The organism is Luteimonas sp. FCS-9, assembly GCF_001014645.1.
In the GTDB taxonomy this organism is placed as follows: Bacteria; Pseudomonadota; Gammaproteobacteria; order Xanthomonadales; family Xanthomonadaceae; genus Luteimonas.
On sequence record NZ_LASZ01000017.1, the window covers coordinates 1 to 88,977 of the forward strand.

General features: G+C 71.7%; 86 protein-coding genes. 52 read left to right on the plus strand and 34 right to left on the minus strand.

The genetic code is table 11. The features are described from left to right. Positions 1-80: 80 nt before the first annotated feature. The 3 genes from WQ56_RS13485 to WQ56_RS13495 all read left to right on the plus strand — a co-directional run bounded on the left by WQ56_RS13485 (position 81) and on the right by WQ56_RS13495 (position 2,121). Positions 81-929, plus strand: coding sequence for a protein tonB (locus tag WQ56_RS13485; protein ID WP_156170544.1), 849 nt, complete (start codon positions 81-83; stop codon positions 927-929). Between the two features lie 105 nt (positions 930-1,034). Next, the gene (locus tag WQ56_RS13490; RefSeq protein ID WP_047137655.1) at positions 1,035-1,436 is read left to right on the plus strand and encodes an MbcA/ParS/Xre antitoxin family protein; all 402 of its coding nucleotides are present in this window, start codon (positions 1,035-1,037) and stop codon (positions 1,434-1,436) included. Position 1,437: 1 nt separating this feature from the next. After that, complete coding sequence (locus WQ56_RS13495) at positions 1,438-2,121, plus strand: RES family NAD+ phosphorylase (protein ID WP_231583420.1); 684 nt, start codon at positions 1,438-1,440, stop codon at positions 2,119-2,121. 505 nt (positions 2,122-2,626) lie between these two features. On the opposite strand, the gene WQ56_RS13500 is transcribed toward WQ56_RS13495, so the two are convergent. Beyond that, positions 2,627-3,040: a hypothetical protein gene (locus tag WQ56_RS13500; protein WP_156170545.1), complete on the minus strand. Its 414-nt coding sequence runs from the start codon at positions 3,038-3,040 to the stop codon at positions 2,627-2,629. 101 nt (positions 3,041-3,141) lie between these two features. Between WQ56_RS13500 and WQ56_RS13505 the strand changes: the two genes are divergently transcribed. Continuing rightward, positions 3,142-3,684, plus strand: a complete 543-nt coding sequence (locus WQ56_RS13505; RefSeq protein ID WP_231583421.1) for a DUF924 family protein — start codon at positions 3,142-3,144, stop codon at positions 3,682-3,684. 22 nt (positions 3,685-3,706) lie between these two features. Here WQ56_RS13505 and cls read toward each other — a convergent pair whose 3' ends face one another. From cls to WQ56_RS13540, 7 genes are all read right to left on the minus strand, one after another. Further along, a complete protein-coding gene (gene cls / locus WQ56_RS13510) occupies positions 3,707-5,128 on the minus strand; it encodes a cardiolipin synthase (RefSeq protein WP_047137658.1) in 1,422 nt (473 codons plus the stop codon). A 254-nt stretch (positions 5,129-5,382) separates the two neighbouring features. Then, a complete protein-coding gene (gene rpmG / locus WQ56_RS13515; protein ID WP_047137659.1) occupies positions 5,383-5,547 on the minus strand; it encodes a 50S ribosomal protein L33 in 165 nt (54 codons plus the stop codon). A gap of 13 nt (positions 5,548-5,560) precedes the next feature. Further along, positions 5,561-5,797, minus strand: coding sequence for a 50S ribosomal protein L28 (gene rpmB / locus WQ56_RS13520; RefSeq protein ID WP_047137660.1), 237 nt, complete (start codon positions 5,795-5,797; stop codon positions 5,561-5,563). Positions 5,798-6,057: 260 nt separating this feature from the next. Further along, entirely contained in the window at positions 6,058-6,681 is a 624-nt protein-coding gene (locus tag WQ56_RS13525) for a DUF2894 domain-containing protein (RefSeq protein ID WP_047137661.1), read from the minus strand. Beyond that, positions 6,671-7,309, minus strand: coding sequence for an OmpA family protein (locus WQ56_RS13530; RefSeq protein WP_047137662.1), 639 nt, complete (start codon positions 7,307-7,309; stop codon positions 6,671-6,673). The genes WQ56_RS13525 and WQ56_RS13530 overlap by 11 nt, the downstream gene beginning before the upstream one ends. Beyond that, positions 7,306-9,657: a DUF802 domain-containing protein gene (locus WQ56_RS13535; RefSeq protein WP_047137663.1), complete on the minus strand. Its 2,352-nt coding sequence runs from the start codon at positions 9,655-9,657 to the stop codon at positions 7,306-7,308. Before WQ56_RS13535 ends, WQ56_RS13530 begins: the two co-directional genes overlap by 4 nt. 13 nt (positions 9,658-9,670) lie before the next feature. Next, positions 9,671-10,384, minus strand: coding sequence for a DUF3348 domain-containing protein (locus WQ56_RS13540; RefSeq protein WP_047137664.1), 714 nt, complete (start codon positions 10,382-10,384; stop codon positions 9,671-9,673). Between the two features lie 178 nt (positions 10,385-10,562). Here WQ56_RS13540 and WQ56_RS13545 point away from each other — a divergent pair, with 178 nt between their 5' ends. Both WQ56_RS13545 and WQ56_RS13550 read left to right on the plus strand, forming a co-directional pair. Then, positions 10,563-10,931, plus strand: a complete 369-nt coding sequence (locus tag WQ56_RS13545) for a hypothetical protein (protein ID WP_047137665.1) — start codon at positions 10,563-10,565, stop codon at positions 10,929-10,931. 60 nt (positions 10,932-10,991) lie between these two features. Continuing rightward, positions 10,992-12,764, plus strand: coding sequence for a DUF2207 domain-containing protein (locus WQ56_RS13550; protein WP_047137666.1), 1,773 nt, complete (start codon positions 10,992-10,994; stop codon positions 12,762-12,764). A gap of 66 nt (positions 12,765-12,830) precedes the next feature. Here the strand turns inward: WQ56_RS13550 and WQ56_RS13555 are convergent, their stop codons facing one another. The 8 genes from WQ56_RS13555 to WQ56_RS13590 all read right to left on the minus strand — a co-directional run bounded on the left by WQ56_RS13555 (position 12,831) and on the right by WQ56_RS13590 (position 22,103). Next, complete coding sequence (locus WQ56_RS13555) at positions 12,831-15,989, minus strand: CusA/CzcA family heavy metal efflux RND transporter (protein ID WP_047137667.1); 3,159 nt, start codon at positions 15,987-15,989, stop codon at positions 12,831-12,833. Between the two features lie 75 nt (positions 15,990-16,064). After that, entirely contained in the window at positions 16,065-17,027 is a 963-nt protein-coding gene (locus WQ56_RS13560) for an efflux RND transporter periplasmic adaptor subunit (protein WP_052773012.1), read from the minus strand. Beyond that, positions 17,024-18,331, minus strand: a complete 1,308-nt coding sequence (locus WQ56_RS13565; protein WP_047137668.1) for a TolC family protein — start codon at positions 18,329-18,331, stop codon at positions 17,024-17,026. The genes WQ56_RS13560 and WQ56_RS13565 overlap by 4 nt, the downstream gene beginning before the upstream one ends. 284 nt (positions 18,332-18,615) lie before the next feature. Then, positions 18,616-18,960: a hypothetical protein gene (locus WQ56_RS13570; RefSeq protein ID WP_047137669.1), complete on the minus strand. Its 345-nt coding sequence runs from the start codon at positions 18,958-18,960 to the stop codon at positions 18,616-18,618. 44 nt (positions 18,961-19,004) lie between these two features. After that, on the minus strand, positions 19,005-19,925 hold the full coding sequence (locus tag WQ56_RS13575; RefSeq protein WP_047137670.1) for a ParB/RepB/Spo0J family partition protein: 921 nt from the start codon (positions 19,923-19,925) through the stop codon (positions 19,005-19,007). Continuing rightward, positions 19,922-20,731: an AAA family ATPase gene (locus WQ56_RS13580; protein WP_047137671.1), complete on the minus strand. Its 810-nt coding sequence runs from the start codon at positions 20,729-20,731 to the stop codon at positions 19,922-19,924. Before WQ56_RS13580 ends, WQ56_RS13575 begins: the two co-directional genes overlap by 4 nt. A 110-nt stretch (positions 20,732-20,841) precedes the next feature. After that, positions 20,842-21,489: a 16S rRNA (guanine(527)-N(7))-methyltransferase RsmG gene (rsmG, locus tag WQ56_RS13585; RefSeq protein WP_047137672.1), complete on the minus strand. Its 648-nt coding sequence runs from the start codon at positions 21,487-21,489 to the stop codon at positions 20,842-20,844. Then, positions 21,486-22,103 (minus strand): 4'-phosphopantetheinyl transferase superfamily protein, encoded by a 618-nt coding sequence (locus WQ56_RS13590; RefSeq protein ID WP_047137673.1) that lies wholly within the window; start codon positions 22,101-22,103, stop codon positions 21,486-21,488. Before WQ56_RS13590 ends, rsmG begins: the two co-directional genes overlap by 4 nt. A 99-nt stretch (positions 22,104-22,202) precedes the next feature. Here WQ56_RS13590 and WQ56_RS13595 point away from each other — a divergent pair, with 99 nt between their 5' ends. Together WQ56_RS13595 and WQ56_RS13600 are read left to right on the plus strand one after the other, a co-directional pair. After that, complete coding sequence (locus tag WQ56_RS13595) at positions 22,203-23,621, plus strand: AMP-binding protein (protein WP_082132412.1); 1,419 nt, start codon at positions 22,203-22,205, stop codon at positions 23,619-23,621. Between the two features lie 143 nt (positions 23,622-23,764). Continuing rightward, positions 23,765-23,950 carry a GlsB/YeaQ/YmgE family stress response membrane protein gene (locus WQ56_RS13600; RefSeq protein ID WP_082132421.1) on the plus strand — a complete coding sequence of 62 codons (186 nt, stop codon included), beginning with the start codon at positions 23,765-23,767 and terminating at the stop codon, positions 23,948-23,950. Between the two features lie 103 nt (positions 23,951-24,053). Here the strand turns inward: WQ56_RS13600 and xth are convergent, their stop codons facing one another. Next, the gene (gene xth, locus WQ56_RS13605; RefSeq protein ID WP_047137675.1) at positions 24,054-24,833 is read right to left on the minus strand and encodes an exodeoxyribonuclease III; all 780 of its coding nucleotides are present in this window, start codon (positions 24,831-24,833) and stop codon (positions 24,054-24,056) included. Between the two features lie 43 nt (positions 24,834-24,876). After that, positions 24,877-26,283 (minus strand): coniferyl aldehyde dehydrogenase, encoded by a 1,407-nt coding sequence (locus tag WQ56_RS13610; protein WP_047137676.1) that lies wholly within the window; start codon positions 26,281-26,283, stop codon positions 24,877-24,879. Between the two features lie 76 nt (positions 26,284-26,359). Here WQ56_RS13610 and WQ56_RS13615 point away from each other — a divergent pair, with 76 nt between their 5' ends. The 8 genes from WQ56_RS13615 to WQ56_RS13650 all read left to right on the plus strand — a co-directional run bounded on the left by WQ56_RS13615 (position 26,360) and on the right by WQ56_RS13650 (position 34,513). After that, positions 26,360-26,902 (plus strand): gamma carbonic anhydrase family protein, encoded by a 543-nt coding sequence (locus WQ56_RS13615; protein WP_047137677.1) that lies wholly within the window; start codon positions 26,360-26,362, stop codon positions 26,900-26,902. 87 nt (positions 26,903-26,989) lie between these two features. Next, a complete protein-coding gene (locus WQ56_RS13620) occupies positions 26,990-27,673 on the plus strand; it encodes an RDD family protein (RefSeq protein ID WP_047137728.1) in 684 nt (227 codons plus the stop codon). Beyond that, a complete protein-coding gene (locus tag WQ56_RS13625; protein ID WP_047137678.1) occupies positions 27,670-28,671 on the plus strand; it encodes a stage II sporulation protein M in 1,002 nt (333 codons plus the stop codon). Before WQ56_RS13620 ends, WQ56_RS13625 begins: the two co-directional genes overlap by 4 nt. Next, entirely contained in the window at positions 28,661-30,250 is a 1,590-nt protein-coding gene (locus WQ56_RS13630; RefSeq protein ID WP_047137729.1) for a DUF4129 domain-containing protein, read from the plus strand. Before WQ56_RS13625 ends, WQ56_RS13630 begins: the two co-directional genes overlap by 11 nt. Then, positions 30,250-31,389, plus strand: coding sequence for a DUF4350 domain-containing protein (locus tag WQ56_RS13635; protein ID WP_047137679.1), 1,140 nt, complete (start codon positions 30,250-30,252; stop codon positions 31,387-31,389). Before WQ56_RS13630 ends, WQ56_RS13635 begins: the two co-directional genes overlap by 1 nt. Then, entirely contained in the window at positions 31,386-32,378 is a 993-nt protein-coding gene (locus WQ56_RS13640) for a MoxR family ATPase (protein WP_047137680.1), read from the plus strand. Before WQ56_RS13635 ends, WQ56_RS13640 begins: the two co-directional genes overlap by 4 nt. 31 nt (positions 32,379-32,409) lie before the next feature. After that, positions 32,410-33,711 (plus strand): DUF58 domain-containing protein, encoded by a 1,302-nt coding sequence (locus WQ56_RS13645; RefSeq protein ID WP_047137681.1) that lies wholly within the window; start codon positions 32,410-32,412, stop codon positions 33,709-33,711. A 226-nt stretch (positions 33,712-33,937) separates the two neighbouring features. Beyond that, entirely contained in the window at positions 33,938-34,513 is a 576-nt protein-coding gene (locus WQ56_RS13650; RefSeq protein ID WP_197076493.1) for a DUF4410 domain-containing protein, read from the plus strand. 36 nt (positions 34,514-34,549) lie between these two features. Here the strand turns inward: WQ56_RS13650 and WQ56_RS13655 are convergent, their stop codons facing one another. Then, positions 34,550-34,792: a DUF3297 family protein gene (locus WQ56_RS13655; RefSeq protein WP_047137683.1), complete on the minus strand. Its 243-nt coding sequence runs from the start codon at positions 34,790-34,792 to the stop codon at positions 34,550-34,552. 75 nt (positions 34,793-34,867) lie between these two features. After that, complete coding sequence (locus WQ56_RS13660) at positions 34,868-35,152, minus strand: DUF4031 domain-containing protein (protein WP_047137684.1); 285 nt, start codon at positions 35,150-35,152, stop codon at positions 34,868-34,870. 352 nt (positions 35,153-35,504) lie between these two features. Between WQ56_RS13660 and WQ56_RS13665 the strand changes: the two genes are divergently transcribed. Together WQ56_RS13665 and betT are read left to right on the plus strand one after the other, a co-directional pair. Continuing rightward, the gene (locus WQ56_RS13665) at positions 35,505-36,566 is read left to right on the plus strand and encodes a hypothetical protein (protein ID WP_231583422.1); all 1,062 of its coding nucleotides are present in this window, start codon (positions 35,505-35,507) and stop codon (positions 36,564-36,566) included. 133 nt (positions 36,567-36,699) lie between these two features. After that, positions 36,700-38,709 (plus strand): choline BCCT transporter BetT, encoded by a 2,010-nt coding sequence (gene betT, locus WQ56_RS13670; RefSeq protein ID WP_047137686.1) that lies wholly within the window; start codon positions 36,700-36,702, stop codon positions 38,707-38,709. A 256-nt stretch (positions 38,710-38,965) separates the two neighbouring features. Here the strand turns inward: betT and WQ56_RS13675 are convergent, their stop codons facing one another. Further along, the gene (locus tag WQ56_RS13675; protein ID WP_047137687.1) at positions 38,966-39,535 is read right to left on the minus strand and encodes a DUF3016 domain-containing protein; all 570 of its coding nucleotides are present in this window, start codon (positions 39,533-39,535) and stop codon (positions 38,966-38,968) included. Positions 39,536-39,678: 143 nt separating this feature from the next. On the opposite strand from WQ56_RS13675, the gene WQ56_RS13680 reads away from it, so the two are divergent. The 3 genes from WQ56_RS13680 (at position 39,679) to WQ56_RS13690 (ending at position 42,151) form a co-directional block, all read left to right on the plus strand. Then, positions 39,679-40,326, plus strand: coding sequence for a murein L,D-transpeptidase catalytic domain family protein (locus WQ56_RS13680; RefSeq protein ID WP_156170546.1), 648 nt, complete (start codon positions 39,679-39,681; stop codon positions 40,324-40,326). A gap of 79 nt (positions 40,327-40,405) precedes the next feature. Beyond that, the gene (locus tag WQ56_RS13685) at positions 40,406-41,419 is read left to right on the plus strand and encodes a L,D-transpeptidase (RefSeq protein WP_047137688.1); all 1,014 of its coding nucleotides are present in this window, start codon (positions 40,406-40,408) and stop codon (positions 41,417-41,419) included. 3 nt (positions 41,420-41,422) lie between these two features. Next, on the plus strand, positions 41,423-42,151 hold the full coding sequence (locus WQ56_RS13690) for a M23 family metallopeptidase (protein ID WP_052773013.1): 729 nt from the start codon (positions 41,423-41,425) through the stop codon (positions 42,149-42,151). 134 nt (positions 42,152-42,285) lie between these two features. Here WQ56_RS13690 and WQ56_RS13695 read toward each other — a convergent pair whose 3' ends face one another. Continuing rightward, positions 42,286-42,972: an arylesterase gene (locus WQ56_RS13695; RefSeq protein ID WP_231583423.1), complete on the minus strand. Its 687-nt coding sequence runs from the start codon at positions 42,970-42,972 to the stop codon at positions 42,286-42,288. A gap of 96 nt (positions 42,973-43,068) precedes the next feature. Here WQ56_RS13695 and WQ56_RS13700 point away from each other — a divergent pair, with 96 nt between their 5' ends. From WQ56_RS13700 to WQ56_RS18180, 4 genes are read left to right on the plus strand one after another with little or no spacing between them, the layout of a single operon-like run. Then, complete coding sequence (locus tag WQ56_RS13700) at positions 43,069-43,779, plus strand: ABC transporter ATP-binding protein (RefSeq protein WP_047137689.1); 711 nt, start codon at positions 43,069-43,071, stop codon at positions 43,777-43,779. Beyond that, positions 43,776-46,304: an FtsX-like permease family protein gene (locus tag WQ56_RS13705; protein WP_047137690.1), complete on the plus strand. Its 2,529-nt coding sequence runs from the start codon at positions 43,776-43,778 to the stop codon at positions 46,302-46,304. The genes WQ56_RS13700 and WQ56_RS13705 overlap by 4 nt, the downstream gene beginning before the upstream one ends. A 58-nt stretch (positions 46,305-46,362) precedes the next feature. Next, positions 46,363-47,034, plus strand: a complete 672-nt coding sequence (locus WQ56_RS18175; protein ID WP_082132416.1) for a polysaccharide deacetylase family protein — start codon at positions 46,363-46,365, stop codon at positions 47,032-47,034. A gap of 35 nt (positions 47,035-47,069) precedes the next feature. Beyond that, positions 47,070-47,333: a hypothetical protein gene (locus WQ56_RS18180; RefSeq protein WP_082132417.1), complete on the plus strand. Its 264-nt coding sequence runs from the start codon at positions 47,070-47,072 to the stop codon at positions 47,331-47,333. A gap of 42 nt (positions 47,334-47,375) precedes the next feature. On the opposite strand, the gene WQ56_RS13715 is transcribed toward WQ56_RS18180, so the two are convergent. Both WQ56_RS13715 and WQ56_RS13720 read right to left on the minus strand, forming a co-directional pair. Beyond that, complete coding sequence (locus WQ56_RS13715; protein WP_082132418.1) at positions 47,376-48,473, minus strand: retropepsin-like aspartic protease; 1,098 nt, start codon at positions 48,471-48,473, stop codon at positions 47,376-47,378. Between the two features lie 84 nt (positions 48,474-48,557). Continuing rightward, positions 48,558-48,884 (minus strand): hypothetical protein, encoded by a 327-nt coding sequence (locus tag WQ56_RS13720; RefSeq protein ID WP_047137692.1) that lies wholly within the window; start codon positions 48,882-48,884, stop codon positions 48,558-48,560. 131 nt (positions 48,885-49,015) lie between these two features. Here WQ56_RS13720 and WQ56_RS13725 point away from each other — a divergent pair, with 131 nt between their 5' ends. Together WQ56_RS13725 and WQ56_RS13730 are read left to right on the plus strand one after the other, a co-directional pair. After that, positions 49,016-49,612 (plus strand): sigma-70 family RNA polymerase sigma factor, encoded by a 597-nt coding sequence (locus WQ56_RS13725; RefSeq protein ID WP_047137693.1) that lies wholly within the window; start codon positions 49,016-49,018, stop codon positions 49,610-49,612. Then, complete coding sequence (locus tag WQ56_RS13730; protein WP_047137694.1) at positions 49,609-50,028, plus strand: hypothetical protein; 420 nt, start codon at positions 49,609-49,611, stop codon at positions 50,026-50,028. The genes WQ56_RS13725 and WQ56_RS13730 overlap by 4 nt, the downstream gene beginning before the upstream one ends. Positions 50,029-50,067: 39 nt before the next feature. On the opposite strand, the gene WQ56_RS13735 is transcribed toward WQ56_RS13730, so the two are convergent. Beyond that, positions 50,068-50,325 (minus strand): hypothetical protein, encoded by a 258-nt coding sequence (locus WQ56_RS13735; protein ID WP_047137734.1) that lies wholly within the window; start codon positions 50,323-50,325, stop codon positions 50,068-50,070. A 234-nt stretch (positions 50,326-50,559) separates the two neighbouring features. Between WQ56_RS13735 and WQ56_RS13740 the strand changes: the two genes are divergently transcribed. Both WQ56_RS13740 and WQ56_RS13745 read left to right on the plus strand, forming a co-directional pair. Then, a complete protein-coding gene (locus tag WQ56_RS13740) occupies positions 50,560-51,609 on the plus strand; it encodes a methyltransferase (RefSeq protein WP_047137695.1) in 1,050 nt (349 codons plus the stop codon). Next, positions 51,606-52,307 carry a pseudouridine synthase gene (locus tag WQ56_RS13745; RefSeq protein WP_047137696.1) on the plus strand — a complete coding sequence of 234 codons (702 nt, stop codon included), beginning with the start codon at positions 51,606-51,608 and terminating at the stop codon, positions 52,305-52,307. Before WQ56_RS13740 ends, WQ56_RS13745 begins: the two co-directional genes overlap by 4 nt. Before the next feature lie 34 nt (positions 52,308-52,341). Here WQ56_RS13745 and fabB read toward each other — a convergent pair whose 3' ends face one another. Together fabB and fabA are read right to left on the minus strand one after the other, a co-directional pair. Further along, positions 52,342-53,574 (minus strand): beta-ketoacyl-ACP synthase I, encoded by a 1,233-nt coding sequence (fabB, locus tag WQ56_RS13750; RefSeq protein WP_047137697.1) that lies wholly within the window; start codon positions 53,572-53,574, stop codon positions 52,342-52,344. Next, positions 53,571-54,080: a 3-hydroxyacyl-[acyl-carrier-protein] dehydratase FabA gene (gene fabA / locus WQ56_RS13755; protein WP_047137698.1), complete on the minus strand. Its 510-nt coding sequence runs from the start codon at positions 54,078-54,080 to the stop codon at positions 53,571-53,573. Before fabA ends, fabB begins: the two co-directional genes overlap by 4 nt. Positions 54,081-54,245: 165 nt before the next feature. Between fabA and WQ56_RS13760 the strand changes: the two genes are divergently transcribed. Next, positions 54,246-54,911: an HAD family phosphatase gene (locus tag WQ56_RS13760; protein ID WP_255350617.1), complete on the plus strand. Its 666-nt coding sequence runs from the start codon at positions 54,246-54,248 to the stop codon at positions 54,909-54,911. 200 nt (positions 54,912-55,111) lie between these two features. On the opposite strand, the gene WQ56_RS13765 is transcribed toward WQ56_RS13760, so the two are convergent. Both WQ56_RS13765 and WQ56_RS13770 read right to left on the minus strand, forming a co-directional pair. After that, positions 55,112-55,453 (minus strand): metalloregulator ArsR/SmtB family transcription factor, encoded by a 342-nt coding sequence (locus tag WQ56_RS13765; RefSeq protein WP_231583424.1) that lies wholly within the window; start codon positions 55,451-55,453, stop codon positions 55,112-55,114. Next, complete coding sequence (locus tag WQ56_RS13770) at positions 55,450-56,487, minus strand: cation diffusion facilitator family transporter (protein WP_047137699.1); 1,038 nt, start codon at positions 56,485-56,487, stop codon at positions 55,450-55,452. Before WQ56_RS13770 ends, WQ56_RS13765 begins: the two co-directional genes overlap by 4 nt. 101 nt (positions 56,488-56,588) lie before the next feature. On the opposite strand from WQ56_RS13770, the gene WQ56_RS13775 reads away from it, so the two are divergent. After that, positions 56,589-57,761, plus strand: coding sequence for a prephenate dehydrogenase (locus WQ56_RS13775; protein WP_047137700.1), 1,173 nt, complete (start codon positions 56,589-56,591; stop codon positions 57,759-57,761). A 103-nt stretch (positions 57,762-57,864) separates the two neighbouring features. Here the strand turns inward: WQ56_RS13775 and WQ56_RS13780 are convergent, their stop codons facing one another. Beyond that, positions 57,865-58,425, minus strand: coding sequence for a DUF1415 domain-containing protein (locus tag WQ56_RS13780; protein WP_047137701.1), 561 nt, complete (start codon positions 58,423-58,425; stop codon positions 57,865-57,867). Positions 58,426-58,536: 111 nt separating this feature from the next. On the opposite strand from WQ56_RS13780, the gene WQ56_RS13785 reads away from it, so the two are divergent. Continuing rightward, positions 58,537-59,676, plus strand: a complete 1,140-nt coding sequence (locus tag WQ56_RS13785; RefSeq protein ID WP_047137737.1) for a heparan-alpha-glucosaminide N-acetyltransferase domain-containing protein — start codon at positions 58,537-58,539, stop codon at positions 59,674-59,676. Between the two features lie 15 nt (positions 59,677-59,691). On the opposite strand, the gene WQ56_RS13790 is transcribed toward WQ56_RS13785, so the two are convergent. Further along, on the minus strand, positions 59,692-60,174 hold the full coding sequence (locus WQ56_RS13790) for a YajQ family cyclic di-GMP-binding protein (RefSeq protein WP_047137702.1): 483 nt from the start codon (positions 60,172-60,174) through the stop codon (positions 59,692-59,694). A 137-nt stretch (positions 60,175-60,311) separates the two neighbouring features. Between WQ56_RS13790 and WQ56_RS13795 the strand changes: the two genes are divergently transcribed. The 3 genes from WQ56_RS13795 (at position 60,312) to WQ56_RS13805 (ending at position 62,959) form a co-directional block, all read left to right on the plus strand. Continuing rightward, positions 60,312-61,361 (plus strand): NAD(P)-dependent alcohol dehydrogenase, encoded by a 1,050-nt coding sequence (locus tag WQ56_RS13795; protein ID WP_047137703.1) that lies wholly within the window; start codon positions 60,312-60,314, stop codon positions 61,359-61,361. 73 nt (positions 61,362-61,434) lie between these two features. Then, a complete protein-coding gene (locus WQ56_RS13800) occupies positions 61,435-62,349 on the plus strand; it encodes a DMT family transporter (protein ID WP_047137704.1) in 915 nt (304 codons plus the stop codon). A gap of 73 nt (positions 62,350-62,422) precedes the next feature. Beyond that, positions 62,423-62,959: a hypothetical protein gene (locus tag WQ56_RS13805; protein ID WP_047137705.1), complete on the plus strand. Its 537-nt coding sequence runs from the start codon at positions 62,423-62,425 to the stop codon at positions 62,957-62,959. Positions 62,960-63,578: 619 nt separating this feature from the next. Here WQ56_RS13805 and WQ56_RS13810 read toward each other — a convergent pair. Continuing rightward, positions 63,579-64,220, minus strand: a complete 642-nt coding sequence (locus WQ56_RS13810) for an OmpW family outer membrane protein (protein ID WP_047137706.1) — start codon at positions 64,218-64,220, stop codon at positions 63,579-63,581. A 459-nt stretch (positions 64,221-64,679) separates the two neighbouring features. On the opposite strand from WQ56_RS13810, the gene aceF reads away from it, so the two are divergent. The 4 genes from aceF to WQ56_RS19105 all read left to right on the plus strand — a co-directional run bounded on the left by aceF (position 64,680) and on the right by WQ56_RS19105 (position 72,037). Continuing rightward, positions 64,680-66,491: a dihydrolipoyllysine-residue acetyltransferase gene (aceF, locus tag WQ56_RS13815; protein ID WP_047137707.1), complete on the plus strand. Its 1,812-nt coding sequence runs from the start codon at positions 64,680-64,682 to the stop codon at positions 66,489-66,491. A gap of 16 nt (positions 66,492-66,507) precedes the next feature. Continuing rightward, positions 66,508-68,124 (plus strand): bifunctional GNAT family N-acetyltransferase/carbon-nitrogen hydrolase family protein, encoded by a 1,617-nt coding sequence (locus tag WQ56_RS13820; protein WP_047137708.1) that lies wholly within the window; start codon positions 66,508-66,510, stop codon positions 68,122-68,124. Then, positions 68,124-69,965, plus strand: coding sequence for a dihydrolipoyl dehydrogenase (lpdA, locus tag WQ56_RS13825; RefSeq protein WP_047137709.1), 1,842 nt, complete (start codon positions 68,124-68,126; stop codon positions 69,963-69,965). Before WQ56_RS13820 ends, lpdA begins: the two co-directional genes overlap by 1 nt. Before the next feature lie 209 nt (positions 69,966-70,174). After that, on the plus strand, positions 70,175-72,037 hold the full coding sequence (locus WQ56_RS19105) for a peptidoglycan recognition family protein (RefSeq protein ID WP_082132420.1): 1,863 nt from the start codon (positions 70,175-70,177) through the stop codon (positions 72,035-72,037). Between the two features lie 59 nt (positions 72,038-72,096). On the opposite strand, the gene WQ56_RS13835 is transcribed toward WQ56_RS19105, so the two are convergent. Continuing rightward, positions 72,097-73,017, minus strand: coding sequence for a hypothetical protein (locus WQ56_RS13835; RefSeq protein WP_052773014.1), 921 nt, complete (start codon positions 73,015-73,017; stop codon positions 72,097-72,099). 593 nt (positions 73,018-73,610) lie between these two features. On the opposite strand from WQ56_RS13835, the gene WQ56_RS13840 reads away from it, so the two are divergent. From WQ56_RS13840 to WQ56_RS13890, 11 genes are all read left to right on the plus strand, one after another. Continuing rightward, positions 73,611-73,988 carry an ATP synthase subunit I gene (locus WQ56_RS13840; protein ID WP_047137711.1) on the plus strand — a complete coding sequence of 126 codons (378 nt, stop codon included), beginning with the start codon at positions 73,611-73,613 and terminating at the stop codon, positions 73,986-73,988. Positions 73,989-74,032: 44 nt separating this feature from the next. Then, positions 74,033-74,830 (plus strand): F0F1 ATP synthase subunit A, encoded by a 798-nt coding sequence (atpB, locus tag WQ56_RS13845; protein ID WP_047137712.1) that lies wholly within the window; start codon positions 74,033-74,035, stop codon positions 74,828-74,830. A gap of 85 nt (positions 74,831-74,915) precedes the next feature. After that, positions 74,916-75,206 carry a F0F1 ATP synthase subunit C gene (atpE, locus tag WQ56_RS13850; protein ID WP_047137713.1) on the plus strand — a complete coding sequence of 97 codons (291 nt, stop codon included), beginning with the start codon at positions 74,916-74,918 and terminating at the stop codon, positions 75,204-75,206. Between the two features lie 106 nt (positions 75,207-75,312). Continuing rightward, positions 75,313-75,783: a F0F1 ATP synthase subunit B gene (locus WQ56_RS13855; protein ID WP_047137714.1), complete on the plus strand. Its 471-nt coding sequence runs from the start codon at positions 75,313-75,315 to the stop codon at positions 75,781-75,783. Between the two features lie 10 nt (positions 75,784-75,793). Beyond that, positions 75,794-76,315 carry a F0F1 ATP synthase subunit delta gene (locus WQ56_RS13860; RefSeq protein ID WP_047137715.1) on the plus strand — a complete coding sequence of 174 codons (522 nt, stop codon included), beginning with the start codon at positions 75,794-75,796 and terminating at the stop codon, positions 76,313-76,315. Positions 76,316-76,457: 142 nt separating this feature from the next. Then, positions 76,458-78,008 (plus strand): F0F1 ATP synthase subunit alpha, encoded by a 1,551-nt coding sequence (gene atpA / locus WQ56_RS13865; protein WP_047137716.1) that lies wholly within the window; start codon positions 76,458-76,460, stop codon positions 78,006-78,008. 113 nt (positions 78,009-78,121) lie between these two features. After that, positions 78,122-78,982, plus strand: a complete 861-nt coding sequence (gene atpG, locus WQ56_RS13870) for a F0F1 ATP synthase subunit gamma (protein ID WP_047137717.1) — start codon at positions 78,122-78,124, stop codon at positions 78,980-78,982. A 135-nt stretch (positions 78,983-79,117) separates the two neighbouring features. After that, positions 79,118-80,518 carry a F0F1 ATP synthase subunit beta gene (gene atpD, locus WQ56_RS13875; RefSeq protein ID WP_047137718.1) on the plus strand — a complete coding sequence of 467 codons (1,401 nt, stop codon included), beginning with the start codon at positions 79,118-79,120 and terminating at the stop codon, positions 80,516-80,518. 143 nt (positions 80,519-80,661) lie between these two features. Continuing rightward, complete coding sequence (locus WQ56_RS13880) at positions 80,662-81,084, plus strand: F0F1 ATP synthase subunit epsilon (RefSeq protein ID WP_047137719.1); 423 nt, start codon at positions 80,662-80,664, stop codon at positions 81,082-81,084. Between the two features lie 174 nt (positions 81,085-81,258). Further along, the gene (locus tag WQ56_RS13885; RefSeq protein WP_047137720.1) at positions 81,259-81,864 is read left to right on the plus strand and encodes a TetR/AcrR family transcriptional regulator; all 606 of its coding nucleotides are present in this window, start codon (positions 81,259-81,261) and stop codon (positions 81,862-81,864) included. Positions 81,865-81,957: 93 nt separating this feature from the next. Further along, complete coding sequence (locus WQ56_RS13890; protein WP_047137721.1) at positions 81,958-82,647, plus strand: type 1 glutamine amidotransferase domain-containing protein; 690 nt, start codon at positions 81,958-81,960, stop codon at positions 82,645-82,647. A gap of 132 nt (positions 82,648-82,779) precedes the next feature. On the opposite strand, the gene WQ56_RS13895 is transcribed toward WQ56_RS13890, so the two are convergent. Next, on the minus strand, positions 82,780-83,163 hold the full coding sequence (locus WQ56_RS13895) for a GtrA family protein (RefSeq protein ID WP_047137722.1): 384 nt from the start codon (positions 83,161-83,163) through the stop codon (positions 82,780-82,782). 193 nt (positions 83,164-83,356) lie between these two features. Between WQ56_RS13895 and glmU the strand changes: the two genes are divergently transcribed. Together glmU and WQ56_RS17770 are read left to right on the plus strand one after the other, a co-directional pair. After that, positions 83,357-84,727: a bifunctional UDP-N-acetylglucosamine diphosphorylase/glucosamine-1-phosphate N-acetyltransferase GlmU gene (gene glmU, locus WQ56_RS13900; protein WP_047137723.1), complete on the plus strand. Its 1,371-nt coding sequence runs from the start codon at positions 83,357-83,359 to the stop codon at positions 84,725-84,727. Between the two features lie 417 nt (positions 84,728-85,144). Then, a partial coding sequence (locus tag WQ56_RS17770) for a DUF11 domain-containing protein (protein WP_197076494.1) occupies positions 85,145-88,977 on the plus strand: 3,833 nt, incomplete at its 3' end.

Consider the following 88,977-nt stretch of genomic DNA (forward strand, 5'->3'; position numbering starts at 1 on the left):
GCGCGTCGCCGGGCGACACCGGCTTGCGCCCGCCGCGGACGGGCGGCACGATGCGCGTTCCACCGATGCAGGATGCAACCATGGTTCGCAGGCGTTTCGTCGTCCTTCTCGCGCTGCTGGCGCTTTGTGTTCCGCCCGCGTTCGCACAGACCGCGCGCCAGATGCGCAGCGAGGTCGAGGCCAGCATGCTGGTCACCGGCACCGTCGACATCGAGCGCGACGGTCGGGTGTCGGCCCATGCGATCGACCAGGAAGACAAGCTGCCGCCGCAGGTGGTGAGCCTGGTGCGGCGTTTCGTGCCGGAGATGCGGTTCGAACCGTTGCTCGTCGACGGCGCGCCCGCGCTGGCGCGCGCGAAGATGAGCCTGCGCCTGGTCGCGACTCCCGCGGGCGAGGGCCAGATGACGATTGCGATCCGCAGTGCGCACTTCGGCGACGAGACGTCCACCAACGACCCTGGCCGCGTGCGGTCCACCAAGCTGCGACCGCCCCGCTACCCGTCGAATGTCGCTGCAATCGGGGGCAAGGGCACGGTCTATCTGCTGGTGCAAGTGGCGCCAGATGGCAGCGTGCGCGATGCCGTGGCCGAGCAGGTCAACCTGACCGCGCTGGGCAGCGCCCGGCAGATGGCATCGATCCGCGAGGCGTTGACCAACGCCTCGCTCGGCGTCGCCAAGGGTTGGCGCTTCGAACCGCCTGCCGACGGCACGGTGCCCGATAGCGGTTACTGGATCGTGCGTGTGCCGATCGATTTCTCGTTCGGCGAACGCGAGCGTTACGGCCAATGGACCGGCTACCACCCGGGGCCGCGCAGCAAGCCCGCCTGGGCGCAGCCCGATCCGCCAAGCTTCAGCCCCGACACGCTGATGGCCGGCGGCGTCCACCCCGCACAGACGCGCTTCCGGCTGCTGACACCGCTGGAGGGGTGACACGGCGCATCCTGCCCACCTGAACGTCGGCGCCTAATGCATTGCACCGAGTCCCGATCGGGACTATAAAGGAGTCAAAGTCCTTTCCTGGACTGGAGGTCCGCGATGCATGTCACCGAAGCGCCGATCGTTCCCCCGACCCGCCGAGACCTGGCCGGCCCTGCGCTCAAGGCGTTCTTCAACATCGCCGAGCGCTGGCAGCTGACGGCCGACCAGGAGCGGCGGTTGCTCGGCAATCCCGGACGGTCCACGTATTTCCGCTGGAAGCGCGACCGCGCCGGCGCGGTCACCGGCGACGTGCTCGAGCGCATCAGCTACCTGCTCGGCATCTACAAGGCGCTGCACATCCTGTTTCCCGATGATGCGCAGGCCGATGCCTGGGTGCGCCGGCCCAACACCGCGCCGCCGTTCGGGGGCGCGCCCGCACTGGAGCGGATGCTCGGCGGCCACGTCGCCGATCTGTACGTTGTCCGCGAATATCTCGATGCCCAGCGCGGTTGGAACTGACATGACGCCGCCGGTCCGTCGCGTGGCGTGGCGGCCGAGCCATCGCATCGTGTCCAGCCGGTTCCCGCCGGTCGGCGTCTTCGACGCGATCGCCGACCCGGAGGACCTCGATGCGCTGTTCGAGCTCGAGGGCATGACCAACCCGCGGTTGCGCCAGGAACTGGGCCAGATCCAGCTGGTGCCGCGGACGCGTCGCATCGCCGGGCCCGGCACGACCGCGATCATGGCCGCGTTCACCCATCCCAACCGTGACGGCTCGCGCTTTGCCGATGGCCACTACGGGGTCTACTACGCGGCCCGCGAGCGCGACACCGCGATTGCCGAGACCGTCTACCACCGCACCCGTTTCCTGCGGCACACCCGGGAACCGGCGTGCGTCCTGCAGCTGCGCAGCTACCTGGCGGACGTCGCGGGCGACTTCCACGACATCCGCGGCGGCTGGCCGGCGCTGCACGATCCGGACGACTACGCGGCCAGCCAGCGCACGGCCGTGGCGCTGCGCGCGGCGGGCAGCGAGGGCATCGTCTACGACAGCGTGCGGCGGCCGGGCGGGCAGTGCGTCGCGGTGTTCCATCCCGACCTGGTCGCACCCGCACGCCAAGGCCCGCACCTGCACTACCACTGGGACGGTGCGGCGATCACCTACGTCGCGATCGGCACCGAACTGCTCGCACTCGCGCGGTAGTAGCGCTGACGCGCGTCCACCGCGCAGGCCGGGGTCCAGAAAGAAAGGTTCTCCTCCGAAGTCAGGGAACCTTGCTTCTGCTCGCTCGATCAGGGGCTCCTCTTCGGAGCGCGCGTCGCGCCGGCCGGGGACTGCTCCCCGGCTCGGTCAGCCATCCCTGGCTGACTCGCCGCCGCGGGCCATCCCTGGCCCGCTACCGCAATCCCCGACCAGCACGACGCACTGAGGCCGACAGTGCGCGACTTCTTCCGGCGGGCGACTTCATGTCCACCCGAAGTCGGGTTGCAAGCATTCATAGCAGCGGACTGACGGACGGTGGCCGCGTCGAGCGCGCCGTGGATGGCCCGCGCCCGAGTCAAGGCAGGATGCCTTGCCGAGGGGAAAGCGGCTTCCGGCTGGCAGGCCGCTCCCATCCGAAGTAGAACTCCCATTCCCGCACTTGCAACACGAACTACAAAAAAAGCCCGGCATAGGCCGGGCTTCTTCGTCTCGCGTTGTGTGTCGCTCAATCCGCGGTGGGACGGCGCACGACGTAGATCAGGTCGTCCTCGTAGGCCTTGGCCAGGTCGGCCTTGGAGATCGAGATGCGCTCGCTGTCGTCGAACGCGATGTCCGAGGTGTCCTTGATGTCCGAGCGGGCGCGGTCGCGGGTGCCCAGCGCGGCGTTCTCGGTCACGACGACGACGCCGTCGCCCTCGACCGCGACCACCTTCATCAGGCCGTAGGCCGGATCGATCGCGACCTGCTTGTCGTCGGTGAACTCGTAGTCGGAGAAGGCGCTGAGCTCGGCGGCGTACAGGTCGCCGACCTCCGGTGCCTGCAGCAGGGCCAGGTCGGCCTCGCCACGCTGGCAGGCCGCCAGCAGGAAGGCCGCGGACAGGACGAGAAGCGCGGGCAACAGGCGGAACATGCGGCGCATGGCGGTATCCATCGATGGGAGAGGGCGGCAGTATAGGTCGGCGTCCGTGATGTTGGCAGCGTGTCGCTTCCTTTCACGCCCATCGGAGCTAGGCTCGTCCCATGGATACGATGCGTCCCGAGACGGTGGCCGGCTTCTGGCGCGAGGCCGGCATGGCGAAGTGGTTCGGCGGTGGCGAGGCGTTCGATCGCGAATGCGACCGCCGCTTCCGCGAGGCCCACTTCGCTGCCGCCCGCCGCGAGTTCGACGGCTGGGCGGCCACCGCCGAAGGCGGGCTCGCGCTGCTGATCCTGCTCGACCAGATCCCCCGCAACATCTTCCGCGGCAGCGCGCACGCCTTCGCGACCGATCCGCTGGCTCGGCACCACGCGCACGCGCTGGTCGACGCCGGTCTCGACCGCGGACTCGACGATGCGCTGCGCGGCTTCGTCTACCTGCCGTTCGAGCATTCGGAGAATCTCGCCGACCAGCAGCGCTCGGTGCGATTGTTCGCCGATGTCGGCATCGCCGCCTACCGCGACTACGCGCAGGCCCACCTGGACGTCATCGCGCGCTTCGGGCGCTTCCCGCATCGCAACCGCGTACTGGGCCGCGCGAACACGCCCGAGGAGCAGGCCTGGCTCGACGCCGGCGGCGGGTTCTAGCGCCGCGACGCGCCCCGCCACGTCAGAGGAACGAGTCGGCCAGGCGGGCGATGCCTTCCAGGCTGCGGCGCCAAGCCGGACGCCGGCGCCAGTCCTCGAGCGTCACCGGCGTCGAGTCGGCGAGGTAGCCGGCCTCGATCGCGCGCATGCGCGCGACCACGTCGCGGTCGTAGACCAGCAGGCCGATCTCGGCATTGAGCGCGAACGAGCGGATGTCGAGATTGATCGAGCCGACCAGCGCCATGTCGTCGTCGATGCTCATGTGCTTGGCGTGCAGGAAATGCGGCCGGTACAGCGCGATCCGGATGCCGCTCTCCAGCAGCTCGCCGTAGTAGGACGCCTGCGCCCACGCGGTCAGCCGCTGGTTGTTGCTGGCCGACAGGATCAGCTGGACCTCCACGCCCGACAGTGCGGCGATGCGCAGCGCGCTGAGCGTGGCGTCGTCGGGCACGAAGTAGGGCGTGGCCAGCACCAGCCGGCGACGTGCAAGATGGATCAGCGCGTTGACGGTGTCGCGCGCGTTTTCGAACGGGTAGGCCGGCCCGCTGGGCAGCAGCTGCGCGGCCACGTCGGCATCGGGCAGCGCGGTGGTGGGCGCGACCGCCAGCCGTTCCCCGGTTTCGATGAACCAGTCGCTGGCGAACACCGCTTCCAGGTGCGCGAGCGCCGGGCCCTGCACCCGCGCGACCAGCTCGCGATTGGGGGCGCCGACGATGAAGTCCGCGTCGGCCAGGTTCTGCGAGCCGACGTAGGCCGCGGTGTCGTCGATCACCGCGACCTTGCGGTGGTTGCGCAGGTCCATGCGCCCGCTGCGCCGCCACTGCAGCCCGCCGGGCAGCATCGCGTGGACCTGTACCCCGGCCGCGAGCAGCCGGCGCGCGTAGCGGCGCAGGCCGCGCTTGGCGCCAACCGCATCGAGCAGCAACCGGCAGGTCACGCCGCGCGCGGCCGCGCGTTCGAGCGCCGCGGTCACCGCCTCGCCGGCGCCATCGTCGAACATCAGGTAGTAGAGCAGGTGCACGCGCGTACGCGCGCCGTCGATGTCGGCCAGGAGGGCGTGCAGCGCCCCGTCGTAGTCGTCGATCAGCTGCACCGCATTGCCGTGGGTGGGCATGAAGTCGCCCAGCCGTTCGAGCAGCGGCGCCATCTCGGCCGGGGCGCCGGTCTCGGGCGGCGTCCAGCGCAGGTCGGCCAGCGGCAGCTGCTCCTCGCGGATCACCTGCGAGGCCTGCCGCTGCCGCGCGATGCGGTCGCGCGAGAGCCAGGGATGGCCGAACAGCAGGTACAGCGGCAGCCCGGCCAGCGGCACGAAGCCGATCAGCAGCAGCCAGCTGCGCGCCGCCGCCGGGCGCGTGCGCGCGGGGATCCACAGCAGCGCGACGATCCGGATCGTCCAGTCGGCGACCAGGATCGCCAGTCCGAGGTTCAGGGCATGCCAGTCCATCGTGCGATTGTGCGGGGGCCGGCGTGGTGGCGACGCGGACGCGGGCACGACGCACCAGGATCCGGGCGCGCGCGCCGGGTGCGACGGATGCGAGGCGAGCGGGCGGCCGTTCGAACATCTGTGATGCCCGGGGGCGGATTTTTCCGCGGCCGCGCATGCGATGCGGCCACGGAAATGCGAAAAGCCCGCCTTGCGGCGGGCTTTCCGGAGCGATGCGACGGCCATGGCGTTCGCGGCGCGAACGCGGCGTCACGTCACTTGATCTTGCCTTCCTTGTAGATCACGTGCTTGCGGACGACGGGATCGTACTTCTTGATCTCCATCTTGCCGGGGGTGTTCTTCTTGTTCTTGTCCGTCGTGTAGAAGTGGCCGGTGTTGGCCGAGGAAATCAGACGGATCTTGTCGCGCTTGCCTGCCATGTTGCGTTACTCCTCAGATCTTCTCGCCGCGGGCACGGAGCTCGGCGAGGACGGCGTCGATACCGTTCTTGTCGATGGTGCGCAGGGCCTTGGTGGACACACGCAGCTTCACCCAGCGGTTTTCGCTGGCGACCCAGAACCGGCGCTCGTGCAGGTTCGGGAGGAAACGGCGGCGGGTACGGTTGAGCGCATGCGAGACGTTGTTGCCGGTCGTCGTGCGCTTGCCGGTGACTTGGCAGACTCGGGACATGGTGCACCTCGATCAATGGGACGTCCGACCTGCGGTCGGGCGCCTGCGGAAGGATTTCCGCGAACGGTATCGCCCTTGGCCAGGGAGATGGCGGCCCCGACGGCAAGGCCGTCGCGCGGTACGGGAGTGACGCTTCTCGCAGCACCGCCGCCGGGAAGACCGCGCTTCCCCGGGCGGGTCGGGACCATGTCGCCATGATCCGGACGCAACGAGCCGGCCATATTGCCGGAAGGGCCCTGCCGATGCAAGGCGCAAGCGTGTCAGCCGCCCTCGGCCCGCCGCCGGCGCGGCTTGCCGCGGGCGCGCGGCTTGCCGCCCGGCGCGGGCGCCGCCTGGCCCGGCAGCGCGCCGGCCTCCTGCAACTGCGCCAGCCCCGACAGCGTGTCGACGTAGGCGAGGAAGTGCTGCAGGTACTCGGGCGAAACCTGGCGCATCAGCGTCAGCGAGCGGTGTACCAGCCGGGACGAGTTCAGCGGACCGGCGTCGTCCGACGTCTTCGCCAGCGAGCGCCGCACCTGGCTGCCGATGCGTACCGCCGACCACAGCCGCCGGAACGCGTCGAGCGCGGGCAGTTCGGGGTACGGCGTCGCCGCGTGGCCTGCGTGCATCGCCTGCGCCAGCGCGCCCAGCGGCCCCGGTGCCGCCGGGCGGGCGGCCGTGTCCGGGGCGGTCGTCCCGGACACGGCGTCCAGTGCCTGCGCCAGCGCGTCGGCGCGCTGCAGCAGGGCCTCGCGCGGCGCGCCCTGCAGTCCGTCTGCGCGGCGCAGCATGGCCGCCACCGCATGCACGCGCAGCGGCTGCCGCCGGTCCAGGCCCTGCGCGTGCCACGCCTCGAGCCGGGCGTGCAGGGTCGCGGGGTCGGGCACGGCGGTCTCAGCGGCCATCGCGCGCGGTCGGGGTGCGCGGCACCGGTGCCATCTCGACCCGGCGGTTGCGCGCGCGGCCCTCGGCGTCGGCGTTCGAGGCGACCGGCTGCTGCGCGCCGAACGCCGCGGCGAACACCGAATCGGCCGGCACGCCATCGCCGACCAGCGCGCGGGTCACGGTGAGCGCGCGCTGCGCCGACAGGTCCCAGTTGTCGGCGAAGTGCACGCGGTCGCGCAGCGCGCGGTCGTCGGTGAAGCCGCTGACCATCAGGATCTCGTCGCGCGAGGCCAGGTACTCCGACAGCGGGCCGGCCAGGCTGCGCAGCAGGTCGCGGCCCTCGGGCTGCAACTGGTCGGAGGCGTCGGCGAACAGCACGCTGCCACGGATGCCGATGCGGCCGTCGACCAGCGTGATGCGGCCGGCCGCCAACGGCGCGGCGAGCGCCTGCTCCAGCGTCTGCAGGCGCTGTCGCTCGGCCTGGCGCTGCGCGATCTCGGCGTCGAGCTTCATCTCCAGCTGCAGCTGCACGCCGATCACACCGACCAGGATCAGCACGAACGCGCCGAGCAGCACCGACATCAGGTCGCCGAACGCGGCCCAGACCGGCGCGGCGCTCGACTCGTCGCCGTCCAGCTCCAGGCTCATGCCGCGCCGGCCTGGCGGCCGCCCAGCTGCTGCAGTTCCTCGACGATCTGACGCTGCGCCAGCACGCTCAGGTCCACGACCTCGCGCGCCTGGGCGACGTAGTAGGCCAGCTGCTCGTCGCTGCGCGCCAGCGCCTTCTCCAGCGTGTCCTCGATCCGCGCCAGGCGGTCGGCGAGCTGGGTGTTGGACTCGCCGAACACCTGCGCCGCGGCGCCGAAGGCCTCGCCCAGGCTGGCCACCTCGGCCGCACCGACGGTCACCTGGTCGGCGACGGTACCCAGCTTGCCGGTCTCGGCCTCGACGTGGTCGGTGAAGCGGGTGCCCACGCGCTCGAGCAGGTCGGCCGAGGTCGCCACGAGCGCGTCGATCGCGGCGCGCTGCTCGGTCGAGGCGTGGTTGACCGCGTCGAGCAGCGTGTCGAGCGTCGACATCATCTGGTTGCGTTCTTCCAGCATCGCGGTATCGCGCACCATGCTGTCGGACAGCGACTGGCGCAGTTCGGCGATCACCTCGGCCGCCGCACGCGGCGCCTGCGAGGCGGTGTCGATCAGTCGCGAGATCTCGGCGATCGTCTCGCCGGCATGGGTGTGGGTCTGCGCGGCGATGGTGTCGGCGGTCGTCGCCAGCGTGTCGCAGATCGCCTGCTGGCGGCTCGCGTTCTCGGCGCCGGCCTGCGCCCAGTCCTCGCGCAGCGCGTCGGCGAGCGCAGTCAGGCTGTCGGTCCATGCGGCCAGCCGCGTGCGGTCCTGCTCGGCGAGCGCGGACTGCAGCGCGCCATGCGAGGCGTCGACGCGCGCGAGCAGCGAGGCGGAATGCCGTTCGAACGTCGCCGCGGCCGCGGCCAGGGTCTGCGCGTGGCGGTCGGCCAGCGCGTCGTGCGCCTCGACCTGCTGCGACAACGCGTCGCGCCAGCCGTCCGCGATCTTGCCGGTGGTCGCGTCGAGCCGCGTGGCGACGCCGTCGACCAGCGCCGTCGTGCGCTGCTCGAAGGTCTCGCCGACGCCGGCCAGCGTCTGCCGCAGGTCGTGCGTGAGGTCCGCCTGCGCCGCCTGCTGCGCGGCCAGCGCCTGCTGCCAGCGCTCGGTCACGGTGGCGGTGGACGCCTCGACGCCGGCGGTCACCGCCTGCAGCTGCCGCTCCACGCCGCCGGCGACGGTCTGGTGCAACGTCGCGGCCTGCCCGGCGGTGGCGTCGAGCCGGGCGACGACCTCGTCCAGCAGCCCACTGGCGCGCTGCGCGAAGCTCGCGTTGAACCCGTCGAGCGCCGCCTGCAGGTCGCGGGCCAGCGCCGCGCCGGCGGCGTGCTGGGCGTCGAATGCCTGGTCCCAGCGCCCGGCGACGGCCTGCGTCGAGGCCTCGAACGCGGTCGTCAGCGCCTGCAGCTGGCGGTCCACGGCCTCGGCCACGCGTGCCTGCAGCGCCGCGTTCTCGCGTGCCAGCGCGGCCATCGTGGTCTCGAACACCGGCTGCAACGCCGCGGTCGCGGCCTGGGCACTCTGCGCCACGCTGGTCTGCAGCGAGCGCTCGACCGACGCGGCGAGTTGTCCGTACACCGCCTCGGTGCGCGCGTGGAACGCGGCCTGCTGCGCGACCTGGTGCTCGCCGGCCGTCGAGGCCTGCTGCTCGATCGTCGCCATCATCGCCTGCAGCCGGTCGACCAGGGCCGGCATCGCGTCGGCCTGGCACTGCAGCAGGCGCAGCGTCTCGTCCCGCCGGTGCGCCTGGGAGTGCGGGCGCAGCGTCGTCGCGATCGCGCTGTCGAGCCCGCGCACGACCGCCACGCGCTCGCGGCGGACCAGCGCCGACGCCAACCCCAGCATCGCCGAGGTCGCGATGCCCGCGATCGACGTGCCGAACGCGAAGCCCAGTCCCTTGACCGGGGCGGCCAGCGAATCGCGGATCGCCTGCAGGTCGGTCGCGGTCTCCAGCGCCAGCCCGGTGCCGCGCAGCATCGCCATCATGCCCAGCAACGTGCCCAGCATGCCCAGCAGCACCAGCATGCCGACCAGGTACGGCGTGAGCGCGGGCACCGGCAGCGCCGCGCGCTCGCCTTCGATGCGCAGGCGCACCGCGCCGCGCAACGTCGGGTCCAGCCGGTCGAGCCACTCGCCCAGCGACGGTGGCGGGGCCGACAGCCCGGCGATCGCGTCGGCCAGCGTCGCGGTCGCGCGCCGGTAGCGCAGCAGTTCCAGCGCGCCGGCCGCGTAGCAGACGCCGATCAGCAGCGTCACCGCAAGCGCGAGCGCATTCGTGCCGACATAGCCCGACGCGATCCAGGCGACGGCGACCAGGCCCAGCGCGAACGCCAGGGCGGGGAGGAGGGAGATGGCGCGAGGACGTGGGGACATGGGGGTGACTGCGTCAGGGGGTGCGAAGCGCGGCGAGCAGCGCGTCCACCGGTTGGAAACGGACATCCAGCTCGGCGTTCAGCACGCCCTGCATGTCCCTGCGAAAACCATCGAGCCAGATGCTGGACGCCGGCGTGCCGGCCTCGGCCGCGCCTGCGCGCAGCCGCTCGAAATGCGCCTCGAGCAGCGTCGGCACCGCGCCCAGCAGCGCGTGTTCGCGCGGGCTCAGCGCGCCTTCCATGACCGCGTCCACCTCGGCCAGCCGCGCCGCCTGCGCCGAGCGCTGCGCCAGCATCTCGCGCAGGTCGCCGCGCAGGCGCCCGGTCGCGGCCTGCATGGCCCGCTGCAGGGTCAGGCAGCGTTGGCGCAGCGGCGCGAAATCGGGCGCGGCGTCGGCCGGGCTGTCTGCCGGCCCGGCGTCGCCCGGCGGCGTGTGGGCCTGCCCCGCCGCCAGCTCGGGCGCGGTCGCGATGGCCTCGGCCAGCGTCGCACGGGCCCGCGCGATGCTGGCCGCGTGGTCGCCCACGGCCGGACCGCCGGCCTGTGCCGGCGCCGGGTCCGGCGCGTCGAGCACCTTCGACAGCGCCACCGCACGCGTCCAGTCGATCCACTCGCTCAGCCGGTCGGCCGGCACCAGCTCCGCCCGCGCCGCCTCGGCGTCGGTCAGTCGGGCCAGCAGCCGGACGAACGTCGGACCCTGGAGGGTGGGGCGGGGCGAGGGATCCACGGGCGGGCGCGCAAAAGACGGCGATTTTACAGTGCCGGGCGGCGCGGGGCTCGGTGGGCGGCTGGTGGTGGCCTCGCGGAACGCCGCGATTGCGCTTTGGTCGCGCGATGGGGACACTCGGACGTGCCCAAAGGTACGAAAGGCAGGGCGCTCGGCGGGCGATGATTCAGGATGCAGGATGGCGACGCGACACATCGGGGCTCGAAGCAAGCTTGACGCAGCCGCGCTCGACGCGGAGAAGATCGTGCGAACCGTTCGACCGCTGTTCCATCGTCGGAATGACTACGGGCGGCATACGTTGGACGAGCTTCCCGGTGAACTTCGCCGGTTCGGCGTGGTTACCGTCAAGGCGCTTCGTATGCTGATGAAGCGCCATAGGCGGACGCTTCTTGCGGACGAGAAGGTCAGGATGGGGCGTGCCGAGCTTCGCTGGCTGTCGCAGGAGCTTGGCGGCGAGGGTGTCGACACGTATGCGGGGACGTCCTGGCGCGCCATCCCGGGACTCGTGCGTCAGGCGATGGAGCTTGAGTTCGGTTGCGATGCGTAGGATCGGCGGTCACCAACGTCGGGCCTTCGTGCGACGCGCCACCGTTCCGGGAATCCGCCGATGATCCGACTGCTGCTGTCCTGCCTGCTGTTGATGCTGCTGTGCGCCGCGCCGCTGCGGGCGCAGGAACGCATCCTCGCCTACGACAGCGAGCTGCGGCTCGGTGCCGACGGCGTCCTGGAGGTGACCGAGCGCATCCGCGTGCGCGCCGAGGGCCGCGACATCCGCCGCGGGATCTATCGCGATTTCCCCACGCGCTACCGGGATCGCCACGGCAACCGGATCGTCGTGGACTTCGAGATGGCCGAGCTGCTGCGCGACGGACGCCCGGAGCCGTTCTTCGTGGAGTCGCTGTCCAACGGCGTGCGGGTCAACACCGGCGGCGACGACCTGCTGCCGGTGCCCGATGCGTTCACGTACACGCTGCGCTACCGCGTCACGCGGCAGCTCGGGTTCTTCGCCACGCACGACGAGCTGTACTGGAACGCGATCGGCACCGGCTGGGCGTTCGCGATCGAGCAGGGCACGACGGTGCTGCGACTGCCGGCCCCGGTGCCCGAGGGCGACCTGCTGGCCGAGTGCTGGACCGGGCCGCAGGGGGCGCGGGCGCAGGACTGCGTGGCGACGGTATCGCGGCCCGGCGAGGCGGCCTGGCGGCTGACCGCGCCGCTGGCGCCGGGCGAGGGGCTGACGACGGTGCTGGCGTTCCCCAAGGGTCTGTTCGCCGAGCCGACGCGGGCGCAGCGGCTGTGGTGGCTGCTGGCCGACAACCGTGCGGGGCTGATCGCGCTGGCCGGGCTGGTGCTGATGCTGGCCTTCGGGCTGTGGCGCTGGCATCGGGTCGGGCGCGACCCGCAGCCGGGGCCGGTGGTCGTGGCGTACGACCCGCCGGACGGGCTGTCGCCGGCGACGCTGCGGTACCTGGAGCAGCGGCACGTCGACGCGCGCGCGTTTTCGGCCGATGTGCTGGCGCTGGCGGTGGCCGGCGGCGTGACGCTGCACCGCGAGCCGAAGTCGCGACGCGACAAGTGGCGCGTCGAGCGCACGATCGGGGGCCCGCGCGCGACGTCGCCGGAGACCGACAGCCTGCTGGCCGACCTGTTCGAGGATGGCGACACGCTGACGCTCGACCGCAAGCATGCCGAGCGGATGCAGACGATCCTCGGCGCCCACCAGACGCGCATCGAGCAGGCGGTGCGTGCGCGCTTCCCGGACGGCATCCACCGCCTCAACGTCGGCAGCACCGCGGCGCTGTTCGGGATGGCCGCGGCCTTCTCGGCGGCGGCGATCGTGTTCGGCGCGAGCACCGGCAGCGGGCTGCTGCTGGCGGTGCCGGTGATCCTGGCGATGGTCGCGACGGTGCTGGTGTTCGCGTTCCTGCTGCCGGCGCCGACGCCGCAGGGCCGCGCGATGCGCGATCGCATCGAGGGCTTCCGGCGCTACCTCACCGTCGCCGACCGGCAGGACCTGCAGCGCCTGCAGGCGCCGGACCCGGGCGCGCCGCCGCTGGATGCCGGACGGTTCGAGTCGCTGCTGCCCTATGCGGTGGCGCTGGAGGTCGAGGACGCGTGGACGAAGAAGTTCACCGCCGCCGTGGGCAGCGCGGCGGTCGCCGCGGCCACCGGTGCGATGGCCTGGTACCGGACGACCGGCGGCCGCGCGGCGGCCGTCGGCGACGTCGCCGGCTTCAGCCGGGCCATCGGCAGCAGCTTCGCGTCGCAGATCGCCTCGTCGGCATCCCCGCCCGGCAGTGCGTCGGGCAGCTCGATGGGCGGCGGGGGCGGTGGGTTCTCGGGCGGCGGCGGGGGCGGCGGCGGAGGCGGCGGACGCTGAGCGGCAGCGCGGTCGCGTCCCACGCGAAGCGCAACGTCTGCGCCGCCGCCGTGACGGGCCGCCCGCTCATGCCGCGCGCCGGTGCGCCCAGCGGTAGAGCACCGGCAGCACGAGCAGCGTCAGCAGCGTCGAGGAGACGATGCCGCCGATGACGACGGTCGCCAGCGGGCGCTGCACTTCCGCCCCAGCGCCGACGTTGAACGCCATCGGCACGAATCCCAACGAAGCGACGAGCGCGGTCATCAGCACCGGGCGCAGGCGGGTCAGCGCGCCGTCGCGGATCGCGACCGCGAGCGGCAGGCCGTCGTCGCGCAACCGGCGGATGAAGCCGACCAGCACCAAGCCGTTGAGCACGGCGACGCCCGACAGCGCGATGAAGCCGACGCCGGCCGAGATCGACAGCGGGATGCCGCGCAGCGCGAGCGCGAGCACGCCGCCGGTCAGCGCCAGCGGTACGCCGCTGAACACCACCAGCGCATCGCGCAACGAGCCGAAGGCCAGGAACAGCAACACCAGGATTGCCGCGAGCGTGGCCGGCACCACCAGCCGCAGCCGCTGGCCGGCCGAGATCAGCTGCTCGAACGTGCCCCCGTAGTCGATCCAGGTCCCGGTCGGCAGGCGCACGCGTTCGCTCACCCGCGCCTGCGCCGCCTCGACGAAGCCGCCGAGGTCGCGGCCGCGCACGTTGGCGGTGACGACGATGCGACGCTTGCCGTTCTCGCGGGCGATCTGGTTCGGCGCCAGGCGGGTACCGATGTGCGCGACCTCGCGCAGCGGCACGGTGCGGGGCACGCCCGACGGCCACGCGCCGCCGCGACCGGCCTCGTCGGGCGAGGGCGCCGCGCCCAGCGGGACCGGCAGGTCGGCGAGCGCGGCCGGATCGGTGCGCCGGTCCTCGGGCAGGCGCACGACGATGTCGAAGCGCCGGTCGCCGTCGAACAACTGGCCCGCCGTCTCGCCGCCGATCGCCGCGGCGACCACGCGCTGCACGTCGCCGGGGTTGAGGCCGTAGCGCGCCATCGCCCGCGGATCGGGCGCGATCTCCAGCAGCGGCAGGCCGTCGATGGCCTCGGCGCGCACGTCGGCGGCGCCGTCGACGGTGCGCAGCACGGCCTCGACCTCGCCGGCCAGCCGCTGCAGCGTGTCGAGGTCGTCGCCCTGGATGCGCACCGCCACGTCGCTGCGCACGCCGGAGATCAGCTCGTTGAAGCGCATCTGGATCGGCTGGGTGAACTCGTAGTTGCTGCCGGGCAGCGCCTGCGCCAGCGCCTCGATCTCGGCCACCAGCGTGGCGCGTGGCTTGCGCGGCTGCGGCCAGTCGCGGCGAGGATGCAGGATGACGAAGGTGTCGGCGACCGACGGCGGCATCGGGTCGTTGGCGACCTCGGCGGTGCCGATGCGCGAGAACACGTGCGCGACTTCCGGCGCCCGCAGCAGGCGCCGCTCGAGCGCGCGCTGCATCGCCACCGACTGTTCGATGCCGGTGCCGGGGATGCGCGTCGCGTGCAGCGCGATGTCGCCCTCGTCCAGGCTCGGCACGAACTCGCTGCCCAGGCGCGAGGCCAGCCAGCCGCAGCCCAGCACCAGCACCGCGGCGCCGGCGACCAGCCAGCGGCCATGGCGCATCGCGCCGTCGAGCAGCGGCGCGTAGCCGCGGCGCGCGGCGCGCATCGCGCGGTTCTCGTGTTCGGCCACGCGTCCGCGTAGCAGCAGCGCGATCGTCGCCGGCACGAAGGTCAGCGACAGCAGCATCGCGCCGGTCAGCGCCAGCACCACGGTCAGCGCCATCGGGTGGAACATCTTGCCCTCGACGCCGTCGAGCGCGAACACCGGCACGTAGACCGCGGCGATGATGCCCAGGCCGAACAGGCTCGGACGGATGACCTCGGCGGTGGCGTCGGCCGCCAGCGCATGGCGCTCGTCGGCGTCGAGCAGGCGGCCCAGCCGCTGCTGCGCCTGGCCGAAGCGGCGCAGGCAGTTCTCGACGATGATCACCGCGCCGTCGACGATCAGGCCGAAGTCCAGCGCGCCCAGGCTCATCAGGTTGCCCGACACGCCGCCCTGGCGCATGCCGATGACGGTGAACAGCATCGTCAGCGGAATCACCAGTGCGGTCAGCAGCGCGGCGCGCGCGTTGCCCAGCAGCAGGAACAGCACCACGACCACCAGCAGCGCGCCCTCGACCAGGTTCGTGGCCACGGTGCGGATGGTGCGGTCGACCAGCGCGGTGCGGTCGTAGACCGCGGTCGCGCGCACGCCCTCGGGCAGGCTGGCGTTGGCGGTCTCCAGCCGGGCGGCGGCGGCGCGCGCGACGGCGCGGCTGTTCTCGCCGACCAGCATGAAGACCGTGCCGAGCACGACCTCGCCGCCGTCCTTGGTCGCCGCGCCGGTCCGCAGTTCGCGGCCCTCGCCGACGCCGGCGATGTCGCGCACGCGCACCGGCACGCCGTCGCGCCGGGCGAGCACGATGTTGCCGATCGCCTCGACGTCGGCCGCCTGGCCCGGGACGCGCACCAGCAGCTGCTGGCCGTTGCGCTCGATGTAGCCGGCGCCGACGTTGCGGGTGTTGGCCTCGATCGCGGCGACGATGTCGTCGAAGTGCACGTCCAGCGCGACCAGCCGCGCCGGGTCGGGCGTGACGTGCACCTGCCGTGCGAAGCCGCCGACGGTGTTGACCTCGGTGACGCCGGGCACTGTGCGCAGCTGCGGACGGATCACCCAGTCCTGCAGCGTGCGCAGGTCGGTCGCGGTATAGGCGCCGCCGTCGGCCTTGCGCGCCGCGGGGTCGGCTTCGACGGTGTACATGAAGATCTCGCCCAGGCCGGTCGCCGCCGGGCCGAGCGTGGGCTCGATGCCCTCGGGCACCTGGCCGCGCACCTGCTGCAGGCGTTCAGCCACCTGCTGGCGCGCGAAATACAGGTCGGTGCCGTCCTCGAACACCACGGTCACCTGCGACAACCCGTAGGCCGACAGCGAACGCGTATGGTCGAGCCGCGGCAGGCCGGCGAGCGCGGTCTCGATCGGGAAGGTGATGCGCTGCTCGGTCTCCAGCGGCGCGTAGCCGGGCGCGGCGGTGTTGACCTGCACCTGCACGTTGGTGATGTCGGGCGTGGCGTCGATCGGCAGCCGGGAGAAGCTCCAGACGCCCGCGACCACGAGCCCGAGCGTGGCCAGCAGCACCAGCCAGCGGTGGCGGATGGCGAGGTGGATTAGCGACGCGAGCATGGCGATGCCTCCCGTGCGTGCGGGGCGCGTGGCTGTGTCCCGGTGTCCGCCAACGCCTTCTGTTGGTTCGGTCGATCAGTGCGCATGGGCCGCCCCCGCTTTTTCGAGGTCGGCCTTGATCGTGTAGCTCTGTTCGACCACGACCGCGTCGCCGGCCGCGAGGCCGTCGAGGATCTCGACCTGGTGCGCGTCGCGGCGCCCGAGCGCGACGACGCGCGTCTCGTAGCGCTCGCCCTCGCGCACGAACACCACGTTCTCGTCGTCCATCCGCTGCAGCGCGGCCAGCGGCACGACGAGCGCGGCGTCGCGCATCGACACGGTGACCAGTGCGCGCACCGCGGCGCCGGGCCGCCACTGGCCGTCGGCGTTGTCCAGGCGCGCGCGCGAGACGGTGCTCTGGCTGGCGGTCGCGGTGGCCGGCAGCACGCGCTCGATGCGGGTGTCGGCAGTGGCGCCGTCGCCGAGCCGGGTGATCGTCACCGGAGAACCGGGCGCCAGGTGCTCGGCGTCGCGCCCGTAGACATGCAGGTCCACCCACAGCGTCGACAGGTCGGCGATCTGGTAGAGCACCGCGCCTTCGCCGGCGACCTGCCCGACCGCGGCCTCGCGCGCGAGCACGGTGCCCGAGATCGGCGCGGTCACGACGTAGGTCGACAGGCTGAGGTTGCTCTCGATCGTCGCCAGCGGCTGGCCGGCGCGCACGACGTCGCCGAGCTCGGCATGCAGGCGGCGGACCGGCCCGGGAAAGCGCGCGGTGACGCGGGCGTTGCCGCTCTCGAGCGTCGTCAGCAGGCCCTGGACCTCGTGCTGGTCGGCGATGGTGCCCGGGCCCGCGGGCGCGGTGCGCAGGCCGATGTCGCGGGCGACGGCGTCGGGAATGACCGTGGCGCCGGCGCGTGATTCGTCGTCGCCGTGCGGGTCGGCGTGGTGGTCGTCGTGCGCGCGGGCCGGTGCTTCGTCGGAAGGTGCGGACGCGCCGCAACCGGCCAGCGCGAGCAGCAGCGCGAGCGTCGCGGCGCCGGGGGAGAGACGGATCATCGGGCAGGTCCTCGGGTCGTGGCGGGCAGCGCGAGCGGCTCGCCGGTCAGGCGCTGGAGTTCGATCAGCGCGCGCTGCGCGCGTTCGGCGGCCTCGAGCTGCTGGCGCAGTGCCTCGCGGCGGGCCTCGAGCAACTGGGCCCATTCGAGATAGGGCGTGGCGCCGGCGCGCCAGGCGCGCTCGGTCTGCGCGGCGGCACGCGCGAACCGCGGCAGCACGTCGTCCTGCAGCCGCTGCACCTCGGCGCGCTCGACGAGGTAGCGGTCGTGCGCCTCGGCCAGCGTGGCCTGCAAGGCGAGGTCGCCGGCCTCGCGCTCGATCGACAGCAGCGCGAGTTCGGCCTCGGCGGCGCGGATCTCCGGTTGCGCGCGACCGCGGCTGCCCAGCGGCACGGTGACGCCGCCCAGCAGCGAGACGTCGCCGCTGTCCTGGTCGCGGCGCACGCCCAGTCGCCAGCCGACGTCGGGCGTGCGGGCGCTGCGCGCAAGCTGCAGCCGGGCCTCGGCGACGCGGCGCCGGTCGCCGAAGCGACGCAGTTCGGGCGTACGCTCGAGCAACGCACGCAACTCGGCGAACGCGGCGATCGGCGGCAGCGCCAGCGGATCGGCATCGGCGACCGCGACGTCGGCGTCCGATGCGCCCCACAGCATCGCCAGGCTGCGGCGTGCGGCCGCGCCCTCGGCTTGCGCGCGTGCCCGACGCAGTTCGGCCTGGGCCTGCGTCGCCTGCGCGGCGAGCGCGGCCGCCTCCGGCGCGGCACCGGCCTCGAAACGCCGGCGCGCGGCGGCGACCACGCGGATCTGTTCGGCGACCTCGTCGTCGGCCAGCCGTCGACGCTGCGCGGCGAGCACCGCGTCCAGGTACCGCCGTGCGGTCTCGGCGAGCAGGTCCACGCGCGCGGCCTCGCGCTCGAGCGCCAAGGCATCGATCCGGGTCTGCGCCAGCGCGCGGCGCGCGTCGGGCTTGCCGCCGCGCTCGAACACGCCGGCCAGCGACAGCGTCGCCTCGAGCCGGCGGCCCGGCGCGTCGGGCACGAGGTTCTCGATCTCCAGCCCGGCCTCGAGCGGCGGGCGCAGCGTGGCGGCGTCGCGTTCGGCATCGAGCACCGGGCGGCGGCCGTCCACCAGCCGCAGCGTGGGATGGGCCTGGGCGACGCGCGCGAACGCGTCGTCGAGGGTCAACGGGCGCGCCGTGGATGGCGCGGACGGGACGGACGCATCGAGCGCACCGGGCGGTGCCGCCTGCGCCGGCGAAACGCACGGCGCGGCGGCGAGGGCGGCGCAGGCCGCCAGTCGCAACAGCATGGGAAGACTCCGATCGTGACGGAAGGCCGGCAATGCCGGCAGCGGTGCACGCAGCTCGTTCGCGGCGCACGGACGACCGCCCGCGCGACCGGCGGATGCGGCGCAGGTGGGCGACGGCGGAGGTGGACGGTCCGTTCGGGCAGGCGCGCGCTCAGCGGCCCGGGAGCGCCTGCGACGCGACGCCGGTCACGCCGCGGGAATTCCGCGCGCGAGCAGGGCGATGGCCTGTGGACACGGACGCCCGCAACCGCCCGGCGCGTCGTGCGCGCGGACGCGAGCGAGGCTCAGGCGACGATCGGGGGACGGAACAGACGTTCGGGCATGCGCGCCGGGGCATCGCCCGGATCGGGGCACGCGGGCTGCACGATCGCGAGCGTGCCGAGCATCGGCGGTGCCGGCGGCAGGCCCGGGGTGTGCGCGCCGCAGCCGGCGCAGTGCGCGACGGCGTGCAGCAGGTCGCCGTCGTCGCCGTGCGCATGGGCCGCGTCGTGCTGCGCGGCGGTCTCGCCGTGGACGAGCTCGTAGGTGTTGCCCATCGCCACCAGCACCGGCGCCAGCGCCATGCCCAGCATCAGCAGCGCCAGCAGCAGCCGGCGCGACCAGGTGGGACGGGTGGGGAACGCGTGCATCGGCGCAGCCTAGGCGCAACGCGCGGCGTTACACAATTCCAGCGTCAGTCGCGCGGGCCGCGCAGGCGCTCGAGCACGCCGTCGAGCGCCTCGAGGTTGCCGTAGTGGATCACCAGCCGGCCCTTGTTGCCGCGACCGTTGGCGATCGACACGCGCGTGCCCAGCGTCTCGGACAGTTCGTTCTCCAGCGAGACGATGTCGGCCTGCGGGCGGACCTTGTTGCCGCGTGCGGCGCTGCGGCCGTTGCCGCCCGGCACCCGCCCGGCGGCGAACTGCTGGGCGCGGTGCTCGACCTCGCGCACCGACCAGCCGTGCTCGACCGCGTCGCTGGCGAGCTTGCTGGCCAGCTCCGGCGAGAGCGTGAGCAGCGCGCGCGCATGGCCCATCTCCAGTTGCCTGGACTCGACCAGGATGCGGATCGCCGGCGGCAGCTCGAGCAGCCGCAGCAGGTTCGACACCGCGGCGCGCGAGCGGCCGACGGCCTCGGCGGCCTGGGCGTGCGTGAGGTCGAACTCGTCGATCAGCCGCTGCAGCGCCTGCGCCTCCTCCAGCGGGTTGAGATCCTCGCGCTGGATGTTCTCGATCAGCGCCATCGCCACGACCGTGCGGTCCTCGACGTTGCGCACGACCACCGGCACCTCGGCCAGGCCGGCCTGGCCCGCGGCGCGCCAGCGGCGCTCGCCTGCGATGATCTCGAACGTGCGGTCGGGCAACTGGCGAACGACGATCGGCTGGATCACGCCCTGCGCGCGGATCGACTCGGCCAGCTCGGTCAGCTTGTCGGCGTCCCAGTGCTTGCGCGGCTGGTACTTGCCGGCGGCCAGCGCGTCGATCGGCAGCGTGCGCAGGGTGTCGGCCTCGGTGGCCTCCAGGTTCGGCACCTCGGCGGCGGCCTTGGGGCCGAGCAGCGCCTCGAGGCCGCGGCCCAGGCCGCGCTTCTTGGCGGGCGTCTTGGCCGCGCTCATGCCGGGATGTCCATGGCGGGGGATTCCTTCTGCGTCTGGGCCCGCTCGCGTTCGCGGCGGAGGATCTCGCCGGCCAGGCCCAGGTAGGCGATGGCGCCGCGCGAGGCCTTGTCGTAGCCGACGATGCTCTGGCCGTGGCTGGGCGCCTCGGCCACGCGCACGTTGCGCGGCACGATGGTGCGGAAGACCTGGTCGCCGAAATGGCTGGTCAGCTCCGCCGAGACCGCGTTGGCGAGGTTGTTGCGCACGTCGAACATCGTCCGCAGCACGCCCTCGATCTCCAGCGACGGGTTGAGGTTCTGCTTGAGGGCGTCGATCGTCTGCAGCAGCGCCGACAGCCCCTCGAGCGCGTAATACTCGCACTGCATCGGCACCAGCACCGAGTCGGCCGCGGTCAGCGCATTGAGCGTGAGCAGCGACAGCGCCGGCGGGCAGTCGATGATGATGAAGTCGTAGCGGCTACGCAGCGGCTGCAGCGCGCGCTTGAGCCGCTGCTCGCGATCGTCGGCGTCCATCAGCTCGACCTCGGCGGCGGTGAGATCGGTGTTGCCGGGGATCAGGTCGACCTCTTCCTCGGTCTGCACGATCGCGTCCATCGCCTCGACCTCGCCCAGCAGCACGTCGCAGGTCGAGACCGGCACGATCGCCTTGTCGATGCCGCAGCCCATCGTCGCGTTGCCCTGCGAGTCGAGGTCGACGAGCAGCACGCGCTTGGGCGTGCGGGCCAGCGAGGCGGCCAGGTTGACCGCCGTCGTCGTCTTTCCGACGCCGCCTTTCTGGTTGGCGATGGCGATGATGCGGGCCATGGGCTCCGGGCGCGGTTGGGGACGGGCGCCGGTCGCCGCGGGCGGCGGCCGGACGGGGATTATGCCCTATGGCGGGCCGACGATCGGGCGGGCCGGGCGCGCGCCGCGGTTCAGGCGGCGGGCGCGCGGGCGACGACGACCAGGTGACGGTCGGCGTCCAGGCCGGGCACGCGCAGCGGGTGGATGGCCTCGAGCCGCCAGCCGGCCGGCAGCGCGGCGATCTCCTCGTCCGGGCGCACGCCCTTCATCGCCAGCAGCCGGCCGTCGGCGGCGGGCAGGTGGCCGCCCGCGGCGAGGATGTCGGGCAGCGTGGCGAGCGCGCGCGCGGTGATCGCGGCGAACGCGCCGGGGCGCGCGAGCGCCTCGATCCGCGATTCGGCGACCTCGGCGTTGTCCAGCCCGAGCTGGCGGACCGCCTCGCGCAGGAAGCGCGCCTTCTTGCCGTTCGATTCGACCAGCGTCACCCGCAGCCCCGGCAACGCGATCGCCAGCGGGATGCCCGGCAGGCCCGGGCCGGTGCCCAGGTCGGCGAGCGTCGGCAGGCCGGCGACGTGGGGCACCATCGCCAGCGAATCGAGCAGGTGGCGCACGACCATCTCGCGCGGATCGCGGATCGCGGTGAGGTTGTAGGTGCGGTTCCAGCGCGCCAGCAGCGCGAGGTAGTCGAGCAGCGGCGCGGCCAGCGCCGGATCGAGGGCGAGGGCGCGCAGGCCGGCGTCGAGTTCGGCGCGCAGCGCGGGATCGTGGGGGGCGTTCATGGCGAGCATTGTAGAAGCCGCGGCCGCCAGGCCAGCGTCGCCAGGTAGCCGGGCAGCGGCCCGAATGCGTGCAGCCGCCAGTCGCCCGGACGGCCGAGCGCGGGGTCGCAGGCGACCAGGGTCCAGTCCCGACCGTCGGCGGCGAAGACCAGCCGGTCGAGCCCGAACGACAGCCCGTGGCCGTGCGCCTTGAGCACCGCCTCCTTCGCGCACCACAGCCGCACGAACGCGCCCTCCGCGTCTGCCGGGGCCAGCCGCGCGAGCGCGTCGGCCTCGTCGGCGGCGAAGAACCGCCGCGCCAGCGCCATCGCCTGCGGCCTGGGACGCAGCCACTCGACGTCGACGCCGACGTCGACGCCGTCGCCCAGCGCGACCAGCAGCGTCTCGCCGCTGTGGCTCCAGTTGACGTCGACGCCGCCGGCGCGGCCATCGCCGGCGACGGTCAGCCGCGGCCGGCCGCGGGCATCGCGGGCGAGGTCGATCCGGGCCGGGTCGACCGCCAGTTCGGCGGCCAGCCAGGGCCGTACCAGGGTTTCGGCGGACTGGCCGCGACGGTAGTCGCGCCAGGCGCAGCGCACCGGGCCGGCACGCAGGCTGCTGTGTTGGCTGAACATCCGCACTTGGCATGCCGCAGGGCGTCCAGCGTAAGCTAAAACGTCGGAGACGCGATGCCGCCGGGGCGCGCGGGCCAGGCCACGAGGAGCGCAGCGCGGATGTCGGCAGTCGTGTGGGAACAGGGGGGCGCGGGCTTCGCGGCGGTCGACGGTGCCCGCCGGCTGCCGCTGGCCGGCGGCGACGGCCAGCGCGCGATCGCATTCGGCGGCGACGGCCCGGTGCCGCTGGCGACGTTCCTGGCGCACGTGCGCGGGGTGGCCGCGTCGCTGCCCGAGGCGCCGTACGCGCTGAACCTGTGCGAGGACCGCTACCGCTTCCTGGTCGCGTTCTGCGCGGTCGCGCTGCGCGGCCAGACCACGCTGCTGCCGCCTTCGCGCACGCGCGGGGCGATCGACGACGTGCGTGCGCGGCATCCCGACAGCTACTGCATCGGCGATCGCGACGACTGCGGCTGCGACGCCGCGGGCGAGGCGGAGCCGGCCGCGATGCCGCCGCACTACGTGCGCCTGCCCGACGTGCTGCCGCTGGCGCCCGGCGGCGGGATGCCCACGCTGGACGCCGAGGCCGTGGTCGCGATCGGCTTCACCTCCGGCAGCACCGGCGTGCCGGCGGCGAACGCCAAGACCTGGGGCAGCTTCCACGCCAGCACCGCGCAGAACCTGGCGGCGCTGGCCGACCTGCACGGCGCGGGCACGCTGCCGGTCGTGGCGACGGTGCCGCCGCAGCACATGTACGGCATGGAACTGTCGGTGCTGCTGCCGCTGCTGGGCGATGCGGCCGTGCACGGGGCGCGGCCGTTCTTCCCCGAGGACATCGCCGCGGCATTGCGCGATGCGCCGACGCCGGCGCTGCTGGTGACCACGCCCGTGCACCTGCGCACGCTGGTCGACTCGGGCGTGGCGCTGCCGCCGCTGGCCGCGATCGTCACCGCGACCGCGCCGCTGCCGCAGGCGCTCGCTGCGCAGGCCGAGGCGCGCTTCGGCTGCGAGGTGCGCGAGCTGTTCGGATCGACCGAGACCTGTATCTTCGCCCGCCGCCGGACTGCCCGCGAGATCGCGTGGACCCCGTTCGCGGGCGTGCGCCTGCAGCCGGTGCCCGACGGCACGCTGGTCGCCGCGCCGCACCTGCCCGAACCGCGGATGCTGGCCGACATCGTCGAGCTCGACGCGCAGGGCCGCTTCGTGCTGCGCGGCCGACAGGCCGACATGATCGAGATCGCCGGCAAGCGCGCCTCGCTGGCCGACCTGACGCGTCGGCTGCTGGCGATCGACGGCGTGCGCGACGGCGTGATCTGCCAGGCCGCGACCGCCGATGCCTATGGCGTGCGCCGGATCGCGGCGGTGGTCGTCGCCGACTCCGCGCTCGACGACACCGCGCTGCTGGCCGCATTACGCGAGAGCACCGATCCGGTGTTCCTGCCGCGGCGGCTGCGCCGCGTGGACGCGTTGCCGCGCAATGAGACCGGCAAGCTGCCGCGCGCCGCGCTCGAGGCGCTGCTGGGCGACGCGGCGGGCTGAGCGCGCTACCTTCCATCGCCGCCGCGCATCGCGCGCGGCGTTTCTTCTACTGGAGATTTGCTGCCGTGGAACCTTCGTCGTTCTGGTCCTGGGTGGTCTACCTGTTCGTCGGCGGCATCGCCGGCTGGCTGGCGAGCCTGCTGATGCGCACCAGCCGCCGGCAGGGCATCGTGCTCAACGTGGTGGTCGGCATCGTCGGCGGTTTCATCGGCGGCTGGCTGCTGCCGATGATCGGCCTGAGCGTGGGCGGCGGCTGGTTCGGCTTCCTGGTCACCGCGTTTCTTGGCGCGGTGATCCTGCTGGCGATCGTCAATCTGTTCCGGCGCTGATCCCAAAACGGGAGGGTCAGCGTCGATTTTTCGCTCTTCTACCGAATTGGCAATGGGAGGTCCACTTCGGATAGTGGCGCGTGCTGTCTGCTTTTTCTCGCGGCTATCGGTCCAGGCGCAGTTCGACCCAGGCCGGCGCGTGATCGCTGGGCCGGTCCCAGGTGCGCGGCTCGCGATCGATGCCCGAGGCGAGCGTGCGCTCGCGCAGTGCATCGGAGACCAACGTCAGGTCGATGCGCAGGCCGAGGTCGCGGCGGAACGCGGCCTGCCGGTAGTCCCACCAGCTGAACATCCCACCCTGGTCGTGGTGCAGGCGGAACGCGTCGTGCAGGCCCAGCGCCTGCAGCCGGCGCAACGCGTCGCGCTCGGCGGTCGAGGTCAGGATGTGGGCGTCGTTCCAGACCTCGGGGTCATGCACGTCGCGCGCATCGGGCGCGATGTTGAAGTCGCCCAGCACCACCAGTTGCGGATGGGTCGCGAGCTCGCGCGCGACCCAGTCGTGCACCGCCTCGAGCCAGCGCAGCTTGTAGGCGTACTTCTCGGTGCCCACGGCCTGGCCGTTGACAACGTAGAGGTCGATCACGCGCACGCCGTCGATCGTCGCGGCGATCGCCCGCTTCTGGTCGTCCTCGAAGCCGGGGATGCCGATCTGCACGTCGGCGATCGCACGCTCGCGCGCCAGCAGCGCGACGCCGTTGTAGGTCTTCTGCCCCGAGAACACGTTGCGGTAGCCGAGCGCGGCGAGCGCCGAATCGGGGAACTTCGCGTCCTCGAGCTTGGTTTCCTGCAGGCCGACGACGTCGGGCTGCGCCTCGCGCAGCCACTGCTCCAGGTGTGGCAGGCGGACGTTGAGCGAGTTGACGTTCCAGCTGGCGATCTTCATGGGCACGGCGCGCGGACGACGGCACGCGATTGTACGCGTGCGCTCAGCGCACCAGCCGGTCGATCAGCTGCGACAGTCGCGCGTACGGCGGGCGCAGCCAGTCGGTCGCCGCGACCGGGCGCTGCCACAGCACCGGCAGCGCCTTGGTCATCGCGTCGAAGCCGGCGCGCCCGTGGTAGGCGCCCATGCCGCTGGCACCGACGCCGCCGAACGGCAGCCGGTCGGCGGCGAAGTGCAGCAGCGTGTCGTTGACGGTGACCCCGCCGGCCAGCGTGCCGGCGAGCACGGCCTCGGCTTGCCCGCGGTCGCCGAAGGGATAGAGCGCGAGCGGGCGGTCGCGCGCGGCCACGTAGGCGATCGCCTCGTCCAGCGTCCGGTAGCCGAGGATCGGCAGGACGGGCCCGAAGATCTCCTCGCCCATCAGCGCCGCGTCCTCGTCCGGGTCGAGCACCAGCGTCGGCGCCAGCGCGCGCGCATCGACCGTCTCGAGCAGCGGCAGCACCGTCGCGCCGCGCGCGGCGGCATCGTCGAGCAGGCCCTGCAGCCGATCGTGCGCGGCGGCGTCGACGAGGTGCGTGTAGTCCCGCTCGCGTGCCTGCGGCTGCGCGTAGCGCCGCGCGACCTCGGCGCGCAGCGCCTCGACCAGCGCGTCGCGACGGTCCGCCTCGACCAGCACGTAGTCCGGCGCGATGCAGGTCTGGCCGGCATTGAACAGCTTGCCGGTGACCAACCGCGCGGCGGCGCGCGCGAGCGGGTAGTCCGGGCATACGATCGCCGGCGACTTGCCGCCCAGCTCCAGCGTCAGCGGCACCAGATGTTCGGCGGCGGCGGCCATGACCTTGCGGCCGGTGGCGGTCGAGCCGGTGAACACCAAGTGGTCGAACGGCAGCGCCGAGAATGCGGCCGCGACGTCCGGCCCGCCCAGCGCCACCGCGACGCGGTCGGCAGGGAACACCTCGGCCAGCAGCGCGCGCAGGAACGCACTGGTGCGCGGCGTGCGCTCGGACGGCTTGAGGTAGACGTGGTTGCCGGCCGCGATCGCGGTCGCCAGCGGGATCAGCGCCAGGTTGACCGGGTAGTTCCAGGGCGCGATCACGCCGACCACGCCCAGCGGCATCGGGCGGACCTCGGCGCGCGCCGGCCACAGCCGCCAGCCGGCGCCGACCCGGCGCGGTTTGGACCAGCGGCGCAGGTGGCGGCGCAGCCGGTCGATCTCGCCGAGCACGGTCATGCCGTCGGCGAGCAGGCTCTCGTGCCGAGAGCGGTGGCCGAAGTCGGCCGAGATCGCGTCGGCCATCGCGTCCAGCCGCCCGCGCAGCGCAGCGTGCAGTCGGGCGAGGTCGTCGCGGCGCTGGGCGACGCCGGGGCGCTGCGCACGCCAGGCCGCGCGCAGCGCGTCGAGGGTCGGGCGCAGTGCGTGCGCGGGCGTGTCGGCGGCGGGCTCGGTCATGCCGCGAGTGTAGGGCGCCGCGCGCGCGGGCACCGCGATGGCGGCAAAGCCACGGCCGGGCAGGCATACTCGCGCGATGAACCTGCGTCCCTATCGCGACATCGCCCCGCGGCTCGGCGCCCGCGTCTACGTCGATCCGGCCGCGACCGTGATCGGCGACGTGCACCTGGACGACGACGTCTCGGTCTGGCCCGGCACGGTGATCCGCGGCGACGTCAACCACGTGCGCATCGGCGCGCGCACCAGCGTGCAGGACGGCACCGTGATCCACGTCAGCCACGCCGGCCCGCACGCCAGGCTCGGCGGCTTCGCGACGCTCGTCGGCAGCGACGTCACGGTGGGGCACAAGGCGATCCTGCACGCCTGCACGATCGGCGACGCGGTGCTGGTCGGCATGGGCGCGATCGTGCTCGACGGTGTCGTTATCGGCCGTCACGCGATGATCGGCGCCGGTGCGGTGGTGCCGCCCGGCCGGGAGGTCGGCGAGGGCGAACTGTGGGTCGGCAACCCCGCGCGCTGCGTGCGCCGGCTCACCGAGGCGCAGATCGAGGGCCTGCACTACAGCGCCGCCCACTACGTCCGGCTCAAGGACGAGTACCTCGCCGCGGCGACGGCCTGACGGGACGACGCACGACGCATGACCGGCACGAGGGAACGTGGGCGCATGGAGGCAGCGGCGGCGGACCGTGCGGGCGCGCGAGCGGCGATGCTCGACACCGTGCGCGAGGTGCACACGCCCGAGGGCGTGGCGCTGCAGCTGCCGGCCGCCGGGCCGGTGCCGCGCGCGGTCGCGTGGCTGATCGACCTGGGGATCCGCGGCGTGCTGCTGCTGGCCGCGTCGATCGTGTTGGGACTGCTGGGGCGCTTCGGCTCCGGCGTCTACATGGTGACGCTGTTCGTGATCTTCTGGGGCTATCCGGTGCTGTTCGAGGCGCTGGCCGGCGGCCAGACGCCAGGCAAGCGCGCGCTGTCGCTGCGCGTGGTCTCGGCCGACGGCGCGCCGATCGGCTGGATGGCCAGCTTCGTGCGCAACCTGATGCGCACTGTCGACATGCTGCCGGTCGCCTACGGCGCCGGGCTCGTCGCCTGCCTGGCCGACCCGTGGAGCCGGCGGCTCGGCGACATGGTCGCCGGCACGCTGGTGATCCACGCGCCGCGCGACCGTGCGCTGCCGCAGGCGCTGGAGATCCTGCCGCAGGCGCCGGCGATGCCGCTGCAGGCGCACGAGCAGATCGCGGTGATCGCATTCGCCGAGCGCGCGCACACGCTCACGCCCGGGCGTCAGCAGGAACTGGCCGACGTGGTCGCGCCGGTGACCGGCGCGCGCGGCGAGGTCGGCGTGCTGCGCCTGCTGGGCGTGGCGAACTGGCTGCTGGGCCGGCGCGCATGAGGCAGGACAGCTTCATCGCCCGCCACGCGGCCGAATGGGATGCGTTCGAGCGCTGGCTCGATGCGCGCGCGGCCAGCCCGCGTCGCGCGCGCGGTCGCCGTGTCGACTGGGACGGCCTGGCCGACGAGGAGATCCCCTCGCGCTACCGCCGGCTGTGCCAGCAGCAGGCGCTCGCGCGCCGGCGCGGCTACAGCCCGCAGGTCACCGCGCGGCTGCAGGCGCTGATGCAGCGCGGCCACGCGGTGATGTACCGCCCGCCGCCGCCGCCGTGGCGGCGCGCGCTGCTGTTCCTGCTGGCCGAGTTCCCGCGCCTGGTGCGCGCGCAGCGCGGCTGCCTGTGGGCGTCGCTGGCGCTGTTCGCGCTGCCGATGGTGCTGCTGTTCGTGCTGGTGCTGCAGTGGCCGGAACTGGCGTACACGGTGCTCTCGCCGTCCCAGTTGGCGGAGATGGAGGCGATGTACGACCCGGCGGGCGCGGACGCCGCGTTCGACCGCTCCGGCCAGACCGACGTGCAGATGTTCGGTTACTACATCTGGAACAACGTCAGCATCGGTTTCCGCACGTTCGCCAGCGGGCTGCTGGCCGGCATCGGCACGATCTTCGTGCTGCTGTTCAACGGCGTGTTCTTCGGCGTGATCGCCGGGCATCTGCAGGCGATCGGCCACGGCGGGCCGTTCTGGCGCTTCGTGGTCGGCCATTCGGCGCCGGAACTGACCGCGATCGTGATCGCCGGTGCCGGTGGCCTGCGGCTGGGGCTGGCGCTGGTCGCGCCCGGCCAGTTGCGCCGGGTCGACGCGCTGGTGCAGGCCGGGCGCGACGGCGGACGGCTGTGCATCGGGATCCTCGTGATGCTGGTGTTCGCCGCCTTCGTCGAGGCGTTCTGGTCGTCGACCGGTGCGATTCCCGACCCCGTGCGCTTCGGCGTCGGTGGCGGGCTGTGGCTTCTGGTGCTGCTGTGGCTGTGGCGCGGCGGGCGCGGAGGCGGCGATGCGCGTTGAGACCGTGCAGGTCGAGTTGCGCCCGCGCACCGCGTGGGAGGCGATGGAGCTGGGCAACGCGCTCGTGCGCCGGCACGCGGCGGCGATCTGGGGCCCGTGGCTGCTGTGCGCGCTGCCGCTGTTTCTCGCGGTCAACGCCGCGGCCTGGGCGCTCGACCGGCTGTGGCTGGCGACGCTGGCGCTGTGGTGGCTGGCGCCGCTGCTCGACCGCATTCCGCTGTTCGTGCTCTCGCGTGCGGTGTTCGGCGCCGCGCCGCGGCTGCGGCAGACGATCGCCGCGCAGCTGCGCTGGGGCTGGCGTCCGCTGCTCGGCTACCTGACCTGGCGGCGGTTCAGCCCCTGGCGTGCGGTGAGCCTGCCGGTCGCGCTGCTCGAGGGCCTGCGCGGTCCGGCGCTGGCGCAGCGGCGCGCGTTGCTGGTCGACGGCGTCGGCGGGCATGCGCTGTTGCTGGCGGTGATCGGGCAGGCGTTCGTCGGCCTGCTGTTGCTGTCGCTGGCATCGCTGGTGCTGATGTTCGTGCCGGCCGAGCTGCTGTCGGAATCGGCGCGTGCGATGTGGGCGCTGGTCACCGAGCAGCCCCCGCGCTGGGTGCAACTGCTGGGCAACCTGGCGCTGTGGCTGGCGATCGGGCTGGTCGCGCCGTTCCAGGTCGGCGCGGGCTTCGGCCTGTACCTCAACCGGCGCACGCAGCTCGAGGCCTGGGACCTGGAGATCGCGTTCCGGCGGCTGCGTGCGCGGATCGCGCCGGCCGCACCGACGTTCGCAGTCGCGCTGCTGGCTGGCCTGCTGCTGGCCGCCGGACCGTCGCATGCGCAGGACGCACCGGCCGACGACCCGCTGGCGCCGACCAAGACCTGGACGCACGAGGACCAGGCGCGCGAACGTGACGCACCGTCGGCGGCCTCGCTGCACGACGTGTTCGACGACCAGCTCGCCGACGACGCCGGCTTCGGCGACGCGGTCGAGCGCGCGTACGCCGACCCGCTGCTCGACAACCGGCGCATCGAGCGGCGCTGGCAGCCCAAGGACCGCGACGACACCCCGGAGCGCGACGGCGGCAACGGGCTGAACCCGGGCCTGTTCGCAGGGATCGCGCAGCTGTTCGCGCTGATTGCCGAGTACGGGCTGTGGATCCTGCTCGGGCTGCTGGTGCTGGCGCTGGCGCTGACCGCGCGCCGCTGGTGGCCGTGGATGCGCGACGGGCTCGCCGTGCCGGCCGAGGACAGCGAGATCGTCGTCGACGCGGCGCCGCCGCTGCCCGAGGCGCTGCCCGACGACCTGGTCGCGACCGCGCGCGGCCTGTGGTCCTCCGGCCAGCGGCGCCGTGCGCTGGCGCTGCTGTACCGCGGCAGCGTCGAGGCGATGGCCGAGCGCGCCGGCGTGGCGCTGGTGCCGGGCGCGACCGAGGCGCAGTGCCTGCGTGTGTCGCGGCGCATGCCCGACGCCGACGACCGCGACGCGTTCGCGGCCATGGTGCGGGTCTGGCAGCGCGCCGCGTACGGCGGGCGGCTGCCCGACGATGGCGGCTTCGAGGCGCTGGTCGCTGCGCTCGCGCCCCGGTTCGGGTGGCAGGCCTGATGGCTTGGCCGCTGCGCATCGGGCTGGGGCTGCTGGCGGCGCTCGCGCTGGCGCTGGGCGTGGCGTGGTTCCTGCACACCCACGAACGCGTCGACGAGGAGCGCACGCTGCCGCCGCGCGGCGAAGCGGCCTACAACCCGCTGTACGCGTTGCGCCAGGCGCTCCGCGAGGCCGGCGTGCCGGCGCAGTCGCGCCAGCGCCTGCGCCTGGGTGAAATCGCGCTGGCGACGCACGACACGCTGGTGGTGTACGGCGATCCGGGCGCGATGACGCCCGGGGAGATCGACACGCTGGTCGACTGGGTGGTCGCCGGCGGCCACCTGGTCGTGCGCACCCCGCCGCCGCGGCTGCGCGACGGGGCCGCGCGGCCGCGCACGCTGCTCGGCGCGCTGGGCGTGCAACTGGTCGACGGCGGCGTGGCATGCGAACACCTGCGGATCGAGGGCCAGCCGCCGCATACCGAGTTCTGCTCGGGTCGTCGTTTCCTGCTCGACGAGGCCGAGCCGTGGCTGTTCTGGGGCGACCCGGACGACGGCCTGGCCTACGCCCGCTTCGACTGCGGCGACGGCTGGGTCGACGTGCTCGCGGACATGGATTTCCTCGCCAACGACGCGCTGCGCGAGGGCCCGCACTGGATGCTCGCGCGCCAGGTGCTGGCGCCGAACTGGGGCCGGGGCACGGTGCACCTGGTCTACGCGGCCAGCGTGCCGCCGCTGTGGTACCTGCTGCTCACGCGCGGCTGGATGGCCTGGGGCCCGCTGCTGCTGGCGCTGGCGGCCTGGCTGTGGATGCGCACCCAGCGGCTGGGGCCGTTGCTGCCGTCGCCGCCGCCCGCGCGCCGGGCGCTGCTCGAGCACGTGCGCGCCAGCGGCGAGCACCTGGTGCGCTACGGCCGGGCGCCGCTGCTCCACGACGCGGTCCGCGCGGCGTTCCTGGCCCGCCTGCGCCGGCGCGACCCGCTCGCCGCCTCGCTCGAGGGCGAGGCCCGCGACGAGGCGATCGCCGCACGCACCGGCCTGACGCCGCGCGAGGTCCGCCAGGCCCTGCTCGCGCCCAAGCCCGACGATGCCGCGGCACTGCGCCAGCGCATCGCCCGCCTGATCCAGATGAGATCGAACCTGACGAGACCCCGACCATGAGCGAACTGCCCGCGTCCCCGCCCGCCCCGATCACCGGCGACGCCCTCGCCGAACGCGTCGCCGCCGTGCGCGACGAGGTGGCCAAGGCCTTCATCGGCCAGCCCGAGGTGCTCGACCAGATCCTGGTCGCGCTGCTCGCCGGCGGCCACGTGCTGCTGGAGGGCGTGCCCGGCCTCGGCAAGACCCTGCTGGTGCGCGCGCTGGCCGCCGCCTTGGGCTGCAACTTCGCGCGCGTGCAGTTCACGCCCGACCTGATGCCCAGCGACGTCAGCGGCCACGCGGTCTGGGACACCAAGAGCGAGACGTTCGTGGTGCGCCGCGGGCCGATCTTCACCAACCTGCTTCTGGCCGACGAGATCAACCGCGCGCCGGCCAAGACCCAGTCCGCGCTGCTCGAGGCGATGCAGGAACAGCAGGTCACGATCGAGGGCCACGGCTTCGAGCTGCCGCCGCCGTTCATGACCCTGGCCACGCAGAACCCGGTCGAGCAGGAAGGCACCTACCCGCTGCCCGAGGCACAGCTCGACCGCTTCCTGCTCAAGGTGCTGATCGACTATCCCGAACACGACGACGAGGTCGCGATGGTGACCGCGATCAGCGGCGGCAAGGTCGCCGCCGACTTCGACCTCTCGCAGCTGGGGACGGTGCTGGCGCCGGGCGAGATCGTCGCGCTGCAGCAGGGCACGGCGGCGACCGTCGTCGATGCGGCGGTCGTCGACTACGCGGTGCGCATCGCCGGCGCGACCCGGCGCTGGCCGGGCATCGCGCTGGGCGCGGGTCCGCGCGGCAGCCTGGCGCTGGTGCGTGCCGGCCGCGCGCAGGCGGTGCTGGCCGGGCGCGACTTCGTGACCCCCGACGACATCCGCGAGATCGCGACGCCCGCGCTGCGCCACCGCATCGCGCTCGCGCCCGAACTGCAGATCGAGGGCCAGAACGCCGACCAGGTGCTGGAGGCGGTGCTGGCCAAGGTCGAAGCGCCGCGTCGATGAGGCTCGGGCTGCACCAGCGGGAAGCGATCGCATGAGGCCGGCGCCGGTTCTGGTCGGCCTGCTCGTGGTCTGGGGCCTGGCCGGCGTGGCGGCCTCGCTGTGGCCGCCGGCGGTGCTGCCGTGGCAGGCGCTCGGCGCCACGCTGCTCGCGTTGTCGATCGGCGACCTGGCGCTGCTCGTGCGCCGTCCCACGCCCGACGTCGTGCGCGCGATGCCCGAGGCCTGGCCGATCGGCGTGGCCCGCGACGTTGTGCTGCAGCTCGAGGGCGGCGCGCGTGCCCAGCACCTGGACGTGCACGACCTGCATCCGGCGGGCTGGGAGGTCGCCGGCCTGCCGCGGCGGCTGCGGCTCGCGCCAGGCACGGTCGCGCGGGTCGAGTACCGGCTGCGTCCGACCGAGCGCGGCCAGGCGGCATTCGCGGGCGTGCAGCTGCGGCTGCGCTCGCCGCTGGCGCTGTGGCGGCAGCGGCGGATCGCCGGTACGGCGCAGCACGTGCGCGTGTTCCCGAACTTCGCGCCGCTGACCCGCTTCGCGCTGCTCAGCGCCGACAAGGCCTCGCGGCTGGTCGGCGCGCACATCAAGCGCCGGCGCGGCGAGGGCACCGATTTCCACCAGATGCGCGAGTACCGCGTCGGCGACAGCCTGCGCCAGATCGACTGGAAGGCCAGTTCGCGCGCGCGCAAGCTGATCTCGCGCGAGTACCAGGACGAGAAGAACCAGCAACTGGTCGTCGTGCTCGACACCGGGCGGCGGATGCTCGCCCAGGACGGCGCGCTCTCGCATTTCGACCACGCGCTCGACGCCGCGCTCGTGGTGTCCTATCTCGCGCTGCGCCAGGGCGACGCGGTCGGGCTGTTCGCGACCGGCGGCGACGCACGCTGGATGGCGCCGCAGCGCGGCATGGGCGCGGTCGACACGCTGCTGCGCGTGAGCTACGACCTGCAGCCGCAGGCGGTGGCGACCGACTACCTGAGCGCGGCGACCGAACTGTCGCTGCGCCAGCGCCGGCGCGGCCTGCTGATGCTGGTCACCAATCTGCGCGACGAGGACATCGAGGACGTGCTAGCGGCCGTGCGCATGCTGCAGAAGCGGCATCTGGTGATCGTCGCGTCCCTGCGCGAGCGCGCGCTCGACGAGGTGCTCGACGCCGAGGTACGCGACCACGACGACGCGGTGCGCGCCGGCGCCACCGCGCGCTACCTCGCCCAGCGCAAGGCGGCGCACGACGCGCTGCGCAACCATCGCGTGACCGTGCTCGACGTCACCGGCGAGGAACTGCCGTCCGCGCTCGTCGAGCGCTACCTCGCGGTCAAGCGCGACGGGCTGCTCTGACCGAGTGCTCTCGTGTAGGAGCGCGCTCGCGCGCGATGAAGCTTTCTCGGCAAATCCCATCGCGCGCAAGCGCGCTCCTACGGGGCCTGCGCAGGGTTCGAATCGCATCCGCCGGCTTCACACGACCCGAATGCGCCCGCGCTAGGCTGCGGGCGCGCGCACCGGACGCCGCGCAGGGGGAGCGTACCGGGGGCGCGCGATGCCAGCCATCCGACGAGGCCTTGCCATGCATGCCAACCCTTCCGTTGTGCCCGCGCGCCTGCCGCGCGCAGCCCGTTCCCTGTGCCTGCTCGCGGCCGCTGCGCTGCTGTCGGCCTGCGCGGCCACCGTGCAGCGACCGGCCGGCGTGCCGGTCGAGCCGGTCGCCATCGACGGCGACGTGCGCCAGATCGTGCTGGTCGTCGACGGCAGCGACGCAGCCCGCGCATCGGAAGACTGGTCGGAATTTCGCGCACTGTGGGACGAGGCGATGCGCCATTCGGCGTCCGCGGCGGGCCTGCAGGGCAGCGTGCGCGACAGCCGGCCGGCCGCGCTCGATCCGCCGGGCGTCGTGGTCGCGCTGCGCGTGGACAGCTACCGCTACGTCTCCACCGGTGCCCGCTACGGGCTCGGCGTGATGACCGGCAACGCGCACATCAAGGCCAGCGCGCAGTTCGTGCAGATGCCGGGTGGCCGGGTCGTCGCCACGCGCAGCTACGACACGACCTCGAGCGCCTGGCAGGGCATCTTCGCGCCGATGACCGTCAAGCAGGTGCAGGCGATCACCGACCGCATCGTCGCCGAGGTCAGCGGCGGCGGCTGACCGTGCGCACGCGTCGTGGCACGCGCCCGGCGTCGATCAGGCCTCGAGGTGGAAGTAGGGCTCGACCGTGCCCTTGAGCTTGACCGTCAGCGGCTGGCCGCGGCGGTCGAGCGCGCGGCCCGCGGCGACCCGGATCCAGCCTTCGCTGACGCAGTACTCCTCGACGTCGCGGCGTTCGTTGCCGTTGAACCGGATGCCGATGCCGCGGTTCATCGCGTCAGCGTCGTAGTGCGGGCTGCGGGGATCGTTGGACAGGCGGTCGGGCGGCGTATCGGTCATGGCGGTCGGGTCGCGAGCGGAGAGGGCGGAAGGATACCGCCGCCGCCCGCCGGCTTCATCCCGCGCGGGCCGCGATCACGGCGCGAGTCCGCGCCCCTGGCGCCGCGCGTTGTCGATCACGGCCCGCACCAGCGCGCGGTCGCGATGTCGCGAGATCGGCATCGCGCCGAGCGCGATCGCCCGCTCGCGCAACGCGGCGGTGACGTCGTAGTGGGCGCCGCTGGTGCGGTTCTGGAATGCGCGGCGCGGGATGCCCAGACGCGCGGCGAACGCATGCAGCTCGTCGAGTGTGTCGGCCAGCAGGTGCGCCCAGCGTTCGCCGCGCCAGGGGTGTACCGCGTCGTCGACATAGACGGTCATGACACCGTGCACGTCCGCATTATCGTGGGGCGAGGATCATAGCGCCCCCAAGCGGTGCCGCACGGCGACGTCGTCGGTCCTTTCGTTCTGGCCATTTGCAAGGTCGGTCGATTTCCAATATGTCCGCGGGATTGCGCGCGTGCGCGTTGCATATCCCACGCTGGTTGAAAACCACTGCTTTTCCAGCGGATTTGGCGGGTCCGGACGATCCGGCGATTTGGGGTTTTGTGCAGGAATCGTTAAAATGGTCGGTCTGCATTGCATTTACGAGTTTCTCGAGGAGGGCAGACCCGTCGTGATTTCGCGCGGTTTCAGGTGGTTGTTGTGTGGTGTTTTCGTCGCTGCGGCGCCTGTGGCATGGGCCCAGGATGATGTCGACGAAGCGCCTGGTTTCGAACTCGGCGGCGCGGTCCGCTTCAATTACGGCTGGCTCGATTACGGGCCCAGCAGCGGGCCAGAACTCGAGCTGCTCCGGATTGATGCCCGCGGCAACGCCGGTCCGGCATTCTTCTCGCTCCAGTACCGCTGGTACGACGGCTTCGATGCCGTGCACCACGCCTATGCGGGCTGGCGCCTGGAGGACGGGCGCGACGGCGGCGCCGTCTCCGACCTCCGCGCAGGCGTCCAGCAGGTCCCGTTCGGATTGCTGCCCACGGCCTCGCACAGCTTCTGGTTCGGCTCGGGCTATTACCTCGGTATCGAGGACGACTACGACCTCGGCGTGGTGTGGCAGCGGCGCTCCGGTGCGCACCAATGGCACGCGGGCGTGTTCGCCGGCGACGAGTACGGTACGGGCGCGAACTTCGACCGCTATTCGTTCGACGTGGCGACGACGGAAGACCTGCCCTATCGCGAACGCGAGCGCGCGATCGTGCGCTACGAGCGCGCACTCGATTCGAACGGATGGGAGATCGCGCTCGGCGGCTCGGCGTTCGCCGGTCGCATCGAGCAGCGCGTCGACGGCCGCACCTACGATCACACCGGCGCGGCGGTGCACGGGCAGTGGACGCGCGGACCGCTGACGCTGCAGGCGCAGTGGGCCCGCTACCGCTACGACAATCCCGAATCCCGGATCGCGATGTCGGCGTTCCTGTTCCCGTTCGAGATCGCCTCGCAGGCCGACGTGCCGACGTTCAACGTCGCGTGGGCCGTGCAGCGCACCGGCTGGTTCGACAGCATCACCTGCTACAACAACGCCAGCGCGACGCTGCCGGTCGGCGGCGATCCGGGCCTGCGCGACTCGATCCAGAACGTCACCGGCTGCAGCTTCGGCAAGGGCCCGATGCTGACCTACGTCGACTGGATCGCCGGCAAGAACATGTGGTTCGCGGGCGGGCCGGGCATCGGCGTGCGCGACCCGGCCAATGACGGCTGGCACTCGCGGCTCAACGTCAACGTCGGCTTCTACTTCTGATCCGCCGCCCGGCCCGCAGGGCCGGGCCGATCGTCGCACCGCCGGCCCGGCCGGCGTTTTCACCCGGACGCGGCGGTTCACGGCGCAGGCTCATCGCGCTGTGCCACCGCGTCCCGTCTCGAGGGTTTATCCAATGAACGACTCCAACGTGCATCCGGACATCGATCCGGCCGCACCCCAAGAACGCTGGCACTCGCGCATCCTCGGTCCCGTCTTCTTTCCGTCGGCACTGATCGTACTGGCGCTGGTCGCGATGTCGTTCATCGCCCCGGAGGCGTCGGAGACCGTGTTCAGCCGCGCCAAGACCTGGGTCGCCGAGGACGCCGGCTGGTTCACGATTCTCGCAGTCGCCGGCTTCCTCGTCTTCATCGTCGGCATCGCGGTCAGCCAGTTCGGCAAGCTGCGCCTCGGACCGGACCACAGCCGGCCCGACTACAACTACGTGACCTGGTTCGCGATGCTGTTCGCGGCCGGCATGGGCATCGGGCTGATGTTCTTCGGCGTCGCCGAACCGATCATGCACTATGCCGATCCGCCTGTCGGCGACGCGCAGACGATTGCCGCCGCCCGCCAGGCGATGCGCATCACGTTCTTCCACTGGGGCGTACACGCGTGGGCGATCTACGCGGTGGTCGCGTTGTCGCTGGCGTACTTCGCGTACCGGCACGGCCTGCCGCTGCGTATCCGCTCGTCGCTGTATCCGATCATCGGCGAACGCATCCACGGCCCGATCGGGCACGCGGTCGACACGTTCGCGGTGCTGGGGACGATCTTCGGTCTCGCCACGTCGCTCGGCCTGGGGGTGATCCAGATCAACGCCGGCCTGAACTATCTGTTCGATGTGACCGTGAGCACGAGCGTGCAGGTGGTGCTGATCATCGTGATCACGCTGATCGCGACCGGCTCGGTGTTCAGCGGGCTCGATCGGGGGGTTCGCAGGTTGTCCGAGCTCAACATGATCCTGGCCGTCGCACTGCTCGCGTTCGTGCTGGTGGCCGGCCCGACGGTCTACCTGCTGCAGGCGTTCGTCCAGAACACCGGCATGTACATCTCGAACGTGTTCGCGATGACGTTCAACCTCTATGCCTACGATCAGCGTCCGACCTGGCTGGGCGGCTGGACGCTGTTCTACTGGGGCTGGTGGATCGCCTGGTCGCCGTTCGTCGGCATGTTCATCGCACGGATCTCGCGCGGCCGCACGATCCGCGAGTTCGTCGTCGGCGTGCTGCTGGTGCCGCTCGGCTTCACGTTCCTGTGGATGACGATCTACGGCAACAGCGCGCTGTACCAGGTCATGGTCGAAGGCAGCCAGGGCCTGGTCGAGGCGGTCGCCGCCGACAGCTCGGTCGCGATCTTCCAGTTCCTCGAAGACTATCCGCTGTCGTCGATCACCTCGGCGGTCGCGACGCTGCTGGTGGTGATCTTCTTCGTGACCTCGGCCGACTCGGGCGCGCTGGTGATCGACATGCTGTCGTCCAAGGGCGAGGAGGAATCCCCGGTGTGGCAGCGGATCTTCTGGGCCCTGCTCGTCGGTGCGATCGCGATCGCCCTGCTGATCGCGGGCGGCCTGTCGGCGTTGCAGGCCGGCACGATCGCGAGCGCACTGCCGTTCACCATCGTCATGATTCTGATGTGCTGGGGCATGGTGAAGGCGATGCGGGTGGAGGTCGTGAAGCGCACGAGCATCCGCGATGCGCGGATCGCGCCGGTCGCCACCGGCGGCGGTGACTGGAAGGCGCGCCTGCGTGCGCTGGCCCACCACCCGCTGCAGAAGGAAGTGCTCACGTTCCTGCAGGCGCAGGTCAAGCCGGCCTTCGATGACGTGGCCGCGGAACTGCGCCGGCAGGGGCTGGAGGTCTCGGTGGAGGAAGGCGAGGACGGCCGCGTCTGGCTGCAGGTCGGCCATGGCGAGGAGATGGACTTCTACTACTCGGTGCGGCCGGTGTCATACGAGCCGCCGAGCTTCATGCTCGACGACCCGCGGCGTCGCCGGAAGGAGTCGGATCGCTACTACCGCGCCGAAGTGCACCTGCGCGAGGGCGGACAGGACTACGATGTGATGGGCTGGCGTCGCGACGAACTGATCCACGACGTGCTCGACCAGTACCAGCGCCACATCCACTTCCTCAACGTGGTGCGCTGACGGCGGGCGTGCGTCTGCCACCTCCGGTGAGCCGGAGGTGGCGGGGATGTGCCGCGGGTCGCGAGTTCACGCGACGACTCGGCCTTCCTTCAGCCCTCCTGTAGGAGCGCGCTCGCGCGCGATCGGGCTTCACCGGAAAGGCGCCATCGCGCGCGAGCGCGCTCCCACGGACCCGCATCCACGAAAAGCGGACCGGAACCCACGAAAAAAGGCCGCGCGGTGCGCGGCCTTTACTCTTCGAAGATGGTGCAGATCCTCAGCGCTGCGTCATCGCCAGCGCCGGGCGCAGCTCGCGGCGCAGCCAGTCGTCGATCAGCTGCTTCTCGTAGCGCAGCGCGTCGCTGCTCATCGTGCTGCCGGCGCGCTGCAGGAAGCCCATGTCGCGCAGTTCGCGCGGACCCTCTGCGACCACCGCGCCCGATGCGTCGCGCAGTACGAAGTCCAGGTCGATCCGCGGCGGGTAATGGTCCTTGATGATCCGTACGCGGTCGAGCTGGGGACCGCGCCAGGGCTCGTACATGCCGGCGCGGCGGATGTCGCGGATCGTGACCTCCAGCGTGCTGCCGGCCGGGAGTTCGCGCTCGGCGCGCCGACGCACGTGTTCGGCGATCTGCACGACCCAGTTGCCGCGGCGGGCCTCCCAGCGGTTGCCGCTGTGGCGGATGTCGGAGAACGCGTCCGGATCGGTCCACTGCACCGACACCGGGCTGTCGCCCGGCAGCGATCGCGGGATCTCCGGATCGGTGACGTCGCTGCGGGCCAGGACCGGCGAGGCGATCGCGGTCAGCGCGGCGGCCAGCAGCCAGGCGAGGGGGGTTCGGTTCATTGCGGTGCTCCTGCCCGATGCGGAAGAGACTGGGAGCGAGGATGCGCCGGCCGCGCTGAACCCGCAATCAAAAGCCGGGCGGGCGCGCTCGCCCGTTCCATCCCGTTCAGAGCGCGTCCCGGCGGGCCGCGTAGGCTATGCCGATGCGATCCGTGCTCGCCCTGCTGATCGGTCTGTGCGCCCTGTCGCCGTGCCTCGCCGACGACCGGCTCGACCGCCTCGCGGCGGCCGCGCCGGCACTCGACCGCGAGGTGCTGTCGCTCGCGTTGCAGGCGCGTGCGTGCGCGGCCCGTACGCGCGACGTGGGCCGCCGCCTGGCGGTGATCGACTATTCGCGGCCGTCGACCGAGGTTCGCCTGTGGGTGTTCGACGTCCCGCGGGCGCGGCTGCTGCATGCCGAGCACGTCGCCCATGGGCGCGGCAGCGGCGGCAACCGTCCGACCGTGTTCTCCGACGTGGAGGGCAGCTACCAGTCGAGCCTGGGCCTGTTCGCGATGGCCGAGACCTACACCGGCCAGAACGGTTACTCGCTGCGCATGGACGGGCTTGAGCCGGGCGTCAACGGCCGTGCGCGCGAGCGGCTGATCGTCATGCATGGCGCCGACTACGTGGACCCGGCGCAGGCCCGGCGCCAGGGGCGGCTGGGCCGCAGCTGGGGATGCCCGGCGGTGCGCACCGCCGTCGCGCGTGCGGTGATCGACGATCTCAAGGACGGGCAGCTGCTGTTCGCGTACGCGGACGATCCGGCATGGCGGCGGGACTCGTCGCTGCTGCGCTGCCCGGCTCGCTGAACGCGAGGCGGGCGGTTTCACGTGGCGGCCGCACGCCGCCCGGAACCATGCGGGCATTCCACGCCGAAGGACTGTCGCCATGACGCCATCCCGGAACACGCGCGCACGCTGGCTGTGCGGCGGGCTCGCACTGCTGCTGGCCTGCACGCCGGCCATCGCCCAGGACCGCGCCCAACCTGCCTCGGGCCAAGCGAACGCCGGGACGAACGCCGCGCTGACCGCCGAGTCCGTCAACGCGGCCGATGCCGGTGCCGGCGACGCCGCGATGCTGCGCGCCCAGGTCCTGCTCGACCGTGCGCATTTCTCCCCGGGCGAGATCGACGCGCGCGGCGGGACCAACACCCGGCGCGCGGTGCTCGCGTTCCAGCGCCATCGCGGGCTGGAGGCGAGCGGCGAGTTCGATGCGCGCACCTGGGACGCGTTGACCGGCGACGGCGCGCCCGCGCTGGTCGCGCACACGCTCACGGCGGACGATGTCGCCGGACCGTTCGCGCGTGTGCCCGACGACATGATGGCGCAGGCCAAGCGCGACGCGCTGGGGTTCGAGTCCGTCGCCGAGGCGCTGGGCGAGCGCTTCCACGCCTCGCCCGCACTGCTGCGCCGGCCCAATCCCGGACGCAGTTTCCGCGCCGGCGCGCGCATCGTGGTGCCGAACGTCGCCGACGCCGGTGAACTGGCCAAGCCCGAACGCGTGGTCGTCAGCAAGTCCGATTCGGTCGTGCGCCTGGTCGATGCCGCCGGTAAGGTCTACGCGCAGTTTCCGGCGTCGACCGGCACCGAGCGCGATCCCCTGCCGATCGGTGAATGGAAGATCGAGGGCGTCGCCGAAAATCCGACGTTCCACTACAACCCGGATCTGTTCTGGGACGCCGACCCCGGGCATGCCAAGGCCACGCTGCCGCCCGGCCCGAACAACCCGGTCGGAACGGTCTGGATCGACCTGTCTAAGCCGCATTACGGCATCCACGGCACCCCGGAACCGGCCAACATCGGCAAGACCCAGTCGCATGGCTGCATCCGCATGACGAACTGGAGTGCGCGCCGCGTCGCCGGCGTCGTCGGCCCCGGCACCGTCGTGCTGCTCGAGGAATAGGCCATGACCCGCATCGGCCTGTGGGTCGCGCTCGCGGCGGTGCTGGTGTTGGCCAACGTGGCCGCGTTCGTGTGGCGCGGGGCCCCGCCACAGGGGGCTGCGGTGCCGGCGGCGGAGGTGCCGGTCGCGATGCCATCGCCTGCGACATCGCCGTCCGCCGCGACGCCCCCGTCGCTCGCCTCGTCCGTGCCGCCCGGGCGCGGAGCGGGCGCCGAACCGGTTCCAGGCGCCGCCGGGGCAGCGGCCCCCGCCGGGACGCCCACGCCCGTGTCCGCAGCGCCGTCCGCGGGCCCCGATGCGCCGCCCCCGTTGCTGTTGCCGGTGCAGGGCATCGCGCTCGCCGACGTGCGCGACACCTACGACGATGCGCGCGGAGAGGAACGCCAGCACGAGGCGCTCGACATCATGGCGCCGGCCGGCACGCCGGTGCTGGCCGTGGCCGACGGCACCATCGAGAAGCTGTTCACCAGCGACCGCGGCGGCCTGACGATCTACCAGTTCGAACCCACCGGCACTTGGTCGTACTACTACGCCCATCTGCAGGCATATGCGCCCGGTATCGCCGAGGGCATGCACGTGCGGCGCGGGGACGTCATCGGCACCGTAGGCAGCACCGGCAACGCCGATCCCACAGCACCGCACCTGCATTTCGCGGTGTTCCGGCTGACGCCGGAACGGCAATGGTGGACCGGCGAACCGGTCAATCCCTATCCGCTGCTGGCGCGGTCCTGAGCGACTCCCGCTCGTGGCCCGCGCGGCTGCTGGCGAGGCTGGCACTGTGTAGGAGCGCGCTCGCGCGCGATGAGCGTTACCTCGGCGCTATCGCGCGCGAGCGCGCGCCTACGGGTCAAGGCTGTCGCACTCGCTTACGGGTCAAGCAACGGACGCAGCGCCGGCCAGACGTGGTCGAGGATCTTCGCCTGCGCCTCGACGGTGGGATGCAGGTTGTCGTCCTGGAAATTGGCGCGGTCGGCGGCGACCGGCTCGAGCAGGAACGGCAGCAACGCGACGTCGAAGGTGTCGGCGAGCAGCCGGTAGTTGGCCTCGAAACCGCGCGTGTAATCGGGGCCGAGGTTCGGCGGCATGCGCATGCCTACCAGCAGCACGCGTGCGCCGACGTGCTGCGAGGCGCCGATCATCCGCGCCAGGTTGCGCCGCGCCTCGGCCAGCGGCAGGCCGCGCAGGCCGTCGTTGGCGCCCAGCGCGATGACGACCACCTGCGGACGTTCGCGCACGACCGCCTGCACGATCCGCGATGCGCCGCCGGCGCTGGTCTCGCCGGAGATGCTCGCGTTGACGACCCGCCAGTCGGGCGACTCGCGTTGCAGCCGCTGCGCGAGCAGGCCGACCCAGCCCTGCGCGGCGGCCATGCCGTAGCCCGCGGACAGTGAATCACCCATGACCAGGATCGTCTTCGCATCCGGATCGCCCGGCGCGGCCGGCGACGCGGCCTGGGCCTGTGCTAGAACGGGCAAGGCCAGCAGGCACGCCAGCATCCAGCGCGCGATCCACGCTTGCATCGGACGGCGCGCGGCCGCAGTTCCCTGTGTCATCCCATCTCTCCGGTCGTGCCGCAGGCGCCGCGGATCCCGGCGCGCCCGCGGCGCTGTTCGAAACATCGAAGGATATCTATGCACGACGGTCCCCCCATGCAAGATGAAACCCGGCGCGCGACGGCCCAGGCGCTTGACGTCGAGGGGCTGGGCAAGCGCGTCGACCTGCCGTCGGGCCCGTTGACGATCCTGCAGGACGTGGCCTTCCGCATCGGGCACGGCGACACGGTGGCGATCGTCGGCGCGTCGGGCTCGGGCAAGAGCACGCTGCTGTCGCTGCTGGCCGGGCTCGACACCCCGAGCGCGGGCCGCGTGCTGCTCGACGGCGCGCCGATCTCGACGCTCGACGAGGACGGCCGCGCGCGCGTGCGCGGCGAGAAGGTCGGCTTCGTGTTCCAGAGCTTCCAGCTGCTGCCGTCGCTGACCGCGCTGGAGAACGTGATGCTGCCGCTGGAGCTGCGCGGCGACCGCGACGTCGAGGCGCCGGCCCGCGAGGTGCTGCAGCGCGTCGGTCTGGGCGAGCGCCTGGGCCACTATCCGCGTCAGCTCTCGGGCGGCGAGCAGCAGCGCGTGGCGCTGGCGCGCGCGTTCGTGACCCGGCCGGCGCTGCTGTTCGCCGACGAGCCGACCGGCAACCTGGACACCGCGACCGGGCAGGCGATCGTCGATCTGCTGTTCGCGCTCAACGCCGATGCGGGGACCACGCTGGTGCTGGTCACCCACGATGACCGCCTGGCCGCGCGCTGCGCCCGGCGCCTGCGCATCGACAGCGGCCGGCTCGTCGCCGACGAGGCGCTGGCCGCATGAGGATCGCGGGCCTCGCCTGGCGGCAGCTGCGCCGCGACTTCAAGGCCGGCGACATCCGCATCCTGTTCGCCGCCCTGGTGCTGGCGGTCGTCGCGGTGACGGCGGTGGGCTTCGTCACCGATCGCGCCGAGCGTGCGCTGGCGATCGAGGCCAACCGGCTGCTCGGCGGCGACGCGGTGGTGCGCGGCGATGCGCCGATCGGCGGCGCGATCCACGCGGCCGCCGACGCGCCGGGCCTGCAGGCGGTGGAGACCGTCGAACTCGACAGCATGATCCGCGTCGGCGAGGGCGATGCGGCCACGCTGCGCCTGGGCGACGTGCGCGCGCTCGGCGACGGCTTCCCGCTGCGCGGCAGCTTCCGGATCGCCGGCGGCGACGGCATCGAGCGTGACGCCGGCGCAGTGCCCGCGCCCGGGACCGCGTGGATGAGCCGCGCAGGCGCCGACACGCTCGGCGCCACGGTCGGCGACACGGTGCACCTGGGCGAACGCAGCTTCCGCCTCGCCGCGCTGGTGCTGCAGGAGCCCGATGCCTCGATCGACTACTTCAACGTCGCGCCCAAGGTCTTCGTGCATCTGTCCGACCTCGAGGCTACCGGCCTGGTCCAGCCGGGCAGCCGCATCCGCTACCGCCTCGTCGTCGCCGGCGAAGCGGACGCGGTCGACGGCTTCGCGCGCACCGCGCGTGCGCAACTGGGCCGCGGGCAGCGCGTGGAGACGATCGGCGACGCGCGCCCCGAGGTGCGATCCTCGCTCGATCGCGCCGGCCGCTTCCTCGGCCTGGCCGCGCTGGTCTCGGTGATTCTGGCCGCGGTCGCCGTGGCGATGGCCGCGCGCCAGCATTCGGCGCGGCACCTGTCGTCGGTCGCGGTGATGCGCTGCATGGGCGCGCAGCAGCGCACGCTGGTCGGCATCCACGTCGGCGAACTGCTGCTGCTCGGGCTGCTCGCCTGCACGCTGGGGGTCGCGCTCGCGTTCGGCCTGCAGTGGGGCGTCGGCCGCTGGCTCGAATCGCTGCTCGGCCTGTCGATTCCCGCCGCCGGTGCGCTGCCGGCGCTGCAGGGCTATGGCGTCGGGCTGGTCGTGCTGATGGCCTTCGGCGCGCCGCCGGTGCTGGCGCTGCGGCGGGTGCCGGCGCTGCGCGTGCTGCGACGCGACCTGGGCGGCTTCGAGCCCAGTGCCTGGTTGGTTGGCGTCGCCGGCTTCGCGGGTCTGGCCGCGCTGCTGTGGTGGAAGGCCGGCTCGGCCGCGCTCGGCGCTGCGATGCTGGCCGGTATCGCCGCGACGTTCGCGGCGCTGGCGCTGCTCGCCTGGGGCCTGATCGCGCTGGTGCGCGCGCTGCGCGCGAGGCTGCGCGGCAGCCTGCGCTACGGGCTGGCGAACGTCAGCCGACGCGCGGGCACCAGCGTCGCGCAGATCAGCGCGCTCGGCCTCGGGCTGATGGCGCTGCTGCTGCTGACCTTCGTGCGCACCGACCTGCTCGACCGCTGGCAGCTTGCGCTCGGCCAGGACGCGCCCAACCGCTTCATCGTCAACGTGCAGCCCGACCAGCTCGACGCGGTGCGCGGGTTCATCGCCGAGCAGGCGGTCGAGCCGCCGGTGCTGTTCCCGATGGTCCGCGCGCGCCTGATCGAGCGCAACGGCGCGCCGGTGCGTGGCGACGACTACCTGGGGCGCAGCGGCGACGAGGCGCAGGACCGCCAGGCCCAGCGCCGGGCCGAGCGCGAGTTCAACCTGTCGATGCAGGGCGAACTGCGCGACGACAACCGCGTCACCGCCGGCAGGTTCTGGGGCGGTGCCGTGCCGGCGTCGCCGGAACTCTCGGTCGAGGAGGGCTTCGCGAAGGACCTGGGCTGGCAGATCGGCGACCGCATCGCGTTCGACATCGCCGGTCAGCGCTTCGAGGCGCCGATCACCAGCCTGCGCAGCATCGAATGGGAGAGCTTCCGGCCGAACTTCTTCGTCGTCGCCTCGCCCGGCGCACTCGACGGCTACCCGGCCAGCCACATCACCGCGGTGCGGGTGCCGCCCGAGCGGCCGCGCTTCACCGCCGACCTCGTGCAGCGCTTCCCGAACCTGTCGGTCGTCGACATCGACGCGGTGCTGACCCAGGTGCGCAGCACCGCCGACCAGGTCTCGACCGTGGTGCAGGTTGTGTTCTGGTTCTCGCTCGCGGCCGGTGTGCTGGTGCTGCTGGCAGCGGTCAGCGCCAGCCAGGACGAGCGCCTGCTCGAGGGCGGCGTGATGCGCGTGCTCGGCGGCCGGCGCGCGCAGCTGCGCCTGGCGCAGGCCTCGGAGTTCGCCGCGATCGGCCTGCTGTCGGGCGTGGTCGCCGCGCTTGCCGCGTCGGTGCTGGCCGGCGTCGTCGCGGTGCAGGTGTTCGACCTGCCGTGGCGGCCGAACTGGGCGCTGGCAGTGGTCGGCGGCGGTCTCGGCATCGGCGTGACCCTCGTTGCGGGCCTCTGGGCGACCCGCCGCGTGCTCGATGCGCCGCCGTCGGTGACACTGCGCGAACTGCAGGGGTGAGCACGATACGATGCAAATGGCGCGTTGTCCGACGTCTTGCGCAAATGAGGCCTAACAGATGACGCTGCGTCCGCAAGGCATGACCTGCGCGCTGGTCATGATGGCGTTTCTGGCTGGCATCGCATCATGTCCCGCTGCCGGTGCCTCGGGCCGGACCGTCGCGGTGACTTTCGACGACCTTCCGTTCGCTGCTGAAGGCGATGTGGCCAACGACCCGGAGGCCGCGCGCGAAGCCAATACTGCGATCCTGGCCGCGTTGCAGCGACGCGCAGTGCCGGCGATCGGATTCGTCACCGAGCGATCCGTTCAGCGGCTCAGTCCGGTGTCGGAGGAACTGCTTGCCGGCTGGAGCCGCTCACCGCACGAGTTGGGCAATCATGGGTTCTCTCATGCCGACGTCAACACACTCGACCTCGACGGTGTGCGACGCGAGATCGAGCAGGGCGAAGCCACGATCGCTCGAATGGCTGCGGCCGCCGGTCGCGAGTTGCGTTTCTTCCGTTTCCCGATGAACCACGTTGGCGAGACCAACGCGAAGCGCGTGGCGATCGAGGCTTGCTGGCCGAACGCGGCTACACATTGGCGGCCTCGACGATCGACACTTCCGACTATCTGTTTGATCGCGCCTACGGACGTTCGCTCGCGGCGGGGGACGGGGCGCTGCAGCGCCGGATTGAGGACGCGTACATCGCCCATAGCCCTGCACAAATTGCCTACTACGCCGATCTGAATCGCCGTGTGGTGGGGCGAGACGTGCCCGCAATCATGTTGCTGCACGTCAACAGGCTCAACGCCGCGACGATGGATCGCTTGCTCGCTGTCTTCCAGGAGATGGAGTACCGCTTCGTCGCATTGGCCGAGGCGCAGGCCGATCCGGCGTATGCGACTCCGCCGGCGTTCTCCACCGCTTACGGCCCCATGTGGGGATATCGATGGGCGCGCGAGCGCGGCATCCGCGTCGACGGCAGGCAGGAGCCGGTGCCGCCGGCGTGGATCGGTCCCTATGCTGACAGCGGCGCGATGGACTGATCGCCTGGTATCCAGCGGCTTGGCGGAGGGCGCTGGCGCACCTCACCGAGGCTGGTCGGATTGGGTGCCCACCTGACGTATGCACTTGGCCGATGCTTTCGTGAGGCATCGCAGCGGTGACGATTGCGCATTGGGATCGGCACGCCCGCCCTGTTGCGCGTCCTCAAGGATCGTCGGTGTTTCGGCCCAACAAGGGGGGCGGATGACCTCCTCCCCGCGTTGTGCAGGGCAGATCGCGACCCGGCGGCTGCGCTGGTCGATCAGCACGACCGCATCGCGCAGCGCGTGCGCACCGACGACCGCTTCGGGATAACGCGACGACACCCGGACTTCCAGGCTGGGGAGCGTCAGGCCGCCGATCCGGAACGGGACGTCGACGCGTGCGCGGCCGCCGTCGACCTTGCCCTGCGTCAGCGTCAACGGTGCATCCGCGACGGGTGCGTCGGAGACCTGCGCGTAGAGCGCGGCCGGCAGCACGAAGGCGACATTGGCGCCGGTGTCGAGCTGGGCCTGCGTTTCGACCGTGCCGATGTGGACCGGAATCCGGAATGCGCGCGTGTAGCCGAGCGTATCGGGCTGCGACGCGGACAGTCCGGCATCGCGTCGGAAGCGGAGACGCTGCTTCGGATAGTCGATCTCCAGCAGTCCGTCCGCGAAGAACCCGCGCGCGAGGATGCCGTCGAATGCCGCGTCCGAGGACTGCTGCGCGTTGTAGTCGCGGGCGAGCACGTCCACGTCGTCGTGGCGCAGCTCGCCCAGTGCGAGCGTGCGCAGGCGGGTGGTGTCCGCCTGCGCGACGTGCACGCCGTCGGAGTTGGCAGCGACGCCGTTACGCGGCAGGTCCAGAGCCCTGACCAGCCGCGTATCGGCGCGCGCGATGCCGCTGGCGCCGGTGTCTACGGCGAAGCGGAACGGCCCGGCGTCGTCGACCCGGGCCGCGACGTAGATGCGGCCGTCGACGATGTCGAACGGGACGTCGACCAGGGCGGTATCGGATGGAGGCGCCGCCGCGAGCGCGCAGGCGGTGGCAGGCGGCGACGCGGCCTGCGCGGCACCGGCCGCGAGCAGCGCGCAGATCGCGAGCAGACGGCGGGCCACGTTGTGGTGGCGCGCGTCCGCAAGGAACAGGATCGGAGGCATGTCGGATCTCGAAAGGGCTGGCGTCGCCGCACGTGCGGCACGACAACGGCGCATGGGATGCGTCGGGTCGGGGACCTTGGACGCTCAGCCTGCGCGGCGCGTCAGTGCGTAGGCGGCGAGATTCCCCAGGCCGGTCGCGCCCAGCAGCAGCGCGAAGGCGCCGGGGCGCGGCTCGGTCCAGCCGAGGAGTTCCAGGCCGGCGAAGCCCAGCGCCAGGGCGACGAGTATCGCGCCCCAGCGCAGCGAGGCCTGGCGGCGGCTGCGTTCCTCGCCCTCCAGGATCGAACGCAACAGCTCGTCCGAACCGTGGCTGGCGGCCATCTGCCGCCGGGTGCGTGCATCGACGACGGCCTTGACGGCGAGGTAGACGCAGACGAAGAAGGTGATCGGGATCAGGATGCCGGGTTCCATGGTGCGGTCCGTTGTCGAAGCGGGGTCGGCAATGGAGATGCGGCGAACGGGCATCCGGTTGCAGGCGGGTCGACGATCCTGCGCGCCATCGGCTTGCAACCGACGGCGCGCCCGACGTATCCCTGTCCGCGATGCCCGCACCCGAGCCCGACGCCGATGCCGCCCTGCGCGCCGACCGCGCCCTGGTCGAAGCGGTGCTCGCCGGAGCGCCGGGCGCATTCGAGCGTCTCGTGGTCGCCTACCAGGGCCTGTGCTGGCATGTGATCGACCGGATGGTGCGCCATCCCGACGACACGCGCGAACTGTGCCAGGACACCTTCCTGCGGGTCCACCAGGCCCTGCACCAGTACCGGGGCGACAGCGCGCTCAAGTCATGGATCGCGCAGGTCGCGTACTCGGTCGCCCGGCGCCATCTCGAGCGCAGGCGGATCCCGCTGGCGGAGTTGCCGGAGGAGGGCGGTTCCCTCGTCGACACGATCGCGGACGCGACCGACCTCGAGCGGGAAGTTTCCGACCAGGAGGCGGTCGCATGCCTGCACGCGGCGATGGACCGGCTGCCGCCGCTGCAGCGGACGTTGTTGACGCTCTACCATCTGGAGGAACTGCCGATCGGCGAGATCGCCGGCATCACCGGGCTCGCCGAGGGCACGATCAAGAGCCATCTCTACCGGAGTCGCCGGCAACTGCGGGCGTTGCTGGCACCATCGCTGGGAGTCTTCGTCGCATGAACGCTGGACCGATCCACCCTACGGACGCGCAATGGCAGGCGCAGGAGCACGCGCTGCGATGCGGCGACACGCGCGCCGACCGGATGCTCGCGCAGGCGCTGCGTACGCTGCCGGTCGCAGCGCCACCGCCGGATTTCGTCCGCGGTACGGTGCGCGCACTGCAAGGGCAGGTGCCGGCCCGTCGTCACGATCGTCACCTCGATGGGGTCATGGTCGGCTTGCTAGCGGTGGCCTCGGCATCAGTGCTCGTGACCAGCGCGTGGCGTTACGGCCCGGGATGGCGTCCGCTCACGGAGGCGTTCTCCGGCAATGCGCTGGCATGGACAGGCTGCGCGGCGGCATGCCTGGCCATCGCCGCGATTCCGTGGCGGCGGATGGCGGGCGTCGTGGCGACGCTGCGCGAATCGCAGGGATGAGAGGACCGGGCAGCGCGCGGACGATGCCCGGCCGGAAGGTCATTCGACGACGTCCTCGTCCGCCTCGAAGCGGCGGGCGTACTCGCGTTCCGTGCTGACCCGCAGCACCTCCTCGCCCGGCAGGTCGGGCGCGCCGTAGACGGCGTACGCGACGGCGCCGTCGTTGCGGCCGACCAGGTGCAGGCGGTAGCGCGACTGGCCGCTGCCGGTCTCGGGCGGGTAGTGCTTCGGCGGTTCCGTGCCGTCGAGGTCGAGTTCGTTGTTGTCGATGACGCCGCCGACGAACAGTGCACGGATGGGCATCGCGGTCTCCTCTGGGTTGGGAAGGCCCGGCCATCGTGCCGGCGCGGATGTTCGCGATGGATCAACACGGCGTTGACGCGTCGCGACCCGGCGCGTCCGTGCCGGATCGGGGCGCGACACCGCCTGGGGCGCGTGCGGCGGCTGCGGCCGGCAGGTCACGCCCTCCGCCGGCCGGGTCCCTGCGCCGGGCCCGGTAGAATCCCCGGCTGTTTCCCTGGACCCTGTGCGATGGCCGATCCCGCGCTCGATGCGCTGTTCCTCCCGTTCGAGCAGCGGCTGCTGTCGTGGCCGTCGGCCGGTGCGCTGTTCCTGCGCGCGCGGCCGGGCGTGGCGACGACTGGCGGGCGGTGGCCCGGCCTGCTGTGCGAGCAAACGTCGGCGCCGCTGCACGCGGCGCTGCAGCGCGCCGGCCTCGAGACGCTGCCGCCGGCGGACGCCGGCGACCAGGAGCCGCCGCTGCCCGAACGGCCGCTGGTGCTGGCCCTGCCGCCGCGCCAGCGCGACGAGGCGCGGGCGCTGCTGGCACGCGCGCTCGATGCAGTGGCGCCTGGCGGTTGGGTCGTGGCGAGCGTCGCGAACGACGAGGGCGCGAAGTCGGCGCAGGCCGACCTCGCCGCGCTGGCCGGCAACGTCGGGGCACTGTCCAAGCACAAGTGCCGGGTGTTCTGGGCGCAGCGCGACGCGCGCGGCGACGACGCGTTGCGCGCGCGCTGGGCCGCGCTCGACGCGTCGCGCCCGATCCTCGGCGGGCGCTTCGTCAGCCGCCCCGGCGTGTTCGCCTGGGACCGGATCGATCCGGCGTCGGCGCTGCTGGCCGAGTACCTGCCCGCGACGCTGGCCGGGCACGGCGCGGACCTGGGCGCGGGCTACGGGTTCCTGTCGGCCGAGGTGCTGCAGCGCTGCCCGGGCGTGCGCGCACTCGACATGATCGAGGCCGAAGGCCGCGCGCTGGCGCTGGCCCGGCGCAACCTGGCGGGGCTGCGCGACGACGTGGCGCTGGACTTCCAGTGGCGCGATGTGACCGCGGGCCTGCCGCGGCGCTACGACTTCATCGTCAGCAACCCGCCGTTCCACGCCCACGGGCGCGAGGAGCGGCCCGAGCTGGGGCGTGCCTTCATCGCTGCGGCGGCCGATGCGCTCGCGCTCGGCGGCAGCCTGTGGCTGGTCGCCAACCGGCACCTGCCCTACGAGGACGTGCTTGCCGCGCGCTTCGGCCAGGTGCGCGAGGTCGCCGCGCAGGGCGGCTTCAAGATCGTGCACGCGGGGCAGGCGCGATGAAGCTGGTCAAGCTGCTTGCCAACCTCGGCTACGGCAGCCGCAAGCAGGTGGCGTGGATGTTCCGCGAGGGCCGCATCACCGATGCCGACGGCGAGGTGCTGTACGCCGACGACCGGGTCGCGCACGCGGCGATCCGTGTCGACGGCGAACCGCTCGACCCGCCGCAGGGCCTGACGCTGCTGCTGCACAAACCGACCGGCCACACCTGCTCGACCAAGGACACCGGCCGGCTGGTCTACGACCTGCTGCCGCCGCGCTTCCGGCTGCGCGCGCCGGCGCTGTCGACGGTCGGGCGCCTGGACCGCGACACCAGCGGCCTGCTGCTGTTAACCGACGACGGCCAGCTGCTGCACCGGATCATCTCGCCGAAGGCGGCGCTGCCCAAGGTCTACGAGGCGACGCTGGCGCAGCCTCTGCGCGGCGACGAGGCCGCGCTGTTCGCCAGCGGCACGCTGCTGCTCGAGTCCGAGACCACGCCGCTGCTGCCGGCGACGCTGGAGGTGGTCGATCCCACGCATGCGCGGCTGACGATCGTCGAGGGGCGCTACCACCAGGTGCGGCGCATGTTCGCGGCCGTCGGCAACCATGTCGCCGCGCTGCATCGCAGCCGCGTCGGCGGCCTGGCGCTGGACGGGCTGCCCGAGGGGCAGTGGCGCGCACTCGACGCGAACGACCTGCAGCGGGTGTTCGCGACGTAGGCGCGCCCGGGGGCGCGCCTGCGGATGCCTGCGGTCAGGCGTCCCAGCGGCGCAGCGCGAGGCTGGCGTTGGTGCCGCCGAAACCGAAGCTGTTCGACAGCACGGTACGCAGTTGCGCGGGGCGGCTCTCGCGCACCAGCGGCAGGCCTTCGGCCTCGGGATCGAGCGTGTCGACGTTGATCGAGCCGGCGATGAAGCCGCGTTCGAGCATCAGCAGGCAGAAGATCGCCTCGTGCACGCTGGTTGCGCCGAGCGAATGGCCGGTCAGCGACTTGGTGGACGAGAACGGCGGCATCGCGTCGCCGAACACCGTGCGCATCGCGCGCAGCTCGCTCACATCGCCCACCGGCGTCGAGGTGCCGTGGGTGTTGACGTAGTCGATGCCGCCGTCGAGGCCGTCGATCGCCATGCGCATGCAGGCGATCGCGCCGTCGCCCGAGGGCGCCACCATGTCGACGCCGTCGGAGCTGGCGCCGAAGCCGACCAGTTCGCCGAGGATCGTCGCGCCGCGCGCCTGCGCGTGCGCCAGGCTCTCGAGCACCAGCGCGCCGCCGCCGCCGGCGATCACGAAGCCGTCGCGGTCGGCGTCGTACGGCCGCGAGGCGCGCGCCGGCGTGTCGTTGTAGCGGTTCGACAGCGCGCCCATGCCGTCGAACAGCATCGCCATCCCCCAGTGCGCCTCCTCGCCGCCGCCGGCGAACACCACGTCCTGCAGGCCGGCCTGGATCTGCTGCGCGGCCACGCCGATGCAGTGCGCCGACGTCGCGCACGCCGAGGAGATCGAGTAGTTGAGGCCCTTGATGCCGAACGCGGTGGCCAGGCAGGCGGAGACCGTCGAGTTCATCGTGCGCGTGACCTGGTACGGACCGATCCGGCGCACGCCCTTGTCGCGCAGCACGTCGGCCGAGCCGATCAGGTTCTCCGGCGAGCCGCCGCCCGAGCCCATGATCAGGCCGGTGCGCGGGCCGGAGATCGCGTCGTCGGCGAGGCCTGACTGCGCGATCGCGTCGCGCAGCGCCAGGTACGCGTAGCCCGCAGCGTCGCCCATGAAGCGGCGCAGCTTGCGGTCGATCAGCGCGTCGAGGTCGACGTCGGGCATGCCCGAGACCTGGCTGCGCAGGCCCTTGTCGGCATGGCCGGCGTCGAACGCGATGCCCGAGCGGCCCTCGCGCAGCGACGCGGCGACGGTGTCGAGGTCGTTGCCGATGCACGAGACGATGCCCGCGCCGGTGACGACGACGCGGCGCGCGGTCGGATTCAGGCTCATGCGGCCTCGTCGCGCGTGAACAGGCCCACGCGCAGGTCGTTGGCTGTGTAGATCTCGCGGCCGTCGACGAGCATGCGCGCATCGCCGATGCCCAGGATCAGGCGGCGCTTGATCACCCGCTTGATGTCGATCTCGTAGCGCACCAGCTTGGCGTCGGGGCCGACTTCGCCGGTGAACTTGACCTCGCCCACGCCGAGGGCGCGGCCACGGCCGGGCAGTTGCTGCCACGTCAGGTGGAAGCCGACCAGCTGCCACATCGCATCCAGGCCCAGGCACCCGGGCATCACCGGGTCGCCCTGGAAATGGCACTGGAAGAACCACAGGTCCGGACGCACGTCGAGCTCGGCGTGGATCTGCCCCAGCCCGTGCGGGCCGCCGTCGTCGTCGATGTGGGTGATGCGGTCGAACATCAGCATCGGCGGCAGCGGCAGGCGGCCGCTGCCCGGCGCGAACAGCCGCCCCTCGCCGGAGGCGATCAGTTGTTCGTAGCTGAAAGAATCCTTCATCGACGCGTGGACCGGGGAAGTGGTGCGGACGGCGATTATTGCGGAATGCGTGCGGCATTACCCGTACGCCCGGGTACGCTGAACGGGCATCGGCGCGGGGTGCCGGGTAGAATCGAAGACGTGTCCGAACCCCACGTTTCCACTGCCCGGGAACTCTCTGCGCAGGTGCCGCCGCTGGCGGCGCTGCCGGCCGCGGTGGTGTTCGACATGGACGGTTTGATGCTGGAAAGCGAGCGCGAAATCCTCGATTGCATGCGCCGCGCGGCGGCCGAGCAGGCGCAGGACATCGAGCCCGATTACTGGCTGGGAATGATCGGCCACAGCGGCCCGACGTGCCGCGCAATGCTGGGCGAGCGCATTGGCGCGGCCGCCGCGGATGCGCTGTTTGGTCGCAGTCATGCGCTGTACGTCGAGCGGGCCGAAGCGGGCATCGCGCACCGGCCGGGCATCGTCGCGCTGCTCGACCTGCTGGCCGCACACGGCATCCCGCGCGCGGTGGCGACGTCCACGCGCGCGCCGCTGGCGCAGCGCAAGCTGGCCGCAGCCGGGCTGCTCGAACGGTTCGACGCGGTGTGCACCAGCAGCGACGTCGCCCATCCCAAGCCCGCGCCCGACGTCTACCTGCTCGCGGCGGCGCGGCTGGGCGTGGCGCCGGCGCGCTGCCTGGCGCTGGAGGACTCGCCGACCGGCGTGCGCGCCGCGCTCGCGGCCGGCATGACGACGATCCAGGTGCCGGACCTGCTCGCACCGGACGAGGCGGTGCGTGCGCTCGGCCATCGCATCGTCGATTCGCTCGACCGGGTGCGCGCGCTGATCGAGGGCGCGCGCTAGCCGCCGCGGCCTGCGGCGGCGCGTGGCGGCCTCACGGCGCCTCGTGCCAGGTCACGTCCATCTGCCGCGCCGTGCGCACCGCCAGATCGCGACCGGCGAGCCGCGCGACCAGGTGCAGGCTCATGGGCGATGCCGGCCGACGTGACGACGGCGCCGTCGTCGACCCAGCGCACGCCCTCGCGCGCGTCGGCGCTAGGCCGTCAGCGATGGGCATCGTCGTCGTCCTGCGGTTCGTCGGCGTGCGCGAGCATGTCCAGCAGCATGTCGCGGATGTGCGCATCGGCGGTCGCGTAGAACACCTGGCGCTGGCGACGCTCGCCGCGCACCAGCCGGGCGCCGCGCAGCAGACGCAGGTGGTGGCTGACCAGCGGTTGCGAGGCGCCGGTGCGACGGGCGATCTCGCCGACCGGCACCGGACCGTCGAGGCAGGTCAGCAGCACGCGCAGGCGGGTCGGATCGCCGAGCAGCCGGAACGTGCCGGCGAGGATCTCGATATGGCCGGGATCGTGCCCGGTGGCCAACAAGGTGCCGGCCGCGCTCACCCTCGGCCTCCGTGCACCGGTGAGGCCGGGTCGTGTTCCGCGGAATGCGCGTGTGCGTGCGCGTTCGCATCGCGATGCGGCGCGCGGCCCTCGCGTTCCAGCGCGCAGGCATCGTGCGGCGCGTGCACGACCTCGACGGTCGTGTGGCCGATCGAGAACCGTTCGGCCAGGGCCCGCTTGACCGCCGGCACCACGCGGGCCGCCGGCGCGCCGTCGTCGAGTGCGAGTTCGAGCGTCGCCAGCACCTTGCCCGAGGTGATCGACCACACGTGCACGTGGTCGACGCCGGCCACGCCCGGCACGCGTTCGCGCAGGTGCGCGCGCAGCGCCGCGATGTCGATGTCCGGCGGCGTGGCCTCCATCAGGATGTCGAGTGCGCCGCGCAGCAGCGACCAGGCGCTGCGCAGGATCAGCAGGCAGACCAGCACCGAGAGGATCGGGTCGATCGGCATCCAGCCGGTTAAGTGGATCACCAGCGCGGCGACGATCGCCGCGACCGAGCCGAGCAGGTCGCCGAGCACGTGCAGCGTCGCGCCCTTGATGTTGACATGCGACTGGTCGCCGCGGTGCAGGATCCAGAACACCAGGCAGTTGACCAGCAGGCCGACGACCGCGACCGCGAGCATGGGCCCTGCGAGCACCTCGCCGGGCTGACGCAGGCGCTGCACCGCCTCCCAGGCGATCCACAGCACCAGCGCGAACAGCGTGATCGCGTTGATCAGCCCGGCCAGCACCTCTATGCGCATGTAGCCGAACGTGCGCCGTGCGTCGGACGCCCGCCGGCCGATGCGGAAGCCCAGCCAGGCCAGCAGCAGCGCGGCGGCGTCGGTGAGCATGTGGCCGGCGTCGGCGATCAGCGCCAGCGAGCCCGACAGCACGCCGCCGACCAGCTCGACGGCCATGAAGCTGGCGGTCAGCGCGAAACCGGTGAGCACGGCGCGCTCGTTCGCGGCCGAGACCGACGGCGCGTGCGCATGGTCGTGTCCGTGTCCGTGCGCGTGGTCGTCGTGGCCGTGGGAATGGGCGTGCGGCATCGGGATGGCGGGCGTCGGGAAGTGTATACATATAAGCATGTATTTATTTAAAGGGGAAGTGCCTGCGCGCGTGCGTTGCCCCGAGCGGCGAGAATGGCCGCATGACAGATCCCCAGCTCCCGCCCGACGCGCCGCTTCCCGAGTCGCCGGTCGTCGGCATCGTCGGCAGCGCCGGCGCCTACGGCCGCTGGCTGCGCGGCTTCTTCGAATCCCGGATGGGTCTGGAGGTGCTCGGCCACGATCCGGCCGACCCGGCCAGCGACGCAGCCGAGACGCTGCTCGCGCGCGCGGACGTGCTGGTGTTCTCGGCGCCGATCCGCGCGACCGCGGCGGTGGTCGAGGACTGGACCGCGCGTTCGGCGGGGCGCGAGCGCGGCCGGCTGTGGCTGGACGTCACCTCGCTCAAGCAGGCCCCGGTGGCGGCGATGCTGCGCTCGCAGGCCGAGGTCGTCGGCCTGCACCCGATGACCGCGCCGCCCAAGTCGCCCACGCTCCGGGGCCGGGTGCTCGTGGTCTGCGAGGCGCGGCTGGCGCGCTGGCGGCCGTGGCTGGCGCGCCTGCTCGCCGCGCTCGAGGGCCAGGTCGTGCACGTCGAGGCCGAGCGCCACGACCGGATCATGGCGTTGGTACAGGCGCTGGTGCACGCCGGGCATCTGGCCCAGGCCGGCGTGCTGCGGGACCACGCCGACGCGCTCGGGCCGCTGTCGTCGCTGATGCCGTTCCGCTCGGCCTCGTTCGAGCTCGATACCGCGATGATCGCGCGGATCCTGTCGATGAACCCGGCGATCTACGAGGACATCCAGTTCGACAACCCGCACGTGGCCGGCGTGCTCGCCGGGCTCGCGGCGCATACCGCGCGGCTGCACGCGCTGGTCGCGCGCGGCGACGAGGCCGCACGGGCCGAGTTCCGCGGATTGCTGCAGGCCGGCCGCGAAGACATCGGGCACGACGTGCTGGCACAGGGCAACTACACCTTCGAGCGCGTGGGCTACCTGCTGGCCGACCTCGCCGGCGAGCGCTACGTCAGCGTCCACCTGCCGCTGGACCGGCCCGGTTCGCTGCGCGCATTGCTGCACGTGTTCGAACGCCACGGCGTCAACCTCGCCTCGATCCATTCCTCGCGCACGCCCGGCGGCGAACTGCACTTCCGCATCGGCCTGATGCCCGGTTGCGATGTCGAGGCGCTCGCGTCCGCGGCCGGCGAGATTGATGCGAGCGGCATCGGCCGGGTGATCGGGCGCGGGCAGGGGATGACGATCGACGACCGCGACTAGGCCACGCCGGGTGTAGGCGCGGCGCTTGTGCTTGCATCCCCTTTTCGTGGACGCGCGAAGGGGATGTCCCGCCGACGCCCGATCGCCGCGCGCAAGCGCGCGTCTACGTGTCGGATGGCGGCTGCAGGAGGCGCGCCCAGCCCTCGGGGCCCAACTGCTCGAGGGTCGCGATGTTGCGCTCGACGATCGCGTCGGGATCGGGATAGATCGCCACCGCACGGCTCACGCTGTCCTCGCGCAGCAGATGCAGCGTGGGATGGGGCGAACGGTTGGTGCAGTTGGCGACGTCGTCGTCGGCGGTGCCGGCGAAGCGGTAGTCGGGATGGAAGCTGGCGACCTGCAGCACGCCGTCGAGGTCGAGCGATTCGACCAGCGCGTCGGCGGCGTCGAGAAAGTCGTTGTAATCGAGGAAGTCGTGCAGCACGTGCGGGTGCACCAGCAGCGTGGTGTCGGTGGCCTGCGCCGGCGTGTCGCGCAGGTGGACCAGTTCCTCGCCCAGACGTTCGAGCAGGGCCTCGGGCGTGGTCGCCTCGCACAGCACCAGCCGCACCTGGTCCTTGACGTAGACGGCCTTGGCGAACGGGCACAGATTCAGGCCGATCACCGCGCGCTCGATCCAGCGGCGGGTGGCGGTCAGCGGATCGTCGGTGGGCAGGGCGGTCACGGGAGGGGCGGCGCGGACGGGCGCGCAGTCTAGACCAGGCGGGCGTGTTCCGATCGATATGTTATAAAATCACCTGTTCGGTGCCTGCGATCGCCCATGTACGTCCCCGCCATGCCGCCGCGCCCGCGCCTGGTCCAGATCGATCTGCTGCGCGGCCTGGTGATGCTGCTGATGCTGCTCGACCACGTGCGCGAGACGTTCTTCCTGCACATGCAGCTCGCCGATCCGGTCGACGTCGACCGCGTGTCGCCGCTGCTGTTCGGCTTCCGTCTGCTCGCGCACCTGTGCGCGCCGGTGTTCGTGTTCCTGACCGGGCTGTCGGCCTGGCTCTACGGCCAGCGCCAGCCGGACCCGCGCGCGGCGACCGCGGCGTTCCTGTTCAAGCGTGGGCTGTTTCTGGTCGTGCTGGAAGCGACGCTGGTCAATTTCGCCTGGACGTTCGAGTTCCCGCCGCAGACGATCTACCTGCAGGTGATCTGGGCGATCGGGCTGTCGATGCTGGCGCTCTCGGCGCTGCTGTGGCTGCCGCGCCCGGCGCTCGTCGCGCTCGGCCTGGCGCTCGTCGCCGGGCACAACCTGCTCGACGGCGTGCGCGCCGACGGCGCCTGGTCCGGCGTGTGGGCGGTGCTGCACCAGCGCGCCTGGCTCGAGCCGTTCGACGGCCTGCGGCTGCGCACCTCGTACCCGGTGCTGCCGTGGATCGGCGTGATCGCACTCGGGTACGCGGCCGGTCCGTGGTTCGCCCCGGACGCCGATGCCGGGCGTCGCCGGCGCCTGCTGATGGGCTGGGGCGTGGGCGCGCTGGCGTCGTTCGCCGTGCTGCGGCTGGTCAACGGCTACGGCGACGCGCCCTGGCGCGTCGGCGAGGACGCGCTGCGCACCGCGATGGGCCTGGTCAACGTGACCAAGTACCCGCCGTCGCTGCTGTTCCTGTGCCTGACGCTGGGCGTGGGCCTGTTGCTGCTGCGCCTGCTCGAGCGTCCGGCGCTGGCCCGGCGGCTGGCGCCGCTGGCGACCTACGGCGCGGCGCCGATGTTCTTCTACCTGCTGCACCTGTACGTGCTGAAGCTGCTGTACCTGGGCGCGCTCGCCGCGTGGGGGCCCAACCAGGGGGCGTTCTTCGGATTCGGCGATCCGGCCTGGCTGCTGCCGGTCGCCGCGGCGCTGGCGATCGCGCTGCACCCGGCGGTGCGCTGGTTCGCCGCGCTCAAGGCCCGGCGTCGCGACTGGGCCTGGCTGCGCTACTTCTAGCGCCGGGCGCGGCGCTCAGTCGCGGAAGTTGTCGAACTGCAGCGGCAGCTCGAACTCGGTGCCGCGCAGCAGCGCGATCGCCGCCTGCAGGTCGTCGCGCTTCTTGCCGGTCACGCGCAGCTTGTCGCCGTTGATCTGGCTGTCGACCTTGAGCTTGGCGGTCTTGAGCGCGGCCTGGATCTTCTTGGCCAGATCGCGCTCGATGCCCTGCTTGACGGTGACCTTCTGCCGGGCGCCGGCGAGGTTGGTGTCGATGTCGCCGAACTCCAGGCAGCGCACGTCGATCTTCCGCGCCGCCAGGCGCTGGCGCAGGATCTCGGTCATCTGCTGGAGCTGGAACTCGCTCGGGGCCGACTGGGTGATCACCGCGTCCTCGCGCTCGAACGACGCGTCCACGCCCTTGAAGTCGAAGCGCGTGGTCAGCTCGCGGTTGGCCTGGTCGACGGCGTTGGTCAGTTCGTGGGTGTCGACTTCGGAGACGACGTCGAAGGAGGGCATGGCACACCTGGCAGCATGGGAAACGGCCCGCAGGGTAACGCAGCCGGCGTGGAACGTTGCATCGCGCCGTCCGCGCGCGCAGCCGTCGGGGCGGGCCTCACAATGGCCGGCTCCCCCCCGATGTGCCCGGAGCCCCCATGCTCGACACCCCCGCCTACGCCGCTGCGGACGCCGCCGCGCCGCTCGCGCCGACCACGATCCAGCGTCGCCCGCCCGGCCCGTCCGAGGTACTGATCGACATCCTCTACTGCGGCGTCTGCCATTCCGACCTGCACCAGGTCCGCGACGAGTGGGGCGGATCGATCTTCCCGATGGTGCCCGGCCACGAGATCGTCGGTCGCGTCGCGCAGGTCGGCAGCGGGGTGACCGCGTTCGCGGTCGGCGACGCGGTCGGTGTCGGCTGCTTCGTCGACTCGTGCCGCAGCTGCCCGCAGTGCCGCGCCGGCGAGGAGCAGTTCTGCGAGGACGGCATGACCGGCACCTACAACGCGATGGCACGCGACGGCAGCGGGCCGACCTACGGCGGCTATTCGACCCGGATCACGGTCGACGCGGCCTATGTGCTGCGCATCCCCGACGCGCTGCCGCTCGATGCCGCCGCCCCGCTGCTGTGCGCCGGCATCACCACCTACTCGCCGCTGCGCCACTTCGGCGTCGAGGCCGGCCACGAGGTCGCGGTCGTCGGCCTGGGCGGGCTGGGCCACATGGCGGTGAAGTTCGCGGTGGCGATGGGTGCGCGGGTGACCGTGCTCAGCAGTTCGGAGTCCAAGCGCGCCGACGCAATGGCGCTGGGCGCGCACGCGTTCGCCGCCACGCGCGACAAGGCCACGTTCAAGGCGTTGGCTAGGTCGTTCGACTTCATCGTCGACAGCGTCTCGGCCGAGCACGACTACAACGCCTACCTGTCGCTGCTGCGCGTGGACGGCACGATGATCCTGCTCGGCATCCCCGAGGTGCCCGCACCGGTCGCCGCGGGTGCGCTGATCATGCAGCGCCGGCGGCTGACCGGCTCGCTGATCGGCGGCATCCGGCAGACCCAGGAGATGCTCGACTTCTGCGCCGAGCACGGCATCGTCTCCGACATCGAGCGGATCGGCATCGCCGACATCGAGACCGCCTACGCGCGCATGCTCAAGGGCGACGTGCGCTACCGCTTCGTCATCGACATCGATTCGCTGCGGCAGTGAACCTGCGTGCGCGCCGGATGCCCGGCGCGCGCTTCCGTGCGAGGATGCGCGGCCCGTCCCACGGCCGCCCGCCATGTCCCGCTCCGCTCCGCCCACCGACGCCCGCGCCGCCGTGCTGTGGATGCTGCTGGCGGTGCTCGCGTTCGCGGGCATGGACGCGGGCATGAAGTGGATCGCCGAGGACTACTCGGCCTTCCAGGTCGCCACCTTCCGCAGCCTGACCACGCTGCCGCTGATCGCGGCGTGGATCGTGCTGCGCGGCCGCGCCGGCACGCTGTGGCGGGTGCACTGGCCGCTGCACCTGCTGCGCGGGGTACTCGGCGTGGGCATGATCGCGGGCTTCGTCTACGGGCTGGCGCGCATGCCGCTGTCGACCGCGTACGCGATCGTGTTCGTCTCGCCGCTGCTGGTGACCGCGCTGGCGGTGCCGTTGCTGGGCGAGCGCGTCGGCCCGCGGCGCTGGACCGCGATCGGGCTGGGCATCGTCGGCGTGCTGGTGGTGCTGCGCCCGACAGGCGAGGGCGTCGCCACGCTGGCCGGGCTGGCGGTGGTGCTCGGCGCACTGTGCTACGCAGTGGCCTCGATCACCGTGCGGATGCTGGCGCAGCGCGACAGCCCCGAATCGCTGGTGTTCTGGTTCCTGGTGCTGATGGCGATCTTCGCCGGCGCGCTGGCCTGGCGCGACTGGCGGCCGCTGCAGCCCGAACACCTGGGCGTGCTGGCGCTGATCGGCAGCGCGGGCGCGCTCGGCCAGGTGGCGATGACCCACGCCTTCCGCCTCGGCGAGGCCAGCCAGGTCGCGCCGCTGGAATACACCGCGCTGGTCTGGGTGATCGTGCTCGACCTGACGGTCTGGGGCGTGCTGCCCGACGCGCCGACGTGGCTGGGGGCGGCGATCATCGTCGCCAGCGGGCTGTACATGTTCCGGCGCGAACGCGTGGTCGCCGATCCGCCGGTGCGCCAGCCCGACACGACGCCACCGCCCTAGGCGCACAGCCGGGCCACGTGCCGGGCCGGCCCGCGAACGGCGCGCGCACGCGCGATGCCGCACACTTGCGGCCATGCCCATCGTGCTGTTGATCGTCTTCGCCCTGGCGCTGTTCGCAGCGATGCTGCTGCTGTGGCCGCTGGCGCTGTGGAACCGCTACCGCGTCGGCACCTCGCGCCGCCGCCCGCCGCGCTGGCTGACCCGGCTCAACGCCTGGCTGCTGCCGGCCTCGGCGGTGGTGTTCCTCGGCGCGATGGGGATCACCAACCTCTTCGTGGCGCATGCGTTCGCGTACGCGGCGCTCGGGCTGCTCGCCGGCCTGGCGACCGGCGGCCTGGGCTGGGCGCTGACCCGGGTCGAGCATCGTCCCGGGGCGATCTGGTACACGCCCAACCGCTGGCTGGTGCTGGCGCTGACGCTGGTCGTCGTGGCGCGGGTGTTCGCCGGCATCTGGCAGGCGTGGGAGCGCTGGCGGGGCGACTTGGAGACGCTGGCGGCGTGGGGGCCGCTCGGCGAGCCGGCCGGGCTATTCGCGGTCGCCGGGCTGGTGCTCGGCTACCACGCGGCCTACGCGGTATTGCTGCAGCGGCGCCTGGGCCGCTGGCTCTGAGGATTGCGGCGTTCGACCGTCTCGCGCACGCCGGCGCGGCGCTGCACGCAACCTCCCGAGCGTTTCATCGCGGTGTTCGGCGTCGGAGGCCGCGTCGCGCCGGCCGGTGCCGGGCGTAGCGACGTCGCCTGACGATCCAGCGTGGGCGCCTGCCGGGTACCGCGCCCAGTCGCGGCCCGATATCCGCTTGGTGGTCACGGCCCCCGGCAGGCGCTGGACACGGATGCGACAGCGGACCCAAAAGCGGGTTAGACCACGAGGTAGAGGGCGCGCGACTTCTTCCAGCGTATTTGCGGCGATCCGAAGCCGGGTTGGCTACGTCCGCAGCAGCGGACTGACGGTCGGTGGCCGCGTTCAGCGCGCCATGGATGGCGCGCGCCCGAGTCAGGACAGGGTGAGCCTGGATGGCCTGCGCGGCATCGCCGCGCATCCATGCGAACGCCACGCGTGCTTCGCGTGGCCGGACCGCAAAGCGGTCCTGACCGAGGGGAGAGCGGCTTCCGGCCGGCAGGCTGCTGCCCATTCGAAGTGGAGTTCCTGCTTCCGTCTCTGCGAGGGGATCAAAAAAACGGCCCCGCACAAGGCGGGGCCGCTGGGCACGTCTCTGGGAGAGAGAGGATCAGAAGCGTGCGCCGATGCCGAAGCCGACGGTCCACGGGTCGAGCTTGAGGTCGCTCTGCACGGTCTCGCCGGCCTGCTTGACGTCCGCGCGGCTACGCAGGTAGCGCGCATCGGCACGGGCGAACCAGGTGGAATTGATGTTCATGTCCACGCCCACGGTGCCGATCGCGCCCTTGGGCGTGGTCAGGCTGACGTGGTCGCCGCCACCGCCCAGGTCCTCGTTGCTGATGTTGGACTGGTGGTAACCCAGGCCGACGAACGGACGGAAGGTGTTGTCGACGTCGCCGAAGTGGTACTGGCCACTCAGCGCGATCGGCTGCTGCTCGACGGTGCCGATCTTGCCGCCGTCCTGCTTGACGCGGTGATCGAACGAATCGAGCGCGCCCCACAGTTCGGCGCTGATGTTGTCGGTGAAGTTGTACGACACCGACGCGGTCGGCGCCGGGCCGCCGTCGACCTCGATGCCGTTGTTGTCGCCGTGGTTGGTCGGCTGCAGCAGCGTGGCGCCACCGACGACCGAGAAGCGCTTGCCGGCCGCGGTGTCCGCGTCCTGGGCGAAGGCCGCCGACGAGACCGCGAGCGAGGCCAGCGCAGCCAGGGCCAGGGTGCGCTTGTTGAGGACGGACGCGTTCGACTTCATGGGGGTTCTCCTGTTCTTGTTTTCCTTGGTGCCGGCGACGCGGGGCGGTGCCGGCGGGATTCTCGCGACGGGACCACGGGGTCCGGGATCGCGACCCTCCTCTTCGGGAAGGCGCGGCCATGCTGGCGCGCCCAACCTGAATCGGCGATTTGCGCTGTCTGAAGCGTTCCCAACACTTCACGGCGCCTTCGGGAACCTGCGCAGCCCGTTCATCGTGGGCCCGCCTGCGACGCGGACGCGATGTGCCGGAATGCGTCCGCTCGCACCTGTACCGCAGGCGAACGCCGCCGATGCGACACAACGTTCCGGATGCCGGCAGGCGTCGTATGGATCGAGACGCGCACGCGACGTCCCGCGCGAGGCCAAACCGCGCGCGCCCATCGCATGCGGCGTCGCGGCAGTTGGCGCGGGACGGGCGGGGCGCCACAATAGCGGGTCACGAGATGCCCGGAGGGCCGCATGGCCGACCTGAAAGAAGCGCGCGTTCCCGACATTGGCGGGTATGACGATGTCCCGGTGATCGAGGTGCTGGTCGCCGTCGGCGATACGGTGTCGGTCGATCAGGGCCTGGTCACGCTGGAATCGGACAAGGCCACGATGGAAGTGCCTTCGACGGTCGCCGGCGTGGTCAAGGAACTGAAGGTCAAGGTCGGCGACACGCTGTCGGAAGGCGGCGTGGTCGCGATCATCGAGGCCGAGGGCGACGCGGCGCAGGCCGGCGCAGCGGACTCACCTCCCCCGCAGGCGGGGGAGGTCGACGCGCGCAGCGCGTCGGGTGGGGGCGAGGCGCAGGACAAAGGCGGCACAGCGTCGGCCCCATCCGCCGCCGCGAGCGGGACCGCGCGCGACGAGGCGCCCAAGGCGGCCGCCGGCGGCGGTGGGCTGCAGGAATCGCGCGTGCCCGACATCGGCGGCTACGACGACGTGCCGGTGATCGAGGTGCTGGTCGCGGTCGGCGACACGGTCGCCAAGGACCAGGGGCTGGTCACGCTGGAATCGGACAAGGCGACGATGGAAGTGCCGGCGGCGTTCGCCGGCGTGATCAAGGAACTGAAGGTCAAGGTCGGCGACACGCTGTCGGAAGGTGGCGTGGTCGCGGTCATCGAGGCCGAAGGCGACGCGGCTGATTCCCCTCCCCCGCGAGCGGGGGAGGTCGACGCGCGCAGCGCGTCGGGTGGGGGCGGCGGCGCGCCGCCGGCGCAGTCGAAGGACGACCCGGCCGTCGAGCCAGTCGCCTCCCAGACCGCGCCCGACCCGATCGCGCAGGCCTCGATGGAACACCGCCCCGCCGGCAGCGGCAACCCGCCGGTGCGCTTCGACGCCGAGGCGATTCTGCCGGGCAAGGTGCCCTACGCCAGCCCCGCGGTGCGCCTGTTCGCGCGCGAGCTCGGCGTGGACCTTTCGCAGGTGCGCGGGACCGCGCGCGCGGGGCGGATCACCCGCGAGGACGTGCAGTCCTTCGTCAAGGGCCTGCTGCAGAGCGGCGCGGCGCAGGGCGGCAAGGCGGCGGCCGGTGCGCCGGCAGGCGGTGGGCTGAACCTGCTGCCGTGGCCGAAGGTCGACTTCGCGAAGTTCGGCGAGATCGAGACCCAGGAACTGGGCCGGATCCAGAAGATCTCGGCGGCCAACCTCGCCCGCAACTGGGCGATGATCCCGCACGTCACGCAGCACGACGATGCCGACATCACCGACCTCGAGGCGCTGCGCGTGCAGCTCAACAAGGAGAACGAGAAGGCCGGCATCAAGCTGACCATGCTCGCGTTCCTGATCAAGGCCTCGGTCGCGGTGCTCAAGCAGTACCCGCGCTTCAACAGCTCGCTCGACGCGGCCGGCGAAGTCCTCACGCTCAAGAAGTACTTCCACATCGGCTTCGCCGCCGACACACCGAACGGCCTGGTCGTGCCGGTGATCCGCGATGCGGACAAGAAGGGCGTGCTGGAGATCTCGCAGGAGATGTCGGCGCTCGCCAAGAAGGCGCGCGAGGGCAAGCTCGGCCCGGCCGACATGCAGGGCGGGTGCTTCTCGATCAGCTCGCTGGGCGGCATCGGCGGTACCAGCTTCACGCCGATCGTCAACGCGCCGGAGGTGGCGATCCTGGGTGTGTCGAAGTCGGCGATCAAGCCGGTCTGGGACGGCAAGCAGTTCCAGCCGCGCCTGACCCTGCCGCTGTCGCTGTCCTACGACCACCGCGTCATCGACGGCGCCGCGGCCGCGCGCTTCACCGCGACGCTGGCGCAGCTGCTCGGCGACATGCGCCGGGTGCTGCTGTAACCGCGCCGGTACCGGCATGAGCGAGACGTCCACGCGCGAGCGGGCGCGATTGACGCTGCGCCATGCCGGCATCGCCGACATCCCGGCGATCGTCGCGCTGAGCGAGCGCGTCTATGGCCGGGACAACGGCTACACGGCCGAGATGCTCAACGGCCAGATCGCGCAGTTCCCGCAGGGCGTGTTCGTGGCGTTCTACGACGACGTCGCGGTCGGCTACTGCGGGACGTTCCGCATCGACGAACGCACTGCGATGGCGCCGCACCGCTGGCTGGAGATCTCCGGCGGCGGCTACGCCTCGCGGCACCTGTCGACCGGCGACTGGCTCTACGGCATGGAGGTCTGCGTCGATCCCGACCATCGCGGGCTGCGCATCGGCCGCCGGCTCTACGAGCTGCGCAAGCGCCTGTGCCAGGAACTGCGGCTCAAGGGCATCGTGTTCGGCGGGCGCCTGCCGGGCTTCTCGCGCCGCGCCCGCGCCTACGGCGGCGACGTGCGCGCCTATGTGGCCGACGTATGCGCCGGGCGCATCCGCGACCGCGCGCTGAGCTTCCAGCTGCGCAACGGCTTCGAGCTGATCGGGGTGCTGCCCGGCTACCTGCCGCAGGACGCCGAGTCGGCCGGCTACGCCGCGCACCTGGTCTGGCGTAACCCCAAGATCGACCCGGGCGCCGACCCGCGCGGCACCGCGCGCCCGCTGCCCGACTCGGTGCGCGTGGCGACCGTGCAGTACCAGCAGCGCCGCGTCGCCTCGTTCGAGGAGTTCGCCACGCAGGTGGAGTACTTCGTCGACATCGCCGCCGACTATCGCGCCGACTTCGTCGTCTTCCCCGAACTGTTCACGCTGCAACTGCTGTCGGTGGAGAACAAGCCGCTGTCGCCGGTCGACTCGCTGCTGGCGCTCACCGGCTACACCGAGCGCTTCGCGCAGCTGCTGTGCGAGCTGGCGGTGCGCCACAACATCAACATCATCGGCGGTTCGCATCCCACGCGCACCAGCGACGATGCCGACGGCAAGGTGCGCAACATCTGCTACGTCGCGCTGCGCGACGGCTCGCTGCACACCCGCGACAAGCTCCATCCCACGCCCAACGAACGCACGTGGTGGGGCATCGGCGGCGGCGACAGCGCACAGGCGATCATGACCGACTGCGGTCCGATCGGGGTCATGATCTGCTACGACAGCGAGTTCCCCGAGCTCGGCCGGCACCTGGTCGACCAGGGCGCGATGATCCTGTTCGTGCCGTTCTGCACCGACACCCGCGAAGGCTACCTGCGCGTGCGCTACTGCTCGCAGGCGCGCGCGGTGGAGAACCAGTGCTACGTGGTGCTGTCGGGCAACGTCGGCAACCTGCCGGGCGTCAACAACTTCGACATCCAGTACGCGCAGAGCTGCATCCTCACGCCCTGCGACTTCCCGTTCGCGCGCGACGGCGTCGCCGCCGACACCACGCCCAACGTCGAGCAGGTCGCCTTCGCCGACCTGCGCCTCAACGATCTGACGGTCGCGCGCAACGACGGCACCGTGCAGAACCTCAACGACCGCCGCCACGACCTGTATTCGCTGAGCTGGGCCCGGCGCCCGGCCTCGCGCGTGGCGGTGCCAGAACAGACGCAACCCCCGGAGAACGCGTGATGGCCAAGACCCTCGAAGTGAAAGTCCCCGACATCGGCGGCTACGACGACGTGCCGGTGATCGAGGTGCTGGTCGCGGTCGGCGACACGGTCGCCAAGGACCAGGGCCTGGTCACGCTGGAATCGGACAAGGCGACGATGGAGGTGCCGTCCTCGCATGCCGGCGTGATCAAGGAGCTGAAGGTCAAGGTCGGCGACACGCTGTCGGAAGGCGGCGTGGTCGCGGTGATCGAGGCCGAAGGCGACGCCGATGCACCCCGTCCGGCTGCGGAAGCCGGCGACAAGGCGCCCCCACCCCAACCCTCCCCCGCGAACGGGGGAGGGAGCAAGAGTGAAGCGCCGGCCGCGAATCCCCCGGTCGCGCGTTCGCACCGCGCGCCGGCCGAGCCCGACGCGGTCCAGGCGGCGCCGTCGTCGGGCCGCAAGGCCGACGTCGAGTGCCGCATCGTCGTCCTCGGCTCCGGCCCCGGCGGCTACACGGCCGCGTTCCGCGCGGCCGATCTCGACCTCGATACCGTGCTGATCGAGCGCTACGACACCCTCGGCGGCGTCTGCCTCAACGTCGGCTGCATCCCGTCCAAGGCGTTGCTGCACGCCGCCGACGTGATCGAGCAGGCGCAGCACGCCAGCGACTACGGGGTCGACTTCGGCAAGCCGACGATCGCGCTCGACAAGCTGCGCGCCTACAAGGAGAAGGTCGTCGGCCAGCTGACCAAGGGCCTGGCCGGCATGGCCAAGCAGCGCAAGGTGCGCGTGGTCGCCGGCACCGGCACGTTCGTGTCGCCCAACGAGATCGAGGTGGTCGCCCACGACGGCAAGGCCACGCTGGTGCGCTTCGAGCAGTGCATCATCGCCGCCGGTTCCCAGGCGCTGAAGCTTCCCGGCTTCCCGTGGGACGACCCGCGCGTGATGGACTCGACCGACGCGCTGGAGCTGGCCGAGGTGCCGGCGCAGCTGCTGGTCGTGGGCGGCGGCATCATCGGCCTGGAGATGGCCACGGTGTACCGCGCGCTGGGCGCGCAGGTCACCGTCGTCGAGCTCGCCGACCAGCTGATGCCCGGCGCCGACAAGGACCTGGTCAAGCCGCTGGCCGACCGTCTGAAGAAGCAGGGCGTGTCGGTGCACCTCAAGACGAAGGTCGTGGAGGCCAAGCCCGAATCGAGCGGCATCGTCGTCGCGTTCGAGGGCGAGAGCGTGCCCGACACCAAGCGCTACGACCGTGTGCTGGTTGCCGTGGGCCGTACGCCCAACGGCGCGAAGATCGGCGCCGACAAGGCCGGCGTGCGGGTGGGCGAGCGTGGCTTCATCCAGGTCGATGCGCAGATGCGCACGAACGTGCCGCACATCTTCGCGATCGGCGACCTGGTCGGCCAGCCGATGCTCGCGCACAAGGCCACGCACGAGGGCAAGCCCGCGGCCGAGGTCGCGGCGGGCGAGAAGAAGGAGTGGGTCGCGCGCGTGATCCCGTCGGTGGCCTATACCGACCCGGAGATCGCGTGGGTCGGCATCACCGAGACCGAGGCCAAGGCCAAGGGCCTGAAGGTCGGCGTCGGCAAGTTCCCGTGGGCCGCCAGCGGCCGCGCGATCGGCCTGGGCCGCACGGAAGGGTTCACCAAGCTGGTGTTCGACGAGGCCACGCACCGGATCGTCGGCGCCGGCATCGTCGGCGTGCACGCCGGGGACCTGATCGCCGAGGCCGCGTTGGCGATCGAGATGGGCGCCGAGGTCGCCGACATCGGCCATACGATCCATCCGCATCCCACGCTCAGCGAGTCGGTGGCGATGGCCGCCGAGGTCTACGACGGCACGATCACCGACCTCTACCTGCCGAAGAAGAAGTAGCCGCGCGGGGCTCGGGCCCCGCCGCGTCCGACGCCGGTCCCCGGCGATCGTCGCCACGGCGCACGGTCGCCGTGTGCCGGCGTTCGCATTTCCGGGCATCCATGCGTCGTGGCGGTTGCGCGCCGCGGCCGGGCGTGGGCGAACTCGTGCGCGGAGCGTCGCCCCACGGGGGATCCGGCGCATGCGCCGCGGCGCAGGGGTGAATCGACATGAGGACGTTGGCATGGGCGGCGCTGTGCGTCGCCGGATGGATGGGCGGGCAGTCGGGCCCGGCACAGGCGGCGCCGCCGCCCGGCACGGTCGAGGCCGCGCAGGCGCGGGACACTGCGGTGCTGCAGCGTGAGCGGGCGCGGTTCCCGGGGGCGTTCGCGCAGGCGTACGCGGCGTACCCGGCAATCCCGCGCGGCACGCTGGAGGCGGTCGCCTACGCGCAGAGCCGCTGGCGCTCGCTGCGTCCGGCGCACGATGCCGGGGCGGGGCACCACCGCATGCCGCCAGCCTGGGGCGTGATGGGGCTGTACGCGGGCGAGGGGTTCGCCGATCAGGTCGGCGAGGCGGCGGCGCTGCTCGGCACGCCGGCCGGGCGCGTGCGCGACGATCCGGCCACCAACGTCCGCGCGGCGGCACTGCTGCTGGCGCGGGAGCTGCGCGGTTCGGACCCGGACGACGTCGGCGCGCTGGTCGGCGCGCTGGCGCGCTACGCCGGCTTCGGCGCGGCGCCCGGGCGCAGCGCGGTCGACGACCATGCGCGCACGGCGTTCGCGTTCGACGTGCTGCTGGCGCTCGACCGCGGCATCGACGAGGACGGCATCCGCGTGCCGGCGCGCGCGATCGCGTGGGAGCGCGCGTTCCCGGCCGAGGACCTGGTGCGCCTGCGGGCGCCGTTCGTGCGCCTGGACGTGAGCGCCGACCGGATCGAGACCGAGGCCTATGCGGTCGATCCGGTCGACGAGCGCCTGGTGCGTCGCAGTGATGCGGCCGGGCCCGACGCGGGGCTGCAGAGCACGGACTACGCGCCGGCGCTGTGGGAGCCGGCGCACACGGGCAACTACGCCGCCTCGCGCACTGCAGCGGTCGGCGCGGTCGCGCTGCACACCGCGCAGGGCTCGTACGCCGGCACGATCTCGTGGTTCAAGAACGCCGCGGCGGGGGTGTCGGCGCACTACGTGATCCGCAGCGCCGACGGTCAGGTCACGCAGATGGTGCGCCACGCGCATACGGCCTGGCACGTGCGCAGCCACAACGCCACCACGATCGGCATCGAGCACGAGGGCTACGTCGACAACCCGAGCTGGTACACCAGCGCGATGTACGACGCCTCGGCCGCGCTGGTGCGGCACCTGTGCGCCGCGTACGCGGCGATCGACTGCGCGAGCGCCTATGCAGGCGCGGCGAGCAGCGGCATCCAGGTGCTGCCCGACAGCGTGCGGATCAAGGGCCACCAGCACTTCAGCGGGCAGACGCACACCGATCCCGGCATCCACTGGGACTGGGGGCGCTACCACGCGCTGCTCAACCCGGGGGCCGGCGCCGGGACGGCGCGGGTGCTCGACGGGTTCGAGACCGGGGTGGGGCGGTTCAACACCGCGCCGGCGTACTCGGGCAGCACCACCGGCATCTCGGCCGCATCGACCGCGAGCCGCGACTGCACGGTCCGGCGCAACGGGGACTGCGCGTTGCGGGTACTGCTGCGCGACGACCCGGGTTCGTCGGCGGCCTGGTCTGTGCGGCTGCTTTCGGGCGCGGGCAGCCCGGGTAGCAATGCGCCGCTGGCGCGGGCGAACGGGCGCATCGGCTTCTGGGTCCACGCCGGCGGTTCGGGCATGCGCGTGCGCGTGGGGATCGACGACAGCGACGGGACCGAGCGCTCGGTCGCGCGTTCGGTGCCGGCCGACGCGTGGACGTTCGTCGAGTGGTCGTTCGCCGACGCGGCGCAGTGGGAGGCGTGGGCCGGCGGCGCGAACGGGGCGATCACGGCGCAGACGGTGACGCTGGACGCGATCTGGATCGAGCGGGCGCAGACGCGCTACGACGTCAACGTCCGGATCGACGACGTGCAGATCCGCAACTGACGCGCCGCAAACGCGAACGCCCCGGACGGGCCGGGGCGTTCGTGGGACCGCGCGTTCGGTCAGAAGCGGAAGGTGACGCCCGCCATCGGGCCGTGGACCTTCAGGTCGCCGGTCACCTTGCCGCCGTACGGGTAGGGGCCGGCATCGATGCCTTCGGGCGCGCGGGCGGTGCCGCGGTAGTCGTCGGAGAGCTTCAGGCGGAACCAGTCGTAGCCGGCATGGATGCCGAAACGGTCGCTGACCATGTACTCGACGATCAGGCCGCCGCGCTCGAAGTGGCCGCGCTCGTCGAGGAAGTCGCCCCAGCGGGTATCGAGGTACTGGGCTTCCAGGCCGACGGTCCAGCGCTCGGCCGGCGTCCAGGTCAGGCGGGTGTGCAGGCCGGGGGAGAAGCCGTCCCGCTTCCAGCGGACGGTCTCGAACTGAGGGTCGACCAGGTCGGTGCCCTCGGAGGTGCCGTTGGCGAAGGCCTCGAGCTCGGCGTAGGTAACGCCCAGGCCCAGGCCCCACTGGAAGCTCTCGTTCTTCACCACGCTGTACTCGTAGTTGAGGCTGGCGAGGTTGAACGACAGGCGGCCATCGATGCGGGCACCGGGGACCTCGATCTGCTCGCCGCCGCCGATGATCTCGCCGGTGTCGAGCACGGTGCCGCCGTAGGTCCAGGTCTCGTCGCGGCGGTAGTCGTAATAGTTGCCGACGATGGCCTGGCGGTCGCTGATCCGGAACCCGAACGCGCCGCGCGGACGCCATTCGCGGCCGGTGTCGAAGCTCTCGTTGAAGCCGAACGTGGCCTCGTCCGTGCCGTCGGTGACGCGGCCGTTGCCCGAGAAGCCCAGCTCGGCTTCGGGATTGAACGCGCTCAGGCGCAGGACGAAGCGATCGTCGCGGCTCTGGGCATGTGCGGGCATCGCGAGCGTGGCCAGGACGACCGCGGCGGGCAGGGCGGCGAGGGCGAGGGAACGGAGCGGGGTGGAGGACATCGGCGTGCCAGAGTCGTGGGTGAGGAGGCGATGGTCCGGAAGTGAAGGTCTTGCCGGCGTGAAGTGACGATGCGGATAACGAATGTCCGGTGCCTCTGTGCCGCGACGGGTGACGGCCAAGGTGGCGTGCTGCTTGCTCGGTATTGCGAGGGCGCCGCAGGACCCGTGCCGGTCGCGGCCCGATATCCGCTTGGCCCCGGCGGCGCTGACGCCGCGTAGGAGCGCGCTTGCGCGCGAGGCGCCTTCCCCGCATGTCCTGTCGCGCGCGAGCGCGCTGCGGGTGCGTTGGCCGCATGCCCCGAACAAAAAAGAGCCCTGGCGGCGGGCCAGGGCTCGGGTGGCGACCTGCGGACACGACCGACGAGGAAAGTACGGCAGATCGGGCACGCTAGATCGGACCCCGCCGATGGGCGCAAGTTCCCGGTGCGATGCGGGAAAATAATGAATGGGCGCGGGGCGTGGCCAGGCGGGATGACATCGCGGCGGCGGGACCTTCGCCGGTTGTGGGTCAAATGACTGCGCTGCTATACTTTTGCGGCTCGACGGGGCCGTTTCGGCGCGTTCCGTGTCCCTCAGATGCCCAGGATCCTGATGTGTTGACATCCGTCGCTGTCGGTCGGCGGCTGGCACAGCGCGCACTCGTCTGGCAGGCGGTGGCGGTCGCGGTGACGGCCCTGGCCTTCCTTGCAAGGGATGGCGCCTGGGCGCTGGCGGCCGTGCTCGGCGGCGCCGCGATCGCGATCGGCGGCTGGCTGTCGAGCGTGATCGCGCTGGGGGGCGGGGTCAATCCTTCGGCGGGCGCGCTGGCGCGGCTGCTGGCGGGGATGGCGCTGAAGTGGGTCGTGGTGGTGGCCGTATTGCTGCTGGGCACGGGGATGGCGGACTTGCCGCCGGTCCCGATGCTCGTCGGGGTCGTCGTCGCGCTCTTCGCGCAGTTGCTTGCGATGGCCAGGCCTCCGGCCGGCTCCTGAAACTTCGGCACTGAATTCAAAAACACAGGCAGGTCTTCGATCCTATGGCGGCTGATTCGGAACTGACCCCAACCAGCTACATCCAGCATCACCTGCAGAACCTCACGGTCTCGACCGGCGAGGGCGGTTTCTGGACGTTGCACCTGGACACGCTGATCACCGCGCTGGTGATGGGCGGGCTGATGGTGCTGATGTTCTGGATGGCGACGCGCAAGGCCACGTCCGGCGTGCCGGGCAAGTGGCAGGCGTTCGTCGAGATCTGCCTGGAGTTCGTCGACAAGCAGGCGCGCGACACGTATCACGGCACCAGCAAGCTGGTGACGCCGATCGCGATCACGCTGTTCTTCTGGATCCTGCTGATGAACCTGCTGAAGATGATTCCGGCAGACTTCATCGCCAAGCCGCTGGAACTGGCCGGCGTGCATTACTGGAAGCCGGTGCCGACCGCCGACGTCAACGCGACGCTGGGCCTGTCGATCAGCGTGTTCTTCCTGACGGTCTTCTTCGCGCTGCGGTCCAAGGGCCTGGGCGGGCTGACCAAGGAATTCCTGACCGCGCCGTTCGGCAAGTGGATGGTGCCGTTCAACCTGATCCTCAACATCGTCGAGTGGCTGAGCAAGCCGATCTCGCTGGCGATGCGACTGTTCGGCAACATGTTCGGCGGCGAGATCGTGTTCCTGCTGATCTGGGTGCTGGGCGGCGCCGGCCTGCTGGGCATGCTCGGCGGCGGCGTGCTGGGCCTGGGCTGGATGCTGTTCCACCTGCTGGTGATCCCGTTGCAGGCCTTCATCTTCATGATGCTGTCGATCGTCTACCTCAGCCTCGCCGAGGACAGCCACTGATCGGCGCGCGGCACCCGGTTCCGTTCCACCCTTCCGTCTCAATCCCAGTTCCACCCTTAACAAGCAATCCGTTCCGGAGAAAACAATGGAAATCGCACTGACCTCGTTCGCCCAGATCCAGGCTTCGACCGTTCTGGCCATCGGCATCATGATCGGCCTGGCCGCGCTGGGCGCAGGTCTGGGCCTGGCCATCATGGCCGGCAAGTTCCTCGAGTCGGCCGCGCGCCAGCCCGAGCTGATCCCGGTGCTGCAGGTCCGCATGTTCATCACCGCCGGCCTGATCGACGCCGCGTTCATCATCTCGGTCGCCGTCGGCCTGCTGTTCGCGTTCGCCTCGCCGTTCGTCGGCCCGGTCGCCGCGCAGATCGCCGGCTGATCCGGACGAGCAGGCGCTGTCCGTTGCGGCCGGTCCCCGGCCGCATCGGCGATGACAGCGGGCATGCGTGCATGCCCGATTCTTCAAGACAGGCAGTCCCAAGACCATGAGCCTCAATCTCACCCTGCTAGCCCAGGCACTGGCCTTCGCCGCGCTGATCTGGATCATCGCGACCAAGATCTGGCCGCCGCTGCTCAACGCCATCGAAGAGCGCCAGAAGAAGATCGCCGAGGGCCTGGCCGCCGCCGACAACAGCCAGCGCGCGCTCGCGCAGGCGCAGGAAACCGCCAACGAGGAGCTCAAGGCCGCACGTGCGAAGGCCAACGAGATCATCGAGCAGGCGCACCAGCGTGCGAACCAGATCGTCGATGCGGCCAAGTCCGAGGCGGTGGCCGAGGGCCTGCGCCAGAAGGCGCTGTTCGACGCCGAACTCCAGGCCTCGGCCACGCGGGCCCGCGAGGACCTTCGCCGCCAGGTCTCGACGCTGGCCGTGACCGGCGCCGAGCGCCTGCTCAAGCGCGAGATCGACGCCGACGCCCACAAGGCGCTGCTCGACGAACTCGCCGCCGAGATCTGAGGGCGACACGATGACGCTGACGATCGCCCGTCCCTATGCCCGCGCCGCGTTCGCGATCGCGCGCGATGCCGGCAGGTTCGCGCCGTGGTCCGACGCGCTGGCGTTCTCGGCGCGCATCGCGGCCGATCCGCAGGCCGCCGCGCTGCTGGGGCATCCTGCGCTGGCGCATGCCGACGCCGTCGCGCTGCTCGCGCCCGAAGGCGCGGACGAGGCGTTCGCCTCGTTCCTCGCGCTGTTGGCCGAGAACGGCCGGCTGCCGCAGTTGCCCGAGATCGCCGGACTCTACGAGCAGCTGCGCGCCGACGCCGAGCACGTGGTGCTGGCCCGGATCACCTCGGCCGCCGCGTTGCCCGACGCCGAGGTCGAGCAGATCCGCGCCGCCCTCAAGCGCCGCTTCGGCCGCGAGGTCCAGGTGGAGACCGCGGTCGACGACACGCTGATCGGCGGCGCGGTGATCGCGGCGGGCGACGTGGTGATCGACGGCTCGCTCAAGGGCAAGCTGGCGCGCCTGCAGTCCGCGCTGGCGCATTGAAGCCGTGATTCGTGACGGGGCGTTCGTGATTCGCAGCAGCAGACGCTGAGCCGCTCTTCCGATCACCCCTCACGACTCATCCGTCACGAACATACAGAAATCCGACTGCCGCACGTCGCGGCATGCGACCAGGAACCCCGACATGGCTACCACGCACCTCAATCCCTCCGAGATCAGCGAGCTGATCAAGTCCCGCATCGAGAAGGTCAAGCTGTCCGCCGAGTCGCGCAACGAAGGCACGGTCACCAGCGTGTCCGACGGCATCGTGCGCCTGCACGGCCTGGCCGACGTGATGCAGGGCGAAATGATCGAACTGCCCAACGACACCTTCGCGCTGGCGCTCAACCTCGAGCGCGATTCGGTCGGTGCGGTGGTGCTGGGCGACTACGAGCACCTGCGCGAGGGCGACGTGGCCAAGACCACCGGCCGCATCCTCGAAGTGCCGGTCGGTCCCGAGCTGCTGGGCCGCGTGGTCAACGCGCTCGGCGAGCCGATCGACGGCAAGGGCCCGATCGACGCCAAGCTCAGCGCGCCGGTCGAGCGCGTGGCGCCGGGCGTGATCTGGCGCAAGTCGGTCGACCAGCCCGTGCAGACCGGCTACAAGTCGGTCGACGCGATGATCCCGATCGGCCGCGGCCAGCGCGAGCTGGTCATCGGCGACCGCCAGACCGGCAAGACCGCGATGGCCATTGACGCGGTGATCAACCAGAAGAACACCGGCATCAAGTGCGTGTACGTGGCGATCGGCCAGAAGGCCTCGACCGTCGCCAACATCGTGCGCCGCCTGGAAGAGAACGGTGCGCTGGCGCACACGATCGTCGTCGCCGCCACGGCGTCCGAGTCGGCCGCCATGCAGTACATCAGCGCCTACTCGGGCTGCACGATGGGCGAGTACTTCATGGACCGCGGCCAGGACGCGCTGATCGTCTATGACGATCTGTCCAAGCAGGCCGTGGCGTACCGCCAGATCTCGCTGCTGCTCAAGCGTCCGCCGGGCCGCGAGGCGTACCCGGGCGACGTGTTCTACCTGCACTCGCGTCTGCTCGAGCGCGCCGCGCGCGTGTCCGAGGACTACGTCGAGAAGTTCACCAACGGCGAGGTCAAGGGCCAGACCGGTTCGCTGACGGCGCTGCCGATCATCGAGACCCAGGCCGGCGACGTGTCCGCGTTCGTGCCGACCAACGTGATCTCGATCACCGACGGCCAGATCTTCCTGGAGACCGACCTGTTCAACGCGGGCATCCGCCCGGCGGTGAACGCCGGTATCTCGGTCTCGCGCGTCGGCGGTTCGGCGCAGACCAAGATCATCAAGAAGCTCTCGGGCGGCATCCGTATCTCGCTGGCGCAGTACCGCGAGCTGGCGGCGTTCGCGCAGTTCGCGTCCGACCTCGACGAGGCGACCCGCAAGCAGCTCGAGCGCGGCCAGCGCGTCACCGAGCTGATGAAGCAGAAGCAGTACAAGCCGATGTCGATCGCCCACCAGGCGCTGTCGATCTACGCCGTCAACGAGGGCTACCTCGACGACGTGCCGGTCGCCAAGATCCTGGCGTTCGAGGAGGGCCTGCACGCCCACTTCGACAACACCGACGGCGTGCTGATCGAGAAGATCAACGCCTCGGGCGGCTGGAACGACGAGATCGAGGCGGCGTTCAAGAAGGGTATCGGCGAGTTCAAGGCCACGGGCTCTTTCTGAGCCCGCGGACGTCGGAATTCGGGATTAGGAAAACCAGGGTTTCGCGACGGGATGGGATCGCTTTGCGAATCCCGTATCCCCGATCCCGAATCCCCGCGAGCGGAGCGAGCTAAATGGCTGGTGGACGGGAAATCAAGACCAAGATCAAGAGCGTGCAGAACACCCGCAAGGTGACGCGCGCGCTGGAAATGGTCTCCGCATCGAAGATCCGCAAGGCGCAGGACCGCATGAGGTCCTCGCGCCCGTACGCCAATGCCATGCGGCAGCTGATCGGGCACCTGGCGCAGGCCAGCTCCGAGTTCCAGCATCCCTACCTGGTCGAGCGCGAGGTCAAACGGGTCGGCTACATCGTGGTCTCGTCGGACCGCGGCCTGGCCGGCGGCCTTAACAACAACCTGTTCCGCAAGCTGCTTGGCGAGATCCGCCAGTGGCAGGACAAGGGCGTGCAGGTCGATGTGGTCACGATCGGCCAGAAGGCGACGGTGTTTTTCCGCCGCCTCAAGGTCGACATGCTCGCCAGCGTGACCCACATCGGCGACACGCCGGAAGTGGAGCAGCTGGTCGGCATCATCAAGGTGATGCTCGACGGCTACACCGACGGCCGCCTCGACCGGGTGTTCCTGGCCTACAACAACTTCGTCAACACGATGACCCAGAAGGCGAGCTTCGACCAGCTGTTGCCGCTGCCGGCATCGGAGACAAGGGTCGTCAAGCACGACTGGGACTACCTGTACGAGCCGGATGCCGAATCGGTGCTCGGTCACGTGCTCACCCGCTACATCGAGTCGCTGGTCTACCAGGCGGTGATGGAGAACGTGGCGTCCGAGCACGCGGCGCGCATGGTGGCCATGAAGGCCGCCAGCGACAACGCGACCAAGCTGATCGACACGCTGAACCTGGTCTACAACAAGGCCCGCCAGGCCGCGATCACGCAGGAGATCTCCGAGATCGTCGGCGGCGCGGCCGCCGTCTGACGACGGCCGGGGATTCGGGATCCGGGATTGGCAAGAGCAGCGAATCGCGCTTCTACCAATTCCGAATCCCCAATCCCGGAATCCCAGGGGCGATGAAGATCGCCCGGACAGAACAAAGTTAACCGGAGCATCAAAATGAGTCAGGGCAAGATCGTTCAGATCATCGGCGCGGTCGTCGACGTCGAGTTCGCGCGCAATGAGGTACCGAAGGTCTACGACGCACTGAAGGTCGACGGGACCCAGATCACGCTGGAAGTGCAGCAGCAGCTCGGCGACGGCATCGTGCGCGCGATCGCGCTCGGCTCCACCGACGGCCTGAAGCGCAACCTGGTCGCCACCAACACCGGCCGCGGCATCGCGGTGCCGGTCGGCACCGGCACGCTGGGCCGCATCATGGACGTGCTGGGTCGCCCGATCGACGAGGCCGGCGACGTGCAGGCGTCCGACCACTGGGAGATCCACCGTGCGGCGCCGTCGTACGAGGACCAGGCCTCGACCACCGAACTGCTCGAGACCGGCATCAAGGTCATCGACCTGATGTGCCCGTTCGCCAAGGGCGGCAAGGTCGGCCTGTTCGGCGGCGCCGGCGTGGGCAAGACCGTCAACATGATGGAACTGATCAACAACATCGCCAAGGCGCACGAAGGCCTGTCGGTGTTCGCCGGCGTGGGCGAGCGCACCCGCGAGGGCAACGACTTCTACCACGAGATGAAGGACTCCAACGTCCTCGACAAGGTGGCGATGGTCTACGGCCAGATGAACGAGCCGCCGGGCAACCGCCTGCGCGTCGCGCTGACCGGCCTGACGATGGCCGAGTACTTCCGCGACGAGAAGGACGAGAGCGGCAAGGGCAAGGACGTGCTGCTGTTCGTGGACAACATCTACCGCTACACGCTGGCCGGTACCGAAGTGTCGGCGCTGCTGGGCCGCATGCCGTCGGCGGTGGGCTACCAGCCCACGCTCGCCGAGGAGATGGGCGTGCTGCAGGAGCGCATCACCTCGACCAAGTCCGGCTCGATCACCTCGATCCAGGCCGTCTACGTGCCCGCGGACGACCTGACCGACCCGTCGCCGGCGACGACGTTCGCGCATCTCGACTCGACCGTGACGCTGAGCCGCAACATCGCGTCGCTGGGCATCTATCCCGCGGTCGATCCGCTGGACTCGACCAGCCGCCAGATGGACCCCAACGTCATCGGCAACGAGCACTACGAGACCGCGCAGCGCGTGCAGTCGACGCTGCAGAAGTACAAGGAGCTCAAGGACATCATCGCGATCCTGGGCATGGACGAACTGTCGGAAGAGGACAAGCAGGCCGTCTCGCGCGCGCGCAAGATCGAGCGCTTCTTCTCGCAGCCGTTCCACGTCGCCGAGGTGTTCACCGGCTCGCCGGGCAAGTACGTCCCGCTCAAGGAGACCATCCGCGGCTTCAAGGGCATCGTCGACGGCGAGTACGACCACCTGCCCGAGCAGGCGTTCTACATGGTCGGCAGCATCGACGAGGCGGTCGAGAAGGCGAAGAAGATCGCGGCCTGAGGCCCCGATCTTCTCGGAATTAGGGATTCGGGATTCGGGATTCGAAGAAGCGGGTATCGGACGTTCGGGTGTATTTCGGAGAGCGCTTTCCGAATTCCCAATCACCGATTCCCGATCCCGTTTCCGAGCATAGCGAGGAAACCATGTCCACCATCCGTTGCGACATCGTCAGTGCAGAGGCCGAGATCTTCCACGGCGAGGCGACCCTGGTCGTCGCCACCGGCGAACTGGGCGAACTCGGCATCGCGCCGCGCCACGCGCCGTTGATCACCCGCCTCAAGCCGGGCAAGGTCGTCGTCACCCAGCCCAACGGCGAGGTGCTCGACTTCGCGATCGGCGGCGGCATCCTCGAGGTGCAGCCGCAGGTCGTGACGATCCTGGCCGACACCGCGATCCGCGCCGACGACATCGACGAGGCCGCGGTCAAGGCGGCCAAGGACGAGGCCGAGCGCGTGCTCGCCGGCCGCGGCGAGGCGATGGACGTCGCCGAGGCCCAGCAGAAGCTGGCCGAGGCGGTCGTCCAGCTGCAGGCGCTCGAGCGCCTGCGCAAGACGCTCAAGCACTGAGCCGCCTTCGGCGGCCATCTGTACGAAGACGCCGGCCTCGTGCCGGCGTTGTCGTATCCGGCGCGGGGTGTGCCGGGAGAATCCGAGCGCCGGGACGCCCGCCGCCGGCGAAGGGCGAGCTTGGCGCTGAACCAGCGTTGTAGACGACTGGTCTAATTGTGCTAAAGTGGCGCCATGGCCACTTCCAGCCCCCATGCGCACAGCCCCGTGCGCGAGAGCATCCTCGCCCACGGCCAGCGCATCATGGCCGGGAAGGGCTTCTCCGCGGTCGGCATCAACGAAGTCCTGGTGGCCTCGGGCGTGCCGAAGGGGTCCTTCTATCACTACTTCGCGTCCAAGGAGGCGTTCGGCGAGGCACTGCTCGACAGCTACTTCGCGACCTATCTGGGCGAACTCGACGCGATCCTGCACACCCCCGGCCAGGACGCGGCCCAGCGGCTGATGCAGTACTGGCGGAACTGGCGGGATACCCAGTCGTCCCAGGACTGCCAGGGCAGATGCCTGGCGGTCAAGCTGGGCGCCGAGGTGGCGGACCTGTCCGACGCCATGCGCCAAGCGCTGCAGCGCGGCACGGCTGGCATCGTCGATCGGCTGGCCGGTGCCATCGAGGCGGGGATTGCGGACGGGTCGCTGTCCGTCGACGGAACGCCGGCCTCGACCGCTCAGGCGCTGTACCAGCTGTGGCTGGGGGCCAGTGTCATGGTGAAGATCGTCCGCAACCCCCGGCCGTTCGACGTCGCCATCGCGAGCACGCGACGGATGCTGCAGCTGACCCCCTGAGTTTCGAGCGCAACACCGACGCTTCGACACGAAGCGCCTTTTTTGTCCATCGAGATTAGACGACCGGTCTAATCAAATCCCACTGGAGCAAGCATGAAGATCCTGATCGTTCTGACCTCGCACGACCAACTCGGCGACACGGGCCGCAAGACCGGCTTCTGGCTCGAAGAACTGGCCGCGCCGTACTTCGCCTTCCGGGATGCAGGCGCGCAGATCGTGCTGGCATCGCCCAAGGGCGGCCAGCCGCCGCTGGATCCGAAGAGCAACGAGCCCGACTTTCGGACCGACGACACCCGCCGTTTCGAGGCCGATGCCGACGCGAACGCGCAACTGGCCGCGACCGTGCGCCTGGACAGCGTGTCCCAGGCCGATTTCGACGCGGTGTTCTATCCCGGTGGGCACGGCCCGTTGTGGGACCTGGCCGAGGACCGCGACTCGGTCGCGCTGATCGAGGCTTTCCTGGCCGCCGGCAAGCCTGTGGCGCTGGTCTGCCACGCCCCCGGCGCCTTGCGCCATGCCCGGACGCCGCAAGGCCGTCCGCTCGTCGAGGGCCGGCAGGTCACCGGTTTCAGCAATACCGAGGAGGACGGCGTGGGCCTGACCGACGTGGTGCCCTTTCTGGTGGAGGACGCGCTCAAGGCCGATGGCGGCGTCTACACGAAGGGTCCGGACTGGGCGCCGTACGTGGTCGGCGACGGCCTGCTGATCACCGGCCAGAATCCCGCGTCCTCGGCGGCCACCGCGCAGCGCCTGATCGAGCAGTTGCACAGCGCCCGGCAGTGAATGCCGCGTGCGCTCGCCGGAGCGCGTTCGATTCCCGGCGCCGTCGGGGCCGTCGCGGCGCAGTGGACGTGGGAGAGCCGTGCCCCCGGGTGCGGCCCTCCGGCGCGTCCCGGGTTGGCGGCCGGCGTGCAGCTAGCGTCGATACACCCACTGCCGGGAGATCACGAAGCCGAGCGCGCCCAGCGCGACCTCGACCAGTGGCTTGGCCAGCCACGCCCAGTGGCGGCCGAGGTAGTCGTCGATGTGGCCGATCGCCCAGGTGCTGAGCACCGTCATCACGACCCACATCACGACGAAGCGCTGCAGTTGCACGCGGCCCGGGCCGCGTGCGTCGTCGCCGAAGGTGAAGCGCCCGTTCAACCAGAAGCCCAGCAGCGCCCCGCAGATCCGGCCGACGACGTTGGCGTTGCGCACCGGCAGCCCGGCGTGGCTCAGCGCCACCATCACCGCCCAATCCAGCAGCCACTGCAGCCCGCCGATCAGCAGGTAGCTGCCGCCCTGTCGTTTCAGTCCCATGTCGGGGTCACTCCCGCCCGCGCCGCCACAGCTCGATGCCGTTGAGGGTCCGGATGCGGACGGCGCCGGCCCGGGGTGGTCCTGCCCAACGCGTCGGCGCACCCGCGCAGGCGGGCGGTGGGGGACGGAACATCGCAGGTCCTGGGAGCACGGGCGTCGATTATCATCAAACGCCCGCCAAGTTTCGAACGCCATGACCGCTCCGCTGCACGTCGTGATCCTCGCCGCCGGCGAGGGCAAGCGCATGAAGTCCTCGCTGCCCAAGGTGCTGCAGAAGATCGCGGGCCGGCCGATGCTCTGGCACGTGATCGCCGCGGCGCGCGAGCTCGCGCCCGCCGGCCTGCACGTGGTCTACGGCCATCGCGGCGAGCAGGTGCGCGCGGCGTTCGCGGACCAGCCCGACCTCCAGTGGGCCGAGCAGCGCGAGCAGCTCGGCACCGGGCATGCGGTGCGCGAGGCGATGGCGGCGGTGCCCGACGGGGCCCAGGTGCTGGTGCTCTACGGCGACGTGCCGCTGCTGCGCGCGCAGACCCTGCGCCGGCTGGTGGCGATCGAGGGCCGGCTGGCGGTGCTGGCCGCCGAACTCGACGATCCGACCGGCTACGGCCGCATCGTGCGCGATCCCGAGGGGCACGTCGGCGCGGTCGTCGAACACAAGGACGCCGACGAGGTGCAGCGCCGGATCGCTCTGGTCAATACCGGCATCCTCGCGGGCGAGGCGACCGCGCTCAAGTCCTGGCTCGCGCGGCTGTCGTCGGACAACGCGCAGGGCGAGTACTACCTGACCGACGTCTTCGCGATGGCCGCCGACGAATACAGCGCCGCGCAGATCGTCATGGTCGACGATCCGCTCGAGGCCGAGGGCGCCAACGATCCCTGGCAGCTCGCGCAGCTCGAGCGCGCGTGGCAGCTGCGCGCGGTGAAGGCCCTGTGCCTGCAGGGCGCCCGCTTCGCGGACCCGTCGCGCGTGGACATCCGCGGCGAGGTGATCGTCGCGCCCGATGTCGAGATCGACGTCGACGTGGTCTTCGAAGGCCGCGTCGCGCTGGGCGAGGGCGTGCGCGTCGGGCCGTTCTGCCGGCTCCGCGACGTGGGCCTGGGCGAAGGCACGGAGGTCCGCGCGCATTGCGACCTGGAGGGCGTGCGCGCCGAGGGCGCGGTGACGATCGGGCCGTTCGCGCGGCTGCGCCCCGGCACGGTGCTCGCCGACGGCGTGCACATCGGCAACTTCGTCGAGACCAAGAACGCGACGATCGGCGTCGGCAGCAAGGCCAACCACCTGACCTATCTGGGCGATGCCGAGGTCGGCGCCGGCAGCAACATCGGCGCAGGCACGATCACCTGCAACTACGACGGCGCCAACAAGTCGAGGACTGTGATCGGCGACCGTGCGTTCATCGGCTCCAACGCCGCGCTGGTGGCGCCGGTGCGGATCGGCGACGATGCGACGACGGCCGCCGGCTCGGTGATCACGGCCGACGTGCCCGACGGCAAGCTCGCCGTCGCGCGCGCGCGCCAGAGCCTGGTCGAGGGCTGGGTGCGGCCGGTCAAGCGGCCCCGCTGAGCCCCGCCGACCGCGCGCGACTGCCCGTGCTGCGGGTCTTTTCTGCTCAACGTGCCCGTCCTTGCGGTGCTGCAGGGACACGGCGCACCTGCACGCAGGTCCATGCATACGCCGTGCGGCCGCGCCTCCGACCGGTCGCCCGTATCCGGACCGCCGCTTCAGGCATGTGAGTTTTCCGTGAAATAAATGGTGAGCAAGCGTGCGTGTATCCGCGCGCGTCTTGCCGTCTAATGCCGCCCGTTGTCCAGGGGTGCGCCGACTGCGGCGCTGCTGACGAACCGTGCGATCTGCCGCCGATGCAGCGGCGGAAGGCCTGTGCCTTCCGTCCGTGCGTGTCGGCGCGCGAGCGCGCGCCTGGCAACGGCGAGGCCGCGGAGCGCGGTCGCGGACCGAACGGAACAAGCGAAGGGGCAGGGCATGAGCCAGCAAGATGGGCGAACGGAGAACCGGATCGTGGCGCGGACGCTCCGCGCACTCGCGGGGCGGGCGCGGTGGCTGACGGCCATCTGCCTCCTGCTGCTCGCGCACGGCGCGGCGCAGGCGCAGCTCAACGAGCGGCACAGCTTCAACGTGCGCGGCGATGTCGAGATGATCGGCAACGCGCTGCTGACGTGCGCGAACTGCAACCAGTCCAACAGCGGCCTCAACAACGGCTCGACGATGCCGATGGTGTTCGTCAACGTCGACGGGGCGCAGCTGCCGTCCGGCGTGCCGCAGAACTCGTCGACCGCGACGCTGGCCCTGCCCGGCGGCGCACGCGTGCGCTCGGCCGGCCTGTACTGGGGCGGGCGCTCGGGCGAGAACAATCCGGCGCGCGGCACGCTGCAGTTCCGCACGCCCGGCGGCAGCTACCAGGCGATCGCCGCCAGCGACCTCAATACCTTTCCCAGCCAGGGCGACCCGGGCAGCCGCCCCTACACCGCCTATCGCGACGTCACCGCGCTGGTCGCGGCCGCGGGCGCCGGGACCTACGCTGCCGGCGGTCTGACTTCCGACGTGACCGGCAACAGCAACGGCGGCAGCCTCGGCAACTACGGTGGCTGGGCGCTGATCGTGCTCTACGAGCACGAAGGCAAGCCGTACCGGCGGCTGATGGTGTTCGACGGCAACGCCGGCTACGTCAACGGCACCAATCCGCAGTCGGTCACCGTCAGCAACCTGCTGACCCCGGCCATGGGCGAATTCACCGCCTACATGGGCGCGCTCGTGTGGGAAGGCGACGGCGGCATCAGCGGCGACCAGTTCAGCCTCAGCGGCGCGGGTGTGCTCAACCCCGGCGCGCTCAGCGACGCGCAGAGCCCGGCCAACAACTTCTGGAACAGCGGCATCAGCCGGCTCGGCGAGCGCTTCACCGCGAAGAACCCCGACTACGTCAACCAGTTCGCGGTCGACCTGAAGCTCGTCGACATCTCCAACACCGCCGCCAACGCCGGCCGTCCGCGCCTGACCAATGGCGCGACCGGTGCGACGCTGCAGTTCACCAGCAGCCAGGACGCCTACTTCCCGCACGCGCTGGTCTTCGTCACCGACATCTTCTTCCCCGACGTCGTCACCTCGCTGTCGAAGCAGGCGCGCCGCGCCGCGACCGGCGAAGTGCTCGGGCCGACCAGCGAAGTCCGGCAGGGCGAGGAGATCGAGTACGTCGTCGCGTTCACCAACAACGGCCAGGACGGCGCGACCAGCGTCGTGGTGACCGATCCGATCCCCGCCAACACCCGCTACGTGCCGGGCTCGCTGACCGTGGTCAGCAATGCCGGCGACGCGGCCATCGGCGGCATGTCCGACGCGCCGGGCGACGACATCGCCGAGTACGACGCCGCGAACAACCGCGTGGTATTCCGGATCGGGACCGGGGCCGATGCTGCGACCGGCGGCATGCTCGCGCCGACCGAGTCGGCGTCGGTGACCTTCCGCGTGCGCGTCGACACCGCCACGCCCGCGGGCGAGTTCATTCGCAACGTGGTGTCGATGCGCCACAACGCGCAGACCGTGCCGCTGCCGCAGGACATCGAGGGCGAAGCCGAGGCCAACGTGATCGGCCCGGTCGTGCCTTCCGCCGAGGACATCGGCTTCTGCCCGGTCGATGGCGGCTTCTTCAACCTCGTCAACGGCGTGGGCATCTACCAGTACTCGCCGACGTCGGGCACCGACAGCCGCGTCGCCGGCCTGGATTTCCCGGTCAGCGGCAACCTCAACGCACTGATGGTCGACCCGACCGGCCGCACCCGCCTGCTGTTCCACGAGGCCGGCGCCAACGCCGTCTGGGCCTACGATCCGACGCATCCGACCAGCCCCGGCTGGTACCGCACCGGCGCGACGATCAACGCGAACCTGCCGCGCGCCGGCATGACCGCGGCCGGCGTGGGCTACCTGATGACGGCCGCCACGCGGACCGGCACCGGTGCGACCGCGCAGATGTACCGGCTCGACCGCAGCGGCGACTACGGCTATGCGGTCGGCGCGCCGACGACACTGACCTACGACGTCGCGCCGAGCGACCTGGGTTCGGGCGACATTGCGTTCGACAGCCAGGGCGTGGGCTGGCTGGTGGCCGGCAACGACCTGTACCGCGTCGACGTCGACGCGGGCACCGCGACCCGGCAGCAGAACTTCACCGGCGCACCGACCGGCGTGAACTACGCGGGCGCGGCGTTCGGTGCCGACGGCCGCCTGTACGTGGTCAACAACAGCGGCGGCACCTACTACGCGATGGATCTCGCGCAGGGCACGATGGAGATCGTCGGCACCTCGGCCAGCGGCGCGGGCCGCGACCTGGCCTCGTGCAGCTGCCCGACCATCGCGCCGGCGCAGTTGCAGGTCGCCAAGACGCTGGCCTCGATCACCCGCAACGGTGCGGCGGTTCCGGTAGGCGAACCCGCGGCGCCGGGCGACGTGCTGGGGTACGCGATCGAGATCCGGCACGTCGGCGGTACGCAGGCGGCGACCGTGTTCGCCGGCGACGTCGTCGAGACCGTGCCGGCCAACACCGCGCATGGCGCGGTCGCGGACGACTTCGCCTGCACCGGCGGCACCTGCCGCAACGCCGAGGCGCGCAACGTGCTGCCAGGCCAGAGCACCGCGTTCTCGTTCGTGGTCCAGGTCGCCACCGACCTCCCGGCGACGGTCGACCAGATCGCCAACACGGTCACGGTCAACGGCATCGATTGCACGGCGACCGGCAACGACTGCGATGAGACCACGCCGATCGAGGTCGCGCCGGCGCTGACCTCGTCCAAGGCGCTGACCGCGGTCAACGGCGCAGCGCCGGCGGGCCCGGTCGCCGTCGACGACGTGCTGACCTACACGGTCGTGGCGACCAACAGCGGCAACGTCTCGCTGCCGACGGTGACCGTCGCCGACGACCGCATCGTGCCGGCCACGATCACCTGTGCGCCGCTGGCGCCGGGCGCGAGCTGCTCGCTGGTGGGCACCTACACGGTGACGCAGGCCGATGCCGACGCGGGTACCATCGCCAACACCGCGACGATCATCACGCCCGATACGCCGCAGGTCTGCCCGGCCGGCTCCACCGAGGCCGCCTGCCGGCCGTCGATCGAGATCCCGACCGAGACGCCCGACCCGTCGCTGACGGTCGTCAAGACCGCGGGCACGCCGAGCGGCAACACGGCCGGCAGCACGATTGCCTATACGTTCCTGGTCACGAACACCGGCAACGTCACGATCGCCGACATCGCGATCGACGACACGCAGCTCGACGCTGCGGCGGTGTGCCCGGTGACGACGCTGGCGCCGGGTGCGAGCACGACCTGCACCGGCACGCACACGATCACGCAGGCCGAAGTCGATGCCGGCGAAGTGCTCAACACCGCGACCGCGACCGGCACGCCGCCGGGTAGCGGCACGACGACGAGCCCGCCGGACGAAGAGGACGTCACGCTCGAGACCGAGCCGTCGCTGACGGTCGTCAAGACCGCCGGTACGCCGAGCGGCAACGTCGCGGGCAGCACGATTGCCTACTCGTTCCTGGTCACGAACACCGGCAACGTCACGATCGCCGACATCGCGATCGACGACGCGCAGCTCGACGCCCCGGCGGTGTGCCCGGTGACGACGCTGGCGCCGGGTGCGAGCACGACCTGCACCGGCACGCACACGATCACGCAGGCCGAAGTCGATGCCGGTGAAGTGCTCAACACCGCGACCGCGACCGGCACGCCGCCGGGCGGCGGCACGACGACGAGCCCGCCGGACGAAGAGGACGTCACGCTCGAGACCGAGCCGTCGCTGAC

Bases quoted from the DNA above. Each gene is read 5' to 3' on its own strand.
- WQ56_RS13555 (WP_047137667.1), bottom strand. From the start codon at position 15,989: ATGCTCGCGTCGCTAATCCACCTCGCCATCCGCCACCGCTGGCTGGTG.
- WQ56_RS13730 (WP_047137694.1), top strand. From the start codon at position 49,609: ATGAACGCTGGACCGATCCACCCTACGGACGCGCAATGGCAGGCGCAG.
- atpD (WP_047137718.1), top strand. From the start codon at position 79,118: ATGAGTCAGGGCAAGATCGTTCAGATCATCGGCGCGGTCGTCGACGTC.
- WQ56_RS13745 (WP_047137696.1), top strand. From the start codon at position 51,606: ATGAAGCTGGTCAAGCTGCTTGCCAACCTCGGCTACGGCAGCCGCAAG.
- WQ56_RS13775 (WP_047137700.1), top strand. From the start codon at position 56,589: ATGACAGATCCCCAGCTCCCGCCCGACGCGCCGCTTCCCGAGTCGCCG.
- atpA (WP_047137716.1), top strand. From the start codon at position 76,458: ATGGCTACCACGCACCTCAATCCCTCCGAGATCAGCGAGCTGATCAAG.
- WQ56_RS13565 (WP_047137668.1), bottom strand. From the start codon at position 18,331: ATGCTGTTGCGACTGGCGGCCTGCGCCGCCCTCGCCGCCGCGCCGTGC.
- WQ56_RS13560 (WP_052773012.1), bottom strand. From the start codon at position 17,027: ATGATCCGTCTCTCCCCCGGCGCCGCGACGCTCGCGCTGCTGCTCGCG.
- cls (WP_047137658.1), bottom strand. From the start codon at position 5,128: ATGGACTGGCATGCCCTGAACCTCGGACTGGCGATCCTGGTCGCCGAC.
- WQ56_RS13685 (WP_047137688.1), top strand. From the start codon at position 40,406: ATGACGCCATCCCGGAACACGCGCGCACGCTGGCTGTGCGGCGGGCTC.
- WQ56_RS13720 (WP_047137692.1), bottom strand. From the start codon at position 48,884: ATGGAACCCGGCATCCTGATCCCGATCACCTTCTTCGTCTGCGTCTAC.
- rpmB (WP_047137660.1), bottom strand. From the start codon at position 5,797: ATGTCCCGAGTCTGCCAAGTCACCGGCAAGCGCACGACGACCGGCAAC.
- WQ56_RS13690 (WP_052773013.1), top strand. From the start codon at position 41,423: ATGACCCGCATCGGCCTGTGGGTCGCGCTCGCGGCGGTGCTGGTGTTG.
- WQ56_RS13525 (WP_047137661.1), bottom strand. From the start codon at position 6,681: ATGGCCGCTGAGACCGCCGTGCCCGACCCCGCGACCCTGCACGCCCGG.
- fabA (WP_047137698.1), bottom strand. From the start codon at position 54,080: ATGAAGGATTCTTTCAGCTACGAACAACTGATCGCCTCCGGCGAGGGG.
- WQ56_RS13620 (WP_047137728.1), top strand. From the start codon at position 26,990: ATGCTCGACACCGTGCGCGAGGTGCACACGCCCGAGGGCGTGGCGCTG.
- WQ56_RS13675 (WP_047137687.1), bottom strand. From the start codon at position 39,535: ATGAACCGAACCCCCCTCGCCTGGCTGCTGGCCGCCGCGCTGACCGCG.
- WQ56_RS13880 (WP_047137719.1), top strand. From the start codon at position 80,662: ATGTCCACCATCCGTTGCGACATCGTCAGTGCAGAGGCCGAGATCTTC.
- WQ56_RS13695 (WP_231583423.1), bottom strand. From the start codon at position 42,972: ATGACACAGGGAACTGCGGCCGCGCGCCGTCCGATGCAAGCGTGGATC.
- WQ56_RS13790 (WP_047137702.1), bottom strand. From the start codon at position 60,174: ATGCCCTCCTTCGACGTCGTCTCCGAAGTCGACACCCACGAACTGACC.
- lpdA (WP_047137709.1), top strand. From the start codon at position 68,124: ATGGCCAAGACCCTCGAAGTGAAAGTCCCCGACATCGGCGGCTACGAC.
- WQ56_RS13810 (WP_047137706.1), bottom strand. From the start codon at position 64,220: ATGAAGTCGAACGCGTCCGTCCTCAACAAGCGCACCCTGGCCCTGGCT.
- WQ56_RS13660 (WP_047137684.1), bottom strand. From the start codon at position 35,152: ATGACCGTCTATGTCGACGACGCGGTACACCCCTGGCGCGGCGAACGC.
- fabB (WP_047137697.1), bottom strand. From the start codon at position 53,574: ATGAGCCTGAATCCGACCGCGCGCCGCGTCGTCGTCACCGGCGCGGGC.
- aceF (WP_047137707.1), top strand. From the start codon at position 64,680: ATGGCCGACCTGAAAGAAGCGCGCGTTCCCGACATTGGCGGGTATGAC.
- WQ56_RS13530 (WP_047137662.1), bottom strand. From the start codon at position 7,309: ATGAGCCTGGAGCTGGACGGCGACGAGTCGAGCGCCGCGCCGGTCTGG.
- WQ56_RS13785 (WP_047137737.1), top strand. From the start codon at position 58,537: ATGCCGCCGCGCCCGCGCCTGGTCCAGATCGATCTGCTGCGCGGCCTG.
- WQ56_RS13835 (WP_052773014.1), bottom strand. From the start codon at position 73,017: ATGTCCTCCACCCCGCTCCGTTCCCTCGCCCTCGCCGCCCTGCCCGCC.
- WQ56_RS13610 (WP_047137676.1), bottom strand. From the start codon at position 26,283: ATGACCGAGCCCGCCGCCGACACGCCCGCGCACGCACTGCGCCCGACC.
- WQ56_RS13800 (WP_047137704.1), top strand. From the start codon at position 61,435: ATGTCCCGCTCCGCTCCGCCCACCGACGCCCGCGCCGCCGTGCTGTGG.
- WQ56_RS13725 (WP_047137693.1), top strand. From the start codon at position 49,016: ATGCCCGCACCCGAGCCCGACGCCGATGCCGCCCTGCGCGCCGACCGC.
- WQ56_RS13580 (WP_047137671.1), bottom strand. From the start codon at position 20,731: ATGGCCCGCATCATCGCCATCGCCAACCAGAAAGGCGGCGTCGGAAAG.
- WQ56_RS13505 (WP_231583421.1), top strand. From the start codon at position 3,142: ATGGATACGATGCGTCCCGAGACGGTGGCCGGCTTCTGGCGCGAGGCC.
- atpB (WP_047137712.1), top strand. From the start codon at position 74,033: ATGGCGGCTGATTCGGAACTGACCCCAACCAGCTACATCCAGCATCAC.
- WQ56_RS13885 (WP_047137720.1), top strand. From the start codon at position 81,259: ATGGCCACTTCCAGCCCCCATGCGCACAGCCCCGTGCGCGAGAGCATC.
- WQ56_RS13500 (WP_156170545.1), bottom strand. From the start codon at position 3,040: ATGCGCCGCATGTTCCGCCTGTTGCCCGCGCTTCTCGTCCTGTCCGCG.
- WQ56_RS13820 (WP_047137708.1), top strand. From the start codon at position 66,508: ATGAGCGAGACGTCCACGCGCGAGCGGGCGCGATTGACGCTGCGCCAT.
- WQ56_RS13490 (WP_047137655.1), top strand. From the start codon at position 1,035: ATGCATGTCACCGAAGCGCCGATCGTTCCCCCGACCCGCCGAGACCTG.
- WQ56_RS13890 (WP_047137721.1), top strand. From the start codon at position 81,958: ATGAAGATCCTGATCGTTCTGACCTCGCACGACCAACTCGGCGACACG.
- WQ56_RS13700 (WP_047137689.1), top strand. From the start codon at position 43,069: ATGCAAGATGAAACCCGGCGCGCGACGGCCCAGGCGCTTGACGTCGAG.
- glmU (WP_047137723.1), top strand. From the start codon at position 83,357: ATGACCGCTCCGCTGCACGTCGTGATCCTCGCCGCCGGCGAGGGCAAG.
- betT (WP_047137686.1), top strand. From the start codon at position 36,700: ATGAACGACTCCAACGTGCATCCGGACATCGATCCGGCCGCACCCCAA.
- WQ56_RS13625 (WP_047137678.1), top strand. From the start codon at position 27,670: ATGAGGCAGGACAGCTTCATCGCCCGCCACGCGGCCGAATGGGATGCG.
- WQ56_RS13575 (WP_047137670.1), bottom strand. From the start codon at position 19,925: ATGAGCGCGGCCAAGACGCCCGCCAAGAAGCGCGGCCTGGGCCGCGGC.
- WQ56_RS13545 (WP_047137665.1), top strand. From the start codon at position 10,563: ATGGCGACGCGACACATCGGGGCTCGAAGCAAGCTTGACGCAGCCGCG.
- rpmG (WP_047137659.1), bottom strand. From the start codon at position 5,547: ATGGCAGGCAAGCGCGACAAGATCCGTCTGATTTCCTCGGCCAACACC.
- WQ56_RS13535 (WP_047137663.1), bottom strand. From the start codon at position 9,657: ATGTCCCCACGTCCTCGCGCCATCTCCCTCCTCCCCGCCCTGGCGTTC.
- rsmG (WP_047137672.1), bottom strand. From the start codon at position 21,489: ATGAACGCCCCCCACGATCCCGCGCTGCGCGCCGAACTCGACGCCGGC.
- xth (WP_047137675.1), bottom strand. From the start codon at position 24,833: ATGAAGATCGCCAGCTGGAACGTCAACTCGCTCAACGTCCGCCTGCCA.
- WQ56_RS13715 (WP_082132418.1), bottom strand. From the start codon at position 48,473: ATGCCTCCGATCCTGTTCCTTGCGGACGCGCGCCACCACAACGTGGCC.
- WQ56_RS18175 (WP_082132416.1), top strand. From the start codon at position 46,363: ATGACGCTGCGTCCGCAAGGCATGACCTGCGCGCTGGTCATGATGGCG.
- WQ56_RS13860 (WP_047137715.1), top strand. From the start codon at position 75,794: ATGACGCTGACGATCGCCCGTCCCTATGCCCGCGCCGCGTTCGCGATC.
- WQ56_RS13495 (WP_231583420.1), top strand. From the start codon at position 1,438: ATGACGCCGCCGGTCCGTCGCGTGGCGTGGCGGCCGAGCCATCGCATC.
- WQ56_RS13590 (WP_047137673.1), bottom strand. From the start codon at position 22,103: ATGTTCAGCCAACACAGCAGCCTGCGTGCCGGCCCGGTGCGCTGCGCC.
- WQ56_RS13855 (WP_047137714.1), top strand. From the start codon at position 75,313: ATGAGCCTCAATCTCACCCTGCTAGCCCAGGCACTGGCCTTCGCCGCG.
- WQ56_RS13640 (WP_047137680.1), top strand. From the start codon at position 31,386: ATGAGCGAACTGCCCGCGTCCCCGCCCGCCCCGATCACCGGCGACGCC.
- WQ56_RS18180 (WP_082132417.1), top strand. From the start codon at position 47,070: ATGTTGCTGCACGTCAACAGGCTCAACGCCGCGACGATGGATCGCTTG.
- WQ56_RS13615 (WP_047137677.1), top strand. From the start codon at position 26,360: ATGAACCTGCGTCCCTATCGCGACATCGCCCCGCGGCTCGGCGCCCGC.
- WQ56_RS13645 (WP_047137681.1), top strand. From the start codon at position 32,410: ATGAGGCCGGCGCCGGTTCTGGTCGGCCTGCTCGTGGTCTGGGGCCTG.
- WQ56_RS13550 (WP_047137666.1), top strand. From the start codon at position 10,992: ATGATCCGACTGCTGCTGTCCTGCCTGCTGTTGATGCTGCTGTGCGCC.
- WQ56_RS13770 (WP_047137699.1), bottom strand. From the start codon at position 56,487: ATGCCGCACGCCCATTCCCACGGCCACGACGACCACGCGCACGGACAC.
- WQ56_RS13595 (WP_082132412.1), top strand. From the start codon at position 22,203: ATGTCGGCAGTCGTGTGGGAACAGGGGGGCGCGGGCTTCGCGGCGGTC.
- WQ56_RS13795 (WP_047137703.1), top strand. From the start codon at position 60,312: ATGCTCGACACCCCCGCCTACGCCGCTGCGGACGCCGCCGCGCCGCTC.
- atpG (WP_047137717.1), top strand. From the start codon at position 78,122: ATGGCTGGTGGACGGGAAATCAAGACCAAGATCAAGAGCGTGCAGAAC.
- WQ56_RS13740 (WP_047137695.1), top strand. From the start codon at position 50,560: ATGGCCGATCCCGCGCTCGATGCGCTGTTCCTCCCGTTCGAGCAGCGG.
- WQ56_RS13630 (WP_047137729.1), top strand. From the start codon at position 28,661: ATGCGCGTTGAGACCGTGCAGGTCGAGTTGCGCCCGCGCACCGCGTGG.
- WQ56_RS13485 (WP_156170544.1), top strand. From the start codon at position 81: ATGGTTCGCAGGCGTTTCGTCGTCCTTCTCGCGCTGCTGGCGCTTTGT.
- WQ56_RS13705 (WP_047137690.1), top strand. From the start codon at position 43,776: ATGAGGATCGCGGGCCTCGCCTGGCGGCAGCTGCGCCGCGACTTCAAG.
- WQ56_RS13635 (WP_047137679.1), top strand. From the start codon at position 30,250: ATGGCTTGGCCGCTGCGCATCGGGCTGGGGCTGCTGGCGGCGCTCGCG.
- WQ56_RS13600 (WP_082132421.1), top strand. From the start codon at position 23,765: ATGCGCACCAGCCGCCGGCAGGGCATCGTGCTCAACGTGGTGGTCGGC.
- WQ56_RS13570 (WP_047137669.1), bottom strand. From the start codon at position 18,960: ATGCACGCGTTCCCCACCCGTCCCACCTGGTCGCGCCGGCTGCTGCTG.
- WQ56_RS13805 (WP_047137705.1), top strand. From the start codon at position 62,423: ATGCCCATCGTGCTGTTGATCGTCTTCGCCCTGGCGCTGTTCGCAGCG.
- WQ56_RS13895 (WP_047137722.1), bottom strand. From the start codon at position 83,163: ATGGGACTGAAACGACAGGGCGGCAGCTACCTGCTGATCGGCGGGCTG.
- WQ56_RS13650 (WP_197076493.1), top strand. From the start codon at position 33,938: ATGCATGCCAACCCTTCCGTTGTGCCCGCGCGCCTGCCGCGCGCAGCC.
- WQ56_RS13680 (WP_156170546.1), top strand. From the start codon at position 39,679: ATGCGATCCGTGCTCGCCCTGCTGATCGGTCTGTGCGCCCTGTCGCCG.
- atpE (WP_047137713.1), top strand. From the start codon at position 74,916: ATGGAAATCGCACTGACCTCGTTCGCCCAGATCCAGGCTTCGACCGTT.
- WQ56_RS19105 (WP_082132420.1), top strand. From the start codon at position 70,175: ATGAGGACGTTGGCATGGGCGGCGCTGTGCGTCGCCGGATGGATGGGC.
- WQ56_RS13655 (WP_047137683.1), bottom strand. From the start codon at position 34,792: ATGACCGATACGCCGCCCGACCGCCTGTCCAACGATCCCCGCAGCCCG.